The following is a 105,202-nucleotide window of genomic DNA, read 5'->3' on the forward strand; positions in this document are numbered from 1 at the left end:
CAGCGAGCCACCGGAAGCGGCACCCACAGCGGCCACGGCGGGCTCTTCAGCCGCCCAGGCCGCCGCCGCAGGCAGCAGAGCAAGGAATAACAAAGCCCGCAGCATGGCCCGACTCACCGCAACTTCTTGATGCGTTCAGTGGGGCTGATGACATCCGTCAGACGAATACCGAATTTCTCGTTCACCACCACCACTTCACCGTGAGCAATCAGCGTACCGTTGACCTTGACGTCAAGCGGCTCGCCAGCCAGGCGGTCGAGCTCGACCACAGAGCCCTGGTTAAGCTGCAGCAGGTTGCGGATGGTGATGTCAGTGTTGCCCACTTCCATGGAAATTGTGACGGGGATATCCAGGATCACATCCAGGTTGGGGCTGTCACCCGGATCGAATCCTTCATCAACCGCCTTCGCCGGCGCGTTGAACTCTTCCATCGGCATACGTGGCTGCGCGTCATTCTGCGCCAGCATCGCGTCTATATCGTCCTGACTGGCATCCCCCGCCTCGTCCAGCGCGGCCGCCCACTCGTCAGCCAGCGCCTGCTCCTCAGGAGTGACTTCGTCCGGGTTCTTGTCATCAGCCATCGTGCGGTTCCTCTGTTATTGATATGGGTAGGTTGCTGATGTGCGCTTAGCGCGGTCGGGTCAGCGGACCCAGAATCTGCAGCGCCAGGTTGCCCTTGACCGAACCCAGCTTGGCCTTGAACGTCGGTACGCCGTTGGCACAAAGCACCATGTGCTCTGGCAGCTCAACCGGAATCACATCACCTGGTTGCATGCTGAGCAGGTCATTGAGCTTGAGTTGGCTTTTCACCACGGTCGCGGTGAGCGGCACCTTGACGCCGGTGATCTCCTCACGCAAGGCACGTACCCAACGCTCGTCGTGCTCGTCGACATCCGACTGCACGCCCGAATCCAGCACCTCCCGCAAGGGCTCGATCATCGAATAGGGGAAGGTAACGTGCAGGTCGCCACCGCCACCATCCAGTTCAATATGGAAGGTCGAGACCACAACCACTTCGCTGGGGCTGACAATATTGGCCAGCGCCGGGTTGACCTCGGAGTTGACGTACTCGAACTGCACGTCGTGTACCGCCTGCCAGGCTTCCTTCAGATCGACGAAAGCCTGGTCCAATACCATGCGCACCACGCGCAGCTCAGTGGGCGTGAATTCCCGGCCTTCGATTTTGGCGTGGCGACCATCGCCACCAAAGAAGTTATCCACCAGCTTGAACACCAGCTTGGCATCCAGAATGAACAGCGCGGTGCCGCGCAGCGGCTTCATCTTCACCAAGTTAAGGCTGGTCGGCACGTACAACGAGTGCACGTACTCGCCAAACTTCATGACCTGCACCCCCCCAACCGCGACATCGGCCGAACGGCGCATGAGGTTGAACATGCTGATACGGGTATAGCGGGCGAAGCGCTCGTTGATCATCTCCAGCGTAGGCATGCGCCCACGCACGATCCGGTCCTGGCTGGTCAGATCGTAGCTTTTGATCGACCCCGGTTCGCTTTCCAGGTCGGTATCGATGGCACCGTCATCTACCCCGTGCAACAGGGCATCGATTTCATCCTGGGACAGCAGATCCTGTACGGCCATGGAAGCTTCCTATTGCAGAACCATATTGGTAAAAAGCACCGACTCGATCACCGGGTCGCCCACTTCCTTCTCCAGCAGCGCCTTAACGGCCAGACTGGCTTTCTCGCGCAATGCTTCCTTGCCCTCAGGACTCATCAGGGTGGAAAACTCTTCGCTGCCAAACAGCATTACCAGTTGATTGCGGATCAACGGCAGGTGCTGATTGAGCTTGGCCATGCCTTCGGCGTTACGCCCCATCAGCACAACACTGACCTGCATGTAACGTTGCCGACCGCTATCGGTGTAGTTGACCACGAAAGGCGGCTCCAGCGCCTGATACAGCGCCACCTGCTTGACCGGCTCGGCCGGCTCTTGCTCAGCGGCCTCTTCGTCATCACCCGACAGCAGAAAGTAGGCCACGCCGCCCGCTGACAGCAACAGCGCCAGCAGCCCTATACCGACCAGTATGAAAAGTTTCTTGCGGCTCTTGGCAGGTTTTTCCTGCCCGTCTTCTGTCGCGTTCTTATCTGCTTGTTTCGCCATGACAATATTCCGTCACTCCAGCGGGATTTTCCCTGTTTCCAGGGCTGATGCATTGAGCGTGCCAGCTCATGCCTGCGTGGCCCGACTGCTCGCAGGATAGCGCAGGCGCAAGGCTCGCGCTCGGCTGCCAGGGCCGGTTCGGCATAGAATAAAGGGAAAGCGGGTAAATGTCTTTGCCAGCCCACCGGCTGTCGGCAGACTGGCGCGCCTCGGGGACGTCGCAGATGTCAGGCCCGGCAGCGCGGGCCTGAGAGCCTAGGCGTAGTAATCCACCAACCTGCTATTGGCCGCGATGCTTTGCGCAGCAGCCATTGGCAGCTCGTCTTCACTACCCAGTTGAGCTGCACCGTTCGCCAAACTACCGCCACGACCACTGCCCTCACCACCGGCAAAGCTACTGCGCGGCTCGCTACCTGATTGTTGACCGCTGTTGCCATCGGATACCGAGACATCGAGCTGATCAACACCCTGCTGGGAAAACATCTCACGCAAGCGATGCACCTGACCTTCCAGTGCCTCGCGCACGCCCGGATTCTGACTGACGAATTGCACCTGATGCTCAAGGCCGCGGGTCTGAATCTTGATCTCCAGTGGCCCCAGCTCGGCAGGGTCGAGCTGAATCTCAACGCTCTTCAGGTTCTGGCTGGACATCCACATGACCTTATTGACCACCGATTCACTCCAGCCGCTCTGGCCAAAGGGAACGGTAGCGGCTTGCGCAGCAGCGGCGACAGGCCGTTGGGTCAGGGCATTCTGCGCAGCATTGGCGGCAGTACTCGCCCTATCTTGTCCAGCCAGTGCGTCTATCGCATTGCTATCCGGTTTGCCTGGTTCGCGTCCCTTCTGCTCGGCCAAACGTGCCGCGGCAAATCCCGGCGCTTCCATGCTGGCAACCAGACTGGCAACACGCTGGCTTTGTTGCGGCTGATCAGCCGAGTTGGTCTGCCTGGACTGATTGAGCAGCTTGTCGTCACCGTCCGCGACCACCGCCTTGCCTTTGCTGGTCGTGTCATCGCTGCTGACGGCCCGGCCAGCGACCTCCTCAGTGTTCGCCTCGCCCGTCATCGCGGCGCGCAGTTGGGCCAGCATGTCCGGCGAGCTCAGGGTACCGACAGCAGCCGGAATCACCTTATCTCCAGGCAGGCCAGTGCTGACTTCAGTGGCAGCAAGCTGTTGCCTGTTTTGATCCACCAGCGCGCCAGGCACGTGTGGCAAGGTAGAGGCCAGAGCCACCTCGGCCTCAGCCACACTACCGGATGCGGCGGCCTCGTCCCGCGGCAGCTGCGCCAACCATTGCTGCCATTGGCTGCTCAAACCGGCAAGTAGATCCAGAGCCTCCTGCTCGGTTGGGTCATCTGCCACAGCCGCCGCGGCCACGTCATCGTCACCGCCCACGGAGGACTGCGTTGAGGTTTCCAGCATGGCCAACTTTTGCAGCCAGCCCTTTATCTCGACCGGCAAGCTATTGCCGTCGGCGGCAAACTCGGGCGGCGCCTCTTCGGTGCCCATGGCGTCTGCCTGCAATTGATTCAGCTGGCTGAACAGTGCTTTGAGTTCCGACGGCTTTTGCGCTGCAAGAATCGAAGAGAAGGCACCAAACCCTTCTGTTTCGCCGCTTTCGCCCCGCGTGGCGTTCAACCCAGCGAATGTGTCTCGTGGCATTTCAGCGCCCATCAGCGCCAGCAGATTTTGCCCAATTGGCATGATTGAATCTCCACCCCGGTCTGCAAGAATCCTTGCGTTTGCAAGCAACTTGCAATGCGCGGGCCAACCGGGTGGATTGTTAGCAGGAAAGAATGGCTTGCAGGCGGGTAAAGCGCTCGCGAATGCGCGAGTAGCTGCTGGAGGCGGCCTCAGCGTCGCCCTGCAGGGCGGCTTTCTCGGCATTCAGGCAGGCCTGCTCCAGCGCCAGCGCGCCCATGTTGCCGCAGCTGCCCTTGAAGCTGTGCGCCGCCTGCCGGAAGGCTTCCAGATCGTCAGTGACCAGCGCCTCACGCAGCTGAGTCAGCCTTACATTGGCATCGGCCAGGAAGGTTTCCAGTAACAGGGGATAATCTTCCTGCATCAAGTCACGCAGCGCGTCCAGTGCAGCGTTATCGACATCCGGAAACTGATCTGACATACGCAAAAAACTCTATGACGGAATGAGTTGGCGTTCCTTCGGCCGCAGCGCACGACGAAAAAACAGCTAGCAAAGCAGTAACAGCCTAACAGACGGCCCTGCTGAGAAGCCCGCCGGATACACAGAAACTGCGGGCAGTATGCCCATGCTACCAGCTGAAGACCACCCTTACCCGGCTGCCCGCCGCATCTACCTCAACCTCCTGCGCCAGAGCCGCGATCAAGGCCAGTCCGCGGCCAGCATAATCGGCTTCGGCACACGAAGGGTCAAAACCATTGCCACTGTCTTCACACTCGATATACAACAGCCCGCCCTCGGAGGTAGGCACGTGATTCAGCGTAAAACGTATCCACCCCTCGCTGAGCGTGCGCAGACGTTCGCCACGCTCTCGATAGTAAAGCGCAAAGCCATCCGAATCCCGCTTCCACGCAGAGTCGAGCTGCAGCAGCCCATGCTCCAGCGCATTGCTATACAACTCGCTGAGTACGGTGAATAGCGCTCCAGCCTGGGGACGCAGGCCGGGGATTTCGAGCAGGCGAGACAGCAGAAATGGCAACGGATTCTGTTGCCGAATCGACCCGGCGCGGTAAGTGTAAGCCAACCGCCAGTCCTGTGCGGGCGCGGACTGCGTCGGTGGATGTGCTACCACCGCGCGTTCAGTGACGGCAGGCATTACCACTTGCAACAGACTCACGTCGTCTTCGGGGCTTCCGTGAAATCGCTCCAATGCCTGAAGCAAGCCATCGAATACTTTGGCCGGATGCCCCAGGTAGGCATCCAGCACCTCGTGTACGCCCGATTCACCGAATAACTCCCCGGCCTGGTTACGACTTTCGATTACACCATCAGTCCAGCAAAGCAGCCGCTCGCCTGGGCGCATCACCAGCACCACCGGCTCGGCATTGAAACGTTCGCTGCGGGCAACCCCAAGCGGCAGATGCGTGGATGGCACCCGCTGCATCAACTCCGCCGAGCGCCCCAGAATCACCACCTCCGGCAGGCCACCGTTCCATATCTCAACCAGGCCCTTGTTCGGGTTGACCTCAATCAGCACCGCGCAGCAGAAAATGCCGACCGGTAGTATGGTCGCCAGCTTGTCATTCAGCTCGAGCAGGATATCCCGCAGCGTGAAGCCCTTGGCGGTCATCGCGTAGAAGACTTCAGCCAGCGGCATGGCGCCAATGGCAGCCGATAGACCATGGCCGGTAAAGTCACCCAGCAGCAGGTGCATTTCACCAGAGGGGCGGTTGGCAGCCAACAGAATGTCGCCGTTGAACATGGCATACGCTGACTGCAGATAGCGCAAACTGCTGTGACTGAGGGTGCCGGAGTGCGCCACGCGATCAAAGATGATCTTCGCCAGCTCCTGATCCTGCACCATGCTGGCATGTTGCGCGGCGATCACATCACGTTGCGACTGCAGCGTCTGATGCATCTCGCGCATGCGTCGAAAGGCGCGAATCTTGGCGTCCAGGATGACCGGGTTATAGGGTTTTGTCAGAAAATCGTCGCCGCCGGCTTCCAGGCACTGCACCAGCGCGTCGGTTTCAGTCAGGCTGGTGAGAAAGATGATTGGCACCAGATCTTCGCCCGCCTGCTGCTTTATCAGGCGGGCTGCCTCAAAACCATCCATGACGGGCATCAGGGCATCCAGCAGCACGATATCGGGCTGCATCGCACTGAACTGCTCTACCGCCAGACGGCCATTTTCAGCCAGATAGACCTGATGACCAAGACGCTCAACCAGACGCCCGAGAATCATACGGTCGGCAGGATTGTCATCGGCCACGAGCACGCTCAGACGGCTAGTGGCGTCTTGCACCTCGGCGCCGCCACCTGCTGATACACGCCGGCCGGCCATCTGAGGCTACTTGATGCTGAACAACTGTTCGAAGTTGGAAATACTTAATACTTTGCGGACATCGGGATTGCAATGAACGATGCTGACCTGCGCACTGTCTCCGCCAGCGTGGTCACGCAGCAGCAGCAACATGCCGAGCGCAGAACTGTCGATGTAATCAGTTTCATGCAGATCAACCACATAGCGTTGCGGAGTCAGACCGCTGCGCTCGTAAGCGTTGCGAAAGTCCTGGTGCGCGCCGAAATCGAAACGCCCTTTGACGCTGATGGTAAGTACTTGGCTGTCCGCCGATAAAGTTGCCTGAATCGACATGATTTCTCCCTGGCAAGTTTTGGGTGTTCCACTTCTTTTAGCACAGGGATGGGGGACTGTCAGGCATTATTTCCGCGTTGTGCGTGGGCTCGTTGAGACAACTCGTCGAGCAGTTTCTGCTCCTGACGGTCTGCTCTGGCCTGCGCTTCCTGGCGGTATTTTTCGATCAGTTTGCGCAGTGCCTCCAGACGCTGATAGCGCTGCCGCCAGTTCTCGCGTGCCTTGTCGATACTCTGGCTATTCCAACTCACCGTCTGGCGCTGTTGCTCCAGCGCAACCTCCATCTGCGCCATGAAACGCTGGTAGTTCATCAGCCACTCGCGGCCTACGCCCTGGCCGCCGCGCTGAGTCCAGCCTTTGGCGTATTCGCCGCAGTAGTACTCAAGGTCGCGCAATCGTGTCTGGGCTTCATCCAGTTGCTTCTGGCATTGCCCCAACACTGTAGCTGCCTTGCGCTCTTCCTCCAGCGCCATGTCCAGCACCGGGATCAAGCGACGAATGCGGCTTTCACTCATTATTGATGGTCTGTTCCAGCGCTGCCTGGCTATCGTTCAGGTTAACGCTGACGTGCAGCCCTTGGCGCAGAAAGGCCTGCATGGAAGGCATTTTCTCCATCGCCTTGTCAGTCAATGGGTCGGAACCGGCAGAATAGGCACCGACGCTGATCAGATCACGACTCTGCTGATAGCGGGCATAGAGTTGCTTGAATACCTGCGCCTTGTGCAGCTGTTCGGGCGAGACAATTTGTGGCATGGCCCGGCTGATCGAGGCCTCGATATCGATCGCGGGGTAATGCCCCTCCTCGGCCAGCCGGCGCGACAGCACCACGTGACCGTCGAGAATGGCGCGCGAGGCATCGGCGATCGGGTCCTGTTGATCGTCCCCCTCGGATAGAACGGTATAAAACGCGGTAATCGAGCCGCCGCCCTGCTCGGCGTTGCCGGCGCGCTCGACCAGTTGGGGCAGCTTGGCAAACACCGAGGGTGGATAGCCCTTGGTCGCCGGCGGCTCACCAATGGCCAATGCTATTTCCCTTTGCGCTTGGGCAAAACGCGTCAGCGAATCCATCAATAGCAGTACGTTCTTCCCCTGATCGCGGAAGTACTCCGCAATACGCGTGCAATACATGGCCGCGCGCAGGCGCATCAGGGGGGCGTCATCGGCTGGCGAGGCGACCACCACGGAGCGTGCCATGCCCTTTTCACCGAGGATCTGCTCAATGAACTCCTTCACCTCGCGACCCCGCTCACCCACCAGCCCAACGATGGTGATATCGGCGTCGGTAAAGCGCGTCATCATGCCCAGCAGCATACTCTTGCCTACACCGCTACCGGCGAACAGCCCAAGGCGTTGCCCACGGCCCACCGTCAGCAGGCTATTGATCGAGCGGATGCCCACATCCAACGGCTCTTCGATCGGATGACGCTTGAGTGGGTTGATGACCGGACCATTCAGATCAACCCAGTCATCGGCCTTGAAACTGCCTTTGCCATCCAGCGGCCGGCCAATGCCATCAACCACACGGCCCAGCATGGCGGAGCCCATGGGCAGCTTGCCACCGCCGCTGGAAGGTACCACCCGCGCACCCGGTTGCAGACCTTCGAGCCGATCTACCGGCATCAGATAGATTTTGTTGCCGGAAAAACCCATGACCTCGGCCTCAATACTGCTTTGGCCGCTTGGCGTATCACTGATGACCTGGCAACGACTGCCGACCGGTGCCTTACAGCCCTCGGCTTCCAGCGTCAGACCGACCATGCGAATCAGCCGCCCTTCCACAACCGGGTCTGCCGGCAGTTTTATAGCGCCCTGATAGCGCGACAGGCGGCGAGCAAAGCTGATACGCTCAAGGCTGCTCATGGTCAGGCTCATCCGAGGCGTCGGGCGTGATACTCAAATCGGCTGCGGGCGGATGCGCACGCTGCTCGCGCTGCTCTTCGTACAGCTGTGAAATGAGTTGCTGCAGGCGGGTCTCCAGGGTGGCGTCCACCTGGCTGTGTTCCGTTTCGACACGGCAACCGCCCGGCATCAGAGTATCGTCCTCCAGCAGGCGCCAAGTTTCTTCGTGGCGCTCGCGCAGCGCCTTGACGGCGTCAAAGTCAGCAGGATTGAGATAAATACGAATGTTGCCGGCACCCACTGGCAGGGCCTTGAGAGCGCCGCGCAGGACCTGCAGAACCTGGCTTTGATCGCTACGCATCTCGCGCTGCAATATCTCGCGCAACATGCCTTCAAGCAACGTCAGCAGCATATCCTCGATCTGATCATCCTGCGCCTGTAGCGGCGCCATGAGTTGATCCATCAAGGTTTCCAGTTCGACCAGACGGGCATCGAGCACAGCGCGCGCCTCCTGCTGCCCCTTGAGTTGGCCCGCATGGAAGCCGTCCTTCTCACCGGTGGCAAAACCGTCGTTGTAGGCGTCTTGCCGAATCTGCTCCAACTCCTCAACAGTGAAAGGCTTGACCTCTTCCAGCTCCTCCTCTTCCAGCGGTTGCTCTTCCGGCTCGGGCTCTGGCTCTGGCTGCTCGCGTTCAAGCGCAACCTGGTGCGGGGCGCTGTCGAAGCTGGGCAGGTCCCAGCGGCTGAATGCTTCCACCTGACCAGCGCGCAGCAACTCGGATTCAGACTTGTTTGAAGACATGCGCTACTACCCTGCAGCTGGTTGAATGACGGCGTCAGAATAACACCTTGCCCGACGGCGGCACCGACGGGTTAGATCATTTCCTCGCCACCCTTGCCACCCAGCACGATTTCGCCAGCATCGGCCATACGTCGGGCAATGGTAAGAATTTCTTTCTGCGCGGCTTCCACCTCGCTGATACGCACCGGTCCCTTGGCTTCCAGGTCGTCCTGCAGCAGTTCGGAGGCACGCTTGGACATATTGCGAAAAATCTTTTCCTTGATGTCTTCGTCGGCGCCCTTGAGCGCGACAATCAACACTTCGGAGGAGACCTCGCGCAACAGCGCCTGGATACCGCGATCGTCGACTTCAGACAGGTTGTCGAAGACAAACATGAGATCTTCGATCTTCGAAGACAGGTCTTCGTCCATTTCGCGAATGGCTTCGATCAACTGCGACTCGGTACTCGACTCGAGGAAGTTCATGATGTCGGCGGTACGCTTGATCCCGCCCATATTGGCCCGGGTAGTGTTCGAGTTGCCGGCAAACTGCTTCTCAAGAATCTCGTTCAGCTCCTTCAGCGCTGAAGGCTGAACGGTGTTCAACGAGGCCACGCGCAGCAAGACGTCCAAACGCACCTTATGGTCGAAATAACCCACCACCTCTGCGGCCATATCAGGATCGAGGTAGGCCACCACAATCGCCTGAATCTGCGGGTGCTCGTAACGAATGACATCGGCCACGGCGCGTGGCTCCATCCATTTCAGGCTGTCCAGCCCGGACGTGCTGCCGCCAAGCAGAATACGGTCAACGAGGCTGTTGGCCTTATCCTCGCCCAATGCCTGCGTCAGCATGGTCCGAATATAGCCGTCAGCGCCAACGCCCAGACCGGTCTGATCGCCGACCACTTCAATGAAGTCGCCCATGACCTCCTGCACCTGCTCACGGTGAACGGTGCGCAGTCCGGCCATGGCGCTACCGACGCGCTGCACCTCCTTGGGCCCCATGTGCTTGAGGATGGCCGCGGCATCAGATTCGCCCAGACTGAGCAAAAAGATCGCCGCCTTATCCAGCCGTGACAATTTTTGCGGGCGCTTGCTGGCATCTTCACTCATCGGCGTTAATCCACTCTTTGACTACCTGTGCCACGCGGCCTGGATCTTCCGCCAACAGGCCCTTGATGGCATTCAATTGCTGTTCATAACCGGCGCCCGGTGGCGGCAGCAACACAGGCGCTGAAGCCGGGCCGGAAAGGCTCACCTGATCCGGGCTCAGATCATCATCCAGCCCGCCACCTGCGCCACCCTGCATGGAGGCCGGGTAGCCACCATCGCCGCTGCTACGATTGGCGACCGTCAGATTCTTCAGCGCCGGGCGCAGCACCGCAAACACCAGAATCAGTACAAAAAGAATCCCCAGAATCTGCTTGGCCACATCCCAGAACCAGGGCTGTTCCCAGAAGGGAATGTCTGGCAGTGGCTCAGCCGCCGCTTGTGCTACGAAAGCGCTGTTGATGACGCTGACACTGTCACCACGACTGGCATCATAACCCACGGCATCCTGCACCAAGCGAGTCAGGCGGGCAATCTCTGCCTCACCCAACGGAGTGCGGGTTACCTCACCGGTTTCCGCATTGACCTCGGAAGGATCATCCACCACGACGGCGACGGAAAGCCGACGCAACCGACCTTGCTGTTGACGGGTATGACTGATCTGGCGATCCAGTTCATAGTTTCGGGTCGCCTGCTCACGGGTATCCTTTGGCACTACAGCAACAGCGGGTTCGCCGGTTACCGGATCAATCGCCTGCTCCGGCGCCTGACCAGCACCCGGCGGCTGATTGGACAAGGCGCCGGGAATACCGACCGGACCGCTGGCACCGCTGCGCTGCTCACTGACCACCTGCTCACTGCGCAGTGCCGATTCAGGACTGTACATCTCGGCGGTAGATTCGACCGCGCTGAAATCCACGTCCGCCGACACTTCCGCTTTGTAACGGCCTTCGCCAAGGACCGGCTGCAGGATGTTGTGTACGCGACGCGTATAGGTATCTTCCACGCGACGGGTGTAATCGAATTGCCGTCCGGCAACCGTCAGCTCATTCAGCTCGTTCTGGTTGGACAGCAGGTTGCCATTCTGGTCCACCACAGTGACATCGTCCTTGCCGAGCTCAGGCACGCTGGTGGCCACCAGATTGACGATAGCCATTACCTGAGCGGGTTCTAGCCGACGACCGGCGTACATCTCCAGCAGAACCGATGCACTGGGCTTGCGCTCATCGCGCACAAATACGGTGGAACGCGGAATCGCAATGTGCACCCGCGCATTCTTGACGTTATAAAGGCTGGAAATGGTCCGCGCCATTTCGCCTTCCAGGCCGCGGCGGTAACGCGTGGTTTCCATGAACTGGCTGGTGCCCAGCCCCTGCTCACGATCGAGAATCTCAAAGCCGAGGTTGCCGTCCGTCGGCGCAATACCAGCGCTGGCCAAGCGCATGCGCGCATCGGCCAAGTCCTCAGTGCGAACCAGCAAAGCTCCGCTGTTGGGCTCGACTTTGTAGTCGATACGGCTCTGCTGCAACATGTCTACGACCTGCGCGGCATCGTAGCCTTCCATGCTGTTGTACAGGGGGCGGTATTCGGCTTCCTGCGACCAGAGCACAACCGCAAAGCCAATGGCCACACTGGCAGCCAACCCCACCAGCAGGCCGAACTGCCGCAGCATGGGCAGTTGCGCCAGATTGTCCAGAAAGGTCAATCCCATCAGCGGCTTGCGATCAGCCTCCAATTGACTCTGGGTAGCGGGTGTATTGGCGGATTCCATGGGGCTTTCCTCAAGCATTCAGCAGCAATAAATACAAGCTAGATGGGCATCTTCATGATGTCTTCATAGGCGCTCACCATCTTGTTGCGTACTTGGGTGATGGCCTGAAAGGCAACTGACGATTTCTGGGAGGCAATCATCACTTCCGTGAGGTCGATACCCTGATCACCACGCTCGTAGCCCGTCTGCAGATTACTGGTTGTCTTCTGCAGCTCGTTCACACGATCCACGGCTTGCTTCAGCATATCGTCGAACGCAGGCGCGTTAACGTTCTTTTCAACTGGCGCCGCAGGCTGCGGTTTGCCCATGGCTTCCATTTGCATGGTGCGCATCTGCAACATCAAACGATTGAATTCAACACCTTGGGTCATACCTGCCTCCACGCCGTAAATTTTTTGACGGCTACTGTCGCTTTACAGGTACTTCAGCAAAATCGGTGCCAACCTGCCGAGCAGGCCCGGTGAATATCGAGGAAAACAGGGGTGGGGGATCTGACGCAGCACTGAGTCGAGCAAAGGCTGGAGTTGAGCAGCACACTCCGCCCCTGTCTCAAACGAGGACAGGGGCAAAGCATTATGTTGGCGGAGGGTGTGGAGTGGTCAAAGCAGTGATGAATACCAGAATGCCTTTGCCCTATAAGGCCACTCAACCGTGGCCGCAATGCCAAGGCGCGCGCGCACTCAAACCCCGGCAAACAAACTCGCTTCCACGTCCAAGCCGGCATCACGCATCTGCGCCAGCTTGTAGCGCAAGGTACGCGGGCTGATCCCCAGGCGATCGGCTGCCTCCTTGCGTTTGCCGTGCTCGGACCGCAGAACGTCAATAATCATCTGATACTCGCGCTGCTTGACGCCGGCTCCCAGGCCACCGGCATTGGCGTGCTGAACGGCCGCAGGAGCTGGCTCGGCAACCGTCACGCTGGCAGCCGGTCGAACAGCACTGGCGGTAACCGCTGCGCCCGGCGCTACCGACAAACACAGATCGTGTGGCAAGATCATGCCGCCTTGCTGCAATACCAGGGCGCGCTGCACCGCGTTGTCCAGCTCCCGCACATTGCCCGGCCAGGCGTGTGCTTGCAGCGCCTGAACCGCTTCGCCGGAAAAACGGATATTGTTCATGTTCATCTTGCGGCTGTGCTTGGCCAACAAGCGCTCGGCAATGGGCAGGATGTCATTGGGACGTTCACGTAGCGCCTGCCACTGTAGCGGGAACACCCCCAAACGGTAGTAAAGGTCTTCGCGGAAACGCCCGGCGACCACCTCTGCGGGCAGGTCGCGGTTGGTGGTGGCGATCACCCGGATATCCAGCTGAATCAGCTTGCGGCCGCCCACGCGCTCCACCTCGCGCTCCTGCAGCACGCGCAACAGCTTGGCCTGCAAACTTAGCGGCATTTCGGAAATCTCATCCAACAACAAGGTCCCGCCGTTGGCCTGCTCAAATTTACCCGCCTGCGCGGCCACCGCGCCGGTGAAGGCACCTTTTTCGTGACCGAACAGCGTCGCCTCCAGCATGTTCTCCGGAATGGCGGCACAGTTGATGGCAATAAAAGGCTGCGTGGCGCGCGGCGAATTCTGGTGAATATAGCGCGCAAGCACCTCTTTACCGGTACCTGACTCGCCCGAGACCAGTACCGTCGAATCGCTGGCGGCGACGCGACGCGCCAGGTCCAGCAGTTGCAGACTGGCCGGCTCTACCGCCACCGGGCCTTCCCCCGGCATGGCCTGCAATTTACCTTGCGCATGCTGCGCCACCAGATCCAACAGCGCCTTGGGAGCAAACGGTTTGACCAGATAGTCCACGGCACCATCGCGCATTGCTGTGACCGCCTGCTGCACGGTGCCATAGGCCGTCATCAGCAGGACCGGCAGATGCGGGTACTGGATACGCAGCGTGCGCAACAAAGCGTGGCCATCCATGCCGGGCATATTGACGTCACTGATCACCATGCTGACGCTTTCCTGACTCAGTAAGCCGAGTGCGGTCTCCGCATCCGCGGCCTGCACGTAATCGTAACCTCCCAACATCAGGGTATCGGCCAGCGCCTCGCGCAACGACTGATCGTCTTCAACCAGCAAAACCCGTGTAGCTTGCGTATTCATACCGCCTCCCACTCCTCGACCGGCATGGCTCTAACCGGCAAGATGACTTCGGCACAGGTACCCCAGCCCGCCTTGCTGCGCAACGCAAACTGACCACCGTGGGCCTGCACTACCGATTTAACTACCGCGACACCCAGCCCGGTGCCCTGGGCGCGGGTAGTGTGGAACGGCTCACCGATACGTGTCAGTTGCTCGGCCGACATACCGCTGCCGTTATCCACCACGCTAATGCTCAACTGACCTTCAATCAGCCGCATGCAGACCTTCAGATTCGGTTGGGGCGCGCCAGCCTGCAATGCATTATCAATCAGGTTGATCACTGCGCCGGCCAGAGTGTCGCGATTACAGCGCAGCATCACGTCTGCGGGCAACAGGGACTCCCAGCGGCACTGACCGCCTTTCTCGTCAATCAGGCTGTCGGCATGGCTCTGTAGCCACTCAAAGAAAATCGACGCGGGTAGGCGATCTTCGATCGGCAGGTCGCCCTTGGCGAACTGCAACATGTCCCGAATCTGGTGTTCAATGCTATGCAGACGTCCCTGCAGGCGATCAGCGAAGCGTACCCGGTGTACCGGTGCCAGCGCCTCGTCATTGAGGTGCTCGGCATAAAGCAGGGCGGCAGACAGCGGTGTACGAATCTGATGGGCCAGCGAGGCGACCATGCGGCCCAACGCGGACAGCCGCTCATTGCGCGCCAGTTGGCTTTGCAGCTCCCGGGTTTCGGTCAGATCGTTGAGCAAAATCAATTGACCCGGCTCGCCCACCAATGACCGGGTTGCCAGTGAAACGCGCCGTCCACTGCGCAGAGACACCTCATGATAATCGTCTTCACGCGGTGCAAAACGGTCGCGAATCAGGTCTCGCCAGAGTTCGCCTTCGAGGGGCTCACCCAGCAACTCTCTGGCCGCCGGGTTGGCTTCACGCACCACACCACGGCCATCCAACAGCACCACACCACCAGGCAAGAGGTCCAGTACATTCTGCAAGCGGCCAGCCAGACGAGCCTTCTCGGCCAACTCATGAACCCGCTGCGCCTCTGCCTCAGCCAACTGCCGCTTAAGCATGGACACCTGCTGCTCCAGCAGCGCATGCGACTGCGCGAGCTGATCCGACACATCACTGAAGCGCGCGTACGCCTGCGCCAGCGGCTCAGCCTGAGCAGCTGCATCGGCTGGCGTTGCAGTCGGTGAAATGGGTTTTACGGATACGGCCATCGGGATTCCCCTGGGTACTGAAGCTAATCGTCAGGGGAATTAAAGCAAAGGCTATGCCATAAGAAACAAACCCTTATTAAACATAGCCTTGCACTGAAAAAAGAAAATCTGCGTCAGTCTTCTGACACGTCGGAACCACGATTGAGACCGTATTTACGCATTTTCTCAACCAGAGTGGTACGGCGGATTTTGAGGCGTTCGGCCGCGCGTGCGACCACACCATTGGACTCATCCAGCGCTTGCTGAATCAGGGTTTGCTCAAGGCCGGCGAGGTACTCTTTGAGGTCCAATCCTTCAGGCGGAAGAAACGCCGGACTGTCGAGACCAACCAGACCACTGAAGGCCTCACCGCGCTCGTCCTCCTCTTCACGCAGTTGGCGCAGGTCATCCTGATCATCTTCCACATAACGAAACTTGCGCGGCAGCTCGCCTACGCCGATAACGCCGTGCGGATGCATGATCGCCATGCGCTCGACCAGATTGGCCAGCTCACGCACATTACCCGGCCACTCGTGCTGACACAGAGACATGATCGCTGAGGTGCTGAAACGAATGGACCCGCGCTTTTCCTTCTCCATGCGCGTGATCAGCTCGTTGAGCAGCAGTGGCAGGTCCTCAATACGCTCGCGCATCGCAGGCATATCGATGGGAAAGACATTCAGTCGGTAGAACAGATCCTCGCGGAAACCACCCTGCTCAATCATCTGCTCAAGATTTTTATGGGTCGCAGCAATCACCCGAACATCCGCTGACTGCACCTTGTTGCTACCAACCCGCTCGAACGTCCGCTCCTGCAACACGCGCAGCAACTTGACCTGCATGGGTAGCGGCATGTCGCCAATTTCGTCGAGAAACAGCGTGCCACCCTGAGCCAACTCAAAGCGCCCGGCGCGGCTGGTAATCGCGCCGGTAAAAGCACCCTTCTCGTGGCCAAACAGCTCACTCTCAAGTAATTCGGCCGGAATGGCGCCGCAATTGACCGGCACAAAAGGCGCGTCTTTGCGGCGAGAGTGATAATGCAGGTTACGCGCAACCACTTCTTTACCAGTACCGGACTCGCCGAGAATAAGAACTGTAGCCTCGGTGTCGGCCACCTGCTGCATCATCTGGCGGACCGATTGAATGGAGCGACTGGTGCCCACCAGGCTGCGGAACAGATTGGGTTCGCGCTGACGCTGGCGGTTAGTGTTTTCTTCGAACACTTCGCGGTAGACCTGCGCACGGTGCAGCGCGTCGAGCAGGTGGTTGTAACTCAGCGGAGGTTCGAGCACAGCCAGCAAACGCTGCTTGAGGTGATCCGGCCAGCGGCTGGACTGCTCCGGGTCAAGCAGAATGACCGGCAGGTTCTCGTCCCACTTGTCCAGTTGGCCCAGCAACGCAGGCAGCCCCTGCTCATGCTCACAGCGCCCGAGAATGACACACTTGACCGCACCAGGAGACGTCACCTGCTCGGAGGCAGCTGTCAGCCAGTTCTGTGAATCGCTGATAATCGCTTCTTCCCCCAAGAAACCGAGGATGACAGCCAGGTCGTGGCGGTTTTGCGCAGAGTCGTCGATCGACAAAATATGACTGTTGGGCAGCATAGGCAGGGGAGCTTTCCTGTTGGCTCGCTGGGCTGGTCGCGGCGCAATGATGGCGCCGCGCCATACCCTGTTATCTTGGGCTTAAATGTAGTCAGAAATGGCGCCTGAGTCAAATAGTTGGCGCAGTAAAGTTGGCTGTTTTTCGAGAGTCAAAAGCTCCGCGATCAACCGCCCTTCAGGAAAACATCTGATAGACCTTGGCGCTCTGACGGCTTTTCTGCAGCCCTTGTAGCTCTTCCGCCAGCTTGCCCTGCACTGCCTGACACAGGGCAACCACCTCACGATAGGTACCACTGAGACTTTCCAGCACCTCGGCGATCTGCTGATCGTCGCGCTGTGGGTCTTCCATCGCCTGCTTAACCTGCAGACGGCATAACTTGTCCAGCTTACCCACTTGCTGCCAGTCACCCGCCTGTACAGCGGCAATCAGACACTCGTGGGTGTTTTGAATCAGCTCAACGGCATTGGCCATCGGAATACTCCTCAAGATTGGCGAATGCCGTCCCAGCCGGCTTTCACTTCACGCAGCAATTCGGTTACTTCATCCAGCAGCTCAGCATCGTTACGCAGATTTGCCTCACTGAGGCGCTGCTGCATGAAAGCATATAACCTCTCGAGATTACCTGCCACCTCGCCACCCTGCTGGTGATCCAGAGACTCGCGCAGGCCGCCAATGATCGCCACCGCTTTGCCGATCTGCTCGCCTTTCAGCGCCAGGTTACCATGTTGCATAGCGCCCTTAGCTTGGGCAATACGCTGCAAGCCACCTTCCATCAGCATCTGGATCAGACGATGCGGATCCGCCTCACTGACCTGTGCATTGACGTTGACGGTCTGGTACTGCTTCATCGCGGCATAAGCATTCATGGGGCATATCCTGAAGATAGGTGGCACATGATGCTTATATCGGCAGCGCAGTGAAAACTTGAGGCCGTTTAGCAAAAACAAGTATGAAAACAAAAAATGAAAAAGCCCACCTGCGTTAAAGCGAGTGGGCTGGTTCGCAATGCCTTGAGGCGTTAAGCGCTCCGCGGTCAGGCAGGCTCGATGGCGTCCCAGGCTTCCTTTATCTCGCCCAGCAGTTGCTGCACTTCATCCAATGAGCGCGGCGTATCATCCAGCGCTACGCCAGCCAGCTTGCGTGTCATGTAGTCATACAAAGCATCCAGATTCTCGGCAATTTCACCGCCCAGATCCTTGTCCAGTGACGTCTGCAGCGCACCAATGATGCTGATGGTGCTGCTGACGGCTACGCCACGGCGCTCCGGATTCCCGGTAATGAGTGCATGCCGGGCCAGCTTTACCCGCTCGATAGCACCATCCAGCAACAGCTGAACCGCGCGATACTGGGATACTTCCTGGGACACATTGACCTGCTTGTAGGTATCGATCGGGTTAGCCATTTATGATTCCTTTTTAACGACGCCAGGCAGGTTCGCCAACTGGCCGGTAAGATAGTCACTGGTGCTGGAAAGCCCGGCCACCAGCGTGTCCATTGCGTTGAATTGCGCCAAAAGCCGCGCTTCCAGCTTTTCCAGACGCAAGTTCAGCGTCTCACGCTGCTCGTCAATATCGGACAGCCTGTTCTGTAGCGACGTGGTACGCCCGTCAAGGATGCCACCGCTCTTGGTATAAGGCTCGATTGTCGCATCCAGCTTACCGATCAAGCCGTTATCACCAGCAAGAAAGTCGCTCAGCGCTTCGTAGTTGTTTTCAAGCGCGTCATCCAACTTGTCGCTGTCAATGGCCAAAGTACCATCACGCTGGGTGGTAATACCCAAATCAGCCAGGATGCGAATATCGCCGCTGCCGCTTGATCCGAGTACGCCACGGACAGACGACATCAGCGAGCGCACAGAAGAGTCTCCCACCAGCGCTCCCGTAAGTGGCTCACCGTCATCGCCCCCAACGGGGGTGACCGCGGTTAGCGTGCCGATGGACTTCATCATTGCGTTATAACCATCTACGAAAGACTGCAGCGACGCTCTTACGCCAGCTTTATCTTCCGCGACACGAAGACTTATGCTGGTGCCCGCATCGATAACTTCCTGCGACTGAGCCGCCTTAAGCGTAATGGTCACTCCATCAATGGCGTCTGAAATAGTATTACTGCTACTGGAAATAGCGAGCCCGTCAATTGCCAGATTGGCATCGCGAGCGTAGGAAATCACCCGCGGCTCGCGCGGATTATCGGGGTCTGCTGGCGTTGCAGCAAAGTCAGTAGTTGCCGGCGGTGTATAAGCGAGGTCCGCCAGATTGCCCGTATCACTACCATCGGTTGTGACGCTGACGCTGATGTCGTTGCCAGTACCCGCCTTGGTGGAGCTCAAAACCAACCGCGAGCCACCCGCACCGCTCGGATCCGTCACGACAGTGGCACTGATACCGCTGTCCTTGCCCGCTGCATTGATTGCATCGCGAATCCCGGAAAGGCTGCTATTAGCATCAGTGACGTCAATGTCCAGCGTGGTATCGCCCGCCGTGATGGTCATGGTCCCGGTGCCTACCGCATCGGTGGCAGTATCCTGCCCGCGCAGCGCAATCTTGCTGGTCTGCGCCAGATTGAACACCTGGACATCATAACTGCCAGTGGTCGCAGTGCTGTCAGCGGTCACACTGAAATTGGTAGGACTGCCAGAGGTCGCAGTGCGCTTCTGATAAATCTCGGCACTGTTGAGCTTGTCCAGCACGGACTGGAAGGTAGAGAGCGCGCTTCGAAAGGTGCCAAGACCGGTGAATTTGGCCGTGGTGGCGCTTTCCAGCCGAGTCAGCTGTGCGGCTTTAGGGGCACCGTCAGCGTTAACCAGAGCGCCCACAATTTCAGTAATGTTGAGTCCTGAACCTATACCGGTGATAGCCATATACTGTACCTCGCGACCGTTTTTTGACGGAGCGCCTACCGAAGAGAGTGTCCCGGTCTTTCAGGCAAGTAACGTGCCAGCGAAACCGGCGAGCAGAGGCTCAGGCCTCCGCCTCAAACAATACGCTACGGATTTCCGACAAGTTCTCGGCCAATCGAAGCGCTTCTTCCGAGGGTATTTGGCGGATCACATCGCCACTGGTTGCCTCGGTTACATTAATCACCACTCGGCCACTGTCATCATCAAGATTGAAATTGATGTCTCTGCGTACCGACTGGACAAAATTTTGAATATCAGAAACCGCCGCCTGCAGTTGGTCACGCTCAACTTCAGGACTTTGCTCAACCGCTTCACGAGTCTGAACTGCGACCGGAGCTGGTTCTGATTTTGCCTGTGCAGCATCCATCTGCCTTACTGCCTGGCCTTTGCCGGCACCCGCCTCCACCGCAACAGCGCTGGACGCAGAGCGGGTTACTTCAAACGGTTTGATAACACCCATATCCATGGTGCTTACCTCGCAACGGACAAAGCGGAGGGAAGGTTACCCTTCCCCCCGCATATTACCCCTGATCCAGACTTAGCCCAAGAGGCTGAGTACGGCCTGAGGCAGCTGGTTGGCCTGGGCCAGGATCGCAGTGCCTGCCTGTTGCAGGATCTGGTTCTTGGTCAGGTTTGCAGTCTCAGCAGCGTAGTCGGTGTCTTGAATCCGGCCGCGAGCTGCAGAGGCGTTCTCAGCCACGTTCTGCAGGTTGCTGATGGTCGAATCAAAGCGGTTCTGAGCAGCACCCAGTGCAGCACGCTGACTGTCAATCGACTCCAGTGCGGCGTCAATGATGTAAACCGCTTTCTGAGCACCTTCGGCAGAAGTGATATCGATATCGCGAACTTCAGCGTCGGTTGCTGCGACAGCTGCCAGAGTGACTGCGGTACCGCCTGCCTCTGCTGCAGTCTGTGCGGCTGCAGCTGTAGCGCCAGAGGCGAAGGCAATCGACAGCTCACCATCGTCAGTACCCAGATCAGCATTGGTGACAACGTTGATTGAGCCATCGTCAGCGATGAAGGCACCTACACCGATGTTCGCATCGTTAATCGCGGTTGCCAGGTTCTGAACCTGCTCGGTCACGGTAGCGCCAGAAGCGAAATCAGAGCTAATGGTGAAGACGCGGTCGGTACCGTCTGCACTACCAGCAGCGATAGTGAAAGACACTGCCATTGAGCCAGAAGCTGCAGCAGTCGCGCCAGCCACGTCCGCAGTCGCAATGCTGCCGCTGCTGATAGCATCGCTACGCAGGGACTTGGTGCTGGTTTCGTCAAGCTTCAAGCTGATCGCTTCGTTGGCGGCACTGCCCACCTGGAAGGTTTCAGTACCGAAGCTACCGTCAAACAACTTCTTGCCACCGAAGGCAGTAGTGTTGGAGATACGATCCAGCTCTTTCTTGAGCTCGTTGACTTCTGAGTTCAGGGCGTCACGCTCTGAATCACCGTTGGAACCGTTGGCAGCCTGCAGTGACAGATCACGCATACGCTGCAGAATGGTGGTGGACTCTTGCAGAGCGCCTTCAGCAGTCTGTGCGATGGAGATACCGTTGTTGGCGTTCTTGGTGGCGACACCCAGACCGTTGATCTGGCTGGTCAGACGGTTGGAAATCTGCAGGCCAGCTGCATCGTCTTTGGCGCTGTTAATCTGAGAACCCGAAGACAGGCGCTCCAGAGAAGTGGCCAGCGAGTTGGATGAAGAACCCAGGTTACGCTGGGCGTTCAGAGAAGCTACGTTTGTGTTGACTGTAAGGGCCATGGTATTGCCTCCAAAGGACCTGAATAATGTTTGCCTGAGCTTGCGACTCGTGGGCCGGACCTGCCCAGGCACCCATTGAGTTCGCATTCAGTTACTGTATCGACGCTTTGCCAGGAAGCTTTAGGGTGAATTTCGCATTTTCTTGCTAATTTCATCCTGACGGCTAAGGCACCGCTGGCAAACACGCCAGCCATGACTCTTTATCGACCAGCCACGCTATTCCTTTAGTTGCCGTTCATCGCCTTGGTCAACGGTTAAGGCAGCCATGCTCTACGCCAGCTCTCAATACCTGTGTCAGCGAGCATCCAATCATTTTTCACTACATGGTAAAGCTCACGCCCTTGGGCAGCAGAGGCGGCTGGGTCTGCCAAGTGCGCGCGTACTGCTTCTACCCAGTCACGATAACGGTTCTTGACCCGCGTCACGGGCAGCGCGCCTGCGTAGCAGCGCACATCGGAACAAACCACCGGATAAGCGCAGGCACCGTACTCCAGCAAACGCAAATTACTTTTACATTCGTTGAACAAATTCTCTTCAACCGGAGCGAGTGCTAAATCGAGATTTAGCGATGCCAGTTTTCGAGGGTATTGTTCAATACTGACGCCCTCATGAAACTCGTGTACGTACGGGCGTAGCTTCTCAGGGCACATCCCAAGGAACACCCATTCGACCTCATCAGCCAGATCCTTCACCAAATCAAAAATCAGCTCAAGATCTCCAGTGTGGCTGGCACCTCCTGCCCACCCCACTCTTGGCTTGGTCGAGGCATCGCGAACCGACAGCGGCAGGTTTGTCCACCAAAGTGGATCAAGGCGGTTCTGTACCACTTGGATGTCGTCATGAAAGCCAGTAAATGCCTCAGCCAACGCATCGGTGGACACGACAAAGCGATCAACAAAGGACAACCCGCGCTTCAGTGATTTGACGATATCTTTGGGCATCGCATGACGGTGTGCATTTTTCATTGGCAAGTTGGGCAGATAGTCATCCAGCTCATAGACTTTAAACGCACTGGAGAAGGCCTTCATACGACGCATGGCTTCCAGCCGGTCATCACCTATCTGCCGCTGCAGCACCACGACATCCGGCGCATAGCGCTCAAGATCGGTAACATGCATCAAACCTTGGGATAGAGCGCCATCCACCAACCCCGCACCCAGCAGCGCGTTGAATGGTTGAATAACGCGATAGTGTCCACAACCAAACAAATCGGCCGGATGGGCCAGTACGACCGGCTGAGGACGCCACACTTCAAGAGGACGCCAGGAAATCTGCGGGGCCGCCAGTTTGAAGCCGCCAGGCTTGGCCAACGAAAAATTGGGATTGTATGCAGGATCACGTGCCAGCCGAGCCAGCCAACGTGCGTATAACCTGTCTTCCGTCTCTACAGACATAGTGGGCTTTGGCGCACTGTGGAGTAGTGTCGCCCTAGGGGTCCAGACAATCATGTACCCGCCATCCGTGACACGCAAGCACAGGTCCAAAGCGGCGCCCTGATCGGCAAAGGTCGCCGCATCCATGCCGCCAAGGTCAATGTAAAGCGACTTTCTGATCAGCAAGCAATTGCCGGAAACAGCGCTGACGTTTCGATCAACCTGGAGCCGCTGCATATAGCCCGGCGCACCCAGGGACTCGCCAAGAAAGACCTCGCCTGCTGGCCCCTCAAGGCCAAGCACCTGCCCAGCATGGGTAATCTTGCCATCAGCATTAACGGTGCACGCGCCCACTATGCCCACTTCGGGTCGCTGCGCATGATTCATCAGCTCGTCCAGCCAGCTGTCGTTGATCACCGCCACATCGGGAGCCAGCAAAAACAAATAGTCACCGCTCGCGTTAAGCGCCGCTTGATTATTCGCATCACTTTGGCTCAAGCGCTCGCCCGAACGCAGCACCTTGACCAAAGCGGTACCCATCTGCTCCAGCGCATTCAGCCATTCAAGCGTCGCCGCCTCGCGGCTAGCGTTATCGATCAGCAAAATCTCATAGCGCTCGTATGCTGTGTTTTCGAGCACGCTCATCACACAGCGCTGGGCGGCGGCAAGTTCATCGCTAACCAGCACCACAATGGAAACCAGGGGTCTGTCTGCGTGACCGTAGTCAATCTGATACTGGCCGGGAAGGACGCTGTCTACCGACGCCTCCGGGTATCCTCTGCCCGCCAGATGCGTTTTGATCACCCAGCGCTCAAGCTCAGAGTCGCGTAGCACCAACGCCTGGCTCAATACCAAGGGCTCTGGAACATGCCCCAAACCGGTCAGGCCATGTTGATTTACCAAGCGCAGTATCAGGTCGAGCTCCATAGCCTCACCGGTCTGCGCGTCGAAACCGCCCAGGCTTAGCAAGTTCTCACGATTAAATAGCCAATGCCGGGACATGCCCTGCGGGAAGCTCAGCAGATAATCCAGATTGAAGTCCGGGCGCAACGCCAAACCATAATCGCTGGCATCCTGACGGTATAAGCCATCCGCGTAGATAGCTCGGCAATCAGGATTCGCCTGCAGCTCAAGCGACACCATTTGTAAACCGCTGGACGCGAACTCATCGCCCGCTTTTAACAACATGACCCAATCAGCCGAAACCGAGGTCAGTACACTGTTCAGTTCAGTCACCCAGGCCCGCTCATCAACCTGGTGCCACGGCCCTTTGTACCCGTTCGGCGCAGAAGCCGCACTCAACACCAGAGAAGAGATATTCGACAGCGGTTTTTCAAGCTGCAACGAATCCAGGCTGCTGGTTACCGCCGGCAGATCACTTTCAAGATCAACAATGACGACCATCAGTTGCGCTGCCACCGACTCTTGCTGATGGACATAAGCATTCACCAGACGCTGTTGCACCGGTGTCAGCTTGCGAGCAGCCAGCCAGGTACGTACTGGCGTCGGATCGCCCTTGGCGACAACACCCAGAGATTGGAGCTGAACAGAGCGACCTTGGCGCACACGCTCGCTGCCAAGGTCGGAGTGGCGCCGATACATTTCCTGGTAAAGTGCGGCAAACTTCTCCCGCTCACGTCCCAGCATGTGATCGTCTTCACTTCCGTCACCCTCGCGGGTACGTACTTGCGCGGTGACTTGAGGAACATGCAGTAACGGGCGCAGCGCCGCCAGACGCAACAACATGTCCCAGTCTTCAAATGCGGTTAACCCGGTATCGAACTCGCCCGCATCCTGAATCAGCTCACGCGGATGGGCCCAGGTGTTGACCGGGATATAGTTATGAATAAAGAGCCGCTCTTTATCAAACCGTTCATGCCTGAACGGCTCGGAGCGCTTGAGCACCCTGCGCTCCGAGTCTTTGACTTCTTCGGTAACGTATTCCACACCAGTGTAAATGACAGCGCCAGGCTGGGTTTCAAACGCCTTTGCCAGTACTGCCAGATGGTCTGGCAAATACATATCATCGTCATCCAGGTAGCAGACGTATCGCCCCCTAGCCAACGCCAACCCTGTGTTGCGCGCCGCAGACAAGCCTTGATTGCGGCCTTTATATACGTAGGTCAGCGGGAAGCTGAATTCATCCAGCGCTGCTTCGACCCGGTCGCCGTGGTCGTTGACCAGAATGACCTCAAAATCTTTTAGACTCTGTGCCGCCAGGCTTCGCAGCGCGTCCAATAGCATCGCTGGTCGGTTATAGGTGGTGAGAATGACGGAGAACAGAACCTCGTCATCACAGGCGGCAAGCGCTTCTAGCTGCTTGCACAGCTCAGCAACTCGCAACCCCAACGCCGAAGACTGCTCAGCCGGATACAGAGCGAGGCGCCGACGCAGGTGCGCAGCAACGCCAAGTTCACGGCCTCGCAGCTTACTTTCTGCCGCACGCTCAAAAACTCCCTCAACCAAACGTATATGGTCAGCCAGCGGCGCATTGGATGAGTAAAATTCCGTCGAGAGCTGTGCGGAGTGCGCTCGATAAGTGACTCCCGGCTCGCTCAGAAAGATAAAATCGGGATGCTTCTCTGCCACCTGCAACATTGAAAGCCAGTCACCCGCCCCATTAAGCGCAGGGTCCCTGCGCCACACCTGCAGGAAAGGCTCGCGCTGGATCAGCGCAGCAGACGGGGGAATGTAGTTGTCGTGAATCAACAACTCCGCGACTTCGTTGCGACCGCCGACATAATCCTGCTTTTGGTAGCCGGGATGCCTGGGCATCTTGAGCACTTCCCCCTGCTCATTCACCCAGCGGATTGCCGTATAACCGACCACCACATCAGGGTTTTCCAGCAGCCGGGGCAGTAGGCCAGACAAGTAGCCTGGATTGTAATAATCGTCGGCCATCAGAATCGACAAGTACTGACCCTGAGCTATCTGAATACCGTTAAGGACGTTGTAGCTCGGCCCCACGTTGCGCGAATTTCTGATATAGCGCACACGCGACTCTTTCGAAAACGCGCGCAATACCTCAGCGGTGTGGTCGGTAGAGGCGTTATCGAGCACCAGTATCTCGATATCTGCATAGCCCTGATCCAAAACCGACGATATGGTTTGCTTCAGGAACCGACCATAGTTATAGGCAGGAATAATGACGCTGAGCAACGGTCTGGTGTTACGAACTAAGGCGGCGTCACCAGCAATGGCTGCCGTTAGCGCTGTAATCCAGCAGTCACTTGAATAGGGATAGCTGTCCTTGCTTGTTAGAAAGGCATGCAGCTTCTCAGCGCTGGCCTGAACGCGGGCGTTGCAGTAATCCTGCAGCGTGGGCTGCCCATCAAGGTCATGCGCAGCAATATAGCTACCCTGCGGGAGCCAATCCGGTACCGACCAGTTGCCGAGGTGCACCGGCACGCGCCCAGACTCCAAACAGGCACACCATTGCTGCGGGAGCAAACCTGGCAATTCAGGAGCATCATCACAGAGCAACCATTCCTGTCGACTAACAGGAGTTGCCGGGACCGTCAGAGGCTGGTTCAGCGAGACCAGTTGGCCATCGGTAAATGGCTCACCGAGGGGCAGAAAGATACGTGAGAACGAGGCCTCGTGGTCGGCAGCCAAGCGTGCCTGGCTGCCGCGCAACAGCAAATAGCGACGAATCTCGGAACTCACGCCGCTTAGAAGTTGCCCGGGTTTGTCGTTCAGCAGCAATAACAGAGCGTCGTGATCAACATGCTCGCCGTCTAAAATTGGCTCGAAGATCAACCCATTGGCATCGGCGTAAGCTTTGAGCTGTTGCCAAGGCAACTGATCTATGAAGTCATGCCAGGCTGCGTCGCTGAGAACAAAAGGCCGAGCCGGATCATCGCCGCTAACGCCAGCTATCCCGATTCGCCACGGCTTGTCGAGACATCGACCTCCGGCCATCAAATCACGCTCCGTCATGCCTACGCTCCTTCTTTTGTTTACTGGAAAGACAATCCTGCTAGTGACTTCGCCACAAGCCGAACGCCTTCAACCAATACCCGTCTATACCGCTCGAACAAACGCGCCATAACGGCAGCTTGCTCACGAGAGCGCATGAAAAGTCAGCAGGTCGTGGAACAAGCAGCCATGTTCGACTCCTGCTTCGCGCAGGTGTGTCTCCGCATATTCACGCCCTGCATAAGTAGAGATAAAAACGTATACGCCTTCACGCCTCAGCCTATCCAATGCATCCGAGCGCACTATCGGCACAGCACAGAAACGATCTGCCTGCAGATACTCATCAACGACCGCCACCAACTCGCTGCCTGGCCGCAGTTCGGCGAGCGCGCGACTCAGACGCACACCATGGGTATTGGCTCCCCAAAAAGCGAAGCGCAAAGGTTCTCTGCCCGGAGGTACCAGTTGCTCCAGTGCCTGCGTCATCATGTGGTTGTACTGGCTAGGCTCGCGGCTTTCGTAGAATGCACTGATCTCGGCCCACGGCGCCCAGCGCTCACGCGCTCGCGCGACCTGTTTGGCAGCGGCGTCCAATATCATCCGTTTGGTCTCCTCCAGATCTGGTGCGTCTGGATTCCAGTCAATCTGGGCATAGCTTTCACGCGTGTGAATCTTCACATAACGGTCAAGCCAAGCGAATCGGTCGCTGATATTGTGAGCCACAACGACCGTCGGAATCCCCATCGCGATACAAGGCGCAGCGCAATGCAGACGACTGGTCACGACAAGAGCGCCCTCGTCGGCATAGCGCTTACACAGCTCACGCGCCAGGGCGTCCAGACGATCAGCCTCTTGCTGATCGGAGGGAATGCGTTCGTACGGATATACGTGTGTCAGATGCTCCGCGTTGTCGAGAAGCTCTTGCGGCATATGCTCCAGCACTTCCTCAGGCACATCCACAAGAAACACCTTACCTTTTGCCGGGGCGCGCTCGCGGCGAGGAAAAGTGATGGTCAGGCAGCCGGAAAGGAAAGCCGCCACGCCGCGCGAGCGGAACATCTGCATGACCCGTTCGTCTCGAGCCCCTATGGGCTCGTAGCGGCGAAAATGATCCAGATCTGCCGGGTCATCAACATCGCTTGAGAGGCCAAAACTGAAATACACCGGAATGATGTAAGGCGATAGCGGCAAAGGGCTTTGCGCGTTACCCAAAGTGAAGTACCCACACATCGGCATGAGAATGTAGCCGTGACGCCCGTCGTACTCCTGAAATTCGTATCGGTTAAGCCGCACGATCTGGTCGGGGGCAATACCCATGAAAGCATACAGATGCTCGACGGCATGGGTCTGGATATCGTCGCCAAGGTTACTTCGGCTGCCGGCCGTGAGGTGTCCAAACGTCATAACATTGGTAATAAGACCATATTTCATGGCCGTCGGCACAGCCAGTGTGCGAGCCTTCATCGGATGGGCGCTTCCCATTGAGAAATAACCTTGGCGTGTTTATGCGGATGCATGAAAACGTAGTTGGTTTGCACTGTCTCTTCTGTCACACAGGGGCAAGCTTCCAGCAGCCCGTCTTCGCGAAAAACCCACGCGTGGTAACCGTACTTTTTCAGCAAGACAAACACATCATTGGGGTGGTAGCCGAACACCTTCGACCACTTTCGAAGCAGTTCCATCAAAATGATCGGAGTGCTTTGCAACGCCTTTTCTGCGCCTTGGACTACCATCAGTTCAGCGCCCTCCACATCGATCTTCAGCAAAGACGGGATTATATTCTGAGCAGCGCAAAACGCATCGATGGTGGTGGTTTTACATACTACGTTTTGGATTGACGTTCTGCCTCTATCTTGACCGGTCAGCTTCAGAGAAGTAGCGCCAGAAACATCAGGAGCAAAAAGAAAAGTGAACTCCCCCTCCTCATTGGAGACGCCCTTATTAACGACTTGGATATTATCTAGAGCATTCAGGTGAATGTTCCGCTCCAAAGCTTCTACAGTCGACGGAATAGGCTCGAAGGCAAAAACCTGTGATGCAGGGCAATTTCGAGCCAGCACCAACGAGTACCAACCCAAGTTTGCGCCAACATCTAGAAATACACCTCCATCGCAGAATACTGACTTAAGAAAAACAGTTTCAGCGGCTTCGTAATTGCCAAAATCTAACAAGGTGTATGGGGTAGCATGCAGATCTACTTGATCTAATGACAGCACGACATCATGAGCCTTGGACCTTAAAGCCACACCTGAGGCATTGATGCAAATTTCCGCCACATCCGTGCCTGTAATGAAATCAGCGTACTCGAAAAGCCGTGAATGCTGTTCGTTGATGTAATCCACATACTCATATTTTTCGATTTCGCCGATTTCATACTTCTCTCTGGCCCTGACGAGGGGGCTATGATGAGCCTTTTCCATTTGCGCCTCCTGTTCAATTATCAATAAAGTAACGCAAAGTCCGCTCAAAACCCTCTTCAGGCATTATTGTTGGCCGCCAACCCAGCTTTTCCAGCTTGGATATATCGCAATGCCCGCAAGAACGGAATAGAGATTGCCTAGCAGGAGCGGAAGGAGGGTGTTTCACCTTTAGGCCTGGTGTGGGAGACAGTCTGGCGACCAACAATGCCAGCTCAAGAATAGTAATTTCCTGATCTAAACTGACGTTATACGCAGCCCCGCTCTCGCCTCTCAGAAGCAGTATAAGGAAGGCAGCAGTCGCATCAGCCACATAGCAAAATGGACGGCTCGCAGAGCCATCACTATTGAGAATTATGTCTCGCCCAGCGACAGCATCCGCTACAAAGTCAGCAAAAGAACGCCCATCATCCAAATCAAGCCCAGGACCATAGGTGTGCGAAATACGAGCAATGACTGTAGCTACACCATACTGCCGGTAATACTCCGCGCATAATGTCTCTGTAGCCCGTTTTCCTTCCCCGTAACAAGCAGAGATATCTAACGGGTCCAGCACTCCAAAATCACTTTCACCGATTGGACTGAGACTTTCCCCATGCCCGTAAACAGCGCCACTGCTCATGAAAAGCAAGCGCGCATTGTGTTTCCGAGCCAGCTCTAAAAGGTTCAAGCCACCCACAACGTTGGATTTTATAGTTCCCACAGGGTCATTCAGGTACTGCTTTGGGCTTCCTGCACTCGCCGCATGAACAATAAAGTCCAGACGCTTGATTACTGGAGAGGGGTCGCAAACATCTTGAACGATGGGGCAGAACCATGGCTGCCCGATCAAATGAGGAAAACGTTTTTTGAGCTTATCTAAACTGCGCACCAGCACATAAATCGTCACCGGATCTTCAGGCCAGCGTTCACTCAATTCAGCAAAAAATTCTACCAAATACGCGGCCAGGAAACTGGTGGCGCCCGCAATAAGAACATGCTTGCCGGCAAAGCTACGCCAGTCCTCTGCTCGAGAGAGTATCGACGCTATGTCTTCGGCAATCACAGGATGACGGATGGAGGGGGCGGTTGGAATAACCATGTTTATTGGCGCCTCGCCAGAAATCCCAAAACCTCACCCTGAATCCACCCCAGATCAACTTCTAACGCAAGCGTATCCATTACCTCCAAGCCCGCGTTCTCCAACATTCTGCGGATCGACGCCTCTGTGAAGAAGTTCACGTGCTCGTGCCAATGCCGCTTCAAAGGCGCCAGTGCTTTACTACCTGGATGTGCGCGCATCAATGCTTCGCTCGGCACCTCCAAATAAAGCAAAGTATTGGCCTTCAGCGCCGGCAACATCTGGGTGACCAGATCTGCCGGAAAAGCCACATGCTCCAGCACTTGGCTGCAGGTCACCAAGTCATAATGATTCTGATATGCCTGCTCCAAGCTAACCATCGCGGCGCCGGGAACTAGCTCAACACCGGAGATATCGTAAATATCGAGCAAACGATTACCATGACGAAACAAGCTGTTAATACCGGTGTCGCCGCCCCAATCCAGAACCGCCGGAGCCTGTGGCAGACGTTTTGACAGCCAAGCCTCAACCTCGTCGAGATAGGCTGCTCGGTGATCAAAGTGCTCTCGTGTTTTCGCGAAACCAGGTTCAAAGCGGGTGCGCTGAGCTGTGTATACCTCATCTCGATAGTTATGGTACAGAGCCGCCATTTGTTCGTCTGTAAAGCGGTAATCGAGGAACAAGGCACCACAATCTTGGCATTGCAGCGAGTTGCATAACGTATAGGCCATTCCTTGGCGCAAATCGCGCAGGCCCCACTCTGCGGTAATCTCCACCGGCTCGTGACCGAAAACGCGTAGCGCCACAAAAGGCATCAACACTGCCGGAGACTTTTCCAGATTATTGCCAGCACAGCAGATACAGCTGCGGGCAATTAATTCGCGACTCACCATGCGCTGCGCCCTCCATCGATGATCAAGTTGGAGCCGTTCATGTAGGACGAAGCGTCGGAGCACAGAAAGGCGATAGCGCCACGGTACTCATCAACGCCAGCCATGCGACCCAGCGGGATGAGCTGCGACAGTTTGGCGACGAACACGTCGTTCTGACCGGCATAAACACCGCCCGGCGACAGCGCATTGCAACGAACACCCTGCTCGCACCAGTAGGTCGCCAGGTACTTGGTTAAGCCGATCAGTCCGTGCTTGACCACGGAGTAGGTAACCGGTTTTACCGGTTGGTGATCCGGCTCAATCCCTTCTTTACGGTAGAGGCGTTGGTCGGGCGCGATGACGCCAAGGTCAGAGGCAATATTGATGATTACCCCACTACCTTGCTGCGCCATCTGATGGCCAAATACCTTGGCACAGTTGAAGGCGCCGCCCAGCCCGACGTCCAGATCCAGACGCCACTGCTCCCAAGGGAAGTGCTCCAAGCGGGAAAAATCCTGACCATCCGCGCGCTCCACCTTCGGATTACGCGCCGCATTGTTAATCAAGATATCCACTCGCCCGTGATGCGCCTGCAACTGCTCCTGAGCTAAGCGCAGCGCGCTCACATCAGTGATGTCCGCCACCAGCGTTAGCGCCTTGCATCCGGTTTCCTCTTCGAGTCTGGCGACGTTGTTGGCCAGCGCTGCGGCATCGATGTCGAGCAACACGGGCAAGCCGCCCAGTCCAGCGATAGTGGCGGCATGTTGATAACCCAGCAATCCTGCGCCGCCGGTAATCACCGCGACCCGACTCTCCAGGCGAAAGAGTGTTTCAACGCTGGCCAAGGATATTCACCTCACTCAATTGCACTTCACACCCCTCGCGCAGCGAGCGCCGCGCCGCCAAGGCCAAGCGCAGGCTCTGCACCCCCGCCATCAAGTCGACCACCGGCTGGTTGCCACTGACCAGGCAATCGAGAAAGTGTCTGGCCTGCGCCAGAAACATGTCATTGCGGTTGAAGTCGGCAAAGTCATTCTGCTCGCACAGCTCCCCCGCCTGGTCATAGACATACAAGCGATTGGCAATAAGATCCATTTCTGCGCAGCCGGCATCGCCAACAATCCTGAACTTGCGCGACGGAGGACGCTGTACAAAATCCTGATGCAGCAGGAGTGGGAAACAACCATGCTCACCGTCAAACCGCATCAATGAAGAGGCACTGTCCTCAACATCGATCTCCAGGCCGCTCAGATGCCCACCATGGGTCGCCAGGCTGCGGGGCAAACCGAAATACCAGTAGATCAGATCCATTTCATGGATCTGAGACAGGATCACGCCGCCGCCCTGATCGGCGCGCGCAGCATACATCTGCCGGTAATCTTCGTAGCGGTGCCAGTTGGGCAGATACTCGCCAATTTCTGAACGGACGCTGACGAGCCGTCCAAAAAAGCCATCGTCAAGCAAAGCCTTGAGCCGCTGCAGCCCAGGATGAAAGCGAAAGTTATAGCCCACATGGAACAGCAACTTGCGTTTCTCAACCTCGGCCAGCAGTTCATCCAGCCCGTTCAAATCGCTTGCTAATGGCTTTTCCATAAAGACAGGAACACCAGCCCGCGCGCATTCCAACGCCACTGGAACGTGCAACGCGTTAGGGTTGCAGATAAAAACCGCCTCAGGCTGCTGCGCGAGAGCATCTGCCAGTTCGTGGTGCACCTGGATGGCGTAATCTTTCTCCAGATCCGCTCCCTCATCAACTGTGAGGTTATCCAGCAGCTTGATACGCTGCCTTCGCACCCGATAGGCGTGCACCTCCAGCGTGTCACCCAGCAACAGGCGCAGGTTACGCAAATGGCGCTGTCCGATACCGCCCAGCCCACAGAACAGAATCTTCACGATAGCTCTCTCTTTTCATCGTTCAGGGCGCAGCCGCGCAACCACTGCGTTGCCAGGCTGGCCATTTCAGCCAACCAGCGCGGCTCGTCGCCCGGCTCACCGCGTGCCACCTGAAGTACGAAGTCACCCCGATAGTCATATTTGATCAATTGCTCGCGCAGGCTGCGAAAATCGGTGTCACCCTGGCCCAGCTCAACGGTGCTACCACCGCGCTGACGGTCTTTGATATGCACACTGCCCACCCGCGAGCCATAGGCCGCAAATTCATCTGCAGGCAAATACCCCAGCGAAGCGCTGTTGCCCGCATCGTAGTTGACGCGAATCAGAGGATGCTCAAGCGCCGAAAGCAGTTGTTGAAAAGCATCAGGATCGAGGTCGGTTTCAAGGTGCAGTTCTACCGCATGCCGTTCGGCACTGGGCAGCACCTGACGCATTGCTGCGATAACGTCAGCACGCTCCGCCTCATTGCGAATACTCGAGGCATCGACGAAGGGTAAAACCACACGCCCTACTCCAAGCTCTCCACACACCGCAAGCAGCCATTCCAGGCGCTCAAGCAAGGCAGCACGATCCTCAGCGCTGATGCGCAGCAGTGGGCGGTCCATGAAATAGTCGGCACAAACCGATACCACGGCAATCTCGTGCACTTTAAGCAAGCGGAGTAATTCCTGGCGCCCTTGCTCCGTTTCTATCGGATTTGCGCCCTCGCCGTAGAGGTCGTAAATCCATTCGATCCCGCGCAGGCCAATCTGCGCCGCACGTTCTATTTCCAGGCGCCAATGACGACGGGGAAAGGACTGAAAACGTCCCTCTTCAGGGGCGCCGAGCCTGCCCTGCATGGTATACAGGCCGCCCTCGGCATAGGCAGTCAGAAAATCAGACATCTCAGTCCTCCACCAACGGGATAAGCATATTGGCGCGCAGTTCACCACGCTCCAGAAAGGGAAAGAGGTCCTCCAGCGGGCTGGAAACCATGGCGCCGTTCTGCCCTATCCGCGAGGTTATCCGAGGACCGATTGCCTGATCCGGCTCGACCATGACCTCACACACCACCGGCCCCTCCAGCGCCAGCGCCTGCTCAATGGTGGCGCGCAAATCACCGGCGCCATCTACCCGCATGATAGGCAAACCAAAGGCCGCGGCCAAAGCCGAGATATCTGGCAGCGTCAGGCCGGACGTTGGGTCGCAACCTATTGTCTGCTTGAAATAGCCCCCTTGGGATGCGCGAATTGACGCATAACCGTTGTTGTTGAGAACAAAATATTTGATTGGCAACTGCAGGCGTCGAACCACTTCCAACTCTTGAATATTCATCACAAAGCCGCCATCGCCATCGATGGAAACCGTACGGCGGCTGCCACTACCCAGGCACCCGCCGATGGAGGCAGGCAACCCGTAGCCCATGGAGCCAAGTCCACCGGTGGCAACCGCTCGCTGGCCGCGCTTAAGGCGCAGCGCCAACCAGAAGGTATCCAGCGCCGCACCCGAACTACCGGGGATAATCTGATCGCCCTCGGACAGCAGCTCGGAAAGCACCTCGGTAAACACGTAGGTATTAACGTAGTTACTCGGCTTGCGATACTCCTCCAGCACAACAGGGTAAGACGCCTTCCATTCGGCGCAGCGCGAACGCCACGCATCGCACTCCAACTGGGTGCCAGCGCTAATCCGGTGTAACTGCTGAACAAAGTCTTTGGCATCGCACACAAAGCTTTCATCCGGCATATCGCCCAGCTTGGCGATCTCGGCAGGGTCTACATCTACCACAACAATCTCGGCCTTGCGGGCGAAGTGCTTGCGGTTGAAGCCAGTAATGGAAAAATCCATCCGACAGCCAATGGCCAGCACCATGTCGGCATTTTGTACCGAGAAGTTGGGGCCACGCGGCGCGACCGTGCCACAGCGGCCAGCGTAAAGGGGGTGATCATGTTCCAACAGATCAGCGCCAATCCAGGTCGTCAGCGTCGGGATACGCAGGCTTTCAATGAGTTGCCGCAGCTCAGCTTCAGCCCCGGCTGCGTGCACGCCGTTGCCGACCAGCAGTACCGGACGCTGCGCCTTCCGCAGCCGATCCATCAGGCGTGCCAGTGCTGCTTCATCCGGCTGCAACCGCTCTGCCTCATCCGGGATGAAGCCTTCCAGCTGCTGTGGATCTATCTCGGTTGCCTGCACATCCAGAGGCACGTCAATCCATGCCGGACCCTTGCGTCCGCTGAGCATCAGATGCAGGGCTTTCTCCAGTTCATAACGCACCCGCAACGGATCCAGCAGGCATACTGCATACTTGCTCAGGGGCCCAGCCACACTGACGATATCCAGCTCCTGAGTACCCAGTTGGCGCAGGCCGCTGTCGCCTTTCAGATCCGCACGCTTTACCTGGCCTGAAACAAAGAGCGTCGGGGTCGATTCGAACCAGGCTCCTGCCAGCCCCGTCAGGGCATTGGTTGCTCCGGGGCCGGAGGTCACGAGACACACGCCAATACCGCCCGACGTGCGCGCATAGCCCTCCGCCGCTATCGCCGCACCTTGCTCGTGCAACATGCTGACAGGCGTCAGCCGGGTCTGACGGTAAAGCGCATTATTCAAATGCATCGCGCCACCGCCAGGTAGAAAGAAAATGTGTTCCACGCCCTGCTTGGCAATGAACTCAAAAATATAATCGGCAACACGCATGGCTGTACTCATAGTAAGTGCCCAAAAGAAAGCTGATCGTCGAGCTCTGCGTAAAAAACAAGTGCAGGCGGCGACGGGACGACAACAGCAGTAACCACACTCTTCACTAAACGCGCCTGCGTAGCGATTGGAGGGGCACCACCAGAAAGCAGCAACTCACTCGGCCAGTCATTCAGGTATCGATTCAACGTCTCAGCATTCATGGTCGCGACCTCACAGTGACTCCAAGTAACGCAACGCTGACCAAAACCCAGCACCATGATCCTTATGACCTTGCCAGACTTCAGGGATGAAACTGGCATCGCTGGCTCTGACTTGCGCCCAGGTCGCAGGCCAGTCCACATCACCTGTGCCCATCAGTACGCCTTCGCCGTTGGTACCTTTGGCATCAGCCACGTGCAGATGCGCTGCCAAAGGCAACAGCAAGCGCAACGCGGCCTGAAAATCGAGACCAAAATGAAAGCAGGTCATCTGCAGGTGCGACAGATCCAGACACAGACGTAGCCCCAAATCCTGTGCTTTCTGCGCCAGCTCATCCGGCATCATGAAGATGTTCTGGTGGCGCTGGCCACCAAAATGCCAAGGGAAAGGTGCCATGTTCTGGGGAATCAACTCAGTAGGGCCAAAGTCGATCTGGGCACAAGAGTCGCGAAAACGCTCGTAGAGCAGTTCACGGCGTTCAATCGGCAAGGGTGCATCGGCAGAAAAGCCACCGACGTTAGCCACAATCAGTTGCGCATCAGCCTGGGGAAAGAACACCGCAATTCGCTGCGTTGCATCCACCACTCGCTGCAGGTTGGCGATCGAACGCTGGCGATAAGCCGGGTCATCTGACACTAGGTCAAGCAGCTCACTATGTTCGAACAGCTCCGGCGCATGTACCACCAGACGGCTGCAGCTAACGGGTCGAAGATAGGGCTCGGGGTCGACCGACAAATCGCGGTAGGAAAGGTGGAACTCAAAAAGGTCCGGAGAGATACGCGCCTGGTACTGGAGAAAATCGTGGTAGCGCACGGGTACACCCCAGCGAATTGGCATCTGGAACGCCAGCGTCTGCTGGTCTGTCCCTGCGATATCGCTTTCAAACAGAAAGTCACCCTGTTCTATATCGCGGCAAGCTGCCTTGCCGATCAGATCTGCCAATCGGTAGGGTGGCAGCCCCTGCCCTGGGCTAGCCACACGGAGCATGTCGTCAGTAAAAATCTCTCCGCAACGGATGGATGTCGCGGCAATAACGCTTTTCGCCAGATTCTCGCGATTCAGCAACTCCCCCTGACTGACTTGGCGCTGCATACCCGGACAGGGCAGCGCCTTCTCCAGTTGCCGCACTCCGTCCACCAGTTGCCTGAACTCCTCCGGCTCAAGACTTGCCAGGTGGTCCGGCCCCTCCATAGTGCGATCAAGGGTGATGTGCCGCTCAATCAACTTGGCACCCAAAGCCACGGCAGCCAGTGAAATGGCGATGCCCCGCTCATGGCCGGAATAGCCGATCAGTGAATGAAGCTCTCGCAGGCGCCCGATATAGTTGAGCTGGATATCCGTTTCCGGCGCGGGATAAGCACTATTGCAATGCAATAGCGCGAACGGCACCTGAAGCTCACGCAGCTGGGCGATTGCCGCCACAACCTCGTGCTCAAAGGACATCCCCGTGGACAGGATCATCGGTACACCCAAGGTCGCCGCCTTGGCAATCAGGTAGGGATTGCATAAATCGGCCGAGGCCAACTTGACGGCCGGCAGGTCAAAGTCGGACAGCGCATCGACACTGGCCTCGTCCCAGGGCGTGCACAGGTAAACAATGCCCTTTCTGGCGCAGTAAGAACGCAGCTCACGGTGTTCTTCCAGCGAGAGTTCAACCTTGTCCAGCAGGTCCTGAATGTACTCCACACCCAGGTCTTCGGCACGTGAGCCATCAGCCTTGCTGCGGTAGAGCGCAGCGCGGTTGCGCAGCTGAAACTTGACGCAGTCGGCACCCACCGCGATGGCAGCATCGACCAGCTGCTTGGCGAGATCGAGCGAGCCATTGTGGTTGTTGCCCACCTCGGCAATAACGAATATCCGATCACCGCCGACGGAAAAACCGCCGATATCCATGCTTGCGTCAGTCATTGTATTTTTGTTCGCCATGAAGTCACGCCACTGGATTCAAATCGAAAGTTGGTCGTCGAACAGCCTATCTCATGCATGGCACGAACGACTGCCTGCCGGTTCTGGGGCTGCACATAGAACAGAAAAAAGCCGCCAGCACCAGCACCCAGCAACTTGCCCCCCAAGGCACCTGCAGCCCGCGCCTTGGCGTAAATATCATCCAGCTTGTCGTCGCTGACGGCGGAAGAAAACTGCTTTTTCAGCATCCAGGCTTCATGCAGGCAAAGGCCAAAATCATGCAGTTCGCAGCGGATGAGGTGGCGGTGCATTCGCCGACACAGGGTCACGCTCTCACGAAGCAGGTCGGTCTGCGAAAGCTCGGCTTCCATTTCCTGGCGCTGCATTTCGTGCAATTGGCCAGAGTCGTGTACCGAGCCGGTATCACACAGCACCAGGCAGGCCTCCAGCTCGAACCGGGCCGCGTCCTCAAGCCGTATGGGGTGCACCAGATTGCGCTGATTCTCGAACTCGATCAGATTGAAACCGCCAAAAGCCGACGCGTACTGATCCTGCCAGCCGCCGGCAATGCCAAAGCACAGCCGCTCCGCCTGAAAAGCCAACTCGGCTATTTCATAGGTATTCCAACGATCCTGTCGCAGCTCATTGAAGGCGGCGATGATCGCCGTGGTTGCCGCAGAAGAGCCGCCCAGACCGGAACCAACAGAAAAGTCAGACCGCAAGTAGAGGTCAAAACCATAGGCAGGCCGAATGACCGAGACAATAGTCGCCAGCAGGCTCTTGTGCTCACTGATCAGCAACTGCGACAAACTGGGGTAATGCTCCTCGTGTTCAATATCCTCGGAGTAGATATGAACGCTGGCATCGTCCCGCGGCACCAGTGTCGCGTGCGCGTAGAGGCCTACGGTACAACTGAGCACCGCAGCAGGGTGATCTACGAAGAAATAGGTCAGATCCGCGCCGCCGCCACAAAAACTCATTCGCACCGGCGCACGAGCACGCGCCAGTACCGGTACTTCCGGGCTGGCGGTCATTTGTCGAGTATAGATCTCGCAGAGACGCCCGTTGGCATCCAACCCCGGCAGCGCGTTGTAGCCCAGATCAAAGGTCTTCAACAACTGCTCACGCGTGGCCCCGAGCTCAACCGCTCGGAAGTTTCGATTCATGCAGGCGGTGACGGGCAGCTTGGTGTCGCCGCCCTGCAGCAAATAACGCCGCACATCACCGTTGGTCACGACCCCCACCAGACGCTCTTGCGCCTCGACGACAAAGGCGATCTGCAGGTCACCCGACTCGATACACTTCACCGCATCCAGAATCGAGTCATCCACTCGCACCGTGAGCATGTCCAATAACCGGCTCATTGCTGCGCACTCCAATCCGGCGAGGCTTTGAACATGGCCAATGTGTCAGGCGTACCAATATCGATAAAAGGTCCTGCATAGGTCACGGCCAGCAGTTCGCCCTGCGCGATCAGCGCAGGCAACAGGTCTAGCTCCATCGAGCAGGGCCGCAGTGGCTCACCGTCCATGGCAGCAACGGTAAAGCAATACACTCCGGCATTAACCAATCCGGGGCCGGTTTCGCCTTTTTCCAGCAACTCGATCACATGACCGTCCTCCGCTACCTGCAGACTGCCGTAGCGCGCACGATCGGCTACTTTCACACCGAGGATCAAGCTGCTCACACCATCACTGCGCAAGCAGAAGGCATCAGCGGCGAGATAGGTGTCGGCATTGAGGACCAGATAGGGCGCATCTGCAGGATGCTGCTGCAGCGCATTGAGTAGCGCCCCGCCAGTCCCCAGCGGGCGCGACTCGACGGCTAGGTCAAGTGACAGCTCAGCGCGTTGCGACAAGTCTGCCAACATCGTCTCCAATTGATCAGCACGGTACCCGGCACAGAGCACCGCGTGCTTTACACCAGCTGTTTTGAGCTGCCTCAATAGCAGCAACAGAAATGGCTCGCCGTGAACGTCTACCAGAGCCTTCTGCCCACCCTTGGTGACCTCGCGCAAACGCGTCCCCAAGCCGCCACACAACACGTAGGCACGCATCAGGCGATCCTCGCAAAGAAGGACTCGATGCTGGCAGCAATGTGTTCCAGGTGTTCTTTGCCCAAACCCGGCCAGACACCGACCCAGAAGGTGTCCCTCATGACTTTCTCGGTCACCGGCAAGGTGCCGGAAACGCGGAACTGGCGTCCCTGCATGTAGGGCTGACGCACCAGGTTGCCGGCAAACAGCAGGCGCGTGCCGATGCCCTGGGAGTCTAGAAAACGCAAAAGGTCAACTCGCCGATAACGTTCGCCATCCCGCAGCGTCAACGGAAAACCAAACCAGGACGGATCACTGTTAGGCGTCGCTTCAGGCAGAATCAGGTAGTCGGTCGCGGCAGCGAGACGGGCACGCAACCAAGAGAAGTTGGCTTTGCGGGCAGTAATAAAATCGTCCAGTCGATCCATTTGCGCCAGCGCACAGGCCGCCTGCATATCGGTGATCTTCAGGTTGTAACCCAAGTGCGCATAGATATATTTGTGGTCGTAGCCTTCCGGCAGACTACCCAGCTGCCAGTCAAAACGCTTGCCACAGGTATTGTCTTCCCCCGGCGGGCAATAACAGTCGCGTCCCCAGTCACGGAACGACTCCATAATCCGCTTCAACAGCGGCTTGTCGGTAAAGACAGCCCCACCCTCACCCATCGTAATGTGATGCGCTGGATAAAAACTGAGGGTTCCAATGTCTCCGAAAGAACCAACCAGCTTGCCGTCATAGGTTGCGCCAAGTGCATCGCAGCAGTCTTCTACCAACCAAAGTCCATACTTGTCGCACAGCGCGCGCACGACCCCGAGATCAAACGGGTTGCCCAAGGTGTGGGCCAGCATCACCGCCTTGGTTTTAGGCGTGATCGCAGCTTCAATCAGCGTCGGGTCTATGTTGCAGGTGGCCAGATCAACATCCACAAAGACCGGTACTGCACCACACTGAATAATCGGGTTAACCGTCGTCGGAAAGCCTGCCGCTACAGCAATGACCTCGTCCCCAGGCACGATGGCACGATCACCCAGGCGGGGTGAGGTCAGCGCCGAGAACGCGAGCAGGTTCGCCGATGAGCCTGAGTTGGTAGTCAAGACGTTGCGCCGCCCGAGATACTTTGCCAGGCGCTTTTCAAACGCCTCGTTGAAACGACCAGTGGTGAGCCAGCCATCGAGGGCAGCCTCTGTCATCATTTGCAGTTCAGTAGCGCCAATCACCTTGCCTGACGGCGGCACACTGGAACTTCCCGGCACAAAAGGTGTGGGCGCCAAGCTGAGCTCGGCGTACTCCTTGACCTTGCGAGCGATCTCCTCGCGCAACGCTTGCTTGCGGGCATCACTCATATCGATTCGCCTTGATGGAGTGCTATCTGCTGCAAACAGAGTGCGTGGATATCATGGCCATTTCTCCAGGCCTGATGCCAGGCCAACGTCTGTTCCAGGGCCACCTCCAGCGTCCAGCGCGCCTGCCAGCCCAATATTTGCCGCGCACGAGAAGAATCCAGGGCCAACAGTCCGGCCTCATGCGGTTGACTGTCTGTGGCAGCGCGCCAAGAAGCGCCGCCGTCAGGCCAATATGCCGCCATGCGCGCAACGACGTCAGCCACACTGGCAACACCGCTGTTATCAGGCCCGAAATTCCACCCTGTTACCTCATCAGGCTTGGCGGTCAGCAGGTGCTCGGCCAGCATAAGATAACCGCACAACGGGTCCAGCACATGCTGCCAAGGCCGGGTAGCGTCGGGGTAGCGTAACGTCAGTTCCGCCTCCGCGTCCCAGGCGCGCAGCACATCGGGGATCAGGCGTTCGCGCCCCCAATCGCCACCGCCGATGACGTTGCCCGCACGCGCCGTGGCTAACGCAACGCCAGCGGGCTTGAAGAAAGCGTCCCGAAAACTCGCGCAAACCAGCTCCGCGCAAGCTTTTGAGTTGCTATAGGGGTCGAAGCCACCCAACCGGTCAGTCTCTCTATAGGGCCAGTGCCACTCCTGGTTTTCGTAGCACTTGTCTGTCGTGACCACTACGATCGCCCTGACCGACGCGCAACGACGCAACGCGTCCAGCAGGTTTACCGTACCCATAACGTTGGTTGCGTAGGTTTCTACGGGGTCAAGATAGGACGCGCGCACCAGTGGCTGCGCAGCCAAATGAAATACGACCTCCGGGGCAAACGCCAATACCCGCGCAGACAATGCCTGCTGGTCACGCAGATCCGTGATACTTCCGTCAACGCGACCCGCCAATCCGGCGACACTCCAGAGGCAAGGTTCGCTTTCGGGAGTCAAAGCAATGCCGTACACCTCGGCTCCCAGGCTTTGCAACCAAATGCTCAGCCACCCGCCCTTAAAGCCTGTGTGCCCGGTCAGCAATACGCGCCGACCGGACCAGAACGTTGCGTTCACTCCCACAAGCGCCACTCCGCATTACCGCTCGCCCAGCGCTCTTCGAGAAAATTGCGATCTCGCAGTGTGTCCATGGGCTGCCAGAACCCATGATGGAAATGGCACATCAACTCGCCATCGGCGGCCAGCCGAGTCATGGGCTCAAACTCCCAGGTCGTATCGTCACCCTCGATATAGTCGAGCGCAGCGGGCTCGATTACGAAAAAGCCGCCATTGATCCAGCCGCCGTCGCCCAGTGGCTTCTCCTTGAACCCAGCCACCTGCTGACCCTGAATATCCAGCGCACCGAAACGCCCCGGAGGTTGCACCGCAGTAACGGTTGCAAGCTTGCCGTGATCACGGTGAAAGGCGATGAGCTCGGGAAGATTGATATTGGAAACACCGTCGCCGTAGGTAAAGCAGAAGGTTTCGTCGCCCAAGTACTCTCGCACCCGCTTCAGGCGGCCACCAGTGCTGGACATTTCTCCGGTATCAACCAGAGTTACCCGCCACGGCTCTGCATGCTGCTGGTGAATGTGCATGCGATTCTCGACCATATCGAAGGTGACGTCCGACATGTGGAGAAAGTAGTTGGCGAAGTACTCCTTGATGACATACCCCTTGTAGCCAAGGCAGATTACAAAGTCGGTAATCCCATAATGCTGGTAGATCTTCATGATGTGCCAAATGATCGGCTTGCCGCCAACCTCTATCATGGGCTTGGGCTTGAGGTGCGATTCTTCACTGATCCTGGTCCCCAGACCACCAGCCAGAATGACTGCCTTCATTGTTTTAATCCTTGTTCCGAGGCCACGGGCCGCCAACATTCTGTCGCAAACCCACTTGTATGCCGCTCTACGCCAAGCTACAGCAAAAACCTTGCCAGCCGACGATAAAATACCATTGTAGCCAGCGACTTACAGCTAATTGCTCGGATCGGGGTTCAAAACAACCAGTGCCTAGCCCTCTAACTTCAGCGGTTTACTGCATCAAATTGCTGTCCATTTCGGATAGAGACACAAGGAGTCGAAAGCCGAGAAGAGAGCTTTCAGACGTTCGCTAGCCGGGGAGTTGAACACAAAACATGAAGGCTCCCAAAACAAGCAAAATGACTAAGCGCGTGCATGCTCGCTCAGTATTGACCCGTTACAGGGAGAGTTCCAACTAAACTGCCCGAGGCATTGGTAGCCAGGCACACGTCACAACGGTGCAAATTCGTTGCAAAGCCACTGCAAGGCTAGGCTCTGCTGTAGGACACTTCATTACATCTGCATGAATATTGCCCCAGAGGCAGCGACGTGCAACACCGCTGTAACCTGCCTCCGGTTAGCTGGTGTCATTTCAAGACTCGTGCGTTTCGGCGCACGCTGACCGACTGACACCGAGGTGCCCATGTACGCTGAGAAAGCCGTTGTTCGCGTGCACCGCGATTTGCAGGTGCACACCTGGTTTTATCCCAATCCCGAGGCCGAATCGACAATCATCTTGGTCAATGGCTCGCTGGCCACCAGTGCCTCCTTTGGCCAGACCTTGCGCTATCTGCAGCCCCTCTTCAATGTAGTGTTGTTCGATCAGCCCTACAGCGGCCATTCCCGCGCGTACAACCGCAATGAGCTGCTGATTGGCAAGGAGGACGAGGCGCTGATTTTGCTGGATCTGATCGAGCACTTTCGCGCCGACCAGGTACTGTCGTTTTCATGGGGTGGGGTCGCCACCATGCTGGCCCTGGCTCAGCGGCCTGAGCGCATAAAACGCGCGGTGATCACCTCATTCTCGCCGATCATCAATCCTGCCATGCAGGATTACCTTGCCCGCGGCAAAGCCTATCTTGCTGCCTGCGACCGGCAGCAGATTGGCAATTTGATCAATGAGACGATTGGCGAGTTCTTGCCCCCGCTGTTCAAGCGCTGCAACTTCCGCCATGTCAGCAGTCTGGATGAACATGAGTACGCCCAGATGCTGCTGCATATCCGTCAGGTGCTGGAGCTTGATAGCAGCCAATACATGAGCTGCGTCAGTAATATCGATATACCGCTACTGTTCGTTAACGGTACTTGGGACAAATACACCAGCGCCGAGGATGCACTGCACTTTGGCACGCTGGCATCACGCGCGGAGTTTGCCCGCATCGCACACACCGGGCATTTCCTGGACCTTGAGCACAAGACGGCCTGGCAAGACACTCGAGCGGCGATTGAGGATTTTGTGCTGCGCGAGATGCGCAATGAGCAGCCTATACCGCAGCGTAAGCTGGCGCTGGCGGGCTGAGATTTGCCGCTACGGCGCAGGACACGCAGTAGCGGCAACAAAAGGGCTGATCAGGGATTCAGCGAATCAAATACCGTGGTTTCCGCCTCGGCAGCCTGAGCGCGCAAACCAATCAACTGCTTGATCTTTCGGTGCGGGAACACATAGAACTGATTGTCTTCGACCGCCTTGAGCGTCTGCTCGGCAATATCGGCCGCCTGAATCTTGCCTTTCTGCACTGCGGCCTTAGTCATCTCTGCGCGTTTCAGCATGATCTCGCTCGGCGCAATCGTATCGGCCTTGTCGGCCGGACGGTTACGCTGCGAATCGGAGATACCGGTAGGGAAGAATGCCGGGCACAGGCAGGTCACACCAACGTTGGCGTTGATATCACGCAGATCCAGCGCCAGCGTCTCGGACAACGCCACCACCGAGTGCTTGGTGACGTTGTAAATCGACATGCTCGGGCCATTCAACCAGCCGGCTGCGGACGCGGTATTGATGACGTGCCCCTCACCCTGCTCGATAAACATAGGGGTGAAGACTTTCACGCCCCAGACCACGCCATACAGATTGACGCCCATGACCCATTCCCAGTCGGCAACGGTGTTTTCCCATGCCGGGCCACCCACACTCACGCCCGCGTTATTGAAGATCAGGTGGGCAGCGCCAAACTCGCTCTTGCACAGATCAGCAAAGGCTTGCACCTGCTCCAGCTTCGAGACGTCCAAACGCATGCTGGCCGCAGAGGTCCCCGGGTGCGCCGCTTCAACCAGGCGCAGAGTTTCCTGCATGCCGGCCTCATCCACATCACCGAGCACCAGCTTCATACCCCGCGCAGCGCAGCACAGCGCGAATTCACGACCCAAACCACTGCCGCCGCCGGTGATAGCTGCCACTTTGCCCTGTAGATTCTGCATGCTCTGCTCCTGTGAACCTGCGCCCGACTTATGCGAGCGACAATGAATTATAAGCTGGATGAATAGAATGCCCCGTTCACCCTGGCCAGACCAGCGCTATCGGTCAGGTTGATTTAGGCCAAGCAGTGCAATTTATAAAGCTCGTCACAGCATGGAACCACAAGACAGAAATCGCCTACCCGGTGCCCGGTTATGACCTATAGTTGGGTCATCATGGTTGCTGGAAAACAACGATGCCCGGACGCCTCTGGTTAGCCCTGCTCCTCACCCTGCCCTTGGCCGCCCATGGCGCGCCGCTGAGGCTGAATACCGATATTTTTCCGCCCTATCAGGTGCAGGAGGGAGATCGCCTGACCGGCAGCTCCATCAAGGCACTGGCCTGCATCTTTAGCGCGATGGATCGCGATTACGAAATCAGAGTGCTGCCTTGGCAGCGCGCCGTCCATGACGTCAGCCTGGGACGAGCCGAAGGCTTCTTTTCCGCCACCCGCATGAACCGCGCCAACGACTTTGCCACCCTCTCTGCGCCGCTGGCGCTGGAAAAATGGTACTGGTACAGCAACACGCCGGTCCGCCCGCCGGCGTTCGGTTCAGGCAGCAAGCTGCGCATCGGCGGGGTGCGCGGCAGCAATCAGGTGGACTGGCTGTTGCAGCATGGGTACGAGGTCGACCCGATGGTGACCACCACGTCGCAATTGCTGCACCTGCTCAAGCGCGGCCGCATCGACGCCTTCCTTGCCGATCAGCAGACCCTGCGCATAGAGCTGACCCAGCAACCGCTGGACCTGCGTCCGCGCAATGCCTACTTTCAGCAATACACCACCCTGGGGGTGTATTTCGCCAACGCACTGCTGGGCCGCGAACCCGGCTTCCTTGAGCAATTCAACCGGCAAGTCTATCAGTGCATACCGGAAATCAGCGTGTTACAGGCCGACGAACGCGAGCGCTTGCAGAAGCTGCACACCACCCTGTTTGCCAACTGGCGGCACGAACCCGTGCTGATCGAGGGCATACTGCAGCAGAACCAAAGGCACGCCAACATCTCGCTGAGTCGTATCCACGAACTGGATCAACAGTGGCAGGCAGAGCAGCAGCAAGCTGACAAACCCCTGATTAGCGGCGTGCTCGGCAGTCCGCTGTCGGCCTGGCTAGCCAGGCAGCAGGCCAGCTACAACGGTCTGGTCAGTGAAATCATGGTCACCGACCAGCACGGACTCAACGTTGCTGCCAGCGAGTTGACCACCGACTACTGGCAAGGCGACGAGGCCAAATTCGCCGAACCCTTTTTCGCCAGTCAGGACCGCCCATTCATGGGGCCATTGAGTTACGATCAATCCACCCAGCGCTATCAGGTACACATCAGTACCGCTATCCGTCGTCCAGGCGGTGATGACGTGATTGGCGTCATGGTGCTGGGGATCGATATTGAGCGCGCGCTGAAAATGGAAAACAGTCTGTTTGACGGAGAAAGCATCCCGCAATGACTTATCAATCACCTGTCCTGAAGGTCATCCCCGCCGCGCTGCTCGTCGCCTGCAGCGCCTGCTCGCCGATACCGGAAAAACCTATCGACAACGGCATGGCACGCATCAACCTGGACGCAGATGTAGGTAACGAGGTAAGGGCGTATCGGCTTGACGGAGAACTGACCAAGAGCATCCGCTTTGGTGATATCAGCCCCGGTGCCCACCAACTGCAGGTGCGCTACCACTTTGAAGTGCCCGGCGGTTCGGCCAGCGGCGGCTTGCTCGAAGGCAACTTCCGAACCTGCATAATGGAAGTCAGCTACGCCAATTTCGAACCCGGCATGCAGTATTTGCTGAAAACCGAGCGACGTGGCTGGAAGCCAGCCGGATGGCTATACGACCAGCAGACACAGCGTAAGATTGCCAACGCCGAAGAGGTACGTTGCGGCCCCGGCATCTAACGTGGCGCTATCCACCCCGCCGAGCGCCACGTCTCCAGCCAAGCCAGCCGGTCCTCTTCTGCGGGTCGATACTCTGCCGCGAGCCAACCTCGATAATCGACGCTATCAAGCGCCCGCAGTGCGGCCTGAAAATCCAGTTCACCGCTACCGGGCGCTCCCCGTCCAGGCACATCCGCAAACTGCACGTGCCCAATCTGCCCGGCCAGTTGCTGTACGCTCTGGGCTATTGGCTCACCCATCCGCGCCATATGGTAGAGATCCAGCTGGGCTGACAGATTGGGATGCGCCACCCGCGCCAACATGGCCGCCAACTCAGCGGAGCTGGCCAGCAGAAATCGCGGCATGTCCAGGCGGTTGATCGCTTCGCACACCACCGCCACGCCCAGGTTCGCGAAGGCGTCAGCCGCCAAACGCAGATTATGCTCCAGCGTATCGAGCGCCTGCGCCTCGCTCACGCCCGGGGCTAGCTTACCCGGCAGTACATTTACCTTCTCGGGCTGCGCTACCTCAGCGTAATTCAGCGCCTGCTGCAGTGCCTCCGCGAAGTCGGCCTCGCGGCCGGGTACGCCGGCCAATCCGTTGCCACCCTCCATCAAGTCGCCCGCTGGCAAGTTGAACAGCACCAGCGGCATGGCCTGCCGCTGCAGCTCTGCCTGCAGGTCCGTGGCCGCCAGCGCATAAGGAAACTGTACTTCCACACCGTCAAAACCGGCTTGAGCTGCTGCGACGATCCGCTCTGACAGCGGCCGCTCGGCAAACAGCAGTGACAGGTTAGCGGCAAGTTTCCTTCGCATGGCAGAGGTTCCGGTAGGTGAGAAGGCCAACAGTGTAATCCACTGAGTCGCAAACCTGCAGGACCTAGGGGCTTCGCCTGCGCGGGCTTTTTCTTTACACTTGCCGCCACGCCCTGCTCTGCCACGACAGCTGAGTCGGAGTCTTCCGCTATTGAACCGGAGCAAAACATGTCGATGATCAAACGCCCCCTGGCTGCGCTGGCAGGCCTGTGCCTGTCTGCCGTGACCCTGCTTTCCACTCCTGCATGGGCAGAAACTGCCACCCTGCGCGTGTCGGCCATCCCCGATGAGGCGCCCACCGAACTGATGCGCAAGTTCGAGCCGCTGGGTAAATACCTGGAAGCCGAGCTGGGCATGCCGGTGACCTTTCAACCGGTTTCCGACTATGCCGGTGTGGTGGAAGCCCTGGGTGCCAAGCGTCTTGACCTCGCTTGGTTGGGCGGCTTCACCTTCGTTCAGGCCAAGCTGCGCACCGGCGATGCCGTTCCGCTGGTACAACGCGAGCAGGATGAGGTCTTTACCAGCACCTTCATTACCGCCGACCCCGACGTAAAGGCCCACGCCGACCTCAAAGGCAAGAGCTTCGCCTTTGGTTCGGTATCCTCCACTTCGGGTCACCTGATGCCACGCTACTTCCTGCAGCAGGACGGTATTGATCCTGACACCTTCTTCAGCCGGGTCGGATTTTCCGGCGCGCACGACGCTACTGTTGCCTGGGTTGAGTCCGGCAAGGTCGACGCTGGCGTACTGAACTCCTCAGTGTGGGAAAAGCTGCTTGAGCAAGACAAGATAAACACCGACAAGGTACGCGTGTACGCCGTAACCCCCACCTACTACGACTATAACTGGACCGTACGTGGTGACCTCGACCCGGCTCTGGTCGAGAAGATCAAAGCCGCATTCCTGGCCCTCGACCCGGCCAATCCGGAACACAAGGCGATCCTCGACCTGCAGCGCGCCTCGCGTTTTGTGCCCACCAAGGCGGAAAACTACCAAGGTATCGAAGAAGCTGCGCGCGCTGCCGGCTTGCTTGAGTGAGTATCAGCCTGAACGGGGTGGGTTACTCCCACCCCAACGGGATGCTGGCCCTGCGCGACATCAACCTGCGCATCGAGGCGAACGAACAGGTCGCCATCATTGGCTCCTCCGGTGCCGGCAAAACCACACTGCTGAAGCTGCTGGCCACCAGTCTGATGCCCTCCAGTGGCAAGCTGGAACTACTGCAACAGCATCCCGCTCGCCTGCGCGCTGGCGCATTGCGACAGCTGCGTAGCCGTATTGGCCTGATTCATCAAAGTCCACCGCTGCCGCCGCGGCAGCGCGTGGTTACCGCTGTACTGGCAGGTCGGCTTGGCCAATGGTCGCTGGCCCGCGCCTGTCTCTCATTGTGCTACCCCTGTGATATCGATGGCGCTCGTGACGAGCTGAACCGGCTGGATCTAGCGGACAAACTGTTTGATCGTTGCGACCAGCTCTCCGGTGGCCAGCAACAACGTGTGGGCATTGCCCGCGTCCTTTACCAGCAACCGCAACTGATGCTGGCCGACGAACCGGTGTCAGCGATGGACCCGGTACTCGCAGAACACACTCTCAGCACCCTTGGCAACATAGCCCGCGAGCGGCAGATTCCGCTGGTCGCCAGCCTGCACGCGGTAGAACTCGCACTACGTCATTTCCCCCGCGTGATTGGCCTGCGCGCCGGTGAAGTGCTGTTCGACAAGGCGGCCAAAGCCGTGAGCCAGCAGGATCTGGATGACCTCTACGTCAATACCGGCCTGAACCAGCCGACTCGGCAAACCGCTTCAGCCTTGACGCAGCCCCTGCGCAACCCATGTCTCTAGCTGCACAAAGCCAGCGCTGGCAGGACCCGGCGGCCACACCACGGGTACTTCTGACCCTGGCGATATTGCTGCTGCTCTGGCCCGGCCTGCAGCTCACCGAGTTTCGGCCGCAGATACTGTTCGATGCGCAAAACCGCGAGGTGATGGGACGCTTTCTCGCTGGCTTCTGGCCGCCAGAGGTCGGCAGCGAGTTCCTTCGTCTACTCGGCCGCGCGACGCTGGAGACCCTGGCCATGGCCACCGCCGGCCTAGCCTTGGCTCTGTTGCTGGCAGTACCGCTTAGCCTGATTGCCACCCGCGCGCTGTCAATTTCGACGCTGCTCAACGGCAGGTCACGCGGTGCAGGTCGCTTACTGCGCTATCCGGTGCGCGTCATATTGGTGGTACTGCGCAGCATCCCTGAGATTGTCTGGGCGCTGCTGTTCGTGCGCGCTGTTGGTCTGGGCCCCACAGCCGGGGTCTTCGCTATCGCCATCACCTACAGCGGCATGCTCGGCAAGGTGTACGCCGAAATCTACGAATCCGTCGATGCCCAGCCTACCTGCGCACTACTGCAAAGCGGGAGCTCAAGGTTGTCTGCGTTTTTCTATGCGGTACTTCCCAATGCCGCCCAGGAGCTGACCTCCTATACGCTGTATCGGTGGGAGTGCGCAGTGCGTGCCTCGGTCATCATGGGCTTTGTCGGCGCTGGAGGCCTGGGGCAGATGATCGACCTGTCCATTCGCATGTTTGCCGGCGGTGAAGTGGTCAGCATTCTGCTGACGTTCCTTTTGCTGGTGCTGCTCGCCGACCAGATCAGCCTGCAGCTACGCCGGAGACTGGCATGAGACCCGGCATCAGCGCGGCTCTCTGGCTGCTGGCGATCACGGCTACCGTGGTGGCCTCCTTCGCCTACCTGCAGCTGGATTTCGGCAGCTTGCTCCAAGCCGACAGCCGCGCACAGATGCTGGACTACGCCGGCTCATTTTTCCCACCCAACACCTCGCCGACCTGGCTGGCCAAGCTGTGGCAGGGCGCGCTGGAAACCCTGGCGATCTCCGCCATCGGCACCCTGCTCGCCGCGCTCTTTGGCGCCGCATTGAGCCTGCTGGCTGCCGGGCGACTGGGCGCCATCGCCAAGTCGACCTGCCGCCTGCTGCTCAACGCACTGCGCTCGGTGCCGGAGCTGGTCTGGGCGGCGCTGATGGTCCTCGCCGCCGGTCTCGGCCCCTTTGCCGGCACTCTGGCCATCGCTCTGCACACCACAGGAGTATTGGGGCGACTGTTTGCCGAAGCGCTGGAAAACACGCCCCCAGAACCGGCCAACGCGCTGCGTGAAGCTGGCGCCTCAGCCACGACGGCCTTTCTTTATGGCACCCTGCCCGGGGTGATTCCACAGTGGTTGGCGTACAGCTTGTACCGCTGGGAAAACAACATCCGCATGGCTGCTGTACTCGGTTTTGTCGGTGCCGGCGGCCTGGGGCAGATGCTGCACGTCACGCTTAGCCTGTTTCAGCAGTCCAAGGCGATGAGTGTGATTCTGGCCATGTTGGCCATGGTGTTGCTGGTCGACGCGTTGAGTGGGTGGTTGCGAGCACGTTTAGCCTAAGCGGTCGAGGGGCGCGCGGATCAATACCGGCGCCAGCAAACGCCTCGAACCCGCCGCCAGCGGGTCAAAAGAACTAGCGGCTTTCCCGTTCCTGCACCAATACCCAAGGTCTGATTACCACCGCCCAAAGCGTAGCCGGCTCGCGCTCCGCCCAGTCACCCGCCTGCGCATCGGTCGCCACCTGCAACTGTTTGTTATCCATCCAGGCTTTGATCTGCTCACTGTCATCTTCCATCATCGCCGCTGCGGCTTGCACCAAGTCCAACTCGGGGGCAACGGTCAGCAAATCGCCACGGGCAAAGTGCGGCTCCAGGGTTTTCCATTCAATGTTGCCAGTGGCGCCAAGAATCGCCGCGTAGGCTTCATCAGACAGGGTCATCGCTCAGGTCCTTCCTTCTATATAAAAGGGTTGCATGGTAGCCAGCTGCCGCTGACATGCAAGAAATCGTCGGCAATGTCGCCAAAAACGGCCTATTCTTTCAATTGGTATGTCGCCATACAGACACAATATTGCAGTTAACGGACATTGGCTGACAAATCGACAGCCGTTGATTCCCTGTACCGTTGGCGGTTGCTAAACTGCGCCGGTACAGTTCCGATCCGGCTGTGTATCCAAAAAAACAAGCAGGAACAAGCCAAGACTACTTCGGCATAACAACACAAGTGAGCAGATGATATGAAAATGGCACACAAGAAAGCACTTTCCCAGATTATCGCCGCCGCTGCGCTGGTTGGCGTCAGCGGTTATTCGCTGGCTGCAGATACCATCAAGATCGCGCTGGCTGGCCCGGTTACCGGTCCGGTAGCGCAGTATGGCGATATGCAGTTCATTGGTGCCAAAATGGCCATCGAGCAAATCAACAAGGCTGGCGGCGTCAACGGCAGCCAACTTGAGGGCGTCGTATTCGATGATGCTTGCGATCCTAAGCAGGCAGTAGCGGTTGCCAACCGGATCGTCAACGACGGCATTAGCTATGTAGTGGGCCACCTCTGCTCCAGCTCCACCCAGCCTGCCTCTGACATTTATGAAGATGAAGGCATTCTGATGGTGACCGCCGCTTCCACCAGCCCGGAAATCACCGAGCGCGGTTATCAGCTGGTATTCCGCACCATCGGCCTGGACAGCCTGCAGGGTCCAACCGCAGGCAAGTACATTGCCGAGCAGATCAAGCCGAAGAAAGTCGCGGTTATCCATGATAAGCAACAGTATGGCGAAGGTATCGCCACTGCCGTGCGCGATGTACTGACCGAAGCCGGTATCGAAGTACCCCTGTTTGAGGGCATCACCGCCGGTGACAAGGACTTCTCTGCGCTGATCGCCAAGCTGCGTCAGGCCGGTGTCGACTTCGTCTACTACGGTGGCTACCACCCCGAGCTGGGCCTGATCCTGCGTCAGGCCTCCGAACAGGGACTGGACGTTCGCTTCATGGGTCCTGAAGGTGTGGGCAACACCGATATCTCTGCGATTGCCGGCGAAGCCTCTGAGGGGCTGCTGGTTACCCTGCCTAAGGCCTTCGACGAAGATCCCAAGAACGCCGACCTGGTAGAAGCCTTCAAAGCCAAGAACGAAGACCCCTCCGGCCCATTCGTCTTCCCGGCCTACGCCGCAGTGCAGGTTATCGCAGACGGCATCAAGCTGGCCAAGAGCACCGATACCGAGGCCGTCGCTGCCGCACTGCGCGCCAACAGCTTCGACACCCCCACCGGCACCCTGGCTTTTGATGAAAAAGGCGACCTGAAAGACTTCAACTTTGTGGTCTACGAATGGCACGCTGACGCCAGCAAAACCGCACTGACCGAGTAAGTGAACTGACTCCGGGCCTGTCCAACTCTAGTTGGCAGGCCCGGTTTTTTTGTTGATGCCCGTCTTTGCGGACCAGCATTGCTCCCCTTGTATTTTCGGTGTCATGGCTATGCCAGAGTCCCTTTACTATTTCATTCAACAGCTGTTGAACGGCCTGACCGTCGGCAGTACCTATGCCCTGATTGCCATTGGCTACACCATGGTGTACGGCATTATCGGCATGATCAACTTCGCCCACGGCGAGATTTATATGATCGGCAGCTACATCGCCTTTATCGTCATTGCCGCCCTGGCAATGTTCGGCATCGAGTCGGTACCGCTGCTGATCTTCGCGGCGTTCATCATCAGCATGCTGGTGACCAGCGCCTACGGCTACAGCATCGAGCGTGTGGCCTACCGCCCGCTGCGTGGCGGCAACCGCCTGATTCCGCTGATTTCAGCCATCGGCATGTCTATCTTCCTGCAAAATCTGGTGCGCCTTGCCCAGGGCTCGCGCGACATCGCCATGCCCAGCCTGATCACCGGCGGCATCGACATTGGCCCGCAGGATGCTTTCCACGCCAGCCTGTCATACATGCAAATGATCATTTTCGGGGTAACCCTGGTCAGCATGGTGCTATTGACCCTGTTCATTTCGCGCTCACGCATGGGCCGCGCCTGCCGCGCCTGCGCAGAAGATCTGAAAATGACCAACCTGCTGGGCATCAATACCAACGGCATCATCGCCCTGACCTTTGTGATAGGCGCCGCGCTGGCCGCCGTCGCCGGCGTGCTACTGAGCATGTACTACGGTGTGATCAATCCCTACATCGGCTTCATGGCTGGCCTCAAGGCCTTCACCGCAGCGGTACTTGGCGGTATCGGCAGCATCCCCGGCGCGGTGCTCGGCGGTCTGTTGCTCGGTGTTACCGAGGCGATTACCGCCGGCTACTTCAGCACTGAATACAAGGACGTAGTGGCCTTTGCTCTGCTGATCCTGATCCTGCTGTTCCGCCCGAGTGGCATTCTTGGTCGCCCGGAGGTGGAAAAAGTATGATGCGTGCCAATTTGAAACCGGCGGTCATTTCCGCCGTGGTAGTAGTGGTGCTTACCGCCTTGCTGATGGGTGTGCGCCTGAATCAGGACGGCACCAACCTGTCACTGGTCGGCGCGGGCCCCGATGTGTACTGGAAAATCGCCGCAGCAGCGGTCTTCATGTTTTTCTATAATCTGTTCCGCGATCACCTGGCTGCCCTGTGGAAGGCCATGCCTGGCATGCCAAAAACCCCAACGCAGTTGGTCGAAGTCAGCAAGAAGCCCGCCCTGCGTCGCTTGTTCTGGTGCTTTCTGATCGCCCTCGCGATTATCTGGCCGTTTATCTCCAATCGCGGCGGTACCGACTTGGCCACTCTGGTGCTGATCTACGTGATGCTGGGCCTGGGTCTGAACATCGTGGTGGGCCTGGCCGGCCTGCTCGACCTGGGTTACGTGGGCTTCTACGCTGTGGGCGCCTATGGCTACGCCCTGCTGGCGATGTATTTTGATATTGGCTTCTGGACCGGCCTGATCGCCGCTGGCGCCCTGGCCGCGCTGTTCGGCTTTTTACTGGGCTTTCCAGTACTGCGTCTGCGCGGAGACTATCTGGCCATCGTGACGCTGGGCTTTGGCGAGATCATTCGCATTCTGCTCAACAACATGACCTGGCTGACCAACGGCCCGAACGGTATCGGCGGCATTCCCAAGCCCACGCTGTTCGGCCTGGAATTCAGCCGGCGCGCCAGTGAGGGCATGCAAAGCTTCCACGAATTCGTGGGTATCGACTACAGCTCCGAGCACCGTGTGATCTTCCTCTATCTGCTCGCCCTACTGCTGGTACTGATCACCCTGTTTGTGATCAATCGCCTGCTGCGCATGCCGATTGGCCGCGCCTGGGAAGCACTGCGCGAAGACGAGATCGCCTGCCGCGCACTGGGTATCAACCCGACCGCCGTAAAGCTGGGTGCCTTCACCATTGGCGCCAGCTTTGCCGGTTTCGCCGGCTGCTTCTTTGCCGCGCGCCAGGGCTTTATCAGCCCTGAATCCTTCACCTTTATCGAGTCTGCCATCATCCTCGCCATTGTGGTGCTGGGTGGCATGGGGTCACAGATCGGCGTCATTCTGGCCGCCATCATTATGACCATCCTGCCGGAGATGGCCCGCGAGTTTAACGAGTACCGCATGCTGCTGTTTGGTTTGATGATGGTCCTGATGATGATCTGGCGTCCGCAAGGGCTGCTGCCGATGAACCGCCCGCATCTGGAGTTGCGCACATGAGCCGCCCGTTACTCGAAGTGTCCGGGCTGACCATGCGCTTTGGCGGCCTGCTGGCCGTCGACGGCGTGGAACTGAGTGTGCAACCCGGCCAGATCGTCTCCATGATCGGCCCCAATGGCGCCGGTAAAACCACCGTATTCAACTGCCTGACCGGTTTTTACAAGCCAAGTGGCGGCAAGATCGTCTTTGATGGTCAGGAAATTCAGGGCTTGCCCGGCTTCCGTGTGGCGCGGCGCGGCATGATCCGCACCTTCCAGCACGTGCGGCTGTTCAAGGAGATGACCGTAGTAGAAAACCTGCTGGTAGCACAGCACCAGCACATGAACACCAGCATGCTGGCGGGGCTGTTCAAGACCCCAGGCTACCGGCGCAGCGAACGCGAAGCCATGGAGCGCGCGGCCTACTGGCTGGAGCGGGTCGACCTGCACCAGTTTGCCAATCGCCCGGCCAACACCCTGGCGTACGGTCAGCAACGCCGCTTGGAGATTGCCCGCTGCATGGTGACCCAGCCCAAGCTGCTGATGCTGGACGAGCCTGCCGCCGGCCTCAACCCGCGGGAAACCGATGACCTGAAGGCGCTGATCGCAGAGCTGCGCGACAACCACCAGCTCACCGTGCTGCTGATCGAACACGACATGAAACTGGTGATGAGCATCTCCGATCAGATTGTGGTGATCAATCAGGGCCGTCCATTGGCCGCCGGTACGCCGGATGAGATCAAGCAGAATCCAGACGTCATCAAAGCCTACCTGGGTGAAACCTGAGGGATTGCAAGCCATGCTGTACATGAAGAACGTATCGACCCACTACGGGAAGATTCAGGCGCTGCACGAGGTGAACCTGGAGGTTCAACGCGGCGAGATCGTTACCCTGATTGGCGCCAACGGCGCCGGCAAGACTACCCTGCTGATGACCCTGTGCGGCGATCCCCGCACCACCACCGGCAGCATTCGCTACGAAGGCGATGAGCTGACCGGCCTCACCACCGCTGAAATCATGCGCAAGGATATCGCCATCGTGCCAGAAGGCCGCCGCGTGTTCTCGCGCTTGACCGTAGAAGAGAATCTCAGCATGGGCGGTTTTTTTACCGCCAAGGAACAGCTGCAGGAGCAGCTGGACACCACGCTGACTTTGTTCCCGCGCCTCAAGGAACGCTATCAGCAACGTGCCGGCACCATGTCGGGCGGTGAGCAACAGATGCTGGCGATTGGTCGTGCCCTGATGAGCAAGCCTCGCCTGCTGCTGCTGGATGAGCCTTCACTGGGGCTGGCACCCATCATCATTCAGCAGATTTTCGACATCATCGAACAGTTGCGCCAACAGGGTGTGACCATTTTTCTGGTCGAACAGAACGCCAATCAGGCACTCAAGCTGGCCGATCGCGGTTACGTGATGGAACACGGCCACATTGTCATGCAGGACAGCGGCGACGCGCTGCTGGCCAATCCCGACGTTCGCAAGGCTTACCTCGGCGGTTAACGCGCCAGCTGTCAGGGCGTCGTCTGACGCCCCTGATAGCCACAGCCACTGCGGCGCTCGCCATTGACCAGTAACACCGAATGCATGTGGAAGTAATCCCCCGTCACCACGTCCTGACAGTCCTGCGGATACAGCCACAGCTCCAGATCGCCGCTCAAACTGCGTGCGTTCAGCGAGCCGTCCGGCAACTGCTCAGTCACCACTGACGCCGGCGCAAAGGTCCGCTCGGCATCACTGTGCGCCAAACCATTGGCAGCAAGCACCGCGCGCCAGGCAGGCTGATACTGCAGCGCAACCCACTGCGCGCCATTGGCGCTGTTGTCCGCGCAGCCCCGGCCCTGCGATTGCATCCGCAACACTTTAGTTGGCTGTACGCGCCCGGCACTGTCGGTTCGGCCGCGCAGATCCACAAATATAGCCGTCTGACCCGGTTGTGCCGCCTGCGCGAAAATGGCCTCCAGCTCGGCATTGTCGATCACCGGTTGCGCCGCATCTGCACCGCACTGGCGCAATGTAAAGCCCGCGGAGTTTTGCTCCAGCAGACCGCTCATGCGCTGCTCTGGACCACTCCAGCTGTTGCGCAACAGGCTACAGCCGGAGACCAGCAACACCATTGCAATCAGAGTGATGCGCGTGCTTTTTAGTGTAAAAGCTCTCAATCTGTGAACTCCATTGCGTAAAAATTGAATATGCCGCCAAAATCATGACATACGGCAGATCACAAATGCGATTGGCAATGGTACTCTGTGCCACATTCGCCCGCATGCGATTCATTTTAGCGGGCTTGGTTCCCGAACATCGCTTTGTTGGATAACACTGTTGGAAGCACAATAATGAAGAAGATTTCTGCCGTCATACTCAGCACTATCGCATTGACCATTAGCGCTTGCTCAACCAACAAACCTGCACCACCACCGCCACCACCGGAAGCCACTCCCTGGGCGCAGCAACATATGGCGGAACTGACTGCAATAGCACTCGAAGAGCGCTATGAAATCCAAAATAACGGTGAGCAGATCCGTCTGATCATCCCGGTAAAAGACAACTTCCATCCCAAGCGTACACTACTGCTGCCATCCGGCCTGGTGCCGCTGTCACGTGTCGCCAAGGTGCTGCGCACTGCAACCGACAGCAACATCGCGGTGGTCGGCTTCAGCGATGACGTAGGCGCAGATGACGTCAACCAGCAACTCAGCCTGGAGCGCGCCGAAGCAGTCGCCAGCGTTCTGCAGCTGGGCGGTGTACGCCGCACAAACATGCAGCTCAAGAGCCTGGGCGAAGACCAGCCACGTGCCGACAACAGCACTGCAGAAGGGCGCGACCTGAACCGCCGGGTAGAAATCGAAATTACCCCGCGCAGCCCGCTCTCCAGTCTCGCACTGGCACCCTGAGCCGGAAACCCCAGCAACGGACAAACCCGTTGCTGGGGCCTGCCCTGCCGCTTGCACACACTGCAGGCACTCGCCCTTCGTGGCTGCTAGAATATCGGCTGATTCCGCCATCCCTCGGCGGTGACCTTTTCAGCCAACCAATAAGCGACTTCCCATGGACTCTACGCCACAGGCGCCAAGGGCCTCTGCCCTTTTACCCCTGCTGCTGTTTCTGCTGATTTTCCTCGGCAGCGGCATCTACTACACACTGCAAGGCACCGACTTCGCGTTCTATCAGATCAAGGCGCCAGTCGCGATCCTGCCAGCCATCATCATGGCGATGCTACTGACCAAACGCAGCTACCGCGAGAGTCTGATCACCTTTATCGACGGTATCGGCGACCGCAATATCATCACCATGGCGCTGGTGTTTCTGCTGGCCGGTGCCTTCTCCAGCGTGGCCAAGGCCATCGGTGGGGTCGACGCCACCGTCAACCTCGGACTCAGCGTCTTGCCAGCCAATATGGTTTTGCCAGGCCTGTTCGTTATCGCCGTATTCATTTCCACGGCCATGGGCACCTCAATGGGCACCATAGGTGCCCTGATACCCATTGCGCTGGGGTTTGCCGAAGCCACAGGCTTGTCCATTCCGCTAGCCGCAGGCGCGGTTATCGGCGGCGCCATGGCTGGCGATAACCTGTCAATCATCTCTGACACCACCATTGCCGCTACGCGTACCCAGGGCGTAGGCATGCGCGACAAGTTTCGACTGAACTTGATGATTGCGCTGCCAGCCATGCTGTTGACACTGGTAGTGCTGTTTATTCTGGGCGGCAGCACCACGGCCGCGCCCGCTGCGGAGTACAACGTCTGGCTGGTACTGCCCTACGTCGCGGTGCTGATACTCGCGCTGAGCGGGCTGGATGTGATGATAGTCCTGATGACCGGCATCCTGCTCTCAGGCATCACCGGCATGCTGGTGAAGCCGGATTACGCCCTGGCCACCTACGGTAACGATATCTATCAGGGCTTCGCCGGCATGCTGGAAATCATGGTGTTGTCGATGCTGATTGGTGGTCTCTCTGCGATCATGAAACAGGAAGGTGGCCTGGACTGGCTGCGCCTGCGCATCCAAAGCCTGACCTCACGCAGCACCACGCCAGGAAGACGCAGCGGTGAAACCGGGATCGCTGGACTGGTGGGGCTGACCAACCTGTTCGTCGCCAATAACACGGTCGCCATCATCATCAGCGGCAGTGTCGCCAAAGATCTTGCCGATCACTACGCAGTTGATCCACGACGCAGTGCCAGCCTGCTCGACATCTTTTCCTGTGTGGTGCAGGGGTTGATTCCGTACGGCGCGCAAATCCTGCTGGCCGGCTCACTGGCGGCGCTGTCGCCGCTGGCGCTGATTAGTCAGGTGCACTACTGCTGGCTACTTGGATTGATGGCGGTCTTAGCCATCGTGTTCGGTTTCCCGCGGATCAAGCCGGCGACCACTGAACCGACCACCTGAGGCAGCGCGTTACTGCTCCCAGGGCTCGCCGCGGGTCCTGGGTTCGCGGCGCAGCTTCTCGTGCATGGCAGCCTTGGCCAGCATCTGCGCGCTGACTGGGGCTGTCAGAAACAGGAAGAAGGTAATCAGCAACTCATGCAGGCTGGGCTGCCCCGCCTGCAACGAGAAATACAACATGGACCCCACCACCATGGAACCCACGCCGAGCGTCGTCGCCTTGGTCGGGCCATGCAGACGCATGAAAAAGTCCGGCAGTTTGACCAGTCCGATAGAGCCAATCAGCGCGAACAGGCTGCCCGTCAGCAGCAGCGCGGCGATCAACCATTCGATCCAGCTTGGTTCGTTCATGCCTACCTCGTCTATTCGATGATGTTGCCGCGCATCAGGTGCTTGGCAATGGCCACGGTGCTGACAAACCCCATTACCGCAATAAGCAGTGCGGCCTCAAAAAACAGGTTCGAATCCAGATAAAGTCCAAACAGCATGATCACTGCGATGCTGTTGATGTACAGGGTATCCATGGCCAGAATGCGGTCGGGCAGATCCGGTCCCTTGATTAGGCGCACAAAGGTCAGAATCAGCGCAACACTCATCACGCCCAAGCAAAACAGAATCACGGCCTGGAGCATTCGAATACCTCCTTGATCGGCTGTTCATAGCGACGGCGAATATGTTCTATCAGCTGCTGCTCATCCTTGACGTCCAGCCCGTGGATTAACAGTGTCTTGCGATCAGCGCTGATATCCGCCGAAACCGTGCCGGGCGTCAGGGAAATGGTGCTGGCCAGCACACTGATGGAAAACTCGTGTTCCAGGCTGATGGGGTATTCGACAAAGGCCGGCCGCAGCTCGCGGCGCGGGCCGAGAATCAGCTTGGCGACCTGCAGATTGGCAAGCACGATATCCACCAATACTCGCCAGACAAACAGCAGCAAACGGTCAACTCGGCAACTGAGCGGTGGGTTGGGCCAGAATACGTTGGTCAGCCAGGGAATTATGCAGGCCAGTACCGCGCCCATAATCAGGCTGCCAGCCGACACGCTGTTCATCAGCAGCTGCCAGCCTATCAGCATAGACAGGCTGAGCCAGGGGTGCGGCAGCACGCGCTTTAGCAGGCTCATGGGGTAACCTCGGAATGTGGCGGGAGCACAGCATCAATATAGCCCTGCGGCTGCAACAGCTGATCTGCCGTGGCGGCCAGATAAGCCAGTACCGGCTCGGCGCACACCACCAGCACCGGACTGGCCAGCAACAGAAGTAACAAGGCGGTCATGCGTACCCCATCGACCGGCTCGCCTGAGGCTGCTACATCAGTCTGGCGCCAGAACAGAGTGGTGCCTGCGCGGCTCAGCGCAATCAGGCTCAGCAGCCCACTGCCAAGCACCACTGGATATAACCAGGCCGCCAGCTCGCCGGTGCCAGCCGCGCTGAGCAGCAACAGCTTACCGATAAAGCCAGACAGCGGCGGCATGCCAACGATCGACATGGCCGCCAGAAAGAATACGCCGCCCAACAACATCGGATGGGGCAGGCTCGGGCCAGCCACCAGCCGCGCGGCAAAGCGTGGCCCCCGCACTCGCTGCACCACGCCGGAAAACAGGAAAAGCGCACCGGTAATCCAGGTCGAGTGCATCAGGTAGAACAGAGTGGCGCGCAACGCTTCCGGTGTTCCTATGGCCAGCCCCGCTAGCATGGTGCCCACTGACACCACCACCAGATAGGCAATCAGCCCGGTCAGGGTCGCCGCTGCCAGCGCACCCACCGCGCCCAGTACCAGAGTTACCAGCGCCAAAGGCCACAACCAGCCGTTGACCAGCTGCGCCAGAGTATCGGCCTGCTCACCAAACATCAGCGTATAAACGCGCAATATCGAGTACAGCCCCACCTTGGTCATGATCGCAAAGAGTGCTGCCACCGGTGCACTGGAAGCCGCATACGCGCGCGGCAGCCAGAAGTACAGGGGAAACACAGCCGTCTTGAGGCCAAAGACCACCAGCAGAAGCATACCGGCGGCGCCCACTAGCGGTTGCTCGGCACGCGGCAGCTCGCTGATGCGCACCGCCAGATCAGCCATGTTCAAGGTACCCAGCACGCCATACAACGTACCCACAGCAATCAGGAACAGCGCCGAGCCGGTCAGATTCAAGAGCACATAGTGCAAGCCTGCGCGCACCCTTGCCGAGCCTGCACCATGCAGCAACAGGGCATAGGAGGCAATCAATAGGATCTCGAAGAAGACAAACAGGTTGAACAGATCACCGGTCAGGAAGGCCCCGGTAATACCCATCAGTTGGAACTGAAACAGCGGATGGAAGTTGCGCCCAGCGGCATCGTCGCCGCGCACCGCATACAGCAGCGCAGCGCACGCGAGCACGGCAGTAATTACCAGCATCAGCGCCGCCAGTCGGTCCACCACCAGAACAATGCCGAAAGGCGGAGCCCAGTTACCCAGGGTATAAACCAGCGTACCTTCATTCGCCTGCAGCAATAGCATGATCGCCAAGGGCAACTGCGCAAAGGTCGCGAGCAGGTTGACGCCCCGCTTGAAGTCCATGCTGCCGCGCATGAGCAGCAACGCCGCGCCCACGACCATCGACAGAAAGATGGGCAGAACCGGTAGGTGGCTCATCAACGATCCCCCTTGCCGTCGACATGGTCGCTGTCCAGTTCGCCCTGCGCGCGCAAGGCCAGTACCAGTGCGAACGCGGTCATGGCAAAGCCAATCACGATCGCGGTGAGTACCAGCGCCTGTGGCAGAGGATCGGCGTAATCCGTACGCGTACCCAATACCGCCGGCACAGCCTCACCGATGCGGCCCATGGCAAACAGAAACAGGTTAACCGCATAGCTGAGCAACGTCAGGCCGATGACCACCGGAAAGGTGCGGGCGCGTAGCATGAGAAACACCCCGCAACTGGTCAGCAGGCCGATAAGCAGCGCATACATCAGCTCCATCAGAAATCCCCCCCGCGCGATGGCAACTGCGACAACTTGCCAAGGTTTGCAAGGATCAACAGGGTGGCGCCAACGACCGTCAAATAAACCCCCAGATCAAACAGCATGGCGGTGGCCAACTCGATATCGCCCACCAATGGAATATGGAAATGGTCAAAGGCACTGGTAAGGAACGGATAACCGAATAGCCAGCTGCCCGCGCCGGTAGCACCCGCGATCAGCACGCCGGATGCCGCCAGGTAGTGATAATTCACCGGCCAGCGATGCGAGGTCCATTCCTCGCCACTGGCGACGTATTGCAGTATCAGCGCCACTGCCGTAATCAGGCCGGCAATGAAACCGCCACCCGGCAGGTTGTGACCACGCAGGAAAATGTACACGGAGATCAGCAGCGCCAGCGGCAACAGCACCCGTGACAGGTTAACCAGCATCAGCAGCTCACCGCGCTTCGCCCAAGGCTTGCCCAGGCTGTCACCGCCCGGCAGGCGCAAGCGCAAACCATCAATCAGCGCGTAGATGCCGATAGCTGCAATCGCCAGCACGGTAATCTCGCCCATGGTATCGAAGCCACGGAAGTCAACCAGAATCACGTTCACCACGTTGCTGCCGCCACCGCCGGTCAAGCTGTTTTCCAGGAAGAAGCCGGCAATACTGTCGTAGGGGCGCGTCATTACGGCGAAAGCTAGCGCCGCCACCAACAAACCACACATCAGCGCCAGCAGCAGATCGCGGCCACGTCGCGCTAGCGAAGATTCGCGCGGCGAACGGGCGGGCAGGAAAAACAAGGCCAACATCAGCAAAACGATAGTGACCACTTCGACCGAAATTTGCGTCAGTGCCAGATCCGGTGCAGCAAATCGCGCAAAGGCCAACACCACTCCCAGCCCGACCACGCTGAGCATGGTCAGCGAAACCAGCCGCTGGCGATGCCAAAACACCGTCGCCAGCGCCGCGACAGACATGATCAGCGCGACTGCCAGGCTGGTGCCATCAATGGGCGTAAGCGCCACGTCCCCACGCAGGCTTGGCAGTTTATGCAACCACCAACCGCTGACCAGCAATGCCGAGCCCAGCAGGCAGGCCAGATAACGCTGCAGCGAGCCGTTTTCCAGCATCAGCGTGAATTGTCCGGCACCGCGCACCAGGGATTGCACCAGACGCTCGAATACCAACTTGGCATCCAATTCGGGCTGCCGCGCATACCAGGCAAACAAGGGGCGCCGCGCCGCGTAAACCAGCACGCCCACCACCAGCGCCACCACACTCATCAAAAGCGGCAAGTTGAAGCCGTGCCAAATGGCCAGACTGTACTCGGGCAAAGTCGTGCCAATAGTCGCCTGCGCTGCCACGGCCAGCAGGCCGGCTACCGTAAGGCCCGGCGCCAGCCCCACCATCAAACACATGGCAACCAGAATCTCGACCGGCACTTTCATATAACGTGGCGGCTCATGCGGTGGGTATTTGGGCAGGTTGACCGGCTTGCCGTTGAAGAATACGTCGTGCACAAAACGTAGTGAGTAAGCAACAGAGAACACCCCGCCAAGGGTAGCACCCAGAGGAATCAGCCAACTGAAACTGCCGAGCATATGCTGCTCCAGCGTTTCACTGAAAAACATTTCCTTGCTCAAAAAACCGTTGAGTAGCGGCACCCCTGCCATCGCCGAGGCCGCCACCATCGCCAGCGTGGCGGTATGCGGCATATAACGCAGCAGACCGTTGATTCGCCGCATGTCACGGGTTCCGGTTTCGTGATCAATGATACCCGCGGCCATGAACAAAGAAGCCTTGAACGTAGCGTGGTTGATGATATGAAACACCGCTGCGACCGCAGCCAGGCGCGTATCCAGACCAAACAACAGGGTGATCAACCCCAGATGGCTGATAGTCGAATACGCCAGCAAGCCCTTGAGATCATGCTGAAACAATGCCGTGCAGGCGCCAACCAGCAGCGTCGCCATACCGGCACTGCTAACGATATAAAACCAAAGATCGGTATCGGCCAGCGCTGGATACAGACGCGCCAGTAAGAATACGCCGGCCTTGACCATGGTCGCCGAGTGCAGATACGCCGACACCGGCGTGGGCGCCGCCATGGCATGCGGCAACCAGAAGTGGAAAGGAAACTGCGCCGACTTGGTAAACACGCCAAGCAGTACCAGCACCAGTATCACCGGGTAGAGTGCGTGCTCACGCAGCAGGTCGCCGGCGGCGAACAGGTCAGTCAGTTGATAGCTGCCCACCACCTGACCTATCAGCAACACGCCCGCCAGCAGCGCCAGACCGCCAGCGCCGGTTACCGCCAACGCCATACGCGCACCCTTGCGCGCATCGGTGGAATGCGACCAGTAACCGATCAGCAGGAACGACGACAGGCTGGTCATCTCCCAGAAGAACATCATCAGCAGAAGGTTTTCCGACAGCACCACGCCCAGCATCGCAGACATGAAAAGCAGCAGATACGCAAAGAAGCGGCCCATCGGGTCTTTTTTCGCCAGATAATAGCGCGCATAGAGAATGACTAGCAGACCGATGCCGAGGATCATCAGGGCAAACAGGAAGCTCAGGCCATCGAGGCGAAAACTGATGTGCAGACCTAACAGATCCAGCCAGCGCCAGGTCTGTACCAGGGTCTCACCGGCGAACACCGCCGGCGCTTGTTGCCAGAGCAGCACCATGCCAATGACCGGGGCCAGCATGGTCATGGTGGCGCACAGTGAGCGACCGTGATTATTGAACAACAGTGGCAGCAAGCTGCCCAGCAGTGGAAGGATGACGATAAGCGCCAGGGTCATGCAGGACTAACTCCATCTATGGCCGAAAAGGCTTTCACCGGTGATCCCGCTCTCCGTGCGCTATCAGTCCGAGCGGCCTCGCGTGACTCATCAGCCTAGCACGGCAATCACCTCTGGGTCGCCGCACTCAAGCCAGGGTGCCCAGTATAAAGGCAGTGACCCAGCACGCGACGCTTGGTGCGCCCGCATTGCGTTACAAAATGCGTAACCCATGCCGAGCATGGCAGGGCTACGCAGCTGCAGCCTACTTTACTACCCGGGACTCGCCATTCACGGTCATCACGCGCACCCGATCACCGATGGCAAAACTAACGCCTTCCTGGGCTTCCTGAACGTAGGCCCGGGTTTGGCCCGAATCCTCAGTAACGGTAATTTCCACGCCCTGAGTACGAGTAATCCCCTCTTCCGCCGCCGCACCCGCCAAACCGCCGGCCAAGGCGCCAACGATAGTGGCGATCGCCCGACCACTGCCACCGCCCACACTATTGCCCGCAACGCCGCCAATGGCAGCACCCGCAGCAGGTCCGACGACCGTCTTGGTTCCCTCGATCTTGACCGGGCGAACGGACTCGACGGTGCCCATGCGCACAATCTGCGGTGCGCGCGCGTCTTCGCGGCTATAGGTATCGCCGGTCAGCGATGACGCACAGCCAGACAGCACCAGCACAGCGCTCATCAGCAGAGTTGTCATCAGTTGCTTGTTCATATCTGTAAACCTCAAGTTGGCTGTAATGCTCATGCGGGGTTGTTTTCGCCGAGAGCGCAGCTTGCCGTAAAGCCGGGCAAGCGCACCAGAGGCTGGCACAACCATTGATCGGGAAGACAGTCGCACCGGTCGAATAAAATCGCCAAATCGCCTAAAATCGCGTCTGCTTATGAATCGGTGGAATGGCGGATGCCGCCCACCACATCATCCCATTTGTGTTTCGTCGTAACCCTCCATAATCAAAAGAATAGACAGGTACAGACAGGACCAACAGCAGCGCACCGGTTAATCGGCGCCTCGCCATCCTGTACCGCAGGTTACCGATTCCGTTGTTCGGAGGACCGCCCATGTCTCCCTTGCAGGCAGCATGGCTGTACTACCTTGCGCATCCCGCCTTGGTAATTAACGCACTGGCGCTGTTTTTTGCCGTTACCGGCAGTTGGCTTTGGCTGGCCACCCAGTTACGTACGTCACTGGCGGCCCAACGCCTTGCCACAGCGCCACCCGCGCCGCAATCCGGCATCAGCGAACGCGCCACGCAGCGTAGCAACCGCCTGTTCTACAGCGTTGGCGGACTAAGCTTGGCCATGGCATTGCTACTGAGCGTGATCAGCACCCAGTTCTAAACAGCTTGAGGCGGCAAGCTCGCCACCTCAAGCCGATGCAAGTACCCGCAAGCGGCTACGCACGGGGTTAGCGTATTGCAGCAACCAATACTGCTGCTGCGCCGGGGGCAACGCCGCCAGACGCTCAGCAAAGCGCCGTTCCTCTGCCGCGACCTCGGCGGCAGTGAAGGACGCGCGCCAGTCTGCCAGTTCCGCCGGCATCTCACCCTGCTGCTCCAGCGCCAGGTAATTGCTGGGATACAGGCGATATTGCGTGAGGATCTGCTGATCCACCGCACGTGCCACCTCCTTGGCATCCGCATAGGTGTCCTGCAGTGGCTGGCCAAAAGCCACGTGCACCCGCCCTTTGTAACCCGTCAACCCCATGGCGATGGAGCGATCATCCTCACCCGCTTCCTTGCGGTATTCACCCAGTCGGGCCCGCTGTTCAAGTTCGCGTGCTTTCATGCTGTCGCAGGGATCCCATTCGTAGGCAATGGACACTGGGGCTATACGCAGTGAGCGAATCACCTCGGCAAAGTCTTCACCCTTGCGGCTCATGCAAAACATCTTGATGATCGCCGGATCGGTTTCGTCCAGCCCATCCTTCGCACGGCCTTCGGCCTGGGCGATCCAGATGGACTCCCCCTGTTGCAAAGAGTGGCTGATATAAGCCGACATGGTCTGGTACGCCTGCAGCTTCTCGCGCCGCCCGGTCAGCGAGCGATGCACAATAAAGCATTTGTTCAGACGCATCAGGTCGGCAACGAAGGGGCGTTGCAGCAGGTTGTCACCTATCGCCATGCGCGGCGTCGGATGGCCCGCGTGGTACAGCGCATAATTGACGAAGGCCGGGTCCATGACGATGTCGCGATGGTTGGCCAGAAAAAGGTAGGACTGGCCCTTCTGCAGATTCTCCAAACCACTGTAGGTTACCTGCAGAGTACTGCTCTCAATCAAACGATCAAGATAGGGCTCAAGCTTGTGCTGCAGCGTATCAACACAGGTGATACTGCGCGCTTCGCGGCGCAGGCCGTGTTGCACCGCGGCCTGCAACAGGCCCGGAAACCAGCGAGCAAGGCGCGGAAAACGATAGGCGGCCAGCATCCGCATCAGGTCACGGTCGGCCAGCAGGCGCGCCATTACAGCCGGCACCTCGGCATCGTCATACGGCCGGATAGCATCAAACTCGCCCATGTAATCCTCAATCTCGTCAGCTAAGGCCGCGCATTATGCGACGTGCGCAGCGGTTTCGCCAAATTGACGATAGGGCTACACTGGGCGTCACAGTCTCTACAGCGGAGTTATCCCGTGCAGGCCCTTGAAGAAGCCACCCTCGCCTGCCCGCATTGCGGCGAAGCCATCGTCCTGCTACTGGACCTCGCCAGCGGCACACAGGCTTACATCGAAGACTGCCAGGTATGCTGTCAGCCCATCCATGTGAGCCTGTGGATTGATCCGCAGGTCGATGACTACCACGTTGACCTGCGCCGCGAGCAGGATTGAGCATGCAATGCATCTATCGACCGCTCGACCTCACCGAGGCCACACTGTTGCAACGCATGCTGGCCGACCATCACATAGACTGCCATATCAGCGGCCAGTACCTGCAAGGCGCCATTGGCGACCTGCCGGTGCATGACTTGATCGCGCTGTGGCTCAGTGACGAAGACGCCCCGCGCGGCAGCCAGTTGATCAACGACTACCTGTCAGCCAGCCCGCTGGACGAAGCCAGCCAACAGCCTGACCCGGATTCCCGCCTTTCATGACCGGCCGCCTTGCGCAGTTCACTTCACCCCACGCCAGTACACCCGCCGATTGGCAACCCGACTGGAATCTACCACCCGGCGCCCGCGTACTGATTTTGCGCAAACAACAGGGTCATCTGCAGTGCGTACCGGTGCTATGGAATCTGACACCCGGCTGGTTGACCGATTTCAGCCGCGCGAGTTTCAACGCGCGGGCCGAGTTTGTGCATGAAAAACCCATGTTCAAACAGGCCTTGGCGCAACGTCGCTGCCTGATTCCGGTCAACGGCTATTACCTATGGAAAAGCAACGGCACGCGCAAGCACCCGTGGTATCTGCGGCGCCGAGAAGGCGGCCTGGCGCTGGCCGGGTTGTGGGAGCGGTATCAGCTGGATGATGGTCAGTACTGGGACAGTTGTGCGCTCATTACTGCGCCGGCCAAAGGTTTGCCGACCAAGCTAGCCGAGCGTATGCCGGTCGCCTTGAACAGTGGCGAGCAAGCCATCTGGCTGGCAGAGGCGACTGCAGTCAGTGCTCTGCAGCCCTTGCTGCTGAATGCCGAGGCGCAGGTCGAGATGATCCATCCCGTCACCAGCGCCGTTAGCAGCCCGGCAACCAAAGGGCCGCATTGCTGCAACCCCACCGGCCCGATTCAGACCTTGAACTGATTGATCAGGCGACGCTGATGCTCTGCCAGCTTGGTCAGTGAAGCACTGGCCTGCGAGGCCTCTTCCGCGCCCTCAGCCACCGACTTGGCGACAGTATCGATAGTGGTGACATTACGGTTGATGTCTTCTGCCACAGCGCTCTGCTGTTCAGCCGCACTGGCGATCTGGTTGTTCATGTCGTTGATCACCGAAACCGCCTGGGTGATGGAGGTCAAGGCGGCATCCGCCTCTTCAGCCTGCAGCACGCTTTGATCCGTACGCGCGCGGCTCTGCTCCATGACCTTCACCGTTTCGCGGGTACCACTTTGCAGCTGCTCGATCATCGTCTGGATCTCGGCAGTGGACGACTGCGTCTTCTGCGCCAGGTTGCGCACTTCATCGGCAACCACGGCAAAGCCGCGGCCCTGTTCACCCGCACGCGCCGCCTCGATAGCCGCATTCAGCGCCAGCAGGTTGGTTTGCTCGGCAATCCCGCGAATGGTGTCGAGAATACCGGTGATATTTTCACTGTTGCGCGCCAACGACTGCACACTGTCTACCGCGCGCTGTATATCCTCTGACAGACTTTGAATAGTCGCCGAGGTCGCTTGCACCACCTCGCGCCCGTGGTTCGCCGAGCCATCCGCATTGTGCGCCGCACTGGCCGCCTGCGAAGCGTTGCGCGCGACATCCTGCGCCGTGGCCGTCATTTCGGTCACCGCCGTGGCCACCAGGTCAATCTCGCTGAGCTGGCGCTGCACACCGTCGTTGGTACGGATGGCGATGTCGGCAGTGTGCTCCGAGGCATCGGTTACCTGTTGTACCGAGCCCACCACCTCTTTGATCATGCTCTGCAACTTGTCGAGGAAGGCATTGAACCCGCTGGCAATAGCGCCCAGCTCATCAGCGCGATCGACTTTCAGTCGCTTGGTCAGGTCGCCGTCGCCCTTGGCGATGTCGTCCAGCATGGCTACCAGCTGCCGCGCCGGCCGAGCCAACCCATAAGCTACGAAAATCATCACTACCAGTCCCACCAGCACTACTACAAAACCCACTACTGCCAGCATCACTGCAGCGGTATTGCGCTGCTGATCAAGTTCGGCGTCGAGGGCGATGAGGTCGGCCATCACCGCATCCAGCGGCAGAATTATGAGCAGTGACCAGCGCACATTGCTCTCGCCGATAGTGATGGGCATTGCCAGCTCAATATGGCCACCAACCTCGTCTACGTCGTAGATTGGCTCATCTTGCAACTTCGCCAGATTGGCCAAATCGTTGCTGTCTAGCACACTATCTGCACGGTCACCGGGCTTGGCATCATCCCCGGTGTAGGCAACCAGTCGACCATTGCCACTGATCAGCGCCTGCGTCCCCTGACCACCGTAGAGCTCGTCGTCGCTTTCGCGCAACATACCTTGCAGAAAATCCATCGACAGATCAGCGCCGGCGATCCCTACGAACGCACCTTCGCTAATGATTGGTACCGTAAAGGAGGACAACAGCGTCATCTTGCCGCCCATTTCGTAGGGCGCAGGATCAACAACGCAAGGCTTCAAAGTTTCTTTCGGGCAGAGGTAGTACTCGCCCGCACGCACGCCCGTTTCAAGCAGCGTCTCGTCTTCCATGGTGCCTAAGGAGTCCAGCTTGAGGCTGCCATCTGCATCGCGAAACCACCAAGGGATGAAACGGCCCGTGCCGTCATAGCCATCGCTCTGCACGCCCTCGAAAAAACCGTCCAGATCATCCAGTGAATTGGGCTCCCAACCGACATACGCGCCAAGCAAGTCGGGGTTTTCCGCAACCGTCATGCGAATCACCCGGTTCATTTCTTCTCGCCCCATCATCAGCGCAGGCATGCCGTCGGGCTGAATCTCACCAATCATCTGGTTCAGGTTGGCCAGCTGCGAGGCCACTGCCAACGGATACTCAAGATGGCGGCGGATACGTGCTCGCTCACCATTGGCGATCGACAACAACCGTTCCTTTACCACGTTCTCCAGCAACTCCTGACTGCGTTCCTGCACCAGGTCCTGGCTACGTTCTGAGGAATACACGGAAAACAGCGTCATCACGCCCACTGCGATGAACAGACAAGCTCCAGCCAAGACTGCGATGGACAGCTGAATCGACTTGAATTTCATTGATTACCTCGACTTAGCGCCCAGATTAGGGCGACGCATACATGTTCTTGTTGTTATATCGGCGCAAGGCAAAAAAACTTCAATCCTGTGAAGACTTTGGCGCTTTAGCGCTGTCGAATTGCCTGGAACCGGTGATGGCAATACCATACTAGCCGTGTTTCCGTGTGCTGAACCACCGCATTGTACACACCGCCCTCCTCCTGAGGCGCGACGTCAGTACGGCCATGAGCTGGGCAGCGGCCCATGCTCTGCTAGATTTACAGGTGCGGGTGTGTATTGCGTTCAATCAATCTGGAGAACACATAATGAAAAAGACGTTGATGATGCTTGTGGCTACCTTGTTCGGTATCGCTGTGCTGTCGGGCTGCAATACCGTCGAGGGCTTTGGCAAGGACGTGCAAAAAGTAGGCGACGGCATCGAGGATTCTGCCGACCGTTAAGCTCCAAACCGGCGTGGCGCCTGCGCCACGCCCAATTCAAGCAAGGATAATAGAACCATGCGATTGCGTTTTCTGCTGTGTGTCCCGGTCATAGCCCTGGCAGGTTGCCAGAGCGTACAAACCACCCAGGGTGGCAATGTGGGGGTAGACCGCACCCAGTACATGATGAGCGGGCTGTCGAGTGAAGAGGTCAACCAGATGGCCGCCAAGTCGTATGACGAAACACTCGCCGAAGCAAAAAAAGCCGGCGTGCTGAATACCAACGCTGCCACCGTCCGCCGTCTGCGCAAGATCGCTGACGACCTGACCGCGCAAGCTACCTATTTTCGCCCGGATGCCGCGCAGTGGGACTGGGAGGTCAACCTGATCAAGGATGACCAACTCAACGCCAGCTGTGCCCCCGGCGGCAAGATCCTGTTCTATTCCGGCATCATCGACAAACTCAACCTGACCGACGACGAGATTGCCCAGATCATGGGGCATGAGATCGCCCACGCCCTCCGTGAGCACGGGCGCGAAGCAATTTCCCGTGCGTACGCTACGCAAATGGGTACACAACTGGCTGGCGCTCTGCTGGGCCTGGGTGCCGGCAGCCAACAAGCTGCCGAGATGGCGGTACAGTATGGTCTGACCTTGCCCAATAGCCGTTCCAATGAGAGCGAAGCCGATCTGATTGGCCTGGAGCTGGCGGCACGCGCGGGCTACAACCCCGATGCCGCCGTCACCTTGTGGCAGAAGATGTCGAGCGCCTCCCAGGGTGAGCCACCGGCCTTCATGAGTACTCACCCCTCCTCTTCCGGTCGCATAGAAGCCCTACGCGCAGCAGCACCACGCGTAGAAGCGCTCTACCAGGCCAACAAGTAACGCTTTGAGCGGGCGCTGTCAGACCGGCGCCCGCGCACTCACTCCAGTCCTCTCTGGTAACGCCGTTCATCCATTGCACGCAAAATAGCTGGCTGCGCGCGGATAAATCATTAGAATGTGCGCCGCTTGAGGCCATTTCGGCCAGCATGGGTTCCCTAACCCCATTCATAAACAACGGCGGAGGCACGGCTTCCGATTCCGTAAAAAGGACACACAATGACGACCCTCACTCCCGCGCGCCGGCAACAGGCCCTCGCGTTGCTGATTGCTTTCCATATAGCCATCATCATTGCCAGCAACTATCTGGTGCAGCTGCCGATCACTTTGTTCGGCTATCACACCACCTGGGGCGCCTTCAGCTTTCCCTTTATCTTTCTGGCCACCGACCTGACTGTGCGTCTGCTTGGCAAGAGCGCTGCACGCAAGGTGATTGCGCGCGTGATGCTGCCTGCACTAGTGGTGTCTTACGCGGTTTCGGTGGTATTTCAGGAGGGCAGTTATCGCGGGCTGGAATCGCTGCTGTCGTTCAACGACTTTGTATTGCGCATTTCGCTGGCCAGCTTCGTGGCCTATGTGATCGGCCAGTTGCTGGACATTCAGGTGTTTGATCGCCTGCGCCAATCGAAGCGCTGGTGGATTGCTCCCAGTCTGTCGACTGTGCTCGGCAATCTGGCTGACACCTTCGCATTCTTTTCGGTCGCCTTCTGGCGTAGCAGCAACGAGTTTATGGCGACCCACTGGGTCGAAATCGCCACGGTTGATTACGCCATCAAGTTGATCATCAGCCTGCTGCTGTTCCTGCCGCTGTACGGCGTGCTGTTGAACGCGCTGCTACGCCGCATGGCAGGCGCCACACCCGCACCCAGCCACTAACCCGGCGAGCACCTAACGGCGCGCTGTTACCAGAGGCTGACACCCAGCCCCAGCAGCGCGCAGACCGCCAACGTCTGCAGCGCGGTGCGTCTGGCCAAGAACAACATCAGCAGCGCGACCATTGCAATCGCCACTGCGCCGGTATCCCACTCGCCCGAAAAGCCTTGCGGCCAGAACACGTGATAGGCAAAGAACAGCGCCAAATTGACGATCACCCCCACTACTGCGGCGGTAATCGCGGTCAACGGCGCGGTAAACGACAACTTGCCGTGGGTCGACTCAACCAGCGGGCCGCCGCCCAGAATGAACAGAAACGAAGGTAAAAAGGTAAACCAGGTCACCAGCAAGGCCGCCACCGCGCCAGCCAGAACTGCCTGCTGTGGCCCAAACACCTCCAGTCCGTAGCCACCGACAAAAGCAACAAATGCCACCACCATGATCAGCGGGCCCGGCGTACTTTCACCCAGCGCCAGCCCGTCAATCATCTGGGTTGGCGTCAGCCAGCCGAACTGGGTTACCGCGCCCTGATACACGTAAGGCAACACCGCGTAAGCTCCTCCGAAGGTCAACAACGCCGCCTTGGTGAAGAACCAGCTCATCTGCGTAAGCTCTCCGTGCCAGCCAAAGCTGAGCGTCAAAACCGTCATCGGCAGCAACCAGAGCAGGGCTCCCGCACTGAGCAACCGAACCAGCGAAGGCCAATTGAAACGCGCATGAGCCGGTGGCGGCGTGTCATCATCAATCAGCGCGGGCGGGTGATCAGCCGTGACGCTAGCCGGCTCACCGCCCAGCTGAAAGTACGCCGGCCGCCAGCGTCCACCGACATAGCCCGCCACACCGGCGCACAACACTATCAGCGGGAAAGGCAACCGCAGCGCAAAGATCGCCACGAAGGCGGCCCCGGCGATCGCCCACAGCCAGGGGTTCTGCAGCACCCGCCCGCCAATACGCCAAGCCGCCTGAAACACCACCGCAGTTACCGCCGGCTTGATGCCATAAAACAGACCCGCCACCCAAGGCAGCTCACCATAGACCAGATACAGCCAGCCCAGCAGCACCAGCAACAGCAGTGAAGGCAGAATAAATAACAGCCCTGCCATCACCCCGCCCCAGGTACGGTGTAACAACCAACCCAGATAGGTGGCCAGCTGCTGCGCCTCAGGACCAGGCAGCATCATGCAGTAGTTCAGTGCATGCAAAAAACGCCGCTCGGAAATCCAGCGACGCTTGTCCACCAACTCGTCGTGCATCAGCGCAATCTGACCCGCTGGACCGCCAAAGCTGATAAAACCGAGTTTCAACCAGAACAGCAGCGCCTGCCGCAGTGACGCCTGCTGCACTGGGCAGGCCGAACTCTTGCTTGTCTGCGGTGCATTCATACCAGCGTCCTCGTGAATACTGTCATTAGCGCGACCGCGCCAGTATCCCTCCAGCATGCCAGAGTAAGATTGCAACCGGATTGCAATATTGTGGAAAAAATACTGTCTTGAGGGGCTAGCCGAAAATCCTGCCCAGAGGCATTATTCTGCCATCGCAGGCACAGCCTCGCGGCCCTCCTGCGGCATGGATGCCCCGATACTCTGCCTGTTTGTGCTTACTGTTCGGCTAATGGCTCGCTGGCGCCCTGCGCACCCGCAACAAGCGCCCCGAAGCACTAAAGAGAATCACCCACCAAAAGGAAGTAAGCGATGTTAGCCAGGAAAATACTGTTCTCTGCTGTAGTCATGGGCGCCGTGATGGCCACCGGTTGTGCCAGCGTCAACAAGGCGCCCGCCGCCATGGACGCCGAAGCCAAGCAGTTCAACACCCACCCCGATTACGCTCAGGTTTACGTTTACCGTAACGAAACCTTTGGCGCGGCGATCTCCATGCCTGTCGCGGTAGATGGCCAGCGCGCCGGCACAACTGGGCCCAAGTCATTCTTCATGTTCCAGCTGCCGCCGGGCCAGCACACACTCAGCTCACAGAACGGTGCCTCGTCACTGCTGCTGAACACCGAGAAAAACCAGAACTACTTCGTCTGGCAGGAAGTGAAAATGGGCATGGCCTCCGGCGGTTCGAAACTGCAACTGGTGAGCGAGCAGCAAGGCCGTTCTGGCGTCAAGCAGTGCAGCCTGATTCAAAGCAACCTCTAACACCTGCAGCTGAGATGACCGGCAGCGCAGCGCTGCTGGTCATCACAATCCCTTACGCTAACCCTTGTCTGCCTTGCTGTTTTCAGTAATCTGATGCAGTTATCGAATGGCAGTCCCTTTGACAGAAGCCGTTCAGTTGCATGGCAACAAGCCGATGATTCGCAGCTTCCCCATAACCACATCTCGAATAACCAAGCCGACTGTGATCGATCAGCTTGCAGCACAAATCCAAAAGCCTGCCAGGGAGGGGCATGAGACATGACTGAACTATACGGAAAATGCCTGTGCGAAGCGGTGCACTATCGCATCACCGGCAAGCTGGGGCCGGTGTTCAACTGCCATTGCAGCAAGTGCCGTCGCTGGCATGGCGCGGCCTTTCGCACCCGTACTTCGATACTGCGCAGTCAGTTCAGCTGGCTGCGCGGCGAAGACAACCTGTCCACCTACGATTCATCCGACAATGTCACCAAGTACTTCTGCCGCACCTGCGGCTCACCGCTGATCAGCACCTACAAGGACCACCCACAGGTGCTGGGCATCGCGCTCGGCGGGCTTGAGGGTGAGATCACCGAGCAGCCGCAAGGCCATCTGTTTACCGACTCCAAAGCGAGCTGGCACCAGATAACCGATGACCTGCCACAGTTCCCGGGCTGGCCGGGAGCAGAGGCCTTGGTACGTAAAACAGCAGATTAAGCCGGCGTGCCTTCAGCGCCCTGCTGGGCAATCTCGCGCAGGGCTTCCACCAGATAGGCCGGCTCTTGGGCGCCGGAAATCAGATACTGATTGTTGATAATGAACGCCGGCACAGACGAGACACCTGCCTGCTGATAACGCGCCTCGTCGCTGCGTACCGCTTCAACATAGGCATCAGAAGCCAGCACTTGCTGCGCGGCGTCTGCATCCAGGCCAATGCCCTGCACACAGCGCAACAATACATCACGCTCGCCCACGTTTTCGGCATGACCAAAATAGGCATCAAAAAGCGCTTGCTTCATCGCCGTCGCCTGGCCCTGCTCTGCCGCCCATTTCACCAGGCGATGCGCATCAAAGGTATTGGCAGTGTAGCGCTGCTGCATCTTATTGAAATTCAGCCCCAGCCCCGTAGCAATCTCGATCATGTTGGCCTGGGCTGCTTCCATCTCGGCTTCACTGCGGCCGTATTTCCGGCTCAACGCCTGCAATATGGGTTGTGGCTTGCTGTCCGGGTTGGGGTTCAGTTCAAAAGCGTGCCACTCGACATCTGCCTGAAGCTCCCCGTCCAGACTGGCGAGCGCCTGCTCTAGCCGGGCATAGCCTATTGCGCACCAGGGGCAAGCAATGTCGGACACGATATCAATATGCAGATTACTGCTCATGGACTGTCTCACTCTGAGTCGTTATCAATGCGCATAGCGTACACCGCAAAACTTGCGCTTTCACCTGCCGGCTCGGCAAGCTGGCTATACTCGTTGCAGTACCCCTCGTTTGGCGGAGCCACCATGCTTGAATTACGCCCCAACTGCGAATGTTGTGACAAGGACTTGCCGCACAACGCCGAAGATGCGCTGATCTGTAGCTTTGAATGTACTTTCTGCCGCGAATGTGCAGAACAACACCTAGAGTTCACCTGCCCGAATTGCGGCGGCACGTTGTTGCAACGGCCCAGTCGTCCGGTGCAGTTGCTGGACGCCAACCCTGCGTCCACAAAACGCGTACTAAAGGCCCATGCCGGCTGCCGAAAAACAGACTGAGTCGGCAAGCCATGCACAAACATAGACTTTAGTCACAGAGCCGCTCTTTTTACTCCGCATCCCGGCTACCCTTCGCAGTCGCGTCGACTATAGTTAGGCCTGACCCCACAAGGGTCTGGTTCACGCATCCGAGCACAAATACAAAACCGGGAGCCTTGCATGAGTGCTGTTATTCTATTGTTGGCCGGTTTGGCCATGATGTCTCTGGGGTACTTTATCTACTCCAAGTTCATTGCCGAAAAGATCTATCGGCTTGATCCCGACTTTCGTACGCCAGCGCACGAGTTTGAGGACGGCGTCGACTTTGTTCCCACCAACAGATTTGTCCTCTGGGGCCACCATTTCACCTCGGTTGCTGGCGCAGCGCCTATTGTCGGACCCGCCATCGCGGTGATCTGGGGCTGGGCACCGGCTTTTTTGTGGGTGGTGTTCGGTACTATCTTCTTTGCCGGTGTGCACGACATGGGCGCCATCTGGGCCAGCGTGCGCAACAAGGCTCGCTCGGTCGGCTCGCTCACCGGTGATGTGGTCGGCAAGCGAGCTCGTAGCATTTTCATGATCGTTATCTTCCTGGTACTGCTGATGGTCAACGCGGTCTTCGCCGTGGTGATTGCCAAGCTGATGATGAGCTTCCCGACCGCCGTACTCCCGGTCTGGGGTGCCATCGGTGTGGCATTGATCGTGGGCCAGCTGATTTACCGCCGGATTCTCAACCTGGTCAGCGTCTCGGTCATTGGTGTGATCGCGCTCTACGCCCTGATCTTTGCCGGCCCGTCGATGCCGATCCAGATGCCGGCCGAGGTGGCCGGTGTATCCGGCAATGCCGTCTGGATCATACTGCTGTTCGTCTATGCCGGGGTCGCCTCGATTTTGCCGGTATGGATGCTGCTGCAGCCGCGTGACTATATCAACGGACTGCAGTTGTTCGTTGGCCTGCTGATTCTTTACGGCGCCATTCTGCTGCTGAACCCGACCATGGTCGCACCTATGTTCAACGACGCGGTGCCAGCCGGTACGCCCTCGATCATACCGCTGCTCTTCGTCACCATTGCCTGCGGGGCGATATCAGGGTTCCACGGCCTGGTAGCCTCCGGTACCACCTCCAAGCAATTGAACAAGGAAACCGATGCGCGCTTCGTCGGCTACTTTGGCGCCATTGGCGAGGGCTGCCTGTCGCTGGCCGCCATATTGGTAGCCACCGCCGGCTTCGCCAGCCTGACCGACTGGAAGGCCATGTACTCGGCCTTTGGTCAGGGGGGCGTAACGGCCTTTGTTGAGGGCGGAGCCTATATCATTCACAACGGCCTGGGCCTGCCGCAGGTGACTGCGGCCACCCTGCTGACCGTCATGGCAGCGCTGTTTGCCGGGACCACCATGGATACCGGCCTGCGCCTGCAGCGTTACATTTTCCAGGAGTTTGGCGAAATCTATAACCAGAAATGGATGCAGAAGCCGCTGGTCGCGACCCTCCTGGCAGTCGGCAGCTGCATGTTGCTGGCCTTCGGCGCGGGTGCCGACGGCTCAGGCGGCATGATCATCTGGCCGCTGTTTGGCACCACCAACCAGTTGCTGGCCGGTCTCACGCTGCTGGTGATCACCGTCATGCTGGTGCACCTGCGCCGGCCCATGTGGTTTACCCTGGCGCCGCTGTGCTTCCTGCTGGTGATGACGGTGGTAGCCCTGCTGACCCAGCTGCGTACCTTCTACCAACAGGAGAACTACTTCTTGCTGTTCCTCGACATTGTGGTGCTGATTGCTGCCATCCTGGTGGCCATGGAGTGCGCCGCCGCGCTCAAGCGCCACCGCGCGATGGCCGCCGCCGAGGACAGCAATGCCTCCTGAGAAAGCGGGAGAATGGCGCGTCTGGCTCAGCAAGGCGCGCTTCTTTCTCGAGGAGACCTACAGCACCCGCTACCGCGGCGCCATCGCGCGGGCGCGACGAGATGAGGATGACCTCTTCATGCTGTTGGTATTCTCCGAGATGATGGGCGTGCCCAATCCCGCCAGCTACTACACCCTGGAGCTGCAACCGCTGTTGCTGCAGCGCTTCCATGACTGGCACAGGCGCATGGGCATGGAGCACTCGCCGTTGGACCACTTCCGCTGCTGCTGATCTGGAGCACCCGCTATTACTACCCCAAGCTTTGACCTGCTCAACCGTCGCCTGATCTGGGTGGGCGGCAAGGGCGGGGTGGGCAAGACCACCGTCTCCGCCGCCCTCGCCGTACTTGCCGCCAGCCGCGGCAAACGCTGTTTGATTGTGTCCACCGACCCGGCGCACAGCCTCGGCGACGTCTTCGCCAAGGATCTGGACGATAGTCCGCGTCGCCTGCTACCCAACCTCGATGCCATGGAGATCGATCCCGATACCGAAGTCGAAGCCCACTTGGCGCGCGTCACCGCGCAGATGCGCCGTTTTGCCAGTGCCGAGATGCTACCGGAGCTGGAGCGCCAACTGAAACTGACCCGGCAGTCCCCAGGTACTCAGGAAGCCGCACTACTGGAGCGTATCGCCCGGCTGATCAGCACCCCGCACCCGGAGTACGACCTGATCATCTTCGATACTGCACCCACTGGTCACACCCTGCGTCTGCTGACCTTGCCCGAAGCCATGGCCGCCTGGACCGAAGGCTTGCTCAGCCATAACCGCAAGTCCGAGGAGCTGGGCAAGGTACTGCAGCACCTCACGCCCAAGCGCGGGCGCGATATCGACAGCCCCTTCGACGATCCGCAAACCAGTGAGCTGAGTGACCTGGATCGCAAGACTCGCGATATCGCCGACACCCTGCTCACCCGGCGCCGCCTGTTCCACCAGGCCAGGCGGATACTCAAGGACCACCAGCAAAGCGGCTTTCTGTTCGTGCTCACCCCAGAGCGTTTGCCTATACTGGAAACCTCGCGCGCCGTCAGCGCGCTGCAATCAGTTGATATTCCCATCGTCGCCGCACTGATCAACCGGGTGATTCCGGTAACGGCCGACGGCCAGTTTCTGCAGCGTCGTCGGGAACAGGAAGCCAGCTATCTGCAGCGCATTGAGCACGAGCTCGGACACCTGCCACTACCCCGCTTGCCGTGGCTGGAAACCGACGTCCAAGGCCTGGAGATTCTGCAGAGCATTGCTGAACAATTGGCAGCTCAGGGCTTCTAAGTCCTTAGGTTAAGATCCATGACAGAGAAGGGATACCACATGAAACAGCTATTAATGGCGGCCGCCGCACTGCTGCTGATTGCCGGTTGCACCAGCCAGCCGATCTACAACGTCAGTGATGCCAGTACCCGCGTTTATAACAATGATTTTGAGCCCACCGACCAACAGGTCGAGCAGGCCATCATGTTGGGCGCCACTCGGTATGGCTGGCAGCCGCGTCTGGTCGAGCCTGGCCTGATCGAAGCCAGCATCCTGTTGCGTGACCATCAGGCCACTGTCGAGATCCCTTACTCTGCCAGGAGCTACAGTATTCATCATAAAAGTAGCGAGAACCTGGACTATGACAACGGCGAGATTCACCGCAACTACAATCGCTGGGTGATGAACCTGTCATCGGCCATTCAACAGCAACTGAGCGCCGAAGCCTACGGCGGTAGCCCTCAGGGCGGCCAGATTCGCTGAACGCACCGCGCTATAGCGGGTCAACTGTAGTAACTCCACCGTAGCGCGGGAGAACCACAGCATGCTCAATATTACGCTTGACCCCGATAGCGCCATCGTCACCCTGGAACCCCATGGCACCCTGAGCGAAGAGGACTTTCGTCGTGTCGGCGCCGCCGTAGATCCTTTCGTTGAATTGCACGGCGGCTTGCGCGGCATGATTATTCACGTGCAATCGTTCCCCGGCTGGGATTCATTCAGCGCGATGATTTCACATCTGTCCTTCGTGCAGCAGCACCATCGCAAGATAAAACGCATTGCCGTAGCCAGCGACGGCAATCTGGGCAACCTGGCCGAAGCCATCGGCTCTCACCTGGTAGCCGCCGAAATCAGGCCCTTTGGCTTTGACCAATTGGACGAGGCGAGACGCTGGATCCTGGCGGGCTGATATTCGCTGCCAGCAACGCCACCGCTCGAAGCAATCATCAGGACGTGCTATACAGAACCCATCACTTTTCCAGGGACAGGAGCAGGTATGGCACTCGACACGGCAACCAGTGGCCGCATTCACAGCATCCTCGGCAACGCACAGGCCAAAATAGAGCAACTGCGCAACATTGAGCCGTTTCTGATTGATCTTTCGCTGCGAGAAAACCCGGTAGGCGCGCGGATGGGGCAAACCCTGGCCGACAAGTTGGCCATCCTGCCCAAGGTCCGCGCGTTCGGCTTCGAGCGGATTCTGCTCGGCACCCTCGACTACTCGATGCCCGATGAGCTCGAAGTCGACGACGATTTCATGATGTACCTGCGCGACCAGCAGATTGACACTACCGGCTGTTACGCCTTCACCGACATCGGTCTGGTCGACGAACAAGGCCGGTTTACCCCCTCAGCTTCCATGCTCAAGCTGCGCGATTACCGGGTGCCCAACACCCTGCACGAAATCTACCTGAGCAAAGACGGCATGGCCGGCCAGTACGACCTGTCGACTTTGCTGCGCAGCCTGCCCGCCAGTATCGCCTGGCTGCAGCAGAACATTCGTGGCGATAACGGTGGTGCACCCAAGATCCTGATCAACGTGGTCGATGGCTGCGACGCCCTGGCTGAAGATCCGGACACCGCCAGCAGCGTATTCGCCCTGCTGGCCCGGCAACCCATAGAAGGCATCAGCATTGAGGACGACCGCGGCACCTACCTGCCCTTTCAGGTCGGTGCTTTCGTTGCCGCCATTCGCTGTGTACTGCCGCCGCCGTTAAAGCTGCTGGTACACATGCACGCCGGCGGCGGGTTCGAGAATGCGTCCGTACTTGAAGCGCTGCTCAACGGCGCCGATGGCGCCTGGGGCGGCTTGCCCAAACGCGCGGCAATCATCGGCCACGCCTCGCTGGGTGAGCTGATCGCCAATCTGGTGCGTGTCGGTAACCCGCACATGAGCAAGCGCTACCAGTTGGATCAGTTGCTGCCATTGGCCACCACACTGCAGGTGCTCGACGAGGAGGAGGCTGTCCCGGATGACCTCCCCATCCTGGGCTACAACGCCTACCGATTGCCCCTGAGTTTTTTCCGTCAGCGGCCCGACCGCTTTATGGACCTGGTGCCCGAAGCCATCGGTGGCAGCTACCGTTACCGCATCTGCCCGGTGGTCAGCGACCCGGCGGTGATTGCCGGCCGCCTGGCGGAGGTAACCGGCCAGCCCGCCGATCACTTTGCGCAGGATGTGCTGCAGCAAATGGTGCGTCTGATGCGGCGTGAACTGCGCGCGGGCGAGCGCATTGTCTATGACCAGCCAGCACAGCTGCTGGCGCTCTACGATCGAGCCTGCAGCAGTCTGTGAGCCAGCGAGCCCGTAGCCGTCAGCCAGACGGGACTTTACAAGCCGCCGCGTGCGCCGTACAAAAGAACATTAACGTGCGACGAATGTGTGCAATGGATCAGCAATCACACGCTAGAGATGCGGTTTCCCCGGCACTCGGCACTCCCTATTCAGAGTTGAAGGATCATGACTGACATAGCCCGTGAGATAGAACAGGATAGCGCCGTCTACAAGACACTTCTGGAGTCTACCAAGGCCATCCCCTGGAAAATCGACTGGGCGACCATGCAGTTCGCCTACATCGGCCCACAGATTGAAGCGCTGCTGGGTTGGGCCCAGGACAGCTGGCTCAGTGTCAACGACTGGTCCGATCGCATGCATCCCGAAGACCGCGAGTGGGTGGTGAATTTCTGCGTATCACAATCCCAGTCAGGTATTGATCACGAAGCCGACTACCGTGCGCTGACCAGCGACGGCAACTATGTGTGGATTCGCGACGTGGTACACGTGGTACGCAATGATGATGGCGAGGTCGAGTCGTTGATCGGCTTCATGTTCGACATCAGTGAGCGAAAGAAAACCGAAGAGAAGCTGCTGACCCTGCAGAAAGAACTGGAGGAGCTGTCGTTCAAGGATGGCCTGACCGGCGTCGCCAACCGCCGCATGTTCGACTCCATCATGCAGCTGGAATGGACCAATTCCCGGCGCACCGGTCAGCCCCTGTCGATCATCATGATCGATATCGACTACTTCAAGCAGTACAACGACCACTATGGCCACATCAAGGGCGACGATTGTCTCAAGCGCGTGGCCAAGGCGCTGAACACGGCCGCAGCGCGCTCACGCGACTTTTTTGCCCGCTACGGCGGCGAAGAATTTATCCTAGTGCTGCCGGAAACCGACGCTACCGCAGCCGAACGGGTTGCCGAGCGGTGCCGCAACCTGATTTTCAAGGAACAGATTCCACACGACTACTCGGCAGTGAGCCAGATTCTGACCATCAGCATGGGGCTGGGCACCATTACGCCGAGCCAGCAGGACGAACCCCGCGCCTTCATCGACGCGGTGGATCGTAACCTCTATCTGGCCAAGCAGCAGGGCCGCAACCGACAGGTGAGCGGCCTGGACTGAGGCTGCGGCCTACACCGCCTGAAACACCAACCAGCCGGCGTACAGTCCCAGCAGCAGGAAAGCCAGCGCAGTCACGCGGCGTATCCACACCAGCGGCAACTTGTCGGCCGCCGCATTGCCCAACAGCACCACTGGCACGTTGGCCAGCAACATACCCAGCGTAGTGCCCATAACCACCCACAAGTAGGCATCAAACTGCGCTGCCAGCACCACGGTCGCGATCTGTGTCTTGTCGCCCATTTCTGCCAGGAAGAAGGCAATCAGCGTTGCCATAAAGGCGCCATAACGGCCGATAGGCGGGGTATCGTCTTCATCCAGCTTGTCCGGCACCAGCGTCCAGGCCGCCACTGCGAGGAAAGAGACAGCCAGAATGCCGTGCTGCCATTCATAGCTGAGCAGATCGGCTACCACTTGGCCCACCGCACCAGCAAGGGCGTGATTGACGATAGTGGCAACGAGAATGCCCCAGATGATCGGCCAAGGCCGACGGAAACGCGCAGCCAGCAGCAAAGCCAGCAATTGAGTTTTGTCGCCGATCTCTGCCAGCGAGACAATCCCGGTTGATACGAAAAAAGCTTCCACGGAGGTTCCAACGGAGGGCGGGTCAGACATACCAATGACACACAAACACCCCCGCCCTCGGCTGGTGTTCGTATGTCATAGGTCTCGTCAAACCCGTGCCGCGCTGAGCGGCTGAGGCTTGCGAACGCCATGATCTGCGGATCAATTATGTTGACGTTCGCCAATGGAAGGCAGGCTTCCGGAGAGACTACTCCCCTAAGACGGTGGCAAATTTAGCAGCATCGCTGCGTGCAGGCAACGGAAAAATCAGCCGGGCGCGATCGCGGAGTAGACCTTGAAGCGATTATTCTCGCGCAGCACCTCGCAGGGGCCGATGTGCTCTTCGATCAGCGGCGGATAGCGCAGAAAGCCGTTGGCCACGATGCGCAGTTCCCCTCGTGGCAGCAGATTACGCGTCACCTGATTGAAAAACCGCTCAGCAATGCTGGTGTCCTGGCGGATGCCGGTATGGAATGGCGGGTTACTGATCACGCAGGCATAGCGCCCATGCACCTCGCTCAAGCCATCGGAGGCGTATACCTGTGCCTCTACCCCGTTCAGTTGCAGCGACTGCTGTGCGCACCAGATCGCTAGCGCATCCACATCCACCAGTTCAAACCGGCAGTCCGGGTTGCGCCGCGCCAAAGCGATAGACAACACCCCAGAGCCACAGCCGAAGTCCAGCACCTTGCCGCTGGGCAGCGCCTTGCGCTCTTCCAGCAACAACTCACTACCCTCGTCCAGACGGCCGTGACTGAACACACCAGGCAGGCTCAGCAGTTCAATCTGCTGGTCTTCCAGCTGCAGTGCATAGCGCTGTTGCCAGGCGTTCAGATTGAACGCCGGGGCAGGCTTGTCTGTGACGACTCGCCAAAGCTGGCAATGGCGCGCGGAATCCAGCTTCTCCGGCGCCGCGCCATATGCGCCGAGCAAACGTTCGGCTCGGGTGATACCTCCCTTCTTCTCGCCCACCAGATATATAGGTTTGCCCAGCGCCAGCAACGGTGCTACCTGCGCCAGAGCATACTCGGCACGTTCAATGGCTTTGGGCATCAGCACGATGGCCGCATCCAGCGCCTCGACCTCGGGACACAGATGGGAGAACACCAGTTGCTCGACTGGCAGTTGACCGGAGAGCCCCTGAATAACCGCAAAATCCCAACTCCACAGCGTCCAGTCAGCCGCCAGCTTGCGGGTCAGACCATCCGCGGTCGGATTAACCAGCAACAACCGCTGACCGCTGAACAGCTCTGCACTGCGTTCAAGAATCTGACTGGTATTGTCCATCGGCTACTCCTGATGATCTGCAGGTGGCTGCGCAAAGGGCGCATTGTAAGCGCAGTGGCCTATGGCTCAAAACCCTGCTTCAGGGCAGCGTGGAACAGCGGCTCAAGGTCGCCCTCTGGCCAGTGATTTTTTTGGCCGTAACAAGGGGCAGGCGGCGCAATATTCCACCGGATTACTGGCCTGATAGTAAAAGCAACAGGTGCGCCGAAAACGGATGCAGCGACCATCTGCCAACGCGGTAGGGGCGCGCCGGAAATGCTGCAGAGGGTTGTAGCGCAAACCGAACAACGCTGGCGGCGCCTGCGTCAGCAGCCATTCGAAGTCGCTTTCAACGCGTGCGCGTACCCGCGGGTCGCTGTGGTCAGCCATGCGTTTCTCATACAACGAGTAGACCCGCGCAGCAGTATTGTCCCAGAGAATACGACGGGAGACGCCGCTGGCCTGGTGCAAGCTCTCCAGCAGCGGCGCCAACAGACCGGCAAACAGCGCCTGCACGACAGCGGCGCGCCAGGCGGCGCGCTCACCCCTCGGATAAACACACGGCGTCTGGTCGGCAACCGGCATGCAGGAAGTCCATAGCCCGTCATCGTGACCATACTCCAGCAGGCAATTATCCAGTGATAACCTCAGCCCCTTGTCACAGACCGACATCGCGTAAAGACAGGCACCGGTAGCCAGAAACGCGAAGCGCTTGACCAACAGCGAGGCAGTTATAGCGGGGGTGGGCGACCCAATAACCGGGCCTAGCTCTGACAGCAGCGCTCGGCATGGCTGCTCCTGCAGCAGTACGCGAGGGCTGACGGCACGTGCGGCGTCATGCTCAGGCAGCACTCGCAAACGCAATGGTCCGACCAGCACGGCCCACTCCTGCGAGCTAAAGGCTTCGCGCAGGCTCATGGTGGCGTCTCGCGACCAAAGGGAATACACAGCGGCGTACCAAAGAAAGGGTCCGGGATGACGCGGCAGTTGAGCTTGAACACCTGCTTTACCAACGCCTCGGTCAATATTTCGGCTGGAGGCCCTTGGGCAACCACGGTGCGCTGATCAACCGCCACCAGATGATCGGCATAGCGACAGGCCAGATTGAGATCGTGCAACACCATGATGATGGTCTTGTTCTGGTGCCGGTTCAGTTCTCGCAGCAGATCCAGCACTTCAATCTGGTGCGCCAGATCCAGGTAGGTAGTCGGCTCATCAAGCAACACCAGGTCGGTGTCCTGTGCCAACGTCATGGCAATCCACACCCGCTGTCGTTGTCCGCCTGACAGCTCATCTACCGGTCGGTCTGCCAGCGCCAGCACGCCGGTCTGCTGCAGGGCCTGCTCGACCATCGCCTCATCCTGCGCGCTCCACTGCTGCAGCCAGCTTTGGTAGGGGTAACGACCCAACGCGACCAGTTGCCGCACACTGATACCCTCGGGTGCAGTAGGTGCCTGCGGCAGAATCGACAGCCCGCGGGCTACCGCGGCGGTGGAACGCTGCCGAATATCCACGCCATCGAGAATCACCGAGCCGTGGCGCGGTTTCAGCAGGCGCGCCAGCGCCTTGAGCAACGTACTCTTGCCACACCCGTTGCTGCCGATCAGCACCGATATCTTGCCGGCCGGCAACTGCAGGTCCAGCGCGTCAATAATCGTTTGGCGCTGATACCCCAGGGTCAGTTGCTGCGTTGCCATTTCGGCCATCTGAAGCCCTCAATGCGTTTGATTAATCAGTAGATAAAGAAAGTAAGGGGTACCCAGCACGGCCACGAAGATACCGGCAGGCAAATCCAGCGGCAGAAACAACGTACGTCCAGCGAGGTCTGCCAGCATCACCAGATTGCCCCCCACCAATGCCGCCATCAGCGCCTGCCCGACAAAGCCGGGCGCAACCAGTCGCCGTGCAATATGGGGGGCAATCAGGCCAACAAAGGCCATGGCGCCGCCCCATGCTACAGCGGCGCCCGCCAGCGCCACGCTGACCAGCAGCAGGCCTGCGCGCAATCCTTGCAGGCGCAGGCCCACTCCCTGCGCCAAGGCATCGTCCAGTTGCTGCACCTGCACCTTGCGCGCCAGCCATACCAATAGCGGCAGTATCGCCAGCAACCAAAGGGCCAGCGCCTGCGGCTCGGCCCAACTGGCACCGTAGACACTCCCGGTCAGCCAGACATATGCCGACAGGGTGGTCGTCAACGGGCTGAACACCAGCGTGAAGGTGGTCACCGCCGCCAACAACGCCGACACGCCCACTCCGATCAGCACCAGGCGCAGGGGCGACACGCCCTGTTTCCAGGCCAGCAGATAAATCGCCAACGCTGCCAATCCAGCGCCCAGCATCGCCGCCAACGGCAACCATTGAGCGCCGATCAGCGCAGACAGGAAAGACAGATAAAGCACCGCGCCAGCACTGGCGCCGCTGGTAATACCCAGCAGGTCGGGTGAGGCCAGCGGGTTGCGTACCATGCTCTGCAGGATCAACCCCGATAGCGCCAGGCCGGCCCCCACCAAGGCCGCCAGCAACAAGCGTGGCAAGCGCAGCTGCTCGACAATAAACAACAACTGAGGGTCTCCGCCGTTCAACAGCAGCTGCAGCACGTTAACCGGTGACAACACGACCTTGCCCAGCGACAGCGCACCCAGCATCACCAGCAAGGTGATCACTGCTGCCACCACCAGCCGCCCCGCCGTGGGCAGGTCGGCACGGCGGGAAAACCTTCCCCAGCGCAGCACCAGCGGTTTATGCATAACGATTACCTCGGCGCGCCAGCGCGATGAAGAAGGGCGCGCCGAACAGCGCGGTCATCACACCGACCGGCACCTGCTGCGGCAGAATCACCACCCGTGCAAGGGTGTCAGCCAGCAGTAGCAGACTGGCACCGGCCAGCGCGCAGCCAGGCAGCAACCAGCGGTGATCCGCCGACACCGTCCTGCGCACCATGTGCGGCACCAGCAAGCCGATGAAACCGATACTGCCGGCCAGTGCCACCGCGCTGCCAGCCAGCCAGATGATCAGCATCCCCAGCATCAGACGGATGCGACCGGTACGTTGCCCCAAGCCTACCGAGATGGCTTCACCGGCATTCAGCACGTTGACCTGCCCTGCCAACAGCCATGCAGCAACCAGCGCCAGCAGCACACCCACCAGCAAAGGCGCAGCTACCGTCAACTCACGCTCGGTGAGCGAGCCCGCCAGCCAGAACAGCACCGTGTCCAGGCCCTGCTGATTGACCACCAACAGTGCCTGACTGAACGCAGAGAACAAGGCAGTGATGGCAGCACCCGCCAGCACAATACGCAACGGGCTCAGGCTGGCCTGCCCGCGGTTACCAATCAACCAGACCAGGCTACCGGCCACAGCGGCACCCAGGAAGGCACACCAGAGCCAGTGCTGAGGATGGTTCAGGCCAAAACCGACAACGCCGACAATGATCGCAAAGGTTGCTCCGGCATTTACCCCGAACAAGCCTGGTGAAGCCAGCGGGTTGCGCGTCAGCGCCTGCATCAGCGCACCGGCCACCGCCAGGCTGGCGCCCACCGCCATCCCCATCAGGGTGCGCGTCAGGCGCGCGCCCACCAGCAGTGCACGGTTCTGCTCCCCATGGTCGGGTGACAGCAAGGCGGTGATCAGTTGTGGCGGCGTAATCCAGCTTGGCCCTGCTGCCAGACTCAGCCAGATACTGAGCAGCAGTAACAGCAGCAGACACACCAGCATCCGCCCGCTACTCATGCGTCCACCTGCGCAAGGATCACCCGTGCGACGTCATCCAGCATGTGATTGGCACCGAGAATGCCGCCAGACAGACTCCATGGCACACCATCAACCTGCCACACTGCGCGCTGCTGCGGTGCCCTAAGCTGTTGCCACAGGGGGTTTGCCAGCAGTTTTTGATAGTTACGTTGCGAGGCAGGGTTGTCGGCGTGCTGGAAGACAAAGAACAGGTCGGCGTCCACCGCCGGCAGGCTTTCCTGGCTACTCAGCTTGAGTGACACGCCCGCCGCGGCGCGGGCAGTGTGATTCCAGGCAAAGCCCAGCTCGCTCAGTACCGAGCCGGCAAAACTGGCCGGCAGGTAGCTGCGAATGTGGTCCTCGCGCACATCCAGCACAGACACGGTGAGCGGCCAACGATCAGCGAAGGCGGCACGCAGTTGCGCACGCAGTGCTGTCACCCTTTGTTGCCATTGCTCCAGCAGGTAGTCTGCCTGCTGCACACGCTGCAGGGCCGCCCCCATTGTCACCAAGGTGCGCTTGAATTCGTATACCTCATCAAGCATCAACAGTCGGCCCATCTGCCGCAGCAAGGGCGCAATCCGCTGATGACGAAAGCGTGAAGCGACTATCACGTCCGGCCGCAGCAGCGCTATATCCTCCAGACTGGGTTGGGTTTCCAGCCCTACGTGCGGTACGCCCACCAGTGCCGAGCGCAGATAGCGATAGGTCGGCTTCTCACTCCAGGAATCGACCACACCGCAAGGCGTCAAGCCCAACGCCACGGCGCTGTCGGTAGCCCCCTGAAACAGGGTAACCACGCGCAACGAAGCTCCCGGCACCGGCAGGGGCACAAACCATAATCCCAGCGTCAGCCCTAACAGGCCGCGCCGGGATATACAGAGTTCAGGCTCGCAGGTCACGGGTTACTCATCAGGCCCGCTCCCCACCCCAGACAGGTACTGGCAGCAGCCCATCAGAAACCGACAGTCGCCGACAGCAGGTAGGTTCTGGGGGTAGATATGGTCAAACCCGCCGCGCTGTCATCCGATGCGCCGGCAGAAATCCAGGAACGATCATCCAGCACGTTCTCCACGCTGGCACGCAGCGTGATGTCCTTCTCAGCAGCCCTGAAAGCATAGCGCGCGCCCACGTCATAGCGTTCCCAGCCATCGATTTTCTGACTATTGGCCTGATCCAGGTACTGCGAGCTGGAGTGAATACCCCGCGCACTCAACGTCAGACCGGACAGGGTCGGCACGTCCCATTCAGCGCCCAGATTGACGCTGTACTCCGGGGTAGCCGGGGCACGGTTGCCGTCAGACACGCCGCCATTGGTATCGGTTAGCTCGCTGTCGATGAACATCAGACCGCCCAGCAAACGTACACCAGGCAGCGGCTCACCAAAGGTGCTCAGCTCTATGCCCTGGTTCTCACGCTTGCCGTTGGGCCCAAAAATACCGGTGGCCGAATTCGTCTCGTAGGCCGGCTGCTTGATGCGAAAGACACTCGCGGTCAGGCCGAAGGTACCGTGATCATACTTGGCACCGACCTCCACCTGACGACTGACGAAGGGAGGGAAAATCTCGTCTTCGTTGATCGACGTTGAAGGGGCAATCTTTCCCTGACTCAGCCCTTCCATGTAATTGGCGTAGAGCGACACTTCGCTGGTCAGCTTGTAAAGGATGCCAGCTGATGGCGAGACTTTCTCCTCGTCGTAACCGGTCGCGCCTCGAATGCCGTTGGTCCAGTCATCCACCTTGACCCGCTGCCATCGAGCACCCAGGGTCAACAGCAAACGGTCATCCAGGAAGCCCAGAGTGTCAGCCAGCGCCACGCCGCTGAAGCGGTTCTCGGTGTACACCTCGTTATCGAAGCGGGTAGGTGTGGTCGGCGTGGGGGTTGCTACTGGATCGTAGAGATTGCTGGGAGCCGATGCGTAACGTGCACCGCCGTTGGTGAAGTCCATGTAAAAATAGTTGGCCGCAAGGTTCAGCTCATGGCTGATCTGGCCGGTGTTAAACCAGGCCCGTGTGCCCGCGGTGGCGGTCCAGACACTTTCATCCCGAGTAAAGTCGCGCGGCTGAACATTGAAGTCACCCGCCTCATTGAGGATGGAAACGTTGTGCCGCAGAAAGTCATGGTTACTTTCACGCGCGCCGGCCGCGCCATAAACCAGCAGCGAATCACTAACATCAAACTCCCCGCTGAGCATGGCAAAGGTGTCTTCGGTGCGGGCCTTGCTCCAGGCCTGCGCGTAATTGTCGTTGACCCGGTCAGCATCCGGCACAGTCACGTTGTCGCCCACCAGCACGCGCTCCTGCGGCGCATCGGTGTCGCGCTCGGTGTGGCCGATATCGGCAGCCAGGCGCAGGCGCTCACCCCGATAGTCCAGGCCGAGTATGGCCATCTCGCGATCAATGCTCTGGTGATCCCACTCAGTATCGCCAGACTGTTTGACCGCATTGAAACGCAGGCCGAATGTATCGTCCTCGCCAAAGCGCCGCCCGACATCCAGCGCACCACCAACCTGGCTATCCGAGGCGTAGCTGCCGGTGAATTCGGTAAGGGGTTCATCACCCGCGCGTTTGGACACCAGGTTAACGCCGCCGCCTACCGCACCACGTGGCGAAATACCGTTGATCAATTGGCTGGGGCCCTTGATGATATCTACCCGGTCGGCCATTTCCATGTCGATCGAATACGTCGGCATGATGCCGTACAGCCCGTTGAGGGCGACATCGCTGTTGAACAGACTGAAGCCACGAATAGTGAATTGCTCGTAGCGCCCACCTGCCGGATTGGTAGAACGTACCGAAGGGTCGCTCGCGATCAGGTCACCCAAGGTACGGGCATTCTGGTTTTTCACCGTCTCACTGGTGTAGGTGGTCATGCTGAACGGCGTTTCCATGAAGTCCCGCGAGCCCAATAGACCCTGCGAGCCGCGGCGAGCCACTTGGCCACCAGTGTAGCGTTGACCATCGACGCTAGCGCCGGCAGCCTCGCCCATCACGGTGATCGGCGCCATCTCCAGCGTGCCCTCAGTCTGCGCAGCAGGCACCAGCGTATAGGCAGCGTCCCCCACCGAACGCAGCTGCAAGCCGCTTCCCTGCAACAGCCGCGCAAAGCCTTCATCAACGCTATAGTCACCGTTCAGGCCGGAGGTGCGACGACCGCTCAGCAGCGCGGGATCAACCGATAGACTGACGCCAGCCTGACCGGCAAAACGCGTCAGCGCCGCGCCCAGATTGCCAGCAGGCACCGTGAAGCTGCGCCGAGCAGTGTCTTGGGCGAAGCTTGCGGGTATCACCAGCGGACCGCAGCACAGCCCAACAGCCAGGCCCATCTGCAACAGTGATTTGAGGCGAAACGGCGCGCGGCCGGGAGATACTGCGGACATGAACATACCCTCGATTTTTGCTCTATACCGGTACTGACTGGCGAGACAAAAAAAGGGGACAGTCTTCAGGTGTTTTTTTCCTGCGGGACCAGCGTGACCCAATAGCGTGTACGTGACAGCACCTGTAACGGCAGACTGGCAGCAAGCAGAGACAATACGCGATCAGTATCGTCCAGGCGGAAGCTACCGGTGATACGCAGCCCTTCTAGAGCGGGCTCCCAGCGCAACAGGCCCGGCCGATAGCGGCGCAACTCGCGCAGAAAGTCGCCCAGTGGCTGATCATCCGCGACGAGCACGCCTTCGCGCCACCCCGGCACACCGACATCAAATGAGCTCAACGCGGTAAAGCCCGACGTCGTCAGATTGACTTGCTGCCCCGGCAGCAGGCGCTGGGTCGCCCCTCCGGCAGACCACAACTGCAATTCGCCATCGAGCGCCGAGATACGACAGTGCGCTGCCTCAAGCCGTGCGCAGAGTTCACCCTGAACCAGCCGCACGCCACCCTGCGGCAGCTGCACGGTAAGCGCTGAGGAGCGCGCAGCCTTGAGCGCCAGCTCGCCGCGCACCAGGGTCAGCCGGTTGGCAGCAAGATCCAGATTCACAGCAGTGTCGGTATTGAGCTGCAGCAGACTGCCATCGGCCAGCGTGAGGTGCTGCTGCTCACCTGTTGCGGTCTGCAAATCCGCACGCCAGGCCTCGACCGGCACCTGCCGGCTCAGCAGCCAGCCCGTGGGCAGCAGCGCCGCCATCGCAAAGCCGCGCTTGATCGCCTTGCGACGACCCAGGTCCGGACGATCCAGAGACGCCATGGCCAGCGCCGGTGGCAAGCCCGAGAAACGTGCCTGCAGCTGTAACGCACGCTGCCAGGCTTGCTCATGACCAGGGTACCGGTTGCGCCACGCCTGCAGGCGCGCCAAATCAGCCTGACTGACGTCCCCGGCAGCCACCAATGCCAGCCACTGGGCAGCAGCGCGAGTCATTTCGCGGGTTTCTTTACCCAGCGGCTCAACCGTCATTGCAGCTCCATCAGCAAGCAATGCTCGAAGGCCTGGGCCATATAGCGCTTGATCGTACGCTCAGACACCTCCAGGCGCTCAGCAATAGTCCGATAGCCAAGTCCTTCCAGTTGGCTCAAGAGGAACGCCCGCCGTACCGCAGCCGGTAAACCATCGAGCAGCTCATCCAGCGCCTGCAGCGTTTCCAGCAGGGCCCAGCGCTGCTCCGGCGAGGGCGCGACCTCCTCTGGTAGTTGCGCCAGTGCGTCCATATACGCCTGCTCCAGGCTACGGCGCGAGTAGAAGCTGTTCAACAAGCGCTTGCCCACGGTCAGCAGGTAGGCGCGGGGTTCCTGAATCTCAGAGACTTTCTGCGAGCTGGCGAGCAACTTGACGAAGGTATCCTGGCTCAGATCGGCAGCATCCCATGCATTGCCCAGTTGCCGCCGCAGCCAGTTTTCCAGCCAGCTTTGGTGATCGCGGTACAGGCTGTGCAGGCTCTGCTCCGGTGGCAACACTGAATCAGTCATAGCATGAGCCTGAATGAAGAGTTAAATGCGATTGATTGTATTTAACAATACCAGGCAACATCAAGGCGAAATCACGTTTCTCTGAGCAGGCAGCCCGCAGCGCGACATGGCCATACTCTCAAGCTCGCGGCTTGGCCCGCCGCGTGGGTTCCGCCTGCAGGGGATCATCCGGCCAGTAGTGCTTGGGGTAGCGGCCTTTCATCTCCTTCTTTACCTCGGCGTAGCTGCCGCGCCAGAAGCCGGCCAGATCCTGGGTTACCTGCACCGGACGCTGTGCCGGCGAGAGTAACTGCAGCTTGAGCGGCTGACGCCCACGCGCGATACGCGGGTTGTCGGCACTGCCGAACAACTCTTGCAGTCGCACCGACAGGCTTGGCGGCGTTTCGCTGTAATCGATGCGAATACGCGAGCCGGTCGGCACCTGCCAATGGGTCGGCGCCAGCTCGTCCAGTTGTTGCGGTAATGGCCAGGGCAGGCGCGCGGCGAGTATGCCGGGCAGTTCCAGGTTACCGAAGTGGGCCAGCCGAGCAACTTTGTCCAGATAGGGTGCGAGCCAGTCTTCCAGGCTATCGAGCAACGCTTGATCAGACAGGTCCGGCCACTCGCTCTTGCCGCTATCGGCCAGATCCAGGTCACGCAGCAACGTAATGCGGGCCTGCCACTGGCGTAGCGCCGGCGTCCAGGGCAGCAGTGCCAACCCTTGCCGGCGCACAACATCGCAGAGCGCGCGCTGGCGTTGCTGCGGATCAATCTGTGGCAGCGCAGTGCGCTGCCACACCAGCTCGCCAATGCGCTCCTGCCGTTCGGCCAGCAGACTCTCGCTGCGCGCGTCCCAGGCTAAGGTATCGCGCTGGCTCAGTAGCTCGGGCTGTAGCGACAACAACGCCGGCACATCCAACTCGGCTGCCAGAAAGATACGCGCGTTACGCTGCGAAGCCTGCCCACCCAAGGCGGCAATCGCCAGCCAGCTCGATTGCTGTAACGAGTCTGGCTCGATAAAGGCGGCGGCGCGACCATTGGCCAGCCGGTACTCGCTGCCACCGTCACCGCGCCGTTGCGCGACGCGATCCGGATAGGCCAGCGCCAGCAGCACGCCAACCCATTTATCGTGCGCAGGGTCGCTCACCACATCCGCCTGCGGCAACCGTTGCAGTTGCCGCAGCCATTGTTCGGCCAGCTTGCGCGCGCGCTGCAGGGCGCCGCGGTCGGCATCAGCGCCGCGCGCATCATCGAACAATGCCAGACGCAGGCTCGCGTCCACACTGGCAGCGCGCCGCAACAGGTCACGCTCATCGACAATGGCGGCCAGGCGCGCCGCCATCTGGCCAAGGCCGACGCGCTGCCCGACCACCAGCATGTGGGCCAGTCTGGGATGCATGGGCAGGCTCACCAGGGTTTCGCCGTGGGCGGTCAGCTGCCAACCCCGCTCGCCCGGCCGCAGTGCGCCCAGGCGCTGCAGCAACTCGCGGCCCTGCTGCAAGGCCGCGGCTGGCGGCGGATCGAGCCAAACCAGTTCGCTCACATCCTGCACACCCCAGTGGGCCAACTGCAACGCCAGCGGCGCCAGATCGGCCTGACGTATTTCCGGCTCGCGCTGGGCTGCCAGTTGCTCGTGCTGCTGCGCGGACCACAACCGATAACAGACGCCCGGCTCCAGACGACCCGCACGACCCGCGCGCTGCTCGGCAGCGGCGCGCGAGACGCGGCGGGTCTGCAGCCGCGTCATGCCGGTTTGCGGGTCAAAGGCCGCCTCGCGTGACAAACCCGCGTCGACCACCACCCGAATGCCCTCGATAGTCAGGCTGGTTTCGGCAATCGCGGTGGCCAGCACGACCTTGCGCTGCCCCGCCGGGGCTGGCTGGATCGCCTGGCGCTGTGCGGCAAAATCCAGCTCACCATACAAAGGTGTGAGCAGCACATCCGGGTTGCTGCTCAGGCTCTGCTCCAGCTGTGCCTGCACGCGGCGAATCTCGGCGGTGCCCGGCAAAAACACCAGCAGACTGCCCTGCTCATCACTCAATGCCTGCAGTACCGTCTGGCACACCAGCGGTTCAATGAACTGCCGCGGCTCCCAAGGGGCGCCGTAGTTCACTTTGACCGGAAACTGGCGGCCCTGACTGGTTATCACCGGTGCCTCGTCCAGCAGTTGACTGACACCTTCGGCATCCAGGGTGGCGGACATGACCAGCAGGCGCAGCGGCAGCTGGTCGCGCAAGTACTGCTGGGTCTGTACGCAGAGGGCCAAGCCCAGATCGGCGTCCAGACTACGTTCGTGGAACTCGTCGAAAATCACCAGGCCGACACCCGGCAGTTCTGGGTCGGCCTGCAACTGGCGTTGCAGAATACCCTCGGTAACCACCTCAATACGGGTGGCCGCGCTGACCTTGCTGTCGAGGCGAATGCGGTAGCCCACGGTCTGCCCTACCGGCTCGCCCAACAAGTGGGCCAGGCGCTCAGCTGCCGCGCGGGCAGCCAGGCGACGCGGCTCAAGCAAAATGATCTTCTGCCCAGCCAACCACTCGGCTTGCAACAGAGCCAGCGGCACCAGAGTGGTTTTACCGGCACCGGGCGGCGCCTGCAGGACCGCCGAGAGATTGCTGCTCAGGGCTTGCAGCAGCTGCGGCAGAATCTGGGTTACCGGGAGTTCACTCATGCGCTGACCATACCGAAAGAGAGGCCCGCATTATACGGTTTGCGGGCTTTCAGTCAGCACAGCGCGCAGATATGCTATGCGCAACCCTTGTGGCGCCAGCACAGATCCGCGGGAGCAGTCCTTGCACACGCAGCCCGTTGGCGCTCATCCTCACACCTTCTAACCGGGAGACCTGTTGCCATGCGTCTGAAGCCTCTTGCCTGTGTTCTGCTTGCTACCACCATTACGACCCAACTGACCGCCTGCGGCACCGTGTTCTACCCGGAGCGCCGGGGCCAGATCAGCGGTGAGATCGACCCCGGCGTGGCGATTCTCAATGGCATCGGCCTGCTGTTTTACATTATCCCCGGCGTGATCGCCTTCGCGGTGGACTTTGCCACCGGCGCTATCTACCTGCCGGATGCGCGTTACAGCCTGGAACCTTCGCAGCTGCAACCAGCGATCGACGCGGACGGCAAGGTGGATAAAAGCAAGCTGCAGGCAATTCTGCACCGCGAGCTGAATCTTGACCTGCAACTCGACCAGGCCGAAGAAAGCAAGCAGCCGCTGCCCAGCCACATCGCGTTGTTGCACGGCACGCCGCGCGCCTGATGACGCAGCGCACACACGACGCCGAGGAGCGCGCACGCCTGCTGACACTGGCGACGCGTGCCTCGGTTGCCGTCGCACTGTTGCTGATCGCCCTCAAGGGCGGCGTCTGGCTGGCATCGGGTTCAGTCAGCCTGCTGGCCGGCCTGATCGACTCGCTGATGGATGCCGGTGCCTCGACCATCAATCTGTTTGCCGTCGGTTACGCGTTGAAGCCCGCAGACAAGGAGCACCGCTTCGGCCACGGCAAGGCCGAAGCCTTGGCCGGCCTTGCGCAGGCCGCCTTCATCACCGGCTCCGCGCTACTGGTTCTGGCCCAGGGTATTGATCGCCTGCTGCATCCACAGCCGCTTGAAGCTGCTTGGTCCGGGATCGCGGTCATGCTGTTCTCGATCATAGCCACGCTGGCGCTACTGGCGGTGCAGCGGCACGTGATCAAACGCACCGGCTCCACCGCCATCGGTGCCGATGCGCTGCATTATCGCTCTGATCTGCTACTGAACCTGAGCATCATTGCTGCCCTGCTGCTTGCACAGTTCGGCGTGCAGCGCGCCGACGCCCTGTTCGGCTTGGCCATAGCACTGTTCATCGCCTTTGGCGCGGTAAAGATCGGCCGGCAGGCGGTGCAAATTCTGATGGACCGTGAGCTGCCCGATGGCGTGCGTGCGCACATCCTGCAGTTGGCCCGCTCGATTCCGGGCGTACTGGATATCCATGACCTGCGCACCCGCGAATCAGGGCAGCATTGGTTCATTCAACTGCATCTGGAGCTCCCGGCCGAGCTCAGCCTGGCGCAAGCACATGAAGTCGGCGAGCAGGTGCGCTTGGCAATCATCAGCCACTACCCCCAGGCAGAAGTACTGGTGCACAAAGATCCGGCCTGAGAAGCTTTAACGCAAAATACGCACAACAAAAAGGCGAGCCACCCGTTGAGTAGCTCGCCTTTTTTACGTCCTCTGGATTCCTTGTGGGATCTTGCCTTGCTCCCGTGCCTTGTGGGCTGGGTAACCGGCTGGCAGCGCACCTGTTGGATGCTCTTGCCCCGACTCGCCGGATAAGCGAGTCGGCTGGACGACCGGTTCTGGCTGAAACTGTTGACTATAGTAGGCCGACAAGAGCGAAATAACTTTCCTTATATTGCATAAAATATTGCCAATAGCGCAATTTTTAGCTAAAAAACCAACTAAACACGCAATACTGGAAAAGCCATGAATTCTCTTAATCTGGATCGCTACGATCTGAAGATACTCGCCGCTCTGCAACACGATGCGCGCATCAGCAATCAGGAACTGGCCGAGCGCATAGGTTTATCACCCTCACCCTGCTCACGGCGGGTGAAAGCACTGGAAGACAGCGGTCTGATCAAGCGGCAAGTCGCACTGCTCGACCCGGCCATGCTCGGGCTGAAACTGACCGCCTTCGTGATGATCGGCATGGACCGCCACACACCCGAGAGATTTGCCGGTTTCGAGGCGGTTATCCGTGAGTGCCCAGAAGTGCTCGACTGCTGTCTGGTCACCGGCATGGACGCCGACTATCACCTGCGCGTTGTGGTGCCCGATATGGAGCACTATCAGCAGCTACTGCTGGGCACCCTCACCCGTATCGAAGGTGTCTCCAGCGTGCGCTCCAGCTTTGTGCTCAGCCAAGTCCTGGCCAGTACCGAGCTGCCGTTGAAACACTTGGGGCTAAATTGAAGGGCCGATCGCGGTCAGGCAATTTGCAAGGCCCGATTAAACCATGGGTCTTCTGTCGCTCTGGCAGGCGGGCCCTGCCCGCCAACGCGGATACTCAGCCTCCTTGCGCTGCCATGCAATAAAGCGCGCAAATAACCTCAATGGCCCTGCCCATCACGTATCGACCAAATTACTGTAGCTTTCAATGCAGCGATGTAGTCGTCTCCCTTAGCTGATTGAGCAGGCGCGCATTGCCGCCCAAGGGTGACTTTCCCTGCTGATCCAGCAGCGCTGCGGCCGGCTCTAGCAGAGAGTCCATATTCCCACTTTCCTTCGCCTGGTTCGCGGCCTCTGCGGCCTGCGCGGCTTGCGCGGCTTGCAGAATATGCTGCAAGGCAGGCGTATTGGCGGTTGCCTCATTCAGCTCTACCGGTGCTGGCAAGGCCGCCGCCAGATTCAGCGCGCTGCCGGTATCCTGAGTGAAAGCCCGCACCGCCTCCAGCCCGCTGAGCATAGGCACGGTAATACCGGTTCGGATATCGAAGGCCCGCATAGCCGGCAGGCTGGCTTGCCCCGACAAAACAGGGGTTGCCAGCGACGGCAGGGCCAGGCCCACCAAGTAGCGGGGGTCTTTACGGGTGATCGCCAGACCAACGCTGGCCAGCGCGATACCAACACCAACCACTTGGCCGCCACGGGCCAGTAGTGACAGGCGCTTGCTTGACTCGTTATCAAAGAACACCGCGCGATAGCGGAAATAATCGGTGAAAACCTCTCGCTGATTCAGCGCAGAATGCATGAACCAGGCCCGCGAATCATGTACCTGATCGTCGTACAGCGCGATTAGCAATGCGGCTTGCGCATTTACCGGCTGCCGCTCGGCATTGAAAAGACTCCGGTAGTACTGGCGCCCCTGCTCACGTAGGCGCTGGTACTCTTCAGCCTCATCCTGCTCATTGGTCAGGTAGATCAAGCCACCGAGTAACGCATTGAGCAGCGTCGAGGTCTGAAACCCTTCTTTCTCGGTCTCATCGGGCACCGGCCAGTTTTTACCTTCACCGCTTAGCGGTGCATCTTCCTTACCCCACTGCTTGAGGTAATCACGGCGAAACTCCAGTGCGCCCTCACGCAGCTGACGGCCATCCATATAGGGCTCATAAGTTTTATGGGTATTCAGGCGGATTGCTCCCGAGCTCTGCGTGCGCGCTTCATAGTCCGCCTTGATTTTCTCGCAGTCTGCTTTTTTCCGCTCGGCACGTGCCTCAGCCGCAGTGCGCTCCTCTTCTGATGCATAGCGAATCTCGCCTGACTCGCCACCGCGGGCTGCTGAATCCTTCTTCAGCTCAAGCCCGTGCAGGTACTCGAATGCCTCCACCTCCTCTGGCCGCATATCCCGATTATTTTTGCCAGAAACATGCTGGTAAAACGGCTGGTGCGCCATACTGCCCCTGGCGTAACGCTCAATCCGCCAAGCAGTTAGCTTCTCGGCCTCGCTGTTCATCACCTCTTCAACGGTGCCGCTGATCAGTTGCTTTTGCCAGGCGTTGAAGCGGGTGATTAGCTCGCTCGCGACCCGAAAAGATTCAATAGTTTCTGGACCCATTGCTAGCCAAGGGCTCTCACTCAATTGCTCGGGATTCAACACTTCGCCAGGCACCTGCATTGGAGCACCGGCTTTAAAAGCCGCGCTATACATATGATGCAAGGCAATCTGCGACAGCACATGGTGCCCGCCCTCCCGGGCTTTGCCCTGATCGCCCGCCGGGTAACCGCCACCCACATCGGAATGCACGCCGGGGTATATATACTCGTAAGTACCGGCCCGGTAGGTAGAAGGGACATCAGGACTCTCCGGGTCAGCCTTGCGGCGAATCGAATCCAGCGGGAAGCAGCCACGCTGCTCATGCGCGCCAATAATATGCACGCACTGTTTCAGAAACTGTTCAGAGTCCGGCAGCCGCATGGTGCCGGAAGCCCAGCTCATATGACCGGTCACAAAAGGCGCAAGGTAGGCCACGCCGACCGAGGCGACCGTTTCAAAAATGCCCAGAAACTCGATACTGATTGGCACACCGGCAAAGAGATAGCTGTCGCCCTCTCCCTTGGTGAGTTCCTGCAACCAGCTGGTAAAGGTGCGCGCCTGCGCAGCACCGCGAGAAAAGCCGTAAACAAACAGGCGAATACCGATAATCTCAGCACCACTCTTCTGCTCACGCAGGGCCGTGACCTTGGCAGCCAGACGCTCCATTTCCGGCTGCATTGCCGCTCGCCGGTTGGCCTTGCCGCGCGCTTCTCCTGCACCGACCATGTCCACGACCTTGCTGACCGACATGGCTTGAACTAACTGATAGGCTTTTTGATCATCCAAACGAGTTTTGTCACAGGCACGAACCAACGCGTCAATAAGGCGAGTAAGTCCCCAGTTAATCCGATTCTCACCACCCACAGCCTTCGTCAGTCCATTGCCTTGTGGGCTGTACTCACCTATTTCCTTAAACTCTGTGCCGACTCCCGGCAAGTAATAGCGATAAAATCCGGCATCAGACGGGGCTCCAACTTCCGTATCCAAGCTCGCATGGTAAAGCCGGGCTACATTGGTAGTAGTCGGCGGGCTTGCTTGGTTGTCAGAAAATTCATGGTTATTGGTACCATCAAAAAAAAGGCTGATGTTCAGCGTTTTTACACAGGGTGGTGGCGGTGGCGCCTCATTTTTTCTGGCAGCCTCAGCCGTGGCTTTATGCAAGGCAGCGCGTGCACTCACACGCCGTTTGCGAAGGTTAGCTGCCACCTCTGCTGGCCTTTTAGGCAATAAACCCTCAGTAGGAAACGCAGGGGTGCGATGTAGCGCCTCAGCATTGTGCTGCTCAGTTTTGTTGTTTGGTATCACTTGCTCGGACATTGGCTAGGCTCTTCCATGTTGCCTGGGTAGTTATAAGGGTACTGAGGGTGCCCCGGCGCATATACACCTGCGGTTACCTTAATTTCATTGCAAGGCAGAAAATGGACGCTAACAACACCAAGCGCCTCATACGGAGCCACCTCTACCTCAACACGATGGTGGGTGTAGCGAGTACGATGATCCGCTAAACGCTTACTCCAGGCGTCAGAGGAGCGAGGCTCTTTCCAGCTTATATATGCTAATGGGTCTGGGTCCGCCTCCCACTCCACCACCAATGTTAGCCCCGGGTGCCAGGTCAACGGCATACTGACGCAACATGTCTGCCCCCCCCCACTTGAGACACTCACATTTGAACCACCATTACCGTTCACGCTAAATCGATTGATTGCCGTTGTACCGCTGTGGTTATAACCCTCAATCGGCGCACCCAGGCTCTTTACCTTGGCCGGACTGGTTTGGGCAGAACAGGCATTGAGCAGGCACAGCGCGCCAAGCAGTACAACAAAGACGACCAGCCGGTTAGGCTGAAGGTGGTTGAATAGACGCATGCTTAGATGCTCCTTTGGTGCAGGCTTGGCTGCAATGAGACGGGAGTAGCCCGCTTATAAGGCAAGGGGTGATGGCGATGATTACCATCAAAAAACAGGCTGATATTCAGTCTTTTCACGCAAGACGGTGATGGTGGCGCTTTATTACTGCTTACAGCCTCGCTCCTTGCTTTACTCCATACGAGCTCTGCAGCTGCTTTATGCAAACGCAGATTGGCAGCTACCTTGCCCGGCGTACTTGACAGCAAGCCTTCTGCCGGGAAAATCCCGGTACGCGCCAGGCTGCTGGCAGAAAACTTCTTTCTCTGTTTATTCGTTATTGGTGCAAGCATTGGCTGGGCTCTTCCATGTTGAGCGAGTCGACATAAGGGTATTGAGGATGGCCATACCCATAGATTCCGGCTGTCACTTTGACTTCATTACAGGGCAAGAAATGTACGTTAACAACGCCCAATACCTCATAAGGTGCCACCTCTACCTCGACACGATGATGGGTATAGCCAGCAGCGTGCACCGTGTAAGCCTTATGAAAAGTATCCGTCCCCAATGGGGGAAGTTTCGCTCTTGGGTTAGGGTATTCTTCCCACTCCACCACCACTGTTAAGCCCGGCTGCCAGGTCACCGGCATACTCACACAGCAGTTTTGCTTACCCCCGCCCTGATGCGGCCCCACATTTGGCCCGCCAATACCGTTGACGCTAAATCTATTTATTGCATCAGAAGTGTGGCTGTACCCCTCAATCGGCGCACCCAGGCGCTTTAACTTGTCCGGGCTGGTTTGGGCAGAACAGGCATTGAGCAACAGCGCGCTGGGCAGTAGCAATGCGATAGCGGCTAGCCGAAAGATCATCAACCTTGCAGCTCACTGAGGTCTGGTGCCGTTGCAGAGTGCCTGACCAACCAGTTGTGTATAAACACTTCTCTTGAGTCGTCAAAACAGCTGCCTCGGTCTGCTGCAAGCTGAGCGTGCATCAGGTGGCGCATCAGGCCTTCGCGGTTGAGTTGCCCATATTGCGCTGGCTCCAGAGCATAGTTTTGTCGAAACATTTCCGCATTGGTCCAGGCCATCAGTGTCGCAACCTGTGCATTACTCAGGCGCAAAACCAAGGGTTTTGCATCCTGTGGCGGCACCGCATAGCCATCAAGGCGGGCGGGCTTATCGTCGCGGTCTATCCAGTGCCAGCTAAGTGCTGGTGCGTGAAATCCGCGGCTTTGCGCAGCATCCAGCATTTCGCAGGTTGCTAAAAACAATCGGGGGTCGAAATAGCGCAGTAACCCGGTTGTGTTGCCCTGATTCCACTCTGCCTGAGTGCAGCAACGCAAATGCTTGGTCAGCACCGCAAATGGCCAGCGGCTGTGTATAACCAGAATGCGGCGCTGGCTATACATCTGCGTAAGGCATTCTGCTAACCATGCGCGCTGGTCATTGACGGCCAAGTCTATCCGCACCAGCAAGGGCCCCTTGTCTGCAATAGCCACCTCAGGCGTGTGTTCTAGCAGGGGCGCCAGCTGCGGTGGCACAGCCAGCGCTTGCAAATGCTCAGGTAGCGAATAGTCCAACCGACTGGTATTTACCAACAAATCAAGATGCCCCAGCCTTGCAGACTCACTTTGTTCCAGCAGCGATTTCAGCCAAGCTGCCGCGCGCGGTTCAGTATGTGAGCTTGGCTTGTATGCAGCCATCAGCGTGGCACCAGAGCCTGGGCGTTGGCTTCGGCCTGTAGCAGACACTCTTCACACACGGCAGGTTCTGGTTTATCGCTGCATGGGTTGAGAATGGCCTGTTCCAGCGTAATGCCAGCCATATCACTGTCGGCAGCCCCCGGCAGCCCCGGCAGCTTGATGTCCAACCCTGCCCCGCTGCCCGGGGAGCCACCCGAATTGATCTTGAGCCCCGGACCAACCAGGGTCACGCCGCTGGGATCAAGCTTTAGGAAGGAGCCGCCGCCCTTGGCGGTCAGCTCCATGCCGGCATCTATTACCACCTTGTCGCCGGCGTAATAGTGAATTTCATTCCCGGCTTGCGTGAGTTGCGCGGTGCCGAGTTTGACGTGCTGGCTGGTGCCCACGCTGAGGTGGTCGTTGGCTTTGACTTCGGTTTTGCGGTCGCTGTGGGTGGTGTGGTGTTCTTCGGCCTTGAACTCGCTGTAGCTGTTGGCTTCGACTGTGTCGTGGCGTTCGTTGCCGACGCGCACCGTCTGGTCGTGCTCGATATTTTCGTCCCAGTCTTTCTGCGCGTGCAGGTAGATCTGTTCTTCGCCCTTTTTATCCTCGATGCGCAGTTCGTTGTAGCC

104 protein-coding genes and 1 riboswitch (1 of these 105 only partly in view) are annotated in these 105,202 nt (G+C 58.8%); of the genes, 34 read left to right on the top strand and 70 right to left on the bottom strand.

The features are described from left to right. From fliO to rfbF, 38 genes are all read right to left on the bottom strand, one after another. A protein-coding gene (gene fliO / locus V7747_RS13960) for a flagellar biosynthetic protein FliO (RefSeq protein ID WP_335616629.1) crosses the window boundary here: on the bottom strand, positions 1–105 show its 5' end (the start). Its footprint begins 330 nt before the window's first position; 105 of the gene's 435 nt are visible here — the first part of the coding sequence; the start codon lies at positions 103–105; the stop codon falls past the left edge of the window. An 8-nt stretch (positions 106–113) separates the two neighbouring features. After that, the gene (gene fliN, locus V7747_RS13965) at positions 114–581 is read right to left on the bottom strand and encodes a flagellar motor switch protein FliN (RefSeq protein ID WP_335616630.1); all 468 of its coding nucleotides are present in this window, start codon (positions 579–581) and stop codon (positions 114–116) included. A 46-nt stretch (positions 582–627) separates the two neighbouring features. Beyond that, the gene (fliM, locus tag V7747_RS13970; RefSeq protein WP_092284982.1) at positions 628–1,599 is read right to left on the bottom strand and encodes a flagellar motor switch protein FliM; all 972 of its coding nucleotides are present in this window, start codon (positions 1,597–1,599) and stop codon (positions 628–630) included. Positions 1,600–1,608: 9 nt separating this feature from the next. Continuing rightward, entirely contained in the window at positions 1,609–2,121 is a 513-nt protein-coding gene (locus V7747_RS13975; RefSeq protein WP_335616631.1) for a flagellar basal body-associated FliL family protein, read from the bottom strand. A gap of 255 nt (positions 2,122–2,376) precedes the next feature. Further along, a complete protein-coding gene (locus V7747_RS13980) occupies positions 2,377–3,825 on the bottom strand; it encodes a flagellar hook-length control protein FliK (protein WP_335616632.1) in 1,449 nt (482 codons plus the stop codon). Positions 3,826–3,904: 79 nt separating this feature from the next. Beyond that, entirely contained in the window at positions 3,905–4,243 is a 339-nt protein-coding gene (locus V7747_RS13985; protein ID WP_335616633.1) for an Hpt domain-containing protein, read from the bottom strand. A 148-nt stretch (positions 4,244–4,391) separates the two neighbouring features. Further along, on the bottom strand, positions 4,392–6,104 hold the full coding sequence (locus V7747_RS13990; RefSeq protein ID WP_335616634.1) for an ATP-binding SpoIIE family protein phosphatase: 1,713 nt from the start codon (positions 6,102–6,104) through the stop codon (positions 4,392–4,394). A 6-nt stretch (positions 6,105–6,110) separates the two neighbouring features. Then, positions 6,111–6,416 (bottom strand): STAS domain-containing protein, encoded by a 306-nt coding sequence (locus V7747_RS13995; RefSeq protein ID WP_092284990.1) that lies wholly within the window; start codon positions 6,414–6,416, stop codon positions 6,111–6,113. Between the two features lie 59 nt (positions 6,417–6,475). Further along, entirely contained in the window at positions 6,476–6,931 is a 456-nt protein-coding gene (gene fliJ, locus V7747_RS14000) for a flagellar export protein FliJ (RefSeq protein ID WP_092284992.1), read from the bottom strand. Beyond that, positions 6,924–8,276, bottom strand: a complete 1,353-nt coding sequence (fliI, locus tag V7747_RS14005) for a flagellar protein export ATPase FliI (RefSeq protein ID WP_335616635.1) — start codon at positions 8,274–8,276, stop codon at positions 6,924–6,926. The genes fliJ and fliI overlap by 8 nt, the downstream gene beginning before the upstream one ends. Further along, positions 8,263–9,057: a flagellar assembly protein FliH gene (fliH, locus tag V7747_RS14010; RefSeq protein ID WP_335616636.1), complete on the bottom strand. Its 795-nt coding sequence runs from the start codon at positions 9,055–9,057 to the stop codon at positions 8,263–8,265. The genes fliI and fliH overlap by 14 nt, the downstream gene beginning before the upstream one ends. A 71-nt stretch (positions 9,058–9,128) precedes the next feature. After that, positions 9,129–10,151, bottom strand: a complete 1,023-nt coding sequence (gene fliG / locus V7747_RS14015; RefSeq protein ID WP_335616637.1) for a flagellar motor switch protein FliG — start codon at positions 10,149–10,151, stop codon at positions 9,129–9,131. Next, the gene (fliF, locus tag V7747_RS14020; protein WP_335616638.1) at positions 10,144–11,859 is read right to left on the bottom strand and encodes a flagellar basal-body MS-ring/collar protein FliF; all 1,716 of its coding nucleotides are present in this window, start codon (positions 11,857–11,859) and stop codon (positions 10,144–10,146) included. The genes fliG and fliF overlap by 8 nt, the downstream gene beginning before the upstream one ends. 38 nt (positions 11,860–11,897) lie before the next feature. Next, entirely contained in the window at positions 11,898–12,230 is a 333-nt protein-coding gene (gene fliE, locus V7747_RS14025; RefSeq protein ID WP_335616639.1) for a flagellar hook-basal body complex protein FliE, read from the bottom strand. A gap of 309 nt (positions 12,231–12,539) precedes the next feature. Further along, entirely contained in the window at positions 12,540–13,958 is a 1,419-nt protein-coding gene (locus V7747_RS14030) for a sigma-54-dependent transcriptional regulator (RefSeq protein WP_335616640.1), read from the bottom strand. Next, positions 13,955–15,172, bottom strand: a complete 1,218-nt coding sequence (locus tag V7747_RS14035; RefSeq protein WP_335616641.1) for a sensor histidine kinase — start codon at positions 15,170–15,172, stop codon at positions 13,955–13,957. Before V7747_RS14035 ends, V7747_RS14030 begins: the two co-directional genes overlap by 4 nt. Before the next feature lie 113 nt (positions 15,173–15,285). Further along, positions 15,286–16,755, bottom strand: a complete 1,470-nt coding sequence (locus tag V7747_RS14040) for a sigma-54 dependent transcriptional regulator (RefSeq protein WP_335616642.1) — start codon at positions 16,753–16,755, stop codon at positions 15,286–15,288. Positions 16,756–16,930: 175 nt separating this feature from the next. Continuing rightward, positions 16,931–17,227, bottom strand: a complete 297-nt coding sequence (locus V7747_RS14045; RefSeq protein WP_335616643.1) for a flagellar protein FliT — start codon at positions 17,225–17,227, stop codon at positions 16,931–16,933. 11 nt (positions 17,228–17,238) lie between these two features. Continuing rightward, positions 17,239–17,622: a flagellar export chaperone FliS gene (gene fliS, locus V7747_RS14050; protein WP_335616644.1), complete on the bottom strand. Its 384-nt coding sequence runs from the start codon at positions 17,620–17,622 to the stop codon at positions 17,239–17,241. Positions 17,623–17,789: 167 nt separating this feature from the next. Continuing rightward, positions 17,790–18,158, bottom strand: coding sequence for a flagellar export chaperone FliS (fliS, locus tag V7747_RS14055; protein WP_335616645.1), 369 nt, complete (start codon positions 18,156–18,158; stop codon positions 17,790–17,792). Then, positions 18,159–19,616: a flagellar filament capping protein FliD gene (gene fliD / locus V7747_RS14060; RefSeq protein ID WP_335616646.1), complete on the bottom strand. Its 1,458-nt coding sequence runs from the start codon at positions 19,614–19,616 to the stop codon at positions 18,159–18,161. It abuts the gene before it with no gap. Positions 19,617–19,716: 100 nt separating this feature from the next. Further along, positions 19,717–20,121 (bottom strand): flagellar protein FlaG, encoded by a 405-nt coding sequence (locus V7747_RS14065; RefSeq protein ID WP_335616647.1) that lies wholly within the window; start codon positions 20,119–20,121, stop codon positions 19,717–19,719. Between the two features lie 72 nt (positions 20,122–20,193). Then, positions 20,194–21,411 carry a flagellin gene (locus V7747_RS14070; protein ID WP_335616648.1) on the bottom strand — a complete coding sequence of 406 codons (1,218 nt, stop codon included), beginning with the start codon at positions 21,409–21,411 and terminating at the stop codon, positions 20,194–20,196. Positions 21,412–21,665: 254 nt separating this feature from the next. After that, on the bottom strand, positions 21,666–26,723 hold the full coding sequence (locus V7747_RS14075; protein WP_335616649.1) for a glycosyltransferase: 5,058 nt from the start codon (positions 26,721–26,723) through the stop codon (positions 21,666–21,668). A gap of 123 nt (positions 26,724–26,846) precedes the next feature. Further along, entirely contained in the window at positions 26,847–28,184 is a 1,338-nt protein-coding gene (locus V7747_RS14080; protein ID WP_335616650.1) for a polysaccharide pyruvyl transferase family protein, read from the bottom strand. Next, positions 28,163–29,122: an FkbM family methyltransferase gene (locus V7747_RS14085; protein ID WP_335616651.1), complete on the bottom strand. Its 960-nt coding sequence runs from the start codon at positions 29,120–29,122 to the stop codon at positions 28,163–28,165. Before V7747_RS14085 ends, V7747_RS14080 begins: the two co-directional genes overlap by 22 nt. 13 nt (positions 29,123–29,135) lie before the next feature. Continuing rightward, on the bottom strand, positions 29,136–30,200 hold the full coding sequence (locus tag V7747_RS14090; RefSeq protein WP_335616652.1) for an NAD-dependent epimerase/dehydratase family protein: 1,065 nt from the start codon (positions 30,198–30,200) through the stop codon (positions 29,136–29,138). A gap of 2 nt (positions 30,201–30,202) precedes the next feature. Continuing rightward, on the bottom strand, positions 30,203–31,072 hold the full coding sequence (locus V7747_RS14095; protein WP_335616653.1) for a class I SAM-dependent methyltransferase: 870 nt from the start codon (positions 31,070–31,072) through the stop codon (positions 30,203–30,205). Continuing rightward, complete coding sequence (locus V7747_RS14100) at positions 31,066–31,896, bottom strand: SDR family oxidoreductase (protein ID WP_335616654.1); 831 nt, start codon at positions 31,894–31,896, stop codon at positions 31,066–31,068. The genes V7747_RS14095 and V7747_RS14100 overlap by 7 nt, the downstream gene beginning before the upstream one ends. Next, entirely contained in the window at positions 31,883–32,944 is a 1,062-nt protein-coding gene (locus tag V7747_RS14105) for a Gfo/Idh/MocA family protein (protein WP_335616655.1), read from the bottom strand. The genes V7747_RS14100 and V7747_RS14105 overlap by 14 nt, the downstream gene beginning before the upstream one ends. Continuing rightward, a complete protein-coding gene (locus V7747_RS14110; RefSeq protein ID WP_335616656.1) occupies positions 32,941–33,828 on the bottom strand; it encodes a sugar phosphate isomerase/epimerase family protein in 888 nt (295 codons plus the stop codon). The genes V7747_RS14105 and V7747_RS14110 overlap by 4 nt, the downstream gene beginning before the upstream one ends. A gap of 1 nt (position 33,829) precedes the next feature. Then, positions 33,830–35,617 (bottom strand): thiamine pyrophosphate-binding protein, encoded by a 1,788-nt coding sequence (locus V7747_RS14115; protein ID WP_335616657.1) that lies wholly within the window; start codon positions 35,615–35,617, stop codon positions 33,830–33,832. A gap of 213 nt (positions 35,618–35,830) precedes the next feature. Then, positions 35,831–37,726: an N-acetylneuraminate synthase family protein gene (locus V7747_RS14120; protein ID WP_335616658.1), complete on the bottom strand. Its 1,896-nt coding sequence runs from the start codon at positions 37,724–37,726 to the stop codon at positions 35,831–35,833. Further along, positions 37,723–39,087 (bottom strand): GHMP family kinase ATP-binding protein, encoded by a 1,365-nt coding sequence (locus tag V7747_RS14125; RefSeq protein ID WP_335616659.1) that lies wholly within the window; start codon positions 39,085–39,087, stop codon positions 37,723–37,725. Before V7747_RS14125 ends, V7747_RS14120 begins: the two co-directional genes overlap by 4 nt. Beyond that, positions 39,084–39,779: a sugar phosphate nucleotidyltransferase gene (locus V7747_RS14130; RefSeq protein ID WP_335616660.1), complete on the bottom strand. Its 696-nt coding sequence runs from the start codon at positions 39,777–39,779 to the stop codon at positions 39,084–39,086. Before V7747_RS14130 ends, V7747_RS14125 begins: the two co-directional genes overlap by 4 nt. Next, a complete protein-coding gene (rfbH, locus tag V7747_RS14135; RefSeq protein ID WP_335616661.1) occupies positions 39,779–41,101 on the bottom strand; it encodes a lipopolysaccharide biosynthesis protein RfbH in 1,323 nt (440 codons plus the stop codon). Before rfbH ends, V7747_RS14130 begins: the two co-directional genes overlap by 1 nt. After that, a complete protein-coding gene (gene rfbG / locus V7747_RS14140) occupies positions 41,098–42,165 on the bottom strand; it encodes a CDP-glucose 4,6-dehydratase (RefSeq protein ID WP_335616662.1) in 1,068 nt (355 codons plus the stop codon). The genes rfbH and rfbG overlap by 4 nt, the downstream gene beginning before the upstream one ends. After that, positions 42,156–42,926: a glucose-1-phosphate cytidylyltransferase gene (rfbF, locus tag V7747_RS14145; RefSeq protein WP_335616663.1), complete on the bottom strand. Its 771-nt coding sequence runs from the start codon at positions 42,924–42,926 to the stop codon at positions 42,156–42,158. Before rfbF ends, rfbG begins: the two co-directional genes overlap by 10 nt. Before the next feature lie 604 nt (positions 42,927–43,530). Between rfbF and V7747_RS14150 the strand changes: the two genes are divergently transcribed. Further along, on the top strand, positions 43,531–44,406 hold the full coding sequence (locus V7747_RS14150; RefSeq protein ID WP_335616664.1) for an alpha/beta fold hydrolase: 876 nt from the start codon (positions 43,531–43,533) through the stop codon (positions 44,404–44,406). A gap of 50 nt (positions 44,407–44,456) precedes the next feature. On the opposite strand, the gene V7747_RS14155 is transcribed toward V7747_RS14150, so the two are convergent. Then, the gene (locus V7747_RS14155) at positions 44,457–45,305 is read right to left on the bottom strand and encodes an SDR family NAD(P)-dependent oxidoreductase (protein WP_335616665.1); all 849 of its coding nucleotides are present in this window, start codon (positions 45,303–45,305) and stop codon (positions 44,457–44,459) included. A gap of 233 nt (positions 45,306–45,538) precedes the next feature. Here V7747_RS14155 and V7747_RS14160 point away from each other — a divergent pair, with 233 nt between their 5' ends. Both V7747_RS14160 and V7747_RS14165 read left to right on the top strand, forming a co-directional pair. Further along, complete coding sequence (locus V7747_RS14160; RefSeq protein ID WP_335616666.1) at positions 45,539–46,789, top strand: transporter substrate-binding domain-containing protein; 1,251 nt, start codon at positions 45,539–45,541, stop codon at positions 46,787–46,789. Further along, positions 46,786–47,232 (top strand): PA0061/PA0062 family lipoprotein, encoded by a 447-nt coding sequence (locus tag V7747_RS14165; RefSeq protein ID WP_335616667.1) that lies wholly within the window; start codon positions 46,786–46,788, stop codon positions 47,230–47,232. The genes V7747_RS14160 and V7747_RS14165 overlap by 4 nt, the downstream gene beginning before the upstream one ends. Here the strand turns inward: V7747_RS14165 and V7747_RS14170 are convergent. Further along, positions 47,229–48,026, bottom strand: a complete 798-nt coding sequence (locus V7747_RS14170) for a hydroxypyruvate isomerase family protein (protein WP_335616668.1) — start codon at positions 48,024–48,026, stop codon at positions 47,229–47,231. The genes V7747_RS14165 and V7747_RS14170 overlap by 4 nt on opposite strands. A gap of 174 nt (positions 48,027–48,200) precedes the next feature. Between V7747_RS14170 and V7747_RS14175 the strand changes: the two genes are divergently transcribed. The 4 genes from V7747_RS14175 to phnE are packed head-to-tail and all read left to right on the top strand — an operon-like array spanning position 48,201 to position 51,455. Then, a complete protein-coding gene (locus V7747_RS14175) occupies positions 48,201–49,064 on the top strand; it encodes a putative selenate ABC transporter substrate-binding protein (protein WP_335616727.1) in 864 nt (287 codons plus the stop codon). After that, on the top strand, positions 49,061–49,867 hold the full coding sequence (locus V7747_RS14180; protein ID WP_335616669.1) for a phosphonate ABC transporter ATP-binding protein: 807 nt from the start codon (positions 49,061–49,063) through the stop codon (positions 49,865–49,867). The genes V7747_RS14175 and V7747_RS14180 overlap by 4 nt, the downstream gene beginning before the upstream one ends. Continuing rightward, on the top strand, positions 49,858–50,694 hold the full coding sequence (locus V7747_RS14185) for a PhnE/PtxC family ABC transporter permease (protein WP_335616670.1): 837 nt from the start codon (positions 49,858–49,860) through the stop codon (positions 50,692–50,694). Before V7747_RS14180 ends, V7747_RS14185 begins: the two co-directional genes overlap by 10 nt. Next, positions 50,691–51,455, top strand: a complete 765-nt coding sequence (gene phnE, locus V7747_RS14190) for a phosphonate ABC transporter, permease protein PhnE (protein ID WP_335616671.1) — start codon at positions 50,691–50,693, stop codon at positions 51,453–51,455. The genes V7747_RS14185 and phnE overlap by 4 nt, the downstream gene beginning before the upstream one ends. Positions 51,456–51,528: 73 nt before the next feature. Here the strand turns inward: phnE and V7747_RS14195 are convergent, their stop codons facing one another. After that, positions 51,529–51,834 (bottom strand): DUF2288 domain-containing protein, encoded by a 306-nt coding sequence (locus tag V7747_RS14195; protein WP_335616672.1) that lies wholly within the window; start codon positions 51,832–51,834, stop codon positions 51,529–51,531. A 297-nt stretch (positions 51,835–52,131) separates the two neighbouring features. Here V7747_RS14195 and V7747_RS14200 point away from each other — a divergent pair, with 297 nt between their 5' ends. The 5 genes from V7747_RS14200 (at position 52,132) to V7747_RS14220 (ending at position 57,030) form a co-directional block, all read left to right on the top strand. After that, on the top strand, positions 52,132–53,259 hold the full coding sequence (locus tag V7747_RS14200) for a branched-chain amino acid ABC transporter substrate-binding protein (RefSeq protein ID WP_442909263.1): 1,128 nt from the start codon (positions 52,132–52,134) through the stop codon (positions 53,257–53,259). Between the two features lie 109 nt (positions 53,260–53,368). Continuing rightward, on the top strand, positions 53,369–54,295 hold the full coding sequence (livH, locus tag V7747_RS14205) for a high-affinity branched-chain amino acid ABC transporter permease LivH (protein ID WP_335616673.1): 927 nt from the start codon (positions 53,369–53,371) through the stop codon (positions 54,293–54,295). Next, complete coding sequence (locus tag V7747_RS14210; protein WP_335616729.1) at positions 54,295–55,551, top strand: high-affinity branched-chain amino acid ABC transporter permease LivM; 1,257 nt, start codon at positions 54,295–54,297, stop codon at positions 55,549–55,551. Before livH ends, V7747_RS14210 begins: the two co-directional genes overlap by 1 nt. Beyond that, a complete protein-coding gene (gene livG, locus V7747_RS14215) occupies positions 55,548–56,315 on the top strand; it encodes a high-affinity branched-chain amino acid ABC transporter ATP-binding protein LivG (RefSeq protein ID WP_335616674.1) in 768 nt (255 codons plus the stop codon). The genes V7747_RS14210 and livG overlap by 4 nt, the downstream gene beginning before the upstream one ends. A 13-nt stretch (positions 56,316–56,328) precedes the next feature. After that, positions 56,329–57,030, top strand: coding sequence for an ATP-binding cassette domain-containing protein (locus tag V7747_RS14220; protein WP_335616675.1), 702 nt, complete (start codon positions 56,329–56,331; stop codon positions 57,028–57,030). Between the two features lie 11 nt (positions 57,031–57,041). Here V7747_RS14220 and V7747_RS14225 read toward each other — a convergent pair whose 3' ends face one another. Further along, the gene (locus tag V7747_RS14225) at positions 57,042–57,689 is read right to left on the bottom strand and encodes a hypothetical protein (RefSeq protein ID WP_335616676.1); all 648 of its coding nucleotides are present in this window, start codon (positions 57,687–57,689) and stop codon (positions 57,042–57,044) included. A gap of 174 nt (positions 57,690–57,863) precedes the next feature. On the opposite strand from V7747_RS14225, the gene V7747_RS14230 reads away from it, so the two are divergent. Together V7747_RS14230 and V7747_RS14235 are read left to right on the top strand one after the other, a co-directional pair. Beyond that, positions 57,864–58,421, top strand: coding sequence for an OmpA family protein (locus tag V7747_RS14230; RefSeq protein WP_335616677.1), 558 nt, complete (start codon positions 57,864–57,866; stop codon positions 58,419–58,421). Positions 58,422–58,575: 154 nt separating this feature from the next. Next, positions 58,576–59,916, top strand: coding sequence for a Na+/H+ antiporter NhaC family protein (locus tag V7747_RS14235; protein WP_335616678.1), 1,341 nt, complete (start codon positions 58,576–58,578; stop codon positions 59,914–59,916). Between the two features lie 9 nt (positions 59,917–59,925). On the opposite strand, the gene V7747_RS14240 is transcribed toward V7747_RS14235, so the two are convergent. The 7 genes from V7747_RS14240 to V7747_RS14270 form a co-directional block, all read right to left on the bottom strand. After that, complete coding sequence (locus V7747_RS14240) at positions 59,926–60,264, bottom strand: Na+/H+ antiporter subunit G (protein WP_335616679.1); 339 nt, start codon at positions 60,262–60,264, stop codon at positions 59,926–59,928. Between the two features lie 11 nt (positions 60,265–60,275). Beyond that, the gene (locus V7747_RS14245) at positions 60,276–60,545 is read right to left on the bottom strand and encodes a K+/H+ antiporter subunit F (RefSeq protein WP_335616680.1); all 270 of its coding nucleotides are present in this window, start codon (positions 60,543–60,545) and stop codon (positions 60,276–60,278) included. Next, positions 60,530–61,036, bottom strand: coding sequence for a Na+/H+ antiporter subunit E (locus tag V7747_RS14250; protein ID WP_335616681.1), 507 nt, complete (start codon positions 61,034–61,036; stop codon positions 60,530–60,532). The genes V7747_RS14245 and V7747_RS14250 overlap by 16 nt, the downstream gene beginning before the upstream one ends. Continuing rightward, entirely contained in the window at positions 61,033–62,544 is a 1,512-nt protein-coding gene (locus V7747_RS14255) for a monovalent cation/H+ antiporter subunit D (protein ID WP_335616682.1), read from the bottom strand. Before V7747_RS14255 ends, V7747_RS14250 begins: the two co-directional genes overlap by 4 nt. Then, complete coding sequence (locus tag V7747_RS14260; protein WP_335616683.1) at positions 62,544–62,870, bottom strand: Na+/H+ antiporter subunit C; 327 nt, start codon at positions 62,868–62,870, stop codon at positions 62,544–62,546. Before V7747_RS14260 ends, V7747_RS14255 begins: the two co-directional genes overlap by 1 nt. Then, on the bottom strand, positions 62,870–65,662 hold the full coding sequence (locus V7747_RS14265; RefSeq protein ID WP_335616684.1) for a monovalent cation/H+ antiporter subunit A: 2,793 nt from the start codon (positions 65,660–65,662) through the stop codon (positions 62,870–62,872). The genes V7747_RS14260 and V7747_RS14265 overlap by 1 nt, the downstream gene beginning before the upstream one ends. Before the next feature lie 244 nt (positions 65,663–65,906). Next, positions 65,907–66,368: a glycine zipper 2TM domain-containing protein gene (locus V7747_RS14270; RefSeq protein ID WP_335616685.1), complete on the bottom strand. Its 462-nt coding sequence runs from the start codon at positions 66,366–66,368 to the stop codon at positions 65,907–65,909. 347 nt (positions 66,369–66,715) lie between these two features. Here V7747_RS14270 and V7747_RS14275 point away from each other — a divergent pair, with 347 nt between their 5' ends. Next, positions 66,716–66,994, top strand: coding sequence for a hypothetical protein (locus tag V7747_RS14275; RefSeq protein WP_335616686.1), 279 nt, complete (start codon positions 66,716–66,718; stop codon positions 66,992–66,994). Between the two features lie 27 nt (positions 66,995–67,021). Here V7747_RS14275 and V7747_RS14280 read toward each other — a convergent pair whose 3' ends face one another. Next, positions 67,022–68,170 carry a 1-acyl-sn-glycerol-3-phosphate acyltransferase gene (locus V7747_RS14280; protein ID WP_335616687.1) on the bottom strand — a complete coding sequence of 383 codons (1,149 nt, stop codon included), beginning with the start codon at positions 68,168–68,170 and terminating at the stop codon, positions 67,022–67,024. 114 nt (positions 68,171–68,284) lie between these two features. Between V7747_RS14280 and V7747_RS14285 the strand changes: the two genes are divergently transcribed. From V7747_RS14285 to V7747_RS14295, 3 genes are read left to right on the top strand one after another with little or no spacing between them, the layout of a single operon-like run. Further along, a complete protein-coding gene (locus tag V7747_RS14285) occupies positions 68,285–68,479 on the top strand; it encodes a CPXCG motif-containing cysteine-rich protein (RefSeq protein WP_335616688.1) in 195 nt (64 codons plus the stop codon). 2 nt (positions 68,480–68,481) lie between these two features. Then, positions 68,482–68,742 (top strand): putative signal transducing protein, encoded by a 261-nt coding sequence (locus V7747_RS14290; protein WP_335616689.1) that lies wholly within the window; start codon positions 68,482–68,484, stop codon positions 68,740–68,742. Further along, positions 68,739–69,389 carry an SOS response-associated peptidase gene (locus V7747_RS14295; RefSeq protein WP_335616690.1) on the top strand — a complete coding sequence of 217 codons (651 nt, stop codon included), beginning with the start codon at positions 68,739–68,741 and terminating at the stop codon, positions 69,387–69,389. Before V7747_RS14290 ends, V7747_RS14295 begins: the two co-directional genes overlap by 4 nt. Here V7747_RS14295 and V7747_RS14300 read toward each other — a convergent pair. Beyond that, positions 69,374–71,509 (bottom strand): methyl-accepting chemotaxis protein, encoded by a 2,136-nt coding sequence (locus V7747_RS14300; RefSeq protein WP_335616691.1) that lies wholly within the window; start codon positions 71,507–71,509, stop codon positions 69,374–69,376. The genes V7747_RS14295 and V7747_RS14300 overlap by 16 nt on opposite strands. 305 nt (positions 71,510–71,814) lie before the next feature. Between V7747_RS14300 and V7747_RS14305 the strand changes: the two genes are divergently transcribed. From V7747_RS14305 to V7747_RS14315, 3 genes are all read left to right on the top strand, one after another. Next, entirely contained in the window at positions 71,815–71,949 is a 135-nt protein-coding gene (locus tag V7747_RS14305) for an entericidin A/B family lipoprotein (protein ID WP_092285111.1), read from the top strand. 57 nt (positions 71,950–72,006) lie between these two features. Further along, positions 72,007–72,813: a M48 family metallopeptidase gene (locus V7747_RS14310; protein WP_335616692.1), complete on the top strand. Its 807-nt coding sequence runs from the start codon at positions 72,007–72,009 to the stop codon at positions 72,811–72,813. Between the two features lie 216 nt (positions 72,814–73,029). Then, a complete protein-coding gene (locus V7747_RS14315) occupies positions 73,030–73,686 on the top strand; it encodes a 7-cyano-7-deazaguanine/7-aminomethyl-7-deazaguanine transporter (RefSeq protein ID WP_335616693.1) in 657 nt (218 codons plus the stop codon). Between the two features lie 26 nt (positions 73,687–73,712). Here the strand turns inward: V7747_RS14315 and chrA are convergent, their stop codons facing one another. Continuing rightward, on the bottom strand, positions 73,713–75,065 hold the full coding sequence (gene chrA, locus V7747_RS14320; RefSeq protein ID WP_335616694.1) for a chromate efflux transporter: 1,353 nt from the start codon (positions 75,063–75,065) through the stop codon (positions 73,713–73,715). Positions 75,066–75,374: 309 nt separating this feature from the next. Here chrA and V7747_RS14325 point away from each other — a divergent pair, with 309 nt between their 5' ends. Continuing rightward, positions 75,375–75,821 carry a DUF2846 domain-containing protein gene (locus V7747_RS14325; protein ID WP_335616695.1) on the top strand — a complete coding sequence of 149 codons (447 nt, stop codon included), beginning with the start codon at positions 75,375–75,377 and terminating at the stop codon, positions 75,819–75,821. A gap of 258 nt (positions 75,822–76,079) precedes the next feature. Next, positions 76,080–76,514: a GFA family protein gene (locus V7747_RS14330; RefSeq protein ID WP_335616696.1), complete on the top strand. Its 435-nt coding sequence runs from the start codon at positions 76,080–76,082 to the stop codon at positions 76,512–76,514. Here V7747_RS14330 and V7747_RS14335 read toward each other — a convergent pair. Further along, on the bottom strand, positions 76,511–77,176 hold the full coding sequence (locus V7747_RS14335) for a DsbA family oxidoreductase (RefSeq protein ID WP_335616697.1): 666 nt from the start codon (positions 77,174–77,176) through the stop codon (positions 76,511–76,513). The genes V7747_RS14330 and V7747_RS14335 overlap by 4 nt on opposite strands. A 123-nt stretch (positions 77,177–77,299) precedes the next feature. On the opposite strand from V7747_RS14335, the gene V7747_RS14340 reads away from it, so the two are divergent. The 8 genes from V7747_RS14340 to V7747_RS14375 all read left to right on the top strand — a co-directional run bounded on the left by V7747_RS14340 (position 77,300) and on the right by V7747_RS14375 (position 84,084). Then, positions 77,300–77,551: a DUF1272 domain-containing protein gene (locus tag V7747_RS14340; RefSeq protein ID WP_335616698.1), complete on the top strand. Its 252-nt coding sequence runs from the start codon at positions 77,300–77,302 to the stop codon at positions 77,549–77,551. A gap of 159 nt (positions 77,552–77,710) precedes the next feature. Further along, positions 77,711–79,393 carry a carbon starvation CstA family protein gene (locus tag V7747_RS14345; protein WP_335616699.1) on the top strand — a complete coding sequence of 561 codons (1,683 nt, stop codon included), beginning with the start codon at positions 77,711–77,713 and terminating at the stop codon, positions 79,391–79,393. Then, entirely contained in the window at positions 79,383–79,664 is a 282-nt protein-coding gene (locus V7747_RS14350; protein WP_335616700.1) for a cory-CC-star protein, read from the top strand. The genes V7747_RS14345 and V7747_RS14350 overlap by 11 nt, the downstream gene beginning before the upstream one ends. A gap of 54 nt (positions 79,665–79,718) precedes the next feature. Continuing rightward, positions 79,719–80,699, top strand: coding sequence for an ArsA family ATPase (locus tag V7747_RS14355; RefSeq protein ID WP_335616730.1), 981 nt, complete (start codon positions 79,719–79,721; stop codon positions 80,697–80,699). A 39-nt stretch (positions 80,700–80,738) separates the two neighbouring features. After that, positions 80,739–81,161, top strand: coding sequence for a hypothetical protein (locus V7747_RS14360; RefSeq protein WP_335616701.1), 423 nt, complete (start codon positions 80,739–80,741; stop codon positions 81,159–81,161). Positions 81,162–81,222: 61 nt separating this feature from the next. Then, positions 81,223–81,588, top strand: a complete 366-nt coding sequence (locus V7747_RS14365) for an STAS/SEC14 domain-containing protein (protein ID WP_335616702.1) — start codon at positions 81,223–81,225, stop codon at positions 81,586–81,588. 87 nt (positions 81,589–81,675) lie between these two features. After that, entirely contained in the window at positions 81,676–82,974 is a 1,299-nt protein-coding gene (locus V7747_RS14370) for a hypothetical protein (protein WP_335616703.1), read from the top strand. Between the two features lie 165 nt (positions 82,975–83,139). Further along, on the top strand, positions 83,140–84,084 hold the full coding sequence (locus V7747_RS14375) for a GGDEF domain-containing protein (RefSeq protein ID WP_335616704.1): 945 nt from the start codon (positions 83,140–83,142) through the stop codon (positions 84,082–84,084). 9 nt (positions 84,085–84,093) lie between these two features. Here the strand turns inward: V7747_RS14375 and V7747_RS14380 are convergent, their stop codons facing one another. The 11 genes from V7747_RS14380 to hrpB all read right to left on the bottom strand — a co-directional run bounded on the left by V7747_RS14380 (position 84,094) and on the right by hrpB (position 97,197). Beyond that, a complete protein-coding gene (locus V7747_RS14380) occupies positions 84,094–84,666 on the bottom strand; it encodes a TMEM165/GDT1 family protein (RefSeq protein ID WP_335616705.1) in 573 nt (190 codons plus the stop codon). Positions 84,667–84,691: 25 nt separating this feature from the next. Beyond that, positions 84,692–84,874, bottom strand: a riboswitch (yybP-ykoY riboswitch). 38 nt (positions 84,875–84,912) lie between these two features. Next, positions 84,913–85,932 (bottom strand): class I SAM-dependent methyltransferase, encoded by a 1,020-nt coding sequence (locus V7747_RS14385; protein ID WP_335616706.1) that lies wholly within the window; start codon positions 85,930–85,932, stop codon positions 84,913–84,915. Between the two features lie 102 nt (positions 85,933–86,034). Beyond that, positions 86,035–86,829, bottom strand: a complete 795-nt coding sequence (locus V7747_RS14390) for an IucA/IucC family C-terminal-domain containing protein (RefSeq protein WP_335616707.1) — start codon at positions 86,827–86,829, stop codon at positions 86,035–86,037. Then, positions 86,826–87,617, bottom strand: a complete 792-nt coding sequence (locus V7747_RS14395) for an ABC transporter ATP-binding protein (RefSeq protein WP_335616708.1) — start codon at positions 87,615–87,617, stop codon at positions 86,826–86,828. The genes V7747_RS14390 and V7747_RS14395 overlap by 4 nt, the downstream gene beginning before the upstream one ends. A gap of 9 nt (positions 87,618–87,626) precedes the next feature. Next, positions 87,627–88,658 (bottom strand): FecCD family ABC transporter permease, encoded by a 1,032-nt coding sequence (locus V7747_RS14400; protein ID WP_335616709.1) that lies wholly within the window; start codon positions 88,656–88,658, stop codon positions 87,627–87,629. Then, a complete protein-coding gene (locus V7747_RS14405) occupies positions 88,651–89,640 on the bottom strand; it encodes a FecCD family ABC transporter permease (protein WP_335616710.1) in 990 nt (329 codons plus the stop codon). The genes V7747_RS14400 and V7747_RS14405 overlap by 8 nt, the downstream gene beginning before the upstream one ends. After that, a complete protein-coding gene (locus tag V7747_RS14410; protein ID WP_335616711.1) occupies positions 89,637–90,542 on the bottom strand; it encodes an ABC transporter substrate-binding protein in 906 nt (301 codons plus the stop codon). The genes V7747_RS14405 and V7747_RS14410 overlap by 4 nt, the downstream gene beginning before the upstream one ends. A 53-nt stretch (positions 90,543–90,595) precedes the next feature. Continuing rightward, positions 90,596–93,019 carry a TonB-dependent receptor gene (locus tag V7747_RS14415; protein WP_335616712.1) on the bottom strand — a complete coding sequence of 808 codons (2,424 nt, stop codon included), beginning with the start codon at positions 93,017–93,019 and terminating at the stop codon, positions 90,596–90,598. Positions 93,020–93,084: 65 nt separating this feature from the next. Then, complete coding sequence (locus V7747_RS14420; protein ID WP_335616713.1) at positions 93,085–94,035, bottom strand: FecR domain-containing protein; 951 nt, start codon at positions 94,033–94,035, stop codon at positions 93,085–93,087. Next, the gene (locus V7747_RS14425) at positions 94,032–94,544 is read right to left on the bottom strand and encodes a sigma-70 family RNA polymerase sigma factor (protein WP_335616714.1); all 513 of its coding nucleotides are present in this window, start codon (positions 94,542–94,544) and stop codon (positions 94,032–94,034) included. Before V7747_RS14425 ends, V7747_RS14420 begins: the two co-directional genes overlap by 4 nt. A gap of 118 nt (positions 94,545–94,662) precedes the next feature. After that, entirely contained in the window at positions 94,663–97,197 is a 2,535-nt protein-coding gene (hrpB, locus tag V7747_RS14430) for an ATP-dependent helicase HrpB (RefSeq protein ID WP_335616715.1), read from the bottom strand. Positions 97,198–97,377: 180 nt separating this feature from the next. On the opposite strand from hrpB, the gene V7747_RS14435 reads away from it, so the two are divergent. From V7747_RS14435 to V7747_RS14445, 3 genes are all read left to right on the top strand, one after another. Then, positions 97,378–97,788: a polyribonucleotide nucleotidyltransferase gene (locus tag V7747_RS14435; RefSeq protein ID WP_335616716.1), complete on the top strand. Its 411-nt coding sequence runs from the start codon at positions 97,378–97,380 to the stop codon at positions 97,786–97,788. Continuing rightward, positions 97,788–98,669: a cation diffusion facilitator family transporter gene (locus V7747_RS14440; RefSeq protein WP_335616717.1), complete on the top strand. Its 882-nt coding sequence runs from the start codon at positions 97,788–97,790 to the stop codon at positions 98,667–98,669. The genes V7747_RS14435 and V7747_RS14440 overlap by 1 nt, the downstream gene beginning before the upstream one ends. Positions 98,670–98,993: 324 nt before the next feature. Next, positions 98,994–99,482: an Lrp/AsnC family transcriptional regulator gene (locus V7747_RS14445; protein WP_335616718.1), complete on the top strand. Its 489-nt coding sequence runs from the start codon at positions 98,994–98,996 to the stop codon at positions 99,480–99,482. A 181-nt stretch (positions 99,483–99,663) separates the two neighbouring features. Here V7747_RS14445 and V7747_RS14450 read toward each other — a convergent pair whose 3' ends face one another. The 6 genes from V7747_RS14450 to V7747_RS14475 form a co-directional block, all read right to left on the bottom strand. Next, on the bottom strand, positions 99,664–101,829 hold the full coding sequence (locus V7747_RS14450) for a T6SS phospholipase effector Tle1-like catalytic domain-containing protein (RefSeq protein ID WP_442909270.1): 2,166 nt from the start codon (positions 101,827–101,829) through the stop codon (positions 99,664–99,666). 515 nt (positions 101,830–102,344) lie between these two features. Beyond that, the gene (locus V7747_RS14455; protein ID WP_335616720.1) at positions 102,345–102,908 is read right to left on the bottom strand and encodes a DUF3304 domain-containing protein; all 564 of its coding nucleotides are present in this window, start codon (positions 102,906–102,908) and stop codon (positions 102,345–102,347) included. Between the two features lie 2 nt (positions 102,909–102,910). After that, on the bottom strand, positions 102,911–103,240 hold the full coding sequence (locus tag V7747_RS14460; protein WP_335616721.1) for a hypothetical protein: 330 nt from the start codon (positions 103,238–103,240) through the stop codon (positions 102,911–102,913). Next, the gene (locus V7747_RS14465) at positions 103,225–103,758 is read right to left on the bottom strand and encodes a DUF3304 domain-containing protein (protein WP_335616722.1); all 534 of its coding nucleotides are present in this window, start codon (positions 103,756–103,758) and stop codon (positions 103,225–103,227) included. The genes V7747_RS14460 and V7747_RS14465 overlap by 16 nt, the downstream gene beginning before the upstream one ends. Beyond that, positions 103,758–104,591 (bottom strand): DUF4123 domain-containing protein, encoded by an 834-nt coding sequence (locus V7747_RS14470; RefSeq protein ID WP_335616723.1) that lies wholly within the window; start codon positions 104,589–104,591, stop codon positions 103,758–103,760. Before V7747_RS14470 ends, V7747_RS14465 begins: the two co-directional genes overlap by 1 nt. Beyond that, a partial coding sequence (locus tag V7747_RS14475; protein ID WP_442909271.1) for a bacteriophage T4 gp5 trimerisation domain-containing protein occupies positions 104,591–105,202 on the bottom strand: 612 nt, incomplete at its 5' end. The genes V7747_RS14475 and V7747_RS14470, both read right to left, overlap by 1 nt.

It is taken from the genome of Halopseudomonas sp. (assembly GCF_036960865.1).
Classification (GTDB): domain Bacteria; phylum Pseudomonadota; class Gammaproteobacteria; order Pseudomonadales; family Pseudomonadaceae; genus Halopseudomonas.

What these genes read in the sequence shown, in the direction of transcription:
- fliN (WP_335616630.1), bottom strand. Translation starts at nt 581, where the DNA reads ATGGCTGATGACAAGAACCCGGACGAAGTCACTCCTGAGGAGCAGGCG.
- fliM (WP_092284982.1), bottom strand. Translation starts at nt 1,599, where the DNA reads ATGGCCGTACAGGATCTGCTGTCCCAGGATGAAATCGATGCCCTGTTG.
- V7747_RS13975 (WP_335616631.1), bottom strand. Translation starts at nt 2,121, where the DNA reads ATGGCGAAACAAGCAGATAAGAACGCGACAGAAGACGGGCAGGAAAAA.
- V7747_RS13980 (WP_335616632.1), bottom strand. Translation starts at nt 3,825, where the DNA reads ATGCCAATTGGGCAAAATCTGCTGGCGCTGATGGGCGCTGAAATGCCA.
- V7747_RS13985 (WP_335616633.1), bottom strand. Translation starts at nt 4,243, where the DNA reads ATGTCAGATCAGTTTCCGGATGTCGATAACGCTGCACTGGACGCGCTG.
- V7747_RS13990 (WP_335616634.1), bottom strand. Translation starts at nt 6,104, where the DNA reads ATGGCCGGCCGGCGTGTATCAGCAGGTGGCGGCGCCGAGGTGCAAGAC.
- V7747_RS13995 (WP_092284990.1), bottom strand. Translation starts at nt 6,416, where the DNA reads ATGTCGATTCAGGCAACTTTATCGGCGGACAGCCAAGTACTTACCATC.
- fliJ (WP_092284992.1), bottom strand. Translation starts at nt 6,931, where the DNA reads ATGAGTGAAAGCCGCATTCGTCGCTTGATCCCGGTGCTGGACATGGCG.
- fliI (WP_335616635.1), bottom strand. Translation starts at nt 8,276, where the DNA reads ATGAGCAGCCTTGAGCGTATCAGCTTTGCTCGCCGCCTGTCGCGCTAT.
- fliH (WP_335616636.1), bottom strand. Translation starts at nt 9,057, where the DNA reads ATGTCTTCAAACAAGTCTGAATCCGAGTTGCTGCGCGCTGGTCAGGTG.
- fliG (WP_335616637.1), bottom strand. Translation starts at nt 10,151, where the DNA reads ATGAGTGAAGATGCCAGCAAGCGCCCGCAAAAATTGTCACGGCTGGAT.
- fliF (WP_335616638.1), bottom strand. Translation starts at nt 11,859, where the DNA reads ATGGAATCCGCCAATACACCCGCTACCCAGAGTCAATTGGAGGCTGAT.
- fliE (WP_335616639.1), bottom strand. Translation starts at nt 12,230, where the DNA reads ATGACCCAAGGTGTTGAATTCAATCGTTTGATGTTGCAGATGCGCACC.
- V7747_RS14030 (WP_335616640.1), bottom strand. Translation starts at nt 13,958, where the DNA reads ATGAATACGCAAGCTACACGGGTTTTGCTGGTTGAAGACGATCAGTCG.
- V7747_RS14035 (WP_335616641.1), bottom strand. Translation starts at nt 15,172, where the DNA reads ATGGCCGTATCCGTAAAACCCATTTCACCGACTGCAACGCCAGCCGAT.
- V7747_RS14040 (WP_335616642.1), bottom strand. Translation starts at nt 16,755, where the DNA reads ATGCTGCCCAACAGTCATATTTTGTCGATCGACGACTCTGCGCAAAAC.
- V7747_RS14045 (WP_335616643.1), bottom strand. Translation starts at nt 17,227, where the DNA reads ATGGCCAATGCCGTTGAGCTGATTCAAAACACCCACGAGTGTCTGATT.
- fliS (WP_335616644.1), bottom strand. Translation starts at nt 17,622, where the DNA reads ATGAATGCTTATGCCGCGATGAAGCAGTACCAGACCGTCAACGTCAAT.
- fliS (WP_335616645.1), bottom strand. Translation starts at nt 18,158, where the DNA reads ATGGCTAACCCGATCGATACCTACAAGCAGGTCAATGTGTCCCAGGAA.
- fliD (WP_335616646.1), bottom strand. Translation starts at nt 19,616, where the DNA reads ATGGCTATCACCGGTATAGGTTCAGGACTCAACATTACTGAAATTGTG.
- V7747_RS14065 (WP_335616647.1), bottom strand. Translation starts at nt 20,121, where the DNA reads ATGGATATGGGTGTTATCAAACCGTTTGAAGTAACCCGCTCTGCGTCC.
- V7747_RS14070 (WP_335616648.1), bottom strand. Translation starts at nt 21,411, where the DNA reads ATGGCCCTTACAGTCAACACAAACGTAGCTTCTCTGAACGCCCAGCGT.
- V7747_RS14075 (WP_335616649.1), bottom strand. Translation starts at nt 26,723, where the DNA reads ATGACGGAGCGTGATTTGATGGCCGGAGGTCGATGTCTCGACAAGCCG.
- V7747_RS14080 (WP_335616650.1), bottom strand. Translation starts at nt 28,184, where the DNA reads ATGGGAAGCGCCCATCCGATGAAGGCTCGCACACTGGCTGTGCCGACG.
- V7747_RS14085 (WP_335616651.1), bottom strand. Translation starts at nt 29,122, where the DNA reads ATGGAAAAGGCTCATCATAGCCCCCTCGTCAGGGCCAGAGAGAAGTAT.
- V7747_RS14090 (WP_335616652.1), bottom strand. Translation starts at nt 30,200, where the DNA reads ATGGTTATTCCAACCGCCCCCTCCATCCGTCATCCTGTGATTGCCGAA.
- V7747_RS14095 (WP_335616653.1), bottom strand. Translation starts at nt 31,072, where the DNA reads ATGGTGAGTCGCGAATTAATTGCCCGCAGCTGTATCTGCTGTGCTGGC.
- V7747_RS14110 (WP_335616656.1), bottom strand. Translation starts at nt 33,828, where the DNA reads ATGTCTGATTTTCTGACTGCCTATGCCGAGGGCGGCCTGTATACCATG.
- V7747_RS14115 (WP_335616657.1), bottom strand. Translation starts at nt 35,617, where the DNA reads ATGCGTGTTGCCGATTATATTTTTGAGTTCATTGCCAAGCAGGGCGTG.
- V7747_RS14120 (WP_335616658.1), bottom strand. Translation starts at nt 37,726, where the DNA reads ATGACTGACGCAAGCATGGATATCGGCGGTTTTTCCGTCGGCGGTGAT.
- V7747_RS14125 (WP_335616659.1), bottom strand. Translation starts at nt 39,087, where the DNA reads ATGAGCCGGTTATTGGACATGCTCACGGTGCGAGTGGATGACTCGATT.
- V7747_RS14130 (WP_335616660.1), bottom strand. Translation starts at nt 39,779, where the DNA reads ATGCGTGCCTACGTGTTGTGTGGCGGCTTGGGGACGCGTTTGCGCGAG.
- rfbH (WP_335616661.1), bottom strand. Translation starts at nt 41,101, where the DNA reads ATGAGTGATGCCCGCAAGCAAGCGTTGCGCGAGGAGATCGCTCGCAAG.
- rfbF (WP_335616663.1), bottom strand. Translation starts at nt 42,926, where the DNA reads ATGAAGGCAGTCATTCTGGCTGGTGGTCTGGGGACCAGGATCAGTGAA.
- V7747_RS14150 (WP_335616664.1), top strand. Translation starts at nt 43,531, where the DNA reads ATGTACGCTGAGAAAGCCGTTGTTCGCGTGCACCGCGATTTGCAGGTG.
- V7747_RS14155 (WP_335616665.1), bottom strand. Translation starts at nt 45,305, where the DNA reads ATGCAGAATCTACAGGGCAAAGTGGCAGCTATCACCGGCGGCGGCAGT.
- V7747_RS14160 (WP_335616666.1), top strand. Translation starts at nt 45,539, where the DNA reads ATGCCCGGACGCCTCTGGTTAGCCCTGCTCCTCACCCTGCCCTTGGCC.
- V7747_RS14165 (WP_335616667.1), top strand. Translation starts at nt 46,786, where the DNA reads ATGACTTATCAATCACCTGTCCTGAAGGTCATCCCCGCCGCGCTGCTC.
- V7747_RS14170 (WP_335616668.1), bottom strand. Translation starts at nt 48,026, where the DNA reads ATGCGAAGGAAACTTGCCGCTAACCTGTCACTGCTGTTTGCCGAGCGG.
- V7747_RS14175 (WP_335616727.1), top strand. Translation starts at nt 48,201, where the DNA reads ATGATCAAACGCCCCCTGGCTGCGCTGGCAGGCCTGTGCCTGTCTGCC.
- V7747_RS14185 (WP_335616670.1), top strand. Translation starts at nt 49,858, where the DNA reads ATGTCTCTAGCTGCACAAAGCCAGCGCTGGCAGGACCCGGCGGCCACA.
- phnE (WP_335616671.1), top strand. Translation starts at nt 50,691, where the DNA reads ATGAGACCCGGCATCAGCGCGGCTCTCTGGCTGCTGGCGATCACGGCT.
- V7747_RS14195 (WP_335616672.1), bottom strand. Translation starts at nt 51,834, where the DNA reads ATGACCCTGTCTGATGAAGCCTACGCGGCGATTCTTGGCGCCACTGGC.
- V7747_RS14200 (WP_442909263.1), top strand. Translation starts at nt 52,132, where the DNA reads ATGAAAATGGCACACAAGAAAGCACTTTCCCAGATTATCGCCGCCGCT.
- livH (WP_335616673.1), top strand. Translation starts at nt 53,369, where the DNA reads ATGCCAGAGTCCCTTTACTATTTCATTCAACAGCTGTTGAACGGCCTG.
- V7747_RS14210 (WP_335616729.1), top strand. Translation starts at nt 54,295, where the DNA reads ATGCGTGCCAATTTGAAACCGGCGGTCATTTCCGCCGTGGTAGTAGTG.
- livG (WP_335616674.1), top strand. Translation starts at nt 55,548, where the DNA reads ATGAGCCGCCCGTTACTCGAAGTGTCCGGGCTGACCATGCGCTTTGGC.
- V7747_RS14220 (WP_335616675.1), top strand. Translation starts at nt 56,329, where the DNA reads ATGCTGTACATGAAGAACGTATCGACCCACTACGGGAAGATTCAGGCG.
- V7747_RS14230 (WP_335616677.1), top strand. Translation starts at nt 57,864, where the DNA reads ATGAAGAAGATTTCTGCCGTCATACTCAGCACTATCGCATTGACCATT.
- V7747_RS14235 (WP_335616678.1), top strand. Translation starts at nt 58,576, where the DNA reads ATGGACTCTACGCCACAGGCGCCAAGGGCCTCTGCCCTTTTACCCCTG.
- V7747_RS14240 (WP_335616679.1), bottom strand. Translation starts at nt 60,264, where the DNA reads ATGAACGAACCAAGCTGGATCGAATGGTTGATCGCCGCGCTGCTGCTG.
- V7747_RS14245 (WP_335616680.1), bottom strand. Translation starts at nt 60,545, where the DNA reads ATGCTCCAGGCCGTGATTCTGTTTTGCTTGGGCGTGATGAGTGTTGCG.
- V7747_RS14250 (WP_335616681.1), bottom strand. Translation starts at nt 61,036, where the DNA reads ATGAGCCTGCTAAAGCGCGTGCTGCCGCACCCCTGGCTCAGCCTGTCT.
- V7747_RS14255 (WP_335616682.1), bottom strand. Translation starts at nt 62,544, where the DNA reads ATGAGCCACCTACCGGTTCTGCCCATCTTTCTGTCGATGGTCGTGGGC.
- V7747_RS14260 (WP_335616683.1), bottom strand. Translation starts at nt 62,870, where the DNA reads ATGGAGCTGATGTATGCGCTGCTTATCGGCCTGCTGACCAGTTGCGGG.
- V7747_RS14265 (WP_335616684.1), bottom strand. Translation starts at nt 65,662, where the DNA reads ATGACCCTGGCGCTTATCGTCATCCTTCCACTGCTGGGCAGCTTGCTG.
- V7747_RS14270 (WP_335616685.1), bottom strand. Translation starts at nt 66,368, where the DNA reads ATGAACAAGCAACTGATGACAACTCTGCTGATGAGCGCTGTGCTGGTG.
- V7747_RS14275 (WP_335616686.1), top strand. Translation starts at nt 66,716, where the DNA reads ATGTCTCCCTTGCAGGCAGCATGGCTGTACTACCTTGCGCATCCCGCC.
- V7747_RS14280 (WP_335616687.1), bottom strand. Translation starts at nt 68,170, where the DNA reads ATGGGCGAGTTTGATGCTATCCGGCCGTATGACGATGCCGAGGTGCCG.
- V7747_RS14290 (WP_335616689.1), top strand. Translation starts at nt 68,482, where the DNA reads ATGCAATGCATCTATCGACCGCTCGACCTCACCGAGGCCACACTGTTG.
- V7747_RS14295 (WP_335616690.1), top strand. Translation starts at nt 68,739, where the DNA reads ATGACCGGCCGCCTTGCGCAGTTCACTTCACCCCACGCCAGTACACCC.
- V7747_RS14300 (WP_335616691.1), bottom strand. Translation starts at nt 71,509, where the DNA reads ATGAAATTCAAGTCGATTCAGCTGTCCATCGCAGTCTTGGCTGGAGCT.
- V7747_RS14305 (WP_092285111.1), top strand. Translation starts at nt 71,815, where the DNA reads ATGAAAAAGACGTTGATGATGCTTGTGGCTACCTTGTTCGGTATCGCT.
- V7747_RS14310 (WP_335616692.1), top strand. Translation starts at nt 72,007, where the DNA reads ATGCGATTGCGTTTTCTGCTGTGTGTCCCGGTCATAGCCCTGGCAGGT.
- V7747_RS14315 (WP_335616693.1), top strand. Translation starts at nt 73,030, where the DNA reads ATGACGACCCTCACTCCCGCGCGCCGGCAACAGGCCCTCGCGTTGCTG.
- chrA (WP_335616694.1), bottom strand. Translation starts at nt 75,065, where the DNA reads ATGAATGCACCGCAGACAAGCAAGAGTTCGGCCTGCCCAGTGCAGCAG.
- V7747_RS14325 (WP_335616695.1), top strand. Translation starts at nt 75,375, where the DNA reads ATGTTAGCCAGGAAAATACTGTTCTCTGCTGTAGTCATGGGCGCCGTG.
- V7747_RS14330 (WP_335616696.1), top strand. Translation starts at nt 76,080, where the DNA reads ATGACTGAACTATACGGAAAATGCCTGTGCGAAGCGGTGCACTATCGC.
- V7747_RS14335 (WP_335616697.1), bottom strand. Translation starts at nt 77,176, where the DNA reads ATGAGCAGTAATCTGCATATTGATATCGTGTCCGACATTGCTTGCCCC.
- V7747_RS14340 (WP_335616698.1), top strand. Translation starts at nt 77,300, where the DNA reads ATGCTTGAATTACGCCCCAACTGCGAATGTTGTGACAAGGACTTGCCG.
- V7747_RS14345 (WP_335616699.1), top strand. Translation starts at nt 77,711, where the DNA reads ATGAGTGCTGTTATTCTATTGTTGGCCGGTTTGGCCATGATGTCTCTG.
- V7747_RS14350 (WP_335616700.1), top strand. Translation starts at nt 79,383, where the DNA reads ATGCCTCCTGAGAAAGCGGGAGAATGGCGCGTCTGGCTCAGCAAGGCG.
- V7747_RS14360 (WP_335616701.1), top strand. Translation starts at nt 80,739, where the DNA reads ATGAAACAGCTATTAATGGCGGCCGCCGCACTGCTGCTGATTGCCGGT.
- V7747_RS14365 (WP_335616702.1), top strand. Translation starts at nt 81,223, where the DNA reads ATGCTCAATATTACGCTTGACCCCGATAGCGCCATCGTCACCCTGGAA.
- V7747_RS14370 (WP_335616703.1), top strand. Translation starts at nt 81,676, where the DNA reads ATGGCACTCGACACGGCAACCAGTGGCCGCATTCACAGCATCCTCGGC.
- V7747_RS14375 (WP_335616704.1), top strand. Translation starts at nt 83,140, where the DNA reads ATGACTGACATAGCCCGTGAGATAGAACAGGATAGCGCCGTCTACAAG.
- V7747_RS14385 (WP_335616706.1), bottom strand. Translation starts at nt 85,932, where the DNA reads ATGGACAATACCAGTCAGATTCTTGAACGCAGTGCAGAGCTGTTCAGC.
- V7747_RS14390 (WP_335616707.1), bottom strand. Translation starts at nt 86,829, where the DNA reads ATGAGCCTGCGCGAAGCCTTTAGCTCGCAGGAGTGGGCCGTGCTGGTC.
- V7747_RS14395 (WP_335616708.1), bottom strand. Translation starts at nt 87,617, where the DNA reads ATGGCCGAAATGGCAACGCAGCAACTGACCCTGGGGTATCAGCGCCAA.
- V7747_RS14400 (WP_335616709.1), bottom strand. Translation starts at nt 88,658, where the DNA reads ATGCATAAACCGCTGGTGCTGCGCTGGGGAAGGTTTTCCCGCCGTGCC.
- V7747_RS14405 (WP_335616710.1), bottom strand. Translation starts at nt 89,640, where the DNA reads ATGAGTAGCGGGCGGATGCTGGTGTGTCTGCTGCTGTTACTGCTGCTC.
- V7747_RS14415 (WP_335616712.1), bottom strand. Translation starts at nt 93,019, where the DNA reads ATGTCCGCAGTATCTCCCGGCCGCGCGCCGTTTCGCCTCAAATCACTG.
- V7747_RS14420 (WP_335616713.1), bottom strand. Translation starts at nt 94,035, where the DNA reads ATGACGGTTGAGCCGCTGGGTAAAGAAACCCGCGAAATGACTCGCGCT.
- V7747_RS14425 (WP_335616714.1), bottom strand. Translation starts at nt 94,544, where the DNA reads ATGACTGATTCAGTGTTGCCACCGGAGCAGAGCCTGCACAGCCTGTAC.
- hrpB (WP_335616715.1), bottom strand. Translation starts at nt 97,197, where the DNA reads ATGAGTGAACTCCCGGTAACCCAGATTCTGCCGCAGCTGCTGCAAGCC.
- V7747_RS14435 (WP_335616716.1), top strand. Translation starts at nt 97,378, where the DNA reads ATGCGTCTGAAGCCTCTTGCCTGTGTTCTGCTTGCTACCACCATTACG.
- V7747_RS14440 (WP_335616717.1), top strand. Translation starts at nt 97,788, where the DNA reads ATGACGCAGCGCACACACGACGCCGAGGAGCGCGCACGCCTGCTGACA.
- V7747_RS14445 (WP_335616718.1), top strand. Translation starts at nt 98,994, where the DNA reads ATGAATTCTCTTAATCTGGATCGCTACGATCTGAAGATACTCGCCGCT.
- V7747_RS14455 (WP_335616720.1), bottom strand. Translation starts at nt 102,908, where the DNA reads ATGCGTCTATTCAACCACCTTCAGCCTAACCGGCTGGTCGTCTTTGTT.
- V7747_RS14460 (WP_335616721.1), bottom strand. Translation starts at nt 103,240, where the DNA reads ATGCTTGCACCAATAACGAATAAACAGAGAAAGAAGTTTTCTGCCAGC.
- V7747_RS14465 (WP_335616722.1), bottom strand. Translation starts at nt 103,758, where the DNA reads ATGATCTTTCGGCTAGCCGCTATCGCATTGCTACTGCCCAGCGCGCTG.
- V7747_RS14470 (WP_335616723.1), bottom strand. Translation starts at nt 104,591, where the DNA reads ATGGCTGCATACAAGCCAAGCTCACATACTGAACCGCGCGCGGCAGCT.